The organism is Maribacter sedimenticola (assembly GCF_900188415.1).
Lineage (GTDB): Bacteria > Bacteroidota > Bacteroidia > Flavobacteriales > Flavobacteriaceae > Maribacter > Maribacter sedimenticola.
Genome location: NZ_FZNV01000002.1, coordinates 504712 through 620054, shown reverse-complemented (window position 1 = coordinate 620054; position 115343 = coordinate 504712). Strand labels below are relative to the sequence as shown.

Annotated in this window: 109 protein-coding genes and 1 other RNA gene (2 of these 110 only partly in view); 65 read left to right on the top strand and 45 right to left on the bottom strand. The window is 37.2% G+C overall.

Annotated elements, in window-relative coordinates:
* Nucleotides 1-1314 carry the 3' portion of a polyphosphate kinase 1 gene (gene ppk1, locus CHB68_RS07735; RefSeq protein ID WP_089260274.1) on the top strand. 729 nt of this gene lie to the left of the window's left edge, so 1314 of the gene's 2043 nt are visible here — the last part of the coding sequence; its start codon lies beyond the left edge, outside the window; its stop codon occupies nucleotides 1312-1314.
* Nucleotides 1301-2146, top strand: coding sequence for a substrate-binding domain-containing protein (locus CHB68_RS07730; protein WP_089260273.1), 846 nt, complete (start codon nucleotides 1301-1303; stop codon nucleotides 2144-2146). Before ppk1 ends, CHB68_RS07730 begins: the two co-directional genes overlap by 14 nt.
* Nucleotide 2147: 1 nt before the next feature.
* On the opposite strand, the gene CHB68_RS07725 is transcribed toward CHB68_RS07730, so the two are convergent.
* Both CHB68_RS07725 and CHB68_RS07720 read right to left on the bottom strand, forming a co-directional pair.
* Complete coding sequence (locus CHB68_RS07725) at nucleotides 2148-2576, bottom strand: response regulator (protein WP_089260272.1); 429 nt, start codon at nucleotides 2574-2576, stop codon at nucleotides 2148-2150.
* A gap of 79 nt (nucleotides 2577-2655) precedes the next feature.
* A complete protein-coding gene (locus CHB68_RS07720) occupies nucleotides 2656-3324 on the bottom strand; it encodes a uracil-DNA glycosylase (protein ID WP_089260271.1) in 669 nt (222 codons plus the stop codon).
* A gap of 199 nt (nucleotides 3325-3523) precedes the next feature.
* Between CHB68_RS07720 and CHB68_RS07715 the strand changes: the two genes are divergently transcribed.
* The 4 genes from CHB68_RS07715 (at nucleotide 3524) to CHB68_RS07700 (ending at nucleotide 8542) form a co-directional block, all read left to right on the top strand.
* Complete coding sequence (locus tag CHB68_RS07715; RefSeq protein WP_089260270.1) at nucleotides 3524-5695, top strand: endonuclease MutS2; 2172 nt, start codon at nucleotides 3524-3526, stop codon at nucleotides 5693-5695.
* 306 nt (nucleotides 5696-6001) lie between these two features.
* The gene (locus CHB68_RS07710) at nucleotides 6002-6406 is read left to right on the top strand and encodes a thiol-disulfide oxidoreductase DCC family protein (RefSeq protein ID WP_089260269.1); all 405 of its coding nucleotides are present in this window, start codon (nucleotides 6002-6004) and stop codon (nucleotides 6404-6406) included.
* A gap of 191 nt (nucleotides 6407-6597) precedes the next feature.
* The gene (locus CHB68_RS07705; protein ID WP_317043808.1) at nucleotides 6598-7638 is read left to right on the top strand and encodes a DUF748 domain-containing protein; all 1041 of its coding nucleotides are present in this window, start codon (nucleotides 6598-6600) and stop codon (nucleotides 7636-7638) included.
* A 106-nt stretch (nucleotides 7639-7744) separates the two neighbouring features.
* Complete coding sequence (locus CHB68_RS07700) at nucleotides 7745-8542, top strand: DUF1206 domain-containing protein (RefSeq protein WP_089260267.1); 798 nt, start codon at nucleotides 7745-7747, stop codon at nucleotides 8540-8542.
* Nucleotides 8543-8563: 21 nt separating this feature from the next.
* On the opposite strand, the gene CHB68_RS07695 is transcribed toward CHB68_RS07700, so the two are convergent.
* Nucleotides 8564-9865 (bottom strand): dicarboxylate/amino acid:cation symporter, encoded by a 1302-nt coding sequence (locus CHB68_RS07695; protein WP_089260266.1) that lies wholly within the window; start codon nucleotides 9863-9865, stop codon nucleotides 8564-8566.
* A 60-nt stretch (nucleotides 9866-9925) separates the two neighbouring features.
* A complete protein-coding gene (gene aroC / locus CHB68_RS07690) occupies nucleotides 9926-10990 on the bottom strand; it encodes a chorismate synthase (RefSeq protein ID WP_089260265.1) in 1065 nt (354 codons plus the stop codon).
* 227 nt (nucleotides 10991-11217) lie between these two features.
* Between aroC and CHB68_RS07685 the strand changes: the two genes are divergently transcribed.
* Nucleotides 11218-12066, top strand: a complete 849-nt coding sequence (locus CHB68_RS07685) for a UDP-2,3-diacylglucosamine diphosphatase (RefSeq protein ID WP_089260264.1) — start codon at nucleotides 11218-11220, stop codon at nucleotides 12064-12066.
* On the opposite strand, the gene CHB68_RS07680 is transcribed toward CHB68_RS07685, so the two are convergent.
* A complete protein-coding gene (locus CHB68_RS07680; RefSeq protein WP_089260263.1) occupies nucleotides 12067-14985 on the bottom strand; it encodes an FAD-binding and (Fe-S)-binding domain-containing protein in 2919 nt (972 codons plus the stop codon).
* Between the two features lie 90 nt (nucleotides 14986-15075).
* On the opposite strand from CHB68_RS07680, the gene CHB68_RS07675 reads away from it, so the two are divergent.
* Together CHB68_RS07675 and CHB68_RS07670 are read left to right on the top strand one after the other, a co-directional pair.
* On the top strand, nucleotides 15076-15570 hold the full coding sequence (locus CHB68_RS07675) for a hypothetical protein (protein WP_089260608.1): 495 nt from the start codon (nucleotides 15076-15078) through the stop codon (nucleotides 15568-15570).
* A gap of 100 nt (nucleotides 15571-15670) precedes the next feature.
* On the top strand, nucleotides 15671-16789 hold the full coding sequence (locus CHB68_RS07670; RefSeq protein ID WP_089260262.1) for a TlpA disulfide reductase family protein: 1119 nt from the start codon (nucleotides 15671-15673) through the stop codon (nucleotides 16787-16789).
* Between the two features lie 77 nt (nucleotides 16790-16866).
* Here CHB68_RS07670 and CHB68_RS07665 read toward each other — a convergent pair whose 3' ends face one another.
* Together CHB68_RS07665 and CHB68_RS07660 are read right to left on the bottom strand one after the other, a co-directional pair.
* A complete protein-coding gene (locus CHB68_RS07665) occupies nucleotides 16867-18528 on the bottom strand; it encodes an LVIVD repeat-containing protein (protein WP_089260261.1) in 1662 nt (553 codons plus the stop codon).
* A 124-nt stretch (nucleotides 18529-18652) separates the two neighbouring features.
* Entirely contained in the window at nucleotides 18653-19303 is a 651-nt protein-coding gene (locus CHB68_RS07660; RefSeq protein WP_089260260.1) for a rhomboid family intramembrane serine protease, read from the bottom strand.
* Nucleotides 19304-19360: 57 nt separating this feature from the next.
* Between CHB68_RS07660 and CHB68_RS07655 the strand changes: the two genes are divergently transcribed.
* Nucleotides 19361-20257, top strand: a complete 897-nt coding sequence (locus CHB68_RS07655) for a lysophospholipid acyltransferase family protein (protein ID WP_089260259.1) — start codon at nucleotides 19361-19363, stop codon at nucleotides 20255-20257.
* Between the two features lie 56 nt (nucleotides 20258-20313).
* Here the strand turns inward: CHB68_RS07655 and glmM are convergent, their stop codons facing one another.
* Nucleotides 20314-21702 carry a phosphoglucosamine mutase gene (gene glmM, locus CHB68_RS07650; RefSeq protein WP_089260258.1) on the bottom strand — a complete coding sequence of 463 codons (1389 nt, stop codon included), beginning with the start codon at nucleotides 21700-21702 and terminating at the stop codon, nucleotides 20314-20316.
* 94 nt (nucleotides 21703-21796) lie between these two features.
* On the opposite strand from glmM, the gene CHB68_RS07645 reads away from it, so the two are divergent.
* The 4 genes from CHB68_RS07645 to CHB68_RS07630 all read left to right on the top strand — a co-directional run bounded on the left by CHB68_RS07645 (nucleotide 21797) and on the right by CHB68_RS07630 (nucleotide 25393).
* Entirely contained in the window at nucleotides 21797-22393 is a 597-nt protein-coding gene (locus CHB68_RS07645) for an acyl carrier protein phosphodiesterase (protein WP_089260257.1), read from the top strand.
* A 56-nt stretch (nucleotides 22394-22449) separates the two neighbouring features.
* Nucleotides 22450-24141, top strand: a complete 1692-nt coding sequence (gene ggt, locus CHB68_RS07640; RefSeq protein ID WP_089260256.1) for a gamma-glutamyltransferase — start codon at nucleotides 22450-22452, stop codon at nucleotides 24139-24141.
* Between the two features lie 74 nt (nucleotides 24142-24215).
* Nucleotides 24216-24917 carry a hypothetical protein gene (locus tag CHB68_RS07635; RefSeq protein ID WP_089260255.1) on the top strand — a complete coding sequence of 234 codons (702 nt, stop codon included), beginning with the start codon at nucleotides 24216-24218 and terminating at the stop codon, nucleotides 24915-24917.
* A gap of 50 nt (nucleotides 24918-24967) precedes the next feature.
* Nucleotides 24968-25393, top strand: coding sequence for a GNAT family N-acetyltransferase (locus CHB68_RS07630; protein ID WP_089260254.1), 426 nt, complete (start codon nucleotides 24968-24970; stop codon nucleotides 25391-25393).
* Nucleotides 25394-25402: 9 nt separating this feature from the next.
* Here CHB68_RS07630 and CHB68_RS07625 read toward each other — a convergent pair whose 3' ends face one another.
* Nucleotides 25403-26170 carry an XRE family transcriptional regulator gene (locus tag CHB68_RS07625; RefSeq protein WP_089260253.1) on the bottom strand — a complete coding sequence of 256 codons (768 nt, stop codon included), beginning with the start codon at nucleotides 26168-26170 and terminating at the stop codon, nucleotides 25403-25405.
* 138 nt (nucleotides 26171-26308) lie between these two features.
* Between CHB68_RS07625 and CHB68_RS07620 the strand changes: the two genes are divergently transcribed.
* The 5 genes from CHB68_RS07620 to CHB68_RS07600 all read left to right on the top strand — a co-directional run bounded on the left by CHB68_RS07620 (nucleotide 26309) and on the right by CHB68_RS07600 (nucleotide 30961).
* Nucleotides 26309-27568 (top strand): putative DNA modification/repair radical SAM protein, encoded by a 1260-nt coding sequence (locus CHB68_RS07620; RefSeq protein WP_089260252.1) that lies wholly within the window; start codon nucleotides 26309-26311, stop codon nucleotides 27566-27568.
* 208 nt (nucleotides 27569-27776) lie between these two features.
* Nucleotides 27777-28553, top strand: coding sequence for a TIGR03915 family putative DNA repair protein (locus CHB68_RS07615; RefSeq protein ID WP_089260251.1), 777 nt, complete (start codon nucleotides 27777-27779; stop codon nucleotides 28551-28553).
* A gap of 306 nt (nucleotides 28554-28859) precedes the next feature.
* The gene (locus CHB68_RS07610; protein WP_089260250.1) at nucleotides 28860-30020 is read left to right on the top strand and encodes a DUF3095 family protein; all 1161 of its coding nucleotides are present in this window, start codon (nucleotides 28860-28862) and stop codon (nucleotides 30018-30020) included.
* A 53-nt stretch (nucleotides 30021-30073) separates the two neighbouring features.
* Nucleotides 30074-30544, top strand: a complete 471-nt coding sequence (locus CHB68_RS07605) for an OsmC family protein (RefSeq protein WP_089260249.1) — start codon at nucleotides 30074-30076, stop codon at nucleotides 30542-30544.
* Nucleotides 30545-30580: 36 nt separating this feature from the next.
* Nucleotides 30581-30961 carry a VOC family protein gene (locus CHB68_RS07600; protein WP_089260248.1) on the top strand — a complete coding sequence of 127 codons (381 nt, stop codon included), beginning with the start codon at nucleotides 30581-30583 and terminating at the stop codon, nucleotides 30959-30961.
* A gap of 22 nt (nucleotides 30962-30983) precedes the next feature.
* Here CHB68_RS07600 and CHB68_RS07595 read toward each other — a convergent pair whose 3' ends face one another.
* Nucleotides 30984-31514 carry a hypothetical protein gene (locus tag CHB68_RS07595; protein WP_089260247.1) on the bottom strand — a complete coding sequence of 177 codons (531 nt, stop codon included), beginning with the start codon at nucleotides 31512-31514 and terminating at the stop codon, nucleotides 30984-30986.
* A gap of 176 nt (nucleotides 31515-31690) precedes the next feature.
* Between CHB68_RS07595 and CHB68_RS07590 the strand changes: the two genes are divergently transcribed.
* Complete coding sequence (locus CHB68_RS07590; protein WP_179213161.1) at nucleotides 31691-32731, top strand: ThuA domain-containing protein; 1041 nt, start codon at nucleotides 31691-31693, stop codon at nucleotides 32729-32731.
* A 16-nt stretch (nucleotides 32732-32747) separates the two neighbouring features.
* On the opposite strand, the gene CHB68_RS07585 is transcribed toward CHB68_RS07590, so the two are convergent.
* On the bottom strand, nucleotides 32748-33224 hold the full coding sequence (locus CHB68_RS07585; RefSeq protein ID WP_245838870.1) for a nuclear transport factor 2 family protein: 477 nt from the start codon (nucleotides 33222-33224) through the stop codon (nucleotides 32748-32750).
* A 109-nt stretch (nucleotides 33225-33333) separates the two neighbouring features.
* Between CHB68_RS07585 and panB the strand changes: the two genes are divergently transcribed.
* The 4 genes from panB (at nucleotide 33334) to CHB68_RS07565 (ending at nucleotide 36007) form a co-directional block, all read left to right on the top strand.
* Nucleotides 33334-34152 carry a 3-methyl-2-oxobutanoate hydroxymethyltransferase gene (gene panB, locus CHB68_RS07580; RefSeq protein WP_089260246.1) on the top strand — a complete coding sequence of 273 codons (819 nt, stop codon included), beginning with the start codon at nucleotides 33334-33336 and terminating at the stop codon, nucleotides 34150-34152.
* 11 nt (nucleotides 34153-34163) lie between these two features.
* Nucleotides 34164-34661: a signal peptidase II gene (lspA, locus tag CHB68_RS07575; RefSeq protein WP_089260245.1), complete on the top strand. Its 498-nt coding sequence runs from the start codon at nucleotides 34164-34166 to the stop codon at nucleotides 34659-34661.
* An 81-nt stretch (nucleotides 34662-34742) separates the two neighbouring features.
* A complete protein-coding gene (locus tag CHB68_RS07570; RefSeq protein ID WP_089260244.1) occupies nucleotides 34743-35441 on the top strand; it encodes an RluA family pseudouridine synthase in 699 nt (232 codons plus the stop codon).
* A 35-nt stretch (nucleotides 35442-35476) separates the two neighbouring features.
* Entirely contained in the window at nucleotides 35477-36007 is a 531-nt protein-coding gene (locus CHB68_RS07565) for a DUF4252 domain-containing protein (RefSeq protein ID WP_245838868.1), read from the top strand.
* A gap of 11 nt (nucleotides 36008-36018) precedes the next feature.
* On the opposite strand, the gene CHB68_RS07560 is transcribed toward CHB68_RS07565, so the two are convergent.
* Both CHB68_RS07560 and CHB68_RS07555 read right to left on the bottom strand, forming a co-directional pair.
* Nucleotides 36019-36873 carry a DMT family transporter gene (locus tag CHB68_RS07560; protein WP_245838866.1) on the bottom strand — a complete coding sequence of 285 codons (855 nt, stop codon included), beginning with the start codon at nucleotides 36871-36873 and terminating at the stop codon, nucleotides 36019-36021.
* Nucleotides 36874-36886: 13 nt separating this feature from the next.
* Nucleotides 36887-38431, bottom strand: a complete 1545-nt coding sequence (locus CHB68_RS07555; RefSeq protein ID WP_089260242.1) for a hypothetical protein — start codon at nucleotides 38429-38431, stop codon at nucleotides 36887-36889.
* 145 nt (nucleotides 38432-38576) lie between these two features.
* On the opposite strand from CHB68_RS07555, the gene CHB68_RS07550 reads away from it, so the two are divergent.
* Both CHB68_RS07550 and leuB read left to right on the top strand, forming a co-directional pair.
* Nucleotides 38577-39749, top strand: coding sequence for a 2-isopropylmalate synthase (locus tag CHB68_RS07550; RefSeq protein ID WP_089260241.1), 1173 nt, complete (start codon nucleotides 38577-38579; stop codon nucleotides 39747-39749).
* 2 nt (nucleotides 39750-39751) lie between these two features.
* Nucleotides 39752-40870: a 3-isopropylmalate dehydrogenase gene (gene leuB, locus CHB68_RS07545; RefSeq protein WP_089260240.1), complete on the top strand. Its 1119-nt coding sequence runs from the start codon at nucleotides 39752-39754 to the stop codon at nucleotides 40868-40870.
* A gap of 3 nt (nucleotides 40871-40873) precedes the next feature.
* Here the strand turns inward: leuB and CHB68_RS07540 are convergent, their stop codons facing one another.
* Nucleotides 40874-42100: a peroxiredoxin family protein gene (locus tag CHB68_RS07540; RefSeq protein WP_089260239.1), complete on the bottom strand. Its 1227-nt coding sequence runs from the start codon at nucleotides 42098-42100 to the stop codon at nucleotides 40874-40876.
* Nucleotides 42101-42223: 123 nt separating this feature from the next.
* On the opposite strand from CHB68_RS07540, the gene pheT reads away from it, so the two are divergent.
* Nucleotides 42224-44653 carry a phenylalanine--tRNA ligase subunit beta gene (gene pheT / locus CHB68_RS07535; RefSeq protein WP_089260238.1) on the top strand — a complete coding sequence of 810 codons (2430 nt, stop codon included), beginning with the start codon at nucleotides 42224-42226 and terminating at the stop codon, nucleotides 44651-44653.
* Here the strand turns inward: pheT and CHB68_RS07530 are convergent, their stop codons facing one another.
* On the bottom strand, nucleotides 44654-45229 hold the full coding sequence (locus CHB68_RS07530; protein WP_089260237.1) for a fasciclin domain-containing protein: 576 nt from the start codon (nucleotides 45227-45229) through the stop codon (nucleotides 44654-44656).
* Nucleotides 45230-45433: 204 nt separating this feature from the next.
* On the opposite strand from CHB68_RS07530, the gene CHB68_RS07525 reads away from it, so the two are divergent.
* On the top strand, nucleotides 45434-46156 hold the full coding sequence (locus CHB68_RS07525; RefSeq protein WP_089260236.1) for a hypothetical protein: 723 nt from the start codon (nucleotides 45434-45436) through the stop codon (nucleotides 46154-46156).
* 9 nt (nucleotides 46157-46165) lie between these two features.
* Here the strand turns inward: CHB68_RS07525 and CHB68_RS07520 are convergent, their stop codons facing one another.
* Both CHB68_RS07520 and CHB68_RS07515 read right to left on the bottom strand, forming a co-directional pair.
* On the bottom strand, nucleotides 46166-47290 hold the full coding sequence (locus CHB68_RS07520) for a hypothetical protein (RefSeq protein WP_089260235.1): 1125 nt from the start codon (nucleotides 47288-47290) through the stop codon (nucleotides 46166-46168).
* Between the two features lie 32 nt (nucleotides 47291-47322).
* Entirely contained in the window at nucleotides 47323-48945 is a 1623-nt protein-coding gene (locus CHB68_RS07515) for an ABC-F family ATP-binding cassette domain-containing protein (protein ID WP_089260234.1), read from the bottom strand.
* A 178-nt stretch (nucleotides 48946-49123) separates the two neighbouring features.
* Here CHB68_RS07515 and CHB68_RS07510 point away from each other — a divergent pair, with 178 nt between their 5' ends.
* Nucleotides 49124-50506: a TlpA family protein disulfide reductase gene (locus CHB68_RS07510; protein ID WP_089260233.1), complete on the top strand. Its 1383-nt coding sequence runs from the start codon at nucleotides 49124-49126 to the stop codon at nucleotides 50504-50506.
* A gap of 30 nt (nucleotides 50507-50536) precedes the next feature.
* Here the strand turns inward: CHB68_RS07510 and CHB68_RS07505 are convergent, their stop codons facing one another.
* Together CHB68_RS07505 and ffs are read right to left on the bottom strand one after the other, a co-directional pair.
* Nucleotides 50537-51346 (bottom strand): SDR family oxidoreductase, encoded by an 810-nt coding sequence (locus tag CHB68_RS07505; RefSeq protein ID WP_089260232.1) that lies wholly within the window; start codon nucleotides 51344-51346, stop codon nucleotides 50537-50539.
* Between the two features lie 90 nt (nucleotides 51347-51436).
* Nucleotides 51437-51535, bottom strand: an RNA gene (gene ffs, locus CHB68_RS07500) — signal recognition particle sRNA small type.
* 135 nt (nucleotides 51536-51670) lie between these two features.
* Between ffs and CHB68_RS07495 the strand changes: the two genes are divergently transcribed.
* The 8 genes from CHB68_RS07495 (at nucleotide 51671) to CHB68_RS07460 (ending at nucleotide 59554) form a co-directional block, all read left to right on the top strand.
* Nucleotides 51671-52726, top strand: a complete 1056-nt coding sequence (locus tag CHB68_RS07495; RefSeq protein ID WP_089260231.1) for a glutaminyl-peptide cyclotransferase — start codon at nucleotides 51671-51673, stop codon at nucleotides 52724-52726.
* A 1-nt stretch (nucleotide 52727) separates the two neighbouring features.
* On the top strand, nucleotides 52728-53117 hold the full coding sequence (locus CHB68_RS07490; protein WP_089260230.1) for an acyl-CoA thioesterase: 390 nt from the start codon (nucleotides 52728-52730) through the stop codon (nucleotides 53115-53117).
* A gap of 19 nt (nucleotides 53118-53136) precedes the next feature.
* Nucleotides 53137-54681 carry a hypothetical protein gene (locus CHB68_RS07485; RefSeq protein WP_245838864.1) on the top strand — a complete coding sequence of 515 codons (1545 nt, stop codon included), beginning with the start codon at nucleotides 53137-53139 and terminating at the stop codon, nucleotides 54679-54681.
* A 139-nt stretch (nucleotides 54682-54820) separates the two neighbouring features.
* Nucleotides 54821-55552 carry a LytR/AlgR family response regulator transcription factor gene (locus CHB68_RS07480; protein WP_089260229.1) on the top strand — a complete coding sequence of 244 codons (732 nt, stop codon included), beginning with the start codon at nucleotides 54821-54823 and terminating at the stop codon, nucleotides 55550-55552.
* Between the two features lie 136 nt (nucleotides 55553-55688).
* A complete protein-coding gene (locus CHB68_RS18545; RefSeq protein ID WP_179213160.1) occupies nucleotides 55689-55865 on the top strand; it encodes a hypothetical protein in 177 nt (58 codons plus the stop codon).
* A 94-nt stretch (nucleotides 55866-55959) separates the two neighbouring features.
* The gene (locus CHB68_RS07470; RefSeq protein ID WP_143815180.1) at nucleotides 55960-58053 is read left to right on the top strand and encodes a tetratricopeptide repeat-containing sensor histidine kinase; all 2094 of its coding nucleotides are present in this window, start codon (nucleotides 55960-55962) and stop codon (nucleotides 58051-58053) included.
* Nucleotides 58054-58081: 28 nt separating this feature from the next.
* The gene (locus tag CHB68_RS07465; protein ID WP_089260226.1) at nucleotides 58082-58753 is read left to right on the top strand and encodes a response regulator; all 672 of its coding nucleotides are present in this window, start codon (nucleotides 58082-58084) and stop codon (nucleotides 58751-58753) included.
* Between the two features lie 156 nt (nucleotides 58754-58909).
* Entirely contained in the window at nucleotides 58910-59554 is a 645-nt protein-coding gene (locus CHB68_RS07460; protein WP_089260225.1) for a hypothetical protein, read from the top strand.
* A gap of 12 nt (nucleotides 59555-59566) precedes the next feature.
* On the opposite strand, the gene glyA is transcribed toward CHB68_RS07460, so the two are convergent.
* A complete protein-coding gene (gene glyA / locus CHB68_RS07455) occupies nucleotides 59567-60841 on the bottom strand; it encodes a serine hydroxymethyltransferase (protein ID WP_089260224.1) in 1275 nt (424 codons plus the stop codon).
* Nucleotides 60842-61086: 245 nt separating this feature from the next.
* Here glyA and CHB68_RS07450 point away from each other — a divergent pair, with 245 nt between their 5' ends.
* Nucleotides 61087-62271: a hypothetical protein gene (locus CHB68_RS07450; protein ID WP_089260223.1), complete on the top strand. Its 1185-nt coding sequence runs from the start codon at nucleotides 61087-61089 to the stop codon at nucleotides 62269-62271.
* Nucleotides 62272-62301: 30 nt separating this feature from the next.
* On the opposite strand, the gene ytxJ is transcribed toward CHB68_RS07450, so the two are convergent.
* A complete protein-coding gene (ytxJ, locus tag CHB68_RS07445; protein ID WP_089260222.1) occupies nucleotides 62302-62697 on the bottom strand; it encodes a bacillithiol system redox-active protein YtxJ in 396 nt (131 codons plus the stop codon).
* Nucleotides 62698-62853: 156 nt separating this feature from the next.
* Here ytxJ and clpB point away from each other — a divergent pair, with 156 nt between their 5' ends.
* Both clpB and CHB68_RS07435 read left to right on the top strand, forming a co-directional pair.
* Nucleotides 62854-65454, top strand: coding sequence for an ATP-dependent chaperone ClpB (gene clpB / locus CHB68_RS07440; RefSeq protein WP_089260221.1), 2601 nt, complete (start codon nucleotides 62854-62856; stop codon nucleotides 65452-65454).
* A 110-nt stretch (nucleotides 65455-65564) separates the two neighbouring features.
* On the top strand, nucleotides 65565-66158 hold the full coding sequence (locus CHB68_RS07435; protein ID WP_089260220.1) for a TetR/AcrR family transcriptional regulator: 594 nt from the start codon (nucleotides 65565-65567) through the stop codon (nucleotides 66156-66158).
* An 81-nt stretch (nucleotides 66159-66239) separates the two neighbouring features.
* Here CHB68_RS07435 and CHB68_RS07430 read toward each other — a convergent pair whose 3' ends face one another.
* Nucleotides 66240-67868 (bottom strand): PorP/SprF family type IX secretion system membrane protein, encoded by a 1629-nt coding sequence (locus CHB68_RS07430; protein WP_089260219.1) that lies wholly within the window; start codon nucleotides 67866-67868, stop codon nucleotides 66240-66242.
* Between the two features lie 84 nt (nucleotides 67869-67952).
* On the opposite strand from CHB68_RS07430, the gene CHB68_RS07425 reads away from it, so the two are divergent.
* The gene (locus CHB68_RS07425; RefSeq protein ID WP_089260218.1) at nucleotides 67953-68495 is read left to right on the top strand and encodes a SixA phosphatase family protein; all 543 of its coding nucleotides are present in this window, start codon (nucleotides 67953-67955) and stop codon (nucleotides 68493-68495) included.
* A gap of 87 nt (nucleotides 68496-68582) precedes the next feature.
* Entirely contained in the window at nucleotides 68583-69044 is a 462-nt protein-coding gene (gene smpB, locus CHB68_RS07420; protein ID WP_089260217.1) for an SsrA-binding protein SmpB, read from the top strand.
* Here the strand turns inward: smpB and CHB68_RS07415 are convergent.
* Nucleotides 69041-69682 (bottom strand): protein-L-isoaspartate(D-aspartate) O-methyltransferase, encoded by a 642-nt coding sequence (locus CHB68_RS07415; RefSeq protein WP_089260216.1) that lies wholly within the window; start codon nucleotides 69680-69682, stop codon nucleotides 69041-69043. The two genes, smpB and CHB68_RS07415, sit on opposite strands and share 4 nt — an antisense overlap.
* 147 nt (nucleotides 69683-69829) lie before the next feature.
* Here CHB68_RS07415 and CHB68_RS07410 point away from each other — a divergent pair, with 147 nt between their 5' ends.
* The 7 genes from CHB68_RS07410 to CHB68_RS07380 are packed head-to-tail and all read left to right on the top strand — an operon-like array spanning nucleotide 69830 to nucleotide 76012.
* Nucleotides 69830-70804 (top strand): Gfo/Idh/MocA family protein, encoded by a 975-nt coding sequence (locus tag CHB68_RS07410; protein ID WP_089260215.1) that lies wholly within the window; start codon nucleotides 69830-69832, stop codon nucleotides 70802-70804.
* Nucleotides 70801-71691, top strand: coding sequence for a 3-hydroxyacyl-CoA dehydrogenase family protein (locus CHB68_RS07405; protein WP_089260214.1), 891 nt, complete (start codon nucleotides 70801-70803; stop codon nucleotides 71689-71691). Before CHB68_RS07410 ends, CHB68_RS07405 begins: the two co-directional genes overlap by 4 nt.
* A gap of 5 nt (nucleotides 71692-71696) precedes the next feature.
* A complete protein-coding gene (locus CHB68_RS07400; RefSeq protein ID WP_089260213.1) occupies nucleotides 71697-72350 on the top strand; it encodes a YggS family pyridoxal phosphate-dependent enzyme in 654 nt (217 codons plus the stop codon).
* Nucleotides 72351-72388: 38 nt separating this feature from the next.
* Complete coding sequence (locus CHB68_RS07395; protein WP_089260212.1) at nucleotides 72389-73756, top strand: exonuclease domain-containing protein; 1368 nt, start codon at nucleotides 72389-72391, stop codon at nucleotides 73754-73756.
* Between the two features lies 1 nt (nucleotide 73757).
* Nucleotides 73758-74615, top strand: coding sequence for an ion transporter (locus CHB68_RS07390; protein WP_089260211.1), 858 nt, complete (start codon nucleotides 73758-73760; stop codon nucleotides 74613-74615).
* Complete coding sequence (gene miaA, locus CHB68_RS07385; protein WP_089260210.1) at nucleotides 74608-75531, top strand: tRNA (adenosine(37)-N6)-dimethylallyltransferase MiaA; 924 nt, start codon at nucleotides 74608-74610, stop codon at nucleotides 75529-75531. The genes CHB68_RS07390 and miaA overlap by 8 nt, the downstream gene beginning before the upstream one ends.
* Complete coding sequence (locus CHB68_RS07380; RefSeq protein ID WP_143815179.1) at nucleotides 75524-76012, top strand: gluconokinase; 489 nt, start codon at nucleotides 75524-75526, stop codon at nucleotides 76010-76012. The genes miaA and CHB68_RS07380 overlap by 8 nt, the downstream gene beginning before the upstream one ends.
* Nucleotides 76013-76067: 55 nt before the next feature.
* On the opposite strand, the gene CHB68_RS07375 is transcribed toward CHB68_RS07380, so the two are convergent.
* The 13 genes from CHB68_RS07375 to CHB68_RS07315 form a co-directional block, all read right to left on the bottom strand.
* The gene (locus CHB68_RS07375) at nucleotides 76068-76781 is read right to left on the bottom strand and encodes a response regulator transcription factor (protein ID WP_089260209.1); all 714 of its coding nucleotides are present in this window, start codon (nucleotides 76779-76781) and stop codon (nucleotides 76068-76070) included.
* Nucleotides 76782-76786: 5 nt separating this feature from the next.
* Entirely contained in the window at nucleotides 76787-78367 is a 1581-nt protein-coding gene (locus CHB68_RS07370; protein WP_089260208.1) for a sensor histidine kinase, read from the bottom strand.
* Nucleotides 78368-78447: 80 nt separating this feature from the next.
* Nucleotides 78448-79035: a dephospho-CoA kinase gene (gene coaE, locus CHB68_RS07365; RefSeq protein WP_089260207.1), complete on the bottom strand. Its 588-nt coding sequence runs from the start codon at nucleotides 79033-79035 to the stop codon at nucleotides 78448-78450.
* Nucleotides 79032-79997, bottom strand: coding sequence for a CdaR family protein (locus CHB68_RS07360; protein ID WP_089260206.1), 966 nt, complete (start codon nucleotides 79995-79997; stop codon nucleotides 79032-79034). Before CHB68_RS07360 ends, coaE begins: the two co-directional genes overlap by 4 nt.
* 5 nt (nucleotides 79998-80002) lie before the next feature.
* The gene (locus tag CHB68_RS07355) at nucleotides 80003-81004 is read right to left on the bottom strand and encodes a glycosyltransferase (protein WP_089260205.1); all 1002 of its coding nucleotides are present in this window, start codon (nucleotides 81002-81004) and stop codon (nucleotides 80003-80005) included.
* A 55-nt stretch (nucleotides 81005-81059) separates the two neighbouring features.
* A complete protein-coding gene (locus CHB68_RS07350; protein WP_089260204.1) occupies nucleotides 81060-81866 on the bottom strand; it encodes an enoyl-ACP reductase FabI in 807 nt (268 codons plus the stop codon).
* 157 nt (nucleotides 81867-82023) lie between these two features.
* Nucleotides 82024-83685: a DNA repair protein RecN gene (gene recN, locus CHB68_RS07345; protein WP_089260203.1), complete on the bottom strand. Its 1662-nt coding sequence runs from the start codon at nucleotides 83683-83685 to the stop codon at nucleotides 82024-82026.
* 54 nt (nucleotides 83686-83739) lie between these two features.
* Complete coding sequence (porD, locus tag CHB68_RS07340; protein ID WP_089260202.1) at nucleotides 83740-84633, bottom strand: type IX secretion system protein PorD; 894 nt, start codon at nucleotides 84631-84633, stop codon at nucleotides 83740-83742.
* The gene (coaBC, locus tag CHB68_RS07335) at nucleotides 84626-85831 is read right to left on the bottom strand and encodes a bifunctional phosphopantothenoylcysteine decarboxylase/phosphopantothenate--cysteine ligase CoaBC (protein WP_089260201.1); all 1206 of its coding nucleotides are present in this window, start codon (nucleotides 85829-85831) and stop codon (nucleotides 84626-84628) included. The genes porD and coaBC overlap by 8 nt, the downstream gene beginning before the upstream one ends.
* Before the next feature lie 4 nt (nucleotides 85832-85835).
* Nucleotides 85836-86168: a DNA-directed RNA polymerase subunit omega gene (locus tag CHB68_RS07330; protein WP_171017225.1), complete on the bottom strand. Its 333-nt coding sequence runs from the start codon at nucleotides 86166-86168 to the stop codon at nucleotides 85836-85838.
* An 11-nt stretch (nucleotides 86169-86179) separates the two neighbouring features.
* On the bottom strand, nucleotides 86180-87007 hold the full coding sequence (locus CHB68_RS07325; protein ID WP_245838862.1) for an outer membrane protein assembly factor BamD: 828 nt from the start codon (nucleotides 87005-87007) through the stop codon (nucleotides 86180-86182).
* A 118-nt stretch (nucleotides 87008-87125) separates the two neighbouring features.
* Complete coding sequence (dapA, locus tag CHB68_RS07320; RefSeq protein WP_089260199.1) at nucleotides 87126-88016, bottom strand: 4-hydroxy-tetrahydrodipicolinate synthase; 891 nt, start codon at nucleotides 88014-88016, stop codon at nucleotides 87126-87128.
* 2 nt (nucleotides 88017-88018) lie between these two features.
* Complete coding sequence (locus CHB68_RS07315) at nucleotides 88019-88552, bottom strand: DUF6913 domain-containing protein (protein ID WP_089260198.1); 534 nt, start codon at nucleotides 88550-88552, stop codon at nucleotides 88019-88021.
* Between the two features lie 45 nt (nucleotides 88553-88597).
* On the opposite strand from CHB68_RS07315, the gene CHB68_RS07310 reads away from it, so the two are divergent.
* The 8 genes from CHB68_RS07310 (at nucleotide 88598) to CHB68_RS07275 (ending at nucleotide 98326) form a co-directional block, all read left to right on the top strand.
* Nucleotides 88598-89383, top strand: a complete 786-nt coding sequence (locus CHB68_RS07310) for a 5'-nucleotidase C-terminal domain-containing protein (protein ID WP_089260197.1) — start codon at nucleotides 88598-88600, stop codon at nucleotides 89381-89383.
* Nucleotide 89384: 1 nt separating this feature from the next.
* The gene (locus CHB68_RS07305) at nucleotides 89385-90293 is read left to right on the top strand and encodes a bifunctional metallophosphatase/5'-nucleotidase (protein WP_089260196.1); all 909 of its coding nucleotides are present in this window, start codon (nucleotides 89385-89387) and stop codon (nucleotides 90291-90293) included.
* An 11-nt stretch (nucleotides 90294-90304) separates the two neighbouring features.
* Complete coding sequence (locus CHB68_RS07300) at nucleotides 90305-90754, top strand: GNAT family N-acetyltransferase (protein ID WP_179213159.1); 450 nt, start codon at nucleotides 90305-90307, stop codon at nucleotides 90752-90754.
* A 114-nt stretch (nucleotides 90755-90868) separates the two neighbouring features.
* Nucleotides 90869-93757 carry a glycosyl hydrolase 115 family protein gene (locus tag CHB68_RS07295; RefSeq protein ID WP_089260195.1) on the top strand — a complete coding sequence of 963 codons (2889 nt, stop codon included), beginning with the start codon at nucleotides 90869-90871 and terminating at the stop codon, nucleotides 93755-93757.
* 125 nt (nucleotides 93758-93882) lie between these two features.
* Complete coding sequence (locus CHB68_RS07290; protein WP_218822490.1) at nucleotides 93883-94800, top strand: NHL repeat-containing protein; 918 nt, start codon at nucleotides 93883-93885, stop codon at nucleotides 94798-94800.
* Between the two features lie 88 nt (nucleotides 94801-94888).
* Complete coding sequence (locus CHB68_RS18730; protein WP_245838861.1) at nucleotides 94889-95587, top strand: hypothetical protein; 699 nt, start codon at nucleotides 94889-94891, stop codon at nucleotides 95585-95587.
* 112 nt (nucleotides 95588-95699) lie between these two features.
* The gene (locus tag CHB68_RS07280) at nucleotides 95700-96809 is read left to right on the top strand and encodes a glycoside hydrolase family protein (RefSeq protein WP_143815178.1); all 1110 of its coding nucleotides are present in this window, start codon (nucleotides 95700-95702) and stop codon (nucleotides 96807-96809) included.
* Between the two features lie 26 nt (nucleotides 96810-96835).
* Entirely contained in the window at nucleotides 96836-98326 is a 1491-nt protein-coding gene (locus CHB68_RS07275; RefSeq protein ID WP_089260193.1) for a glycoside hydrolase family 28 protein, read from the top strand.
* A 68-nt stretch (nucleotides 98327-98394) separates the two neighbouring features.
* Here the strand turns inward: CHB68_RS07275 and CHB68_RS07270 are convergent, their stop codons facing one another.
* Nucleotides 98395-101664: a S41 family peptidase gene (locus tag CHB68_RS07270; protein WP_089260192.1), complete on the bottom strand. Its 3270-nt coding sequence runs from the start codon at nucleotides 101662-101664 to the stop codon at nucleotides 98395-98397.
* 225 nt (nucleotides 101665-101889) lie between these two features.
* Between CHB68_RS07270 and CHB68_RS07265 the strand changes: the two genes are divergently transcribed.
* Nucleotides 101890-102573, top strand: a complete 684-nt coding sequence (locus tag CHB68_RS07265; RefSeq protein WP_089260191.1) for a hypothetical protein — start codon at nucleotides 101890-101892, stop codon at nucleotides 102571-102573.
* 110 nt (nucleotides 102574-102683) lie between these two features.
* Here the strand turns inward: CHB68_RS07265 and CHB68_RS07260 are convergent, their stop codons facing one another.
* From CHB68_RS07260 to CHB68_RS07240, 5 genes are all read right to left on the bottom strand, one after another.
* Nucleotides 102684-102989, bottom strand: coding sequence for a hypothetical protein (locus tag CHB68_RS07260; protein ID WP_089260190.1), 306 nt, complete (start codon nucleotides 102987-102989; stop codon nucleotides 102684-102686).
* The gene (locus tag CHB68_RS07255) at nucleotides 102986-104224 is read right to left on the bottom strand and encodes a cation:proton antiporter (protein WP_089260598.1); all 1239 of its coding nucleotides are present in this window, start codon (nucleotides 104222-104224) and stop codon (nucleotides 102986-102988) included. The genes CHB68_RS07260 and CHB68_RS07255 overlap by 4 nt, the downstream gene beginning before the upstream one ends.
* 7 nt (nucleotides 104225-104231) lie before the next feature.
* Entirely contained in the window at nucleotides 104232-106223 is a 1992-nt protein-coding gene (gene ligA, locus CHB68_RS07250; RefSeq protein ID WP_089260189.1) for an NAD-dependent DNA ligase LigA, read from the bottom strand.
* Between the two features lie 165 nt (nucleotides 106224-106388).
* Nucleotides 106389-107243 (bottom strand): peptide chain release factor N(5)-glutamine methyltransferase, encoded by an 855-nt coding sequence (gene prmC, locus CHB68_RS07245; protein WP_089260188.1) that lies wholly within the window; start codon nucleotides 107241-107243, stop codon nucleotides 106389-106391.
* Nucleotides 107244-107245: 2 nt separating this feature from the next.
* Complete coding sequence (locus CHB68_RS07240) at nucleotides 107246-107731, bottom strand: GNAT family N-acetyltransferase (protein ID WP_089260187.1); 486 nt, start codon at nucleotides 107729-107731, stop codon at nucleotides 107246-107248.
* Nucleotides 107732-107808: 77 nt separating this feature from the next.
* Here CHB68_RS07240 and ribD point away from each other — a divergent pair, with 77 nt between their 5' ends.
* Genes ribD through CHB68_RS07220 form a run of 4 tightly spaced genes read left to right on the top strand, consistent with a single transcriptional unit; the run spans nucleotide 107809 to nucleotide 111013 of the window.
* Entirely contained in the window at nucleotides 107809-108930 is a 1122-nt protein-coding gene (gene ribD / locus CHB68_RS07235) for a bifunctional diaminohydroxyphosphoribosylaminopyrimidine deaminase/5-amino-6-(5-phosphoribosylamino)uracil reductase RibD (protein WP_262494226.1), read from the top strand.
* Complete coding sequence (locus tag CHB68_RS07230) at nucleotides 108908-109510, top strand: HAD family hydrolase (protein WP_089260186.1); 603 nt, start codon at nucleotides 108908-108910, stop codon at nucleotides 109508-109510. Before ribD ends, CHB68_RS07230 begins: the two co-directional genes overlap by 23 nt.
* Nucleotides 109511-110395, top strand: a complete 885-nt coding sequence (locus CHB68_RS07225) for a hypothetical protein (protein ID WP_089260185.1) — start codon at nucleotides 109511-109513, stop codon at nucleotides 110393-110395.
* Nucleotides 110396-110410: 15 nt separating this feature from the next.
* A complete protein-coding gene (locus CHB68_RS07220) occupies nucleotides 110411-111013 on the top strand; it encodes an IMPACT family protein (RefSeq protein ID WP_089260184.1) in 603 nt (200 codons plus the stop codon).
* Nucleotides 111014-111016: 3 nt separating this feature from the next.
* Here the strand turns inward: CHB68_RS07220 and CHB68_RS07215 are convergent, their stop codons facing one another.
* Entirely contained in the window at nucleotides 111017-111415 is a 399-nt protein-coding gene (locus CHB68_RS07215; protein WP_089260183.1) for an acyl-CoA thioesterase, read from the bottom strand.
* A 202-nt stretch (nucleotides 111416-111617) separates the two neighbouring features.
* Here CHB68_RS07215 and dnaA point away from each other — a divergent pair, with 202 nt between their 5' ends.
* Genes dnaA through CHB68_RS07200 form a run of 3 tightly spaced genes read left to right on the top strand, consistent with a single transcriptional unit; the run spans nucleotide 111618 to nucleotide 114232 of the window.
* Entirely contained in the window at nucleotides 111618-113042 is a 1425-nt protein-coding gene (gene dnaA, locus CHB68_RS07210) for a chromosomal replication initiator protein DnaA (protein WP_089260596.1), read from the top strand.
* Nucleotides 113043-113055: 13 nt separating this feature from the next.
* Nucleotides 113056-113505 carry a low molecular weight protein-tyrosine-phosphatase gene (locus CHB68_RS07205; RefSeq protein WP_089260182.1) on the top strand — a complete coding sequence of 150 codons (450 nt, stop codon included), beginning with the start codon at nucleotides 113056-113058 and terminating at the stop codon, nucleotides 113503-113505.
* A gap of 1 nt (nucleotide 113506) precedes the next feature.
* On the top strand, nucleotides 113507-114232 hold the full coding sequence (locus CHB68_RS07200; RefSeq protein ID WP_089260181.1) for an SAM-dependent methyltransferase: 726 nt from the start codon (nucleotides 113507-113509) through the stop codon (nucleotides 114230-114232).
* Between the two features lie 56 nt (nucleotides 114233-114288).
* Here the strand turns inward: CHB68_RS07200 and CHB68_RS07195 are convergent, their stop codons facing one another.
* Nucleotides 114289-114918, bottom strand: a complete 630-nt coding sequence (locus CHB68_RS07195) for a hypothetical protein (protein ID WP_089260180.1) — start codon at nucleotides 114916-114918, stop codon at nucleotides 114289-114291.
* Between the two features lie 148 nt (nucleotides 114919-115066).
* On the bottom strand, nucleotides 115067-115343 hold the 3' portion of the coding sequence (mltG, locus tag CHB68_RS07190; protein ID WP_089260179.1) for an endolytic transglycosylase MltG. The gene runs 767 nt beyond the window's last position; the window shows 277 of its 1044 coding nt (coding positions 768-1044); its start codon lies off the right edge, out of view; the stop codon is at nucleotides 115067-115069.

Genomic DNA, 115343 nt, shown 5'->3' with positions numbered 1-115343 from the left:
ACGGGGCAAGCTACGCGCTTATTGTACGATAGTACTATGCCCAATGAATTATTGAATGTACTAAAAACCCATTTGAATTTAGGTGAGGCCGACTTATCCCCAGGAGGAACATACCACAACCTTTCCGATTTTTTTAGCTTTCCGAGGCCAAAGGGTACCGAATATTTACAATATGAGCCAAAGCCTGCCTTACCACATCCAGTTCTATCAACATCCAACAATGTTTTCGAAACAATAGCCAGAAAAGACCAATTGGTACATTTTCCTTATCAGGATTTCAATGTTATTGAAAATTTTTTGGAAAGCGCGGCAAACGATTCACAGGTAACTGCCATTAAAATGACTATTTATAGAATTGCAGAAAAATCGGCTTTGGCAAATGCATTGTTAAAAGCCTTGGACAATGGAAAAGAGGTTACATTGTTCGTAGAGGCCCAAGCACGTTTTGATGAGGCAAATAATATTAAATGGGGCAGAATATTCCAAGAAAAAGGAGCCAAGGTAATATTTAGTATTCCACAGGTAAAAGTGCATTCTAAAATTGCTATGGTATTTAGAAAAGAAGATGATAAATTAAGACGGTATGCCTATATAGGTACTGGGAATTTTAATGCAAAGACTGCAACAATCTATTGTGACCACGGACTCTTTACGGCCCATAAAAAAATAACAAAGGACCTAAAACAGGTTTTTGAGGTGTTGGAGCGAAAATTAATCATTCCCAAGTTAAAACGTCTTCTGGTTTCACCTTTTACCACACGCATTACCTTTTTAAACCTTATACAAAACGAGATTGATGCCGCAAAAAGTGGAAAACATGCCGCCATTACAGCCAAAATGAACAGTTTGGAGGATGCCGATATGATTAATGCCCTATATAGGGCGGTCAATGCCGGAGTTAAGGTTAGGCTGATTGTCAGAGGCTTTTGTTGCTATCTAAAGGCTAGTGGCGATCCTGATGCCCCAATGAAAGATTCTATTCTTATTACAAGTATCATAGATCGCTATTTGGAACACGGCAGGATCTATCTCTTTGAAAACGGTGGTAATGAACTCATGTATGTGGGCTCCGCAGATTGGATGACCAGAAATTTGGACCGCAGAATTGAGGTGCTTACCCCTATTCTTGACCCAGATATTTTTAGTGAATTAAAACATATTCTAACTTTACAGCTTAACGATAACCAAAAGGCTCGAATATTGGATATTGAAAATTCCAATAAAAAAGTGACCGTCCAAGACCACCAGGAACCTGTAAGGTCACAGTATGCCATTTATGACTATCTTAAATATAAATTAAATGAAAACCGTTAAAATTATAGGTGTACCGGAACATTTCAACCTTCCTTGGCATCTGGCCATAGACGAAGGAGCTTTTAGGGAAAGAGGTATTGATTTAGTGTGGACAGATGTGCCAGAGGGTACCGGTAGAATGTGCAATTTATTAAAGGATAACGAGGCTGACCTAGCCATAATCCTAACGGAAGGAATTGTAAAAAGTATTACTGAAGGAAACAAGGCCAAAATCATACAAGAATATATTGCCTCTCCCTTGCTGTGGGGCATTCATGTGGATACCAATAGTAGTTTCAAGGATTTAAAGGACCTTGAAAACACTACTGCGGCCATAAGCAGGTTTGGTAGCGGAAGTCATTTAATGGCCTATGTACATGCAAAACAAATGGGGTGGGATTTAGAAAACCTGAAATTTAACCTGGTAAACAACCTTGATGGTGCGGTCCAGAGCCTTTCTACGGGACATGCAGATTATTTTATTTGGGAACGTTTTACGACAAAGCCATTGGTAGATGGTGGTATTTTCAGGCACTTAGGAGATTGCCCCACGCCATGGCCCTGTTTTGTACTTGCAGGAACGACATCTTTTATCGCGGAAAACGGAAACCTCATTGCCCATATAAGGGAAATTATCAACACTTATACCGTAGAATTTAAACAAATACCCAGTATTGACCGTACATTGGCCCATAGGTATAAACAAAAATTAGAGGACATACAGGAATGGCTGCAATTAACCCAATGGAGTCAAAAGCAACTACCTGAACATACCTTGTTAAAAGTACAGGATACCCTAAATGAATTAAATTTGATCGACCAAATAATTCCTGCCGATCATATTTTGACGTAATTTAAATTGCAGCTAAGCTAAAATGCTTTTGAATAAGCTGTTTAAACGTATCGTCAGATAAAGGTTTCTGTGAGAAATCCGCTATATGTGGATTGGTTATGGCGCGATCCTTATCCTCTTGGTTATCACTTATGGTAACAAGAACGATGGTAATCTGGTCTTTTAATTTTTTTGGGACCATTTCTTCATAGGCCTCCATAAATTGCCATCCGTCCATAACAGGCATTCTAAGATCTAGCATGACCATACAAGGTAATTCCAGTTCTTCCTGACCTTTACCTAAAATGAAATCCAATGCTTCCTGGCCGTTTAGGGCAGAATTTAAATTAACATCCAAATCAAGCTTATTGATGAATATGGAATGAAGAAAGTTGCTTGCCTCATCATCATCCACCAATAAAATGCTGTTTAATCTGTCTAAATTTTTCATAGCGAGTTGTTGTTAGTTAATGTTATACATGTAAAATAGTGTCTTCTTAAAGTTATAAAAAAAATTATTAATAAATAACTTACCACATAATAGATTTATTGCCCATACCTTTCAATATTTTATTACAATGGGAAAAATGCTGATTTCCAAACCAATATCCCCTATTTGCGCTTAAGGGCGATGGATGTCCGGATTCAAGAATATGATGGGCGTTCATATTAATTAATTTTTTCTTTTTCTTGGCAAAACCGCCCCATAACATAAAAACGACATCTTTTTTCTGGCTAGATAGTTTTTTAATGACCGCATCGGTAAAAACTTCCCAACCTTTTCCTTGATGACTGCCCGGATCATGTTCCCTAACGGTCAATGTTGCATTTAGTAACAAAACCCCTTGTGTGGCCCATCGCTCCAAATTTCCACTTAAGGGGTACGGGTTACCTATATCTGTTTCGACTTCCTTAAAAATATTTATCAATGAAGGTGGATGTTTTACTCCATCATTTACTGAAAAACAGTATCCGTTAGCCTGATTGGGCCCATGATAGGGGTCTTGTCCTATAATGACTACCTTAACATCGGCAAAACTACATTTTTCAAAGGCGGCAAAGATGTGTTCCATGGCCGGGTAACAGGTATACTGCCGATATTCCTGTTCCACAAAGGTTATTAGTTGCCGAAAATATTCTTTTTCAAATTCTTCCTTTAGTTCCTGTGTCCAACTGGGATGTATATTTTTTATAATCATGATGTAAAGTATGTTTACCAGGTTACAAATTTATCTAATTGTCAATGTATTCAACATATGAAACCCAAGTAACATGACCTCATTTGTTAAAAGGAACTACACTACTTAAAAAAACTGTTACCAGGACCAAACAACGCTTGCTTCGTAAATTTCAGATATCGCTCTCAATCCGTACCTTTACCACATATTAAATTAGCTCGTGGCCAATATACATTCCAAAACATTACAGGATTTAGAATTCCCTTCCATTTTACAGCAGATCTCAGCGCGTTGCCATACTGAATTGGGCAAGGAGGCAGCGTTGAAAATCGCACCTTTCTTAACCGAGGAAGTTATTAGGATCGAATTAGGCAAAACGGCCGAATACCTTTCTTCCCTGGTTAGTGAAAACCGTATTCCAAATCATGGATTTGATAGTATCAATGCAGATTTAAGGTTGTTAAAAATTGAAAATACCATTTTAGAACTACAGGGATTCAAACGTATCTCGAGTATTTGCACCACGGTTGCCCAACATCAAAAATTCTTTAAAAAATTCAAGGAATATTATCCATTGTTCCATGAATTTGCATTAAAACTGGAACCAACAACCGAAATACCGGTGTTGATCAACAACGTAATTGACCGTTTTGGTGAGGTAAAAGACAATGCATCGGACAACCTTCAGATTATCAGAAGGCAAATCAACCAAGTTAGGGGTAAGATTAGCCAAAGCTTTGGCGCGGCACTTTCAACTTACCAATCATCCGATTACCTGGATGAAATAAGGGAGAGTGTGGTGGAAAACAGAAGGGTCCTTGCCGTAAAGGCCATGTACCGTAAAAAAATTAAGGGTGCGGTAATGGGCACTTCCAAAACCGGCAGTATCGTTTACATTGAACCGGAAGCGGTTTTAAAATATAGCCGGGAACTCAATAATCTGGAATACGAAGAAAAAGAAGAAGTACAACGGATACTAAAACAATTAACCAATCAGATCAGGCCATTTAGAGCGCTTTTAAGCGATTATCAGGATTATTTGTCACAAGTGGACGTCATTGCCGCAAAAGCGAAGCACGCGGAAGATATCAACGCCCTAATGCCTACTATCAATACTAACAACAGACTCTATTTAAGGGATGCCTATCATCCGCTTTTATTTTTAAGCAATAAGCGAAAGAACGAAAAAACATATCCCCAGACTATAGAGTTGCACCAGGAAAATAGGATCATCGTCATCTCCGGCCCCAATGCTGGTGGAAAAAGTATTACGTTGAAAACCATTGGCCTATTACAGGTTATGCTTCAAAGCGGTATGTTGATTCCTGTACACGAACGTAGCGAAGTTTGCTTTTTCAAAAAAATATTGACGGATATTGGTGACAACCAAAGTATTGAAAATCACCTAAGTACGTACAGTTACCGCTTAAAGAACATGAACCAATTTCTAAAACGCTGCGATGACAATACCTTGTTCTTGATCGATGAGTTTGGTACCGGTAGCGACCCGGAACTGGGGGGTGCCTTGGCAGAAGCATTTTTAGAAGTGTTTTATGAGCGGGGTTCCTATGGCGTAATCACTACCCACTATGCCAATTTAAAAGCATTGGCCAATGAACTGCCCCATGTTACCAATGCCAATATGCTTTTTGATGGCAGGACCCTTGAGCCCACTTTTCAACTTATCCTTGGGCAAGCAGGTAGTTCATTTACCTTTGAGGTAGCACAAAAGAACGGTATCCCCTATTCCCTGATCAACAAGGCCAAAAAGAAAATAGAGCGTGGTAAAGTAAGGTTTGATGCCACTATTGCCAAATTGCAAAAAGAACGCAGTAAAATGGCACAGACAGGCTCTAGGCTCAAAGAAGAGGAAAACAAGGCGAGAGAGGAAAGTGAGCGCTTGGAAAAGCTGAATGCCAAAATCAAGAGCAAATTGGAAAATTATCAAGAGTTATACGACCATGATCAACGTATGATTCAATTGGGAAACAAGGTGAACATTGCTGCGGACAAATACTTTTTGGACAATAAAAAGCGCCAGTTGGTATCTGAGCTATTACGAATTGTGGAAACGGAGAATAGCAAGCGCAAGAAAAAAACTGCAAATGAGGCCAAGGCAGAACGTGCAAAAAAAGCAAAAGTAGCCCAAGAAGTCCAAAAAGAGGTCAAGGTCATTCGTGAAAACAAAAAGGTTGCCAAGAAAAAGGCCATAGCAAAAGAAAAAAACAAACCTAAACCAGTTTTCAAAATTGGTGATCGTGTACGTATGTTAGATGGCAAGTCCGTAGGGTCAATAGATTCCTTGGAAAAAGGAAAAGCGATAGTCAACTATGGTATTTTTACGACCAATGTCAGTGTTGACCAATTGGAATTAGTAGAACGAAAGAAATAACAAATTAACAAACTGATTTTTAGTATTTTAAATTAAATCGTATACGATTTTTATAAATTGTTGAACACCATATTCACATAAAACTAGTACTTATTGACCCTTTTTATTACATTAATTCCTGCTGGCGCCTAAATTTATTATTAGAATATAGTGGAATTGTTATTTATACCAGTGATATCTCAATTATATGTCTAGCACTCCCCAATCTTTTAAAGATTTAGGAATAAATAAATATCCATTGAACATCTTTCTTAAATAGATTATAAATGGTAATGATATAATTGGTACTCATTGTATCTTTAATCCGTGGAAAATAAAAAGAAAATTATTTTATTTGACGGGGTCTGCAATTTGTGTAACGGAGCCGTACAGTTTATCATTAAAAGAGATTCTGAAAACCAATTTCAATTTGCCGCCTTGCAAAGTGAAACTGGAAAAAAATTGACTCTAGAACGAAATATAGATACTGAAAAAGTTGATTCTATTATTCTTATTGAACCCAATGTTGCTTATTATATAAAATCTACAGCTGCTTTAAAGATTGGTGAAGAATTAAAAGGGATTAGAACAATTTCGTCCATTTTACTATGGTTACCGGAGTCTTTCCGTAACATCGTATACGATTTTATAGCACGAAATAGGTACCAATGGTATGGCAAAAGAGAAGAATGTATGATTCCAACGGATGAAATAAAGCAAAAGTTCATTTAACATTATTGATAAATTGATGCATCTAAAATTTTACTGACCCAAAGAATAATAGTTTTACCCCTATCCCCTTTATATCAACTATATACCAAAGATTTAATTTATATTATCGCCATTATTGAAACATAATGAGCAAAATTAAAAGACGGCGATACAAGAAAAAAAGATACTTACTACCTATAACACTTATTATAGTGTTACTTATTTTTCGCATTGCCCTACCCTATATCGTTAAAGATTATGTCAATAAGGTTTTAGCGGATATTCCCGGATATTATGGATATGTTGAAGATATTGACCTTGCATTAATCCGCGGTGCTTATACTATAAATGGAATGTATTTAAATAAAGTAAATGCAAATTCCGATGTTCCTTTTCTAGACTTTAAGAAAACCGACATTTCCATTGAATGGAAAGCATTGATTCACGGAAAAATAGTGAGTGAAATTATCATGACAGAACCAACCGTGATCTATGTTTTTGAAGACCAACAACAAGATACGGCCCAAACCGATACCGAAGATTGGTCCAAAGCACTTACGGACTTAGTTCCCATAGACATCAATCAATTAAGCGTAAAACAAGGTAAGTTTGCCTTTCTACAATTACAGGCAGACCCCAATATTGACCTGAACCTTTCCAACGTAAACCTTTCTGCGTCCAACCTTAGGAATGTGGTAGAAAAAACAAGGACATTACCTTCTACTATATACGCCACAGCAGTCTCCATAGGTAACGGAAATGTTATTCTAAAAGGAGACATGAACTTGGTCAAGGAAATTCCGGATATGGACATCTCCTTTAGTTTGGAAAAAGCAAATGCCAAGGCTTTAAATGATTTCACTAACTTTTATGCAGGCATAGATTTCGACGAAGGCACTTTTGACCTTTTCGGAGAAATGGCCATTGCCGATGGATACTTAAAAGGTTCGTTTAAGCCTATTTTACGGAATGCCAAATTGATCGGCAAAGATGATGGTTTCTTGAAAACATTGTGGGAAGGCTTTGTTGGCTTTTTTAAATTCTTGCTAAAGAATCATAGGCAAGATACATTGGCAACAAAAATACCTATAGAAGGTGATTTAAATAGCGCAAAGACAAAGATCATCCCTACCATTACCGGTATTTTTAAAAATGCTTGGATAAAAGCCTATAAAGGGGTAGTAGATGACGATTTAAATTTTAAGGATGCCACAGAGGGTGCTGACGCATTAGAGGAAAAAAAATCTAAATAAAACCGGGTTAAGGATGTTTACAACTTTCTATGCCTTTTTAATATTCTACAATTGCAAAGCATCAAATTGGCTAAAATAGCCAGTGAAGCTTTAAACATTTACTCCTATGAACCAAAAATTAAGGAAGATTGCCGTATTGGGCTATATTGCTAAAGGAACCGTTTATGGCATTACCGGTGTTTTAGCGCTATTTTCCGCATTTAATATGGGAGGTCAAAAGGCTGGTAAATTAGAGGTTATCGACTATTTGGAGAACCAACCCTTTGGAACCGTGATTATTTTAATTTTGGGACTTGGTCTTCTCTGTTTTGCACTATGGAGATTTATTGTCAGCATTTACGACCCTGAAGATTATGGCACGGACATCAAAGGCCTAGGAAAACGTGTGGGCTTTTTCGTTAGCGGTTTTGTATATGCTTCAATTGGAGTTTTTGCAATTTTGGACGCACTCAACATTACGTCCTTGATAGCTAAGGGTGGTGGAGGCGGTAATACAAGCTTACAAAACGGAACGTTGAGCGCATTGATATTTATCGTCGTTGGAGCGGGACTGGCATTAAAGGGAATTTTTCAATTTCTAAAAATCCAAAATGGAGATGTACTTAAAAAATTAAATCTCCAAAATATCAATTCGGTCATTAAAAGAAAGACCGTTAAACGTATAGGTTATGCCGGACTCATTTCTAGAGGTATCGTAACCTTGATCATTGCTTATTTCTTTCTTACCGCTGGCTTTAATTTAAAGGGAAACTCTTCCAATACGGTCAAAGGTACAGCTCAAGCTTTTTCCTTTATCCAAGAACAAGTTTATGGACATTGGTTATTAGGTACCATAGCTATAGGTTTAATTTGCTATGGCCTATATATGTTTACCATGGCCGCTTATCGCCAATTTGACGTCTAAAGCATAAGTACCTTCAAATCCCTACTTTTTATAATTGTCGTCCCAGTTTTTAACTTTGGGCGAATGCAATTTATCTACGGATTTTGCAACCATCATGGAAACAGTAGCATCACCGGAAACGTTGATTACGGTACGGCACATATCCAAAGGTCTGTCAACGGCAAATATTAATGCCAGTCCTGCTTCTGGTATTCCCGCCTGAGCAAGAACGATGACCAACATTACCATTCCCGCACCTGGTACCGCAGCACTACCTATTGATGCCAAGGTAGCCGTTACGATTATACCCAACTGAGCGGATAGGCTTAAATCCATACCAAAGGCCTGAGCTATAAAAACAGCGGCTATGGCTTGATAAAGGCTTGTGCCATCCATATTAATGGTAGCGCCAATTGGAAGAACGAAACTGGTAACCTCCTCATCTACGCCTAAATGCTCCTCTACCCGTTCCATGGTCACAGGCAATGTAGCTGCACTTGAACTTGTAGAAAAAGCCAATAATTGCGCCGGGGACATGCCTTTCATAAATGTATTTGGCGAGGTTTTCGTAAAAACCCAAACCATTAACAGGTACACCCCTAACATTAAAGTTAGCCCTAATACCACACATAGGGCGTACCAAGCCAACGCCTTGAACAAATCCAAACTTGGGGACTCTACCACCAGTGCCGCTAATAAAGCAAATACTCCATAAGGAGCTGCAAGCATTATCAAGTCAATCAACTTTAATATCACTTCATTGAAGCCATCAAAAAATTTCTTTACCGGTGAAGCTTGTTCTTCAGGTATTAAAATTAGACCTATACCAAAAAATATAGCAAAAAATATTACTTGAAGCATATTTCCGTTATCGGATGCCGCCTTAAAAATATTGCTTGGTACCAAATCTTCCAACGCCTGTAAAGGCCCAGCTTCCTTTTGCTTGTCCGCCTTGGACTTTATTGCATCCGCATCACCTTTGTAATTTTCCACCAATTCCGATCGGGTCTCCTCACTAATTGAAGCACCAGGTTTTACAATATTTACCACCCCCAAACCAATGGATACGGCAATAACTGTGGTGAATATATATATAGCTATCGTTCTTCCACCCATTTGTGAAAGCTTGGAAATATCCTTAAGATCAGAGACTCCTTTGATCAATGATGCCAATATCAAAGGAACTGCAATAAGTTTTAATGAATTGATAAAAATATTACCGAATGGTTTTACCCAATCCGAAATAAATTGTGGTCCCCATTCCAACTGTACCATGGCCAATGCAAACAATACTCCGGCCAACATTCCCAATAGAATTTGCCAATGCAACTCTAGCTTCCTCATATATAATTTGGTTTTGGGAAGTAAGATAGTATTTTGCTTGTAAAAGTGCTAAAAAGGAACCTATAATTTAATGGCTCTGTTGATCAACGTAAAGTCTGCCAGCACCAAGGCCGTCATTGCCTCTACTATGGGAACGGCTCTTGGAACCACACAGGGATCGTGCCTACCCTTTCCTTGGGTCTGTACTTTATTCCCTTGCCTATCTATGGTCTCATACCCTTGTATGACCGTTGCCACAGGTTTAAATGCGACATTAAAATAAATATCCATGCCATTACTTATGCCACCTTGTATACCGCCACTATAGTTGGTTTTTGTAGTACCATCAGTATTAAACTGGTCGTTGTGTTCACTGCCTTTCATGGTTACACCATCAAAACCACTACCATATTCAAAACCTTTAACGGCATTTATGGATAGCATTGCCTTACCAAGTTCGGCATGTAATTTATCAAATACCGGTTCTCCTAAACCTATTGGTACATTCTTGGCAACACAGGTAATAACACCTCCAATAGTATCCCCTTCCTTTTTAATGGCTTTGATATAGTCTTCCATTTGTGAGGCCATTTCTTGATCCGGACATCTCACTATGTTATTTTCAGTTTGGGAAAGGTCCAGTTCCCTATAATCCTTGTTCAATTTTAAATTTCCCACTTGGGATACAAAAGCCTGTATTTCAATACCCTTTAAAAATTGCTTTGCGATAGCACCGGCCACTACCCTACTTGCCGTTTCTCTTGCAGAACTTCTACCGCCACCCCTGTAATCCCTAAATCCGTATTTTTGGTCATACACATAATCCGCATGGGATGGCCTATAGGAGTCTTTGATATGACCATAATCCTTAGATTTTTGATTGGTATTGTGAATTGCAAAACCAATGGGAGTACCTGTAGTCTTCCCTTCAAAGATTCCGGAGAAAAATTCAACTTCATCCGGTTCCTTGCGCTGCGTTACGATAGCCGATTGACCGGGTTTACGCCTATCCAAATCTTTTTGAATTGCTGCGAGGTCCAATGTAATTCCAGACGGACATCCATCTATAACCCCACCTATGGCCTTGCCATGAGATTCTCCAAACGTGCTAACTTTAAATAGGTTTCCAAAGCTATTTCCGGCCATGATAAATTATTTCAATTATTAATGGATAAACAATCTATAGACTATAAAAGTCCAAGCTTCAAAGGTAAAAGTTAAATGTTTGATACAAAAATATTACAATCGCTTATTACCTAAACATAGTAATCTTTTCCAGTAATAATTATTTAACCTTAGCATCATGTAAAAATGATGCTGCTATGAACTGATAACCATACCATTAGGTTTAATTTTGTACGAAAATTACGCCTTTGAAAAAACGCCGTCTAGAAATTGTCGTTCTATCCGATATTCATTTGGGTTCATATACATGTCACGCAGAAGAACTATTAACCTACCTTTCTAGCATAGACCCAAAGGTTTTAGTGTTAAATGGTGATATACTAGATACCAAAAAAATGGAAAACAACTATTTTCCACCGGCACATCTAAAGGTCATTAAAAAAATATTCTCCCTAGCGGCCAAAGGTACTGAAGTACACTATATTACCGGTAATCATGATGAGCCTCTTAGAAAATTTGACCCAATACATATGGGAGCCATTAAAGTATCCAATAAATTGATCTTAAAACTTAATGGAAAAAACACGCTTTTCTTTCATGGCGATATTTTTGATATTTCCCTTAGATACTCCCATTGGTTGCTTCATTTAGGAAGCATAGGTTTTCCGACCCTTTTAAGGTTTTCCAAATTAAAATCTAGAATTTTCAAAAAAATGGGCAAAAGGAACAAGCCCTTTTTAAGTACGGAATACCAAAAAGTACGGGACCCGAACCTTATTGCAAAGTTTGAACACAATGTGGCCCAACTAGCCATTGACCAGCATTTTGACTATGTTATTTGCGGACACAGCCATCATCCTAAAAAACAGGTTATAGAAACAAAAAAGGGCAGTTGCCTATATTTAAACTCCGGGGATTGGGTTACCCACAAGACCGCCTTGGAATATTCCTTTAAACGATGGAAATTATATCATTATGACAATGATAAACTAGCCTCTTTCTATATGGACGAGGAATTAAAATCCATGGATATCAACGAATTGATTGCCACCATCACTAATAAAGCCAACAAAAAAAAAAAAAACAATAAACCTTAATTAAGATACCAACGCGTCGTTCAAAATACTGACAGGATGCTTTGCTATTCTTTTGGTACCATCAAAAATTTGGTGCCTGCAACTGGTTCCGTTTGCTGCAATTATGGTATCCGGTGACGATTTGGAAACTGCAGGAAACAATTTTAAGCCACCTATTTTCATACTGGTCTCGTAATGCTCTTTTTCGTATCCGAATGAACCTGCCATACCACAGCAACCGGAAGGGATAATACTTACTTTATAATTGACCGGTAAATTAAGAATGTCAAAAGTTACTTTTTGGTTGCTCAATGCTTTTTGATGGCAGTGATTATGAATCTTTACATCTTTTGACTCCGTTGTAAAAGAAGATGCACTCAAGTTTCCGTTAGCAATTTCACTGGCCAAAAATTCTTCTATTAAGAAAGAATGATCGGCAATGTGTTGCGCACCGATCCGATCGGTGGTCAACCGTTTATATTCATCCCTGAAAGATAGTATTGCAGATGGCTCCAGACCCAATATAGGAATTGATTGATCTGCAAATTTTTTCAGCTCTACCATATTTTTGAGGGCAAGTTTTTTTGCCTGTTTCAAAAAGCCCTTAGATAAAAATGTACGGCCACTTTCAGCATAAAATAGTTGAACTTCATATCCTAATTTAATCAAAAGCGTAATTGCATCCTTCCCAACTTCAATATCCAAATACCTGGTAAATTCATCTATATATAAGACTACTTTATTTCTATTTATAGGATATTGATTAGCAGTATTTTGAAGATGCTTATCAAAATTAAAACTATAAACTTTTGGCAGACTTCTTTCTGGGGCCACACCACTGGATTTTTTCAATAAACCTCCAAAAAACTTGGATTCATATACCGCATTTGTCAAGCCGGATACTTTACTTGCCAACCCGTTTAATTTGGTATTATATGCAAACAATTTTCCTCTTAAAGGATAGCCGTTGGCCTCTTGGTATTGATATAAAAATTCCGCCTTCAACGTAGCAACATCCACATTACTTGGACATTCACTGGCACAAGCTTTACAACTTAAGCACAAGTCAAAAGCCTCCTTGATTTCTTGACTGTCAAAATTGTTTTGTGCCGTACTTTTCGGATTTGTCAAAAATTCCCTTAATGTATTTGCTCTGCCCCTAGTGGTATCTTTTTCATTTTTTGTGGCATGGTAACTTGGACACATACCCCCGTTCATATGATGGGTTTTTCTACAGTCCCCACTACCATTACATTTCTCCGCAGCTTTAAGGATACCCTCACTATCGGAAAAATCCATAAGTGTTTCTATATTGGGTTCCTCACGGTCCACTTCATAACGGAATGATTGGTCCATAGGATAAGCATCTACTATTTTTCCCGGGTTCAGTATACCTTTGGGATCAAAATATGATTTTACCCTCCTGAGCAGTTCATAATTTTTTTTGCCAATCATGAGCGGAATGAATTCTGCCCTTACGATACCATCACCATGCTCCCCACTAAACGAACCCCTATACTTCTTGGTAAGCTTGGCAACATCTGTAGTAATGTTCCTGAACAAAGCAACATCCGTAGACTTTTTAAGATTTAGAATCGGACGCAAATGAAGTTCACCGGCACCGGCATGTGCATAGTACACCGCGTTTTGCTTATACCCTTTCATGATTACGGAAAATTCTGCTATAAAGTCCTTTAGATCAGGCAGAGCAACGGCCGTATCCTCTATACAGGCTACCGCTTTCATATCTCCAACAATATTACCCAAAAGCCCCAAACCGGCTTTACGTAGCTCAATGGCTTTACTAATTTGACTGCCGACCAATACAGGATTTGCATAGCTTAGTCCGGACTTTTCCACGGTCTTGATCAAAGCATCTACCGCTTTATTTAGCTCTATTTCGGAATGGGCAGAAACTTGCAACATTAATAATGCTTCCGGATCACCTTCTACGAAAAAACGATTTGCAAGTTGCGCACGGTTATTTTTTGTACAATCCAAAATAACCTTATCCATCATTTCACATAGTTGCAAAGGGTGCTCCATTACCGGTACTACATCCATTAAACAATCTTCTAACGATGTATAATGGGTTACGACCATGGCAGAGAGTGCCGGGGGCAATTCATCCAATTGAACGGTAATTTCAGTTGTAAATGCCAAGGTACCTTCACTTCCACAAAGCAGTTCCGCCATATTGAAATAATCCAGAGGACCACCAAATACGTTGGATTTTAAAAGTTCGTCTACTGCATAACCGGTATTTCTCCTGTGAATTTCAGGTTTGGGAAATTGTGTAATTATTTCGTTTGATACTTCCTTGTCAATTAGTTCATTATAGATATTTTTATAAAGTGAAGCTTCAAATGAATTACCTTTCATTTTTTCTTGAAATTCGATAGAAGAAAGCCTACCAAATTCAGCCTCGCTACCATCGGCCAAAATTGTTTTCAATGAAACAACCTTATCTCTGGTCACCCCATATTGTATAGATGTAGTACCAGAGGAATTATTACCTACCATACCACCGATCATACACCTGTTAGAGGTTGAAGTGTTGGGTCCAAAAAATAAACCGTACGGTTTTAAATATTGGTTGAGCTCATCCCGTATTACCCCTGGTTGTACCGTAACCTGCTTTTTTGCCTCATCTACTTTGATGATTTTTGTGAAATATTTAGAAACATCTACCACCAAACCATCACCAACACATTGTCCAGCCAAGGACGTTCCGGCGGTTCTGGGTATTATTCCAATACTTTCATGATTTGCAAATTCAATAATACGCTTGATATCCTCTACAGATTTAGGGAAGGCAGCTCCTAAAGGAATTTTTCTATAAACCGAAGCATCCGTTGCATATAAACTTTTTGTAAGGTCGTCATATAAGACCTCACCTTCTAAATCTTGTTGTAACTTTGACAGGAAATTATTTTTCAAGATAGCACAATTTTGAGTGCTAAATTAAGTTTTATTGTGTGAGCCACATTATAAAAAAGCTCATTTTTCATCACAAAAAACATGAACTATATGAAGATTTTAAAAGGAATTACCGTACTTATTTTTATGGCCACCTGTTCGCTTTCATCGGCTCAGGACATAGCCAATCATGCATTAGGACTACGTTTGGGGGACAGTGACGGCTTTGGTGCCGAAATTAGCTACCAGAAATCATTAGGCCTTAACAATAGGTTGGAAGTTGACCTTGGATGGAGGGACAGTAGAAACTTTAACGCTTTTAAATTGGCTGGACTTTACCAATGGGTAAGAACCATTGAGGGTGATTTTAATTGGTATTATGGTGTTGGTGGCGGCCTAGGAAGTGTTGACTTTCCAGGACTACCAAATGATGATTATGGGGGATTGTTCGTATTTGCTGCTGGCGACATTGGTATTGAATATAATTTTGATATTCCGTTGATTCTCTCCTTGGACTTTAGACCTGAACTAGGTGTTTCCGGTTATAACGGATTTTCAGATAATTTTGATTTTGATATTGGACTTGGTATTAGATATCAATTCTAATACAAGATACCTTAATTCAAAGACCTTTGGCACAACCGTCAAAGGTCTTTTTTTATATCCTTTATATAAGTACATTTGCAACCTAACCTAAGTGTATTTTATGAAAAATAGTATTGTTATTCTACTGTCCATTGGCTTATTGTTCAGTTGCAACTCCAACCCAGAGGGTTTTACATTAAACGGTAATTTAAGGGGGGAATTAAAAGATGGTACAAGTGTATTCCTTAAAAAAATTGGCGATAACAACCAACCCGTAGAAGTAGATACGGCAACTACTACAAATGGCGAATTTACGTTTACCGGAGTTGCCAATACGCCAGAACTACATTACATATTTGTTGAACAGGTACCGGGCTACACAGCCGTAATCCTTGAGAACGGAACTATTGAATTTAACGCCCAAAAAGATAGCATGGGTTTTGCCGAAATAAAAGGCACGTTCCAAAATGAAAGTTTTGCCGATTACATGGATCAATCCAGGGCAATCTCTTTGCAAGCAAGATCTATTCAGGAAGATATGAAATCTGCCACAGGAGAAGCAGCGTTGGCACTGCAGGATGAAATGACAGAACTACAGGAAGAGTACAAGGATTTTGAATTGAATTATGCAAAGGCCAATCCAAAGGCTTTGATTTCTGCACTTGTCTTGGACAGGGCCATTAGTACCAAAGCGGTTGAATTCGAGGAAGCGGAAACTATTTTCAATACGTTTACGGAAGAAATTAGAAATTCTCAACCTGGCAAAAAAATTCAGCAAAACTTAGAAAAGCTTAAAAAATCCGCAGAAGCCAGTAAAAACACCAGTATAGGCGCAAAAGCACCGGATTTTTCTGGTCCAAACCCAGATGGCGAAATCATTGCCTTAAAGGATGTAATGGGCAAGGTTACATTAATAGACTTTTGGGCAGCATGGTGCAAACCTTGTAGGGACGAAAATCCAAACGTTGTTGCCGTATATAATAAATACCACGACAAGGGCCTAAACGTAATAGGCGTTTCCTTAGATAGAACTGAAGAGGCTTGGAAGAAGGCAATTGCCGATGATGGCCTAGATTGGAACCATATATCCAATATTGCTTATTTTGATGATCAAATTGCCCAACTATACAATGTAAAAGCTATACCAGCGGCATTTCTCCTAGACGAAAATGGCGTTATTGTGGCAAAGAATTTAAGAGGACCCGCCCTTGAACAAAAGGTGGCGGAGCTTCTAAATTAAGATTCTAAACCAATATGAAACGAAAAATCCCCTAGCAACAGTTGGTGCTAGGGGATTTTCTATTTTTAAAAGGTCATTTAAAATCTATTGAAGTAGTCATTAAAAGTACCTGATATCGTCGTATCTCCATTCTTTATAACATTACCTACTACAGCGGCTATAGATGAATCTCCCAAAAACTCCACGGTAGCACCATCCTCAAGAATTAAATCGCCGTAAATAATTATATTTCCCTCAATACGCAACGTAGAACCTGCACCAACCACTACATCACGAGTTCTATATTGTCTACCAATCGTAATGGCTCCGTTCATTTCAAAAACACTGTTGTCATCGATATCTATACCATTGCTAACTGTCCAAGTACCACAAAGCAACAATGAACCGTCCACAGCAATAGAATTGAATCTTTTGGAGCCTGAGTATGCTTCCTGTTCCCCATTTGACACACTATAGTTTGATGTACCGTTATACGAAGGCAAATCTTCGCAACGCTCCACAAGACTTTCGCTAGGCCTGTTCAATTTTATAATCTGAAATCCGGACCTACCGGATGCGGCAAATACATAATCCCCTTTTGATGCAACATAGTTAATGGAACCGGTCAACTCAATAACACCAACACCTGTAGTATTATCCGCCCTGGTCTCTGAAAGGCTTAAACCACCGGCGCCATTGGCCATTAACAAAACATCGTCGTTCACGGCAACACCATTGGTAACGATATCTCCCGGCTCTGCATTTTCCGGATTGGTCAGTATAGGCATATGCTCAACAAAACTACCGGTAGTAGCATTATAGATACCCGCTCCTTTATTTCCTTCGGATACAATGATATTCTCACCAGAAAAATCCAATGTGCGCTTAGCATCTATTCCAAAATCAGAATCTATAGCGATTGTATTTTTAACCGACAAGCTTTGATCTAAGACACTTACCCCCTGGGCGGCATCCAATACGGCTATATCGGCTCCATTGACCGCAATAGATCTTAAATCCGTGAATGCGGCTTCATTTAAGGCTGTCATGTCACTCTTGTCATAGGCAACGACAAATCCTTCCTGCCCACTGGTAACATATACCGTGTTGCCCACAACCTGTACATCCGTAGCATTATCACCTTCCTGAAAGCCAAATGTTATATCCGAGGTGTTTAACCTTCCGTTATTTACTGCAATTTTAGCAACCAATGAATTTGATGTGGCCGTTACGGACTGTTCCGCATCTACACCACCGGCTACATATACATAACCACCGTCATATGCAATGGAATTTAAATCTGCATTGGTAAAATACACCCTAGAGGTCAAACTAGGATTATAAGGATCACTGATATCAATAACATCTATAGTACCTACAAAGTCCTCACCCACCGTATTATAGGAAACATAACCATAATCTCCGTCCAATGCCACGTGGGTAGCCGCCAAATTCTCGCCGTTTTCAAACGTTGGTGGCGATATCTGGGCAATTAGGGTAAGCGGATAATCTCCTGCCGGTTCAGCTTTTCCGGTCATATTACCGTACCTTTTGGCACTTGTTGCAGGATCTTCATAAATATCAAGTACACCTGCACGGTCAAAATTTACACTGTTGTCCAGTTTTTGCTGATCTGTTTCTTTGATTAAATTATCCTCGGGGTTTTCGAAAATGGTAGTCTTATCACTACAACTCGCAATCATAAACACTGCGGATATGGCCAGGAACCATATTTTTCTAATAGATAAAGTTGATCTCATTTCAAATTTGGGTTTTTGCAATAACGACGAACCTTGCTGATTGTTGCCGTTTATTACATAAATCCGATGAAATGCACAAAATTTTAGCTAAAAAACTGGTTTTAAATCTTCCGTGACCAAAAAACTATATTTTGCCCATTTTTTCCAAGACAAACAGAAGTATTATAGGCAAGGCCAACAACCCCACCATTAACGTATCGGTTTGCAAAAGACTGGGCATGAACAACAAGGTACAGGCATAGCCGCCAATTGCACCTCCAAAATGGGCGGTATGTCCAATATTACCCAAACGTTTTTTCATACCATATATAGAGTATAACAAATATCCAATACCCACTACATAAGCAGGCACAGGAATGGGAATAAACATGATACCCAATTGCATGGAGGGCTGTAGTAAAATAGCCGCATATAGAATACCCGTAACCGCACCACTGGCACCTACCGCAGAATAATACGGTTCATCTTTATGAAAGTTCAAGGCCAGCAAACTGCCCGCCAAAAGGCTTACAACATATATGATAAAGAACTTTACCGTTCCAAACCAGTTGATGACCACACCGGCAAAAAAATACAGAGTCAACATGTTGAACAACAAATGAGAAACATCCACATGTAAAAATCCAGAAGTAGCCATGCGATCTTTTTGACCTGCGTTAATGGCCCCTATGCTAAATTTATATCGTTCAAAAAAAACGGTATCATTAAATCCCTTTAACGATACCAATACGTTTGCTGCAATAATCGCTATTGTTGCCAAATGAAGGTTGTACATTCTATGCCATTTAATTAGCCTCAAATATAACTATATTTGCCCATAATTTTTCTGTGAATGCAACTATTGGCCTTTGTTCTGACCTATCCCCTCTTATGGTTCATTTCCATATTACCACACTCATTGTTCTATGCCTTTTCTGACGTTGCCTTCTTTTTTGTCTATCATATTTTTGGGTATCGGCGAAAAGTGGTACAGGAAAATTTAAATCTTGTTTTCCCCAATAAGAGTAAAGCGGAAATAGCCCATATAGAAAAGGAATTTTACCATCATCTTTGTGATACATTTCTAGAAATGGTAAAGACCATGAACCTGAGTAAGGAGCAGGTAGCCAAAAAATACCACATTATAAATCCTGAGGTATTACGGGAAATTGAAAAAGAACGCAGTATTATTATTCTTTGTGCCCATTACGCCAATTGGGAATGGAACGTGAGCATTAACAATTATGTTCAATCCAAAGGTTATGCCGTCTACCAAAAAATAAACAATAGTTATTTTGATGCATTTATAAGAAAAGTAAGGGCCAGATGGAACACTACCTTGATTACGCAAAGGCAAACGGCAAAAACGGTCATAGAAAATTACAGGAATAAGGTCAGGGCAACTTATGGCATGGTGAGCGATCAATCCCCACAAGCACATAGAGCTCAATACTGGTCAAAATTCATGAACATTAAGGTGCCCATCTTCAATGGTGGTGAAACTTTGGCACGCAAGACCGGATTGGCCGTGGTTTTTTTAAAGGTAAGCAAGGTAAAGCGAGGACATTACCAGGCAGAATTCATTCCTATTGCTCGAAATGCCAAAGAAACCGAAGAACATGAAATCACCAATGCTTTTCTACGATTAACGGAAGCCCAGATTATAGAAAAGCCAGAACATTATTTATGGACCCATAAACGCTGGAAGCACAGAAATAAAAAACCTGCCTCCTTTGCAGAAACAGGTTAATTTAATTTCAATATAATTTTATGGCATTATTAGCCTTGGGCTATTTTACACCTTTATTATATACCGGCAATTTCCTTGATTTCCCCAATAATCTTATTGGCAAGACCATCTGCTTCTTCCTGGCTTTTGGCTTCGGTATATATTCTAATAATCGGTTCTGTATTTGATTTACGCAGATGAACCCAATTTTCGGCAAAATCTATCTTAACCCCATCTATCGTGGACAATTCCTCATTTGCATATTTACTTGCCATAGATTCTAAAATTCCATCAACGTCCAGTCCAGGTGTAAGCTCAATCTTCTTCTTGCTCATAAAGTAACTGGGATAACTGGCCCTAAGTTCAGCCACGGTTCCTCCCCTTTCCGCCATCAACATTAAGAACAATGCCGTACCGACTAAAGAATCCCTACCGTAATGGCTTTCTGGATATATGATTCCCCCGTTACCTTCACCGCCAATAATGGCGTTATTGGCCTTCATTTTGGTAACTACATTTACTTCACCAACTGCTGCGGCCTCATAGGTACCACCATGTTTTTGGGTAATATCCCTTAAAGCACGTGATGAGGATAGATTGGATACGGTATTTCCTTTTGTTTTGCCCAATACATAATCCGCACAGGCCACCAAGGTATATTCCTCCCCAAACATCTCTCCATCATTACTTATAAAAGCAAGGCGGTCTACATCTGGATCCACAACAATACCAAAATCTGCATTCTCTTTGACTACCAGGTCACAAATATCCGTAAGATGTTCCTTTAACGGTTCTGGGTTATGTGGAAAATGACCGGTAGGGTCACAATACAGTTCTACTACTTCTACCCCAAACTCTTTAAGCAATTTAGGAATGGCAATACCCCCGGTAGAATTAACGCCATCTACCACAACCTTGAACTTAGTCTTTTTTACCACTTCGGCATCCACCAAAGAAAGATTCAATACTTCATCTATATGAATGTCTATATAACTATCATTTTTTATAATCTCGCCCAAATCATCAACTTCTGAAAAATCAAAATCTTCTTTTTCAGCAATTGCCAAAATTTTTGCCCCTTGCTCGGCATTTAAAAACTCCCCTTTTTCGTTCAATAATTTTAAAGCGTTCCATTGCTTTGGATTGTGACTGGCCGTTAAGATTATACCGCCATCTGCCTTTTCTAAAGGTACCGCAATTTCTACGGTGGGTGTGGTTGAGAGATCTAAATCTATAACATCTATACCCAAGCCCACTAAAGTTGAAACCACCAAATTCTGTATCATTTCTCCAGACAAACGTGCATCACGACCTATAACGACCCGCAAATCATCTTTCTTTGAATATTCCTTTAACCATATTCCATAAGATGCAGCAAACTTTACAGCATCAATTGGTGTTAAATTATTACCTGGCTTTCCACCAATGGTTCCTCTAATTCCTGAAATGGATTTTATAAGTGTCATATATTCTTAATAAGTTTTTGCAAATATAAACGGTTCATTTGTACCGCTATTGTCCTTCTTTGTAAATTCGATTTATATTGCATAAAATAGGTGAATGAACTTTTTAGCCCATATTTATCTGTCATTTGACGATGATGAAATAACCTTAGGAAATTTTATTGCCGATAGTATTAGAGGTAATAAGTACCAGCATTTACCTAAAAGGATACAAAAGGGGATTAAATTACATAGACATATAGACACTTTTACCGATACTCACCCCATACCGAAAATAAGCAGTAAACGTCTCCATGAGAATTATGGACATTACAGCAGGGTCATAGTGGATATCTTCTATGATCATTTTTTGGCCAAAAATTGGAAAACCTATTCCGATGTTCCTTTGGATGTCTATGTAGATCGATTTTATGATCTTCTTGAAGATAATTTCGAGGTGTTACCGGATGGTGTAAAACGTATGATGCCGTATATGATCGCCGATAACTGGATCTACAACTATTCCAATATGGATGGGATAGCAAAAGTCTTGAACGGAATGAACCGCAGAACTAAAAATAGGTCCAAAATGAATTTTGCGATTACGGACCTGGAGGAACATTACCACGCTTTTGAGCACGAGTTTACAGAATTTTTTACCGAACTCATCACCTATTCCAAACTAAAATACAAATTGATAAATGAAAAAATATAAACATTTGAAATATACATATTTATAATACATAATATAAACCTATAATACCACCAAAAATGAGACCACTAAAAACTGCGTTTGCGTTGTTAACGCTAATTATTTGCTGTCAGTGCAAACAGAATCCGGCGGTTCCGACAGGAACGGTTACGGAAAATGCCATGGTAGTTTCCGCCAGGCAAGAAGCTTCCAAAATTGGGAGCGATATTATGGAAAAAGGCGGTAATGCATTTGATGCCATGATCGGCACACAATTGGCACTTGCCGTAGCTTACCCCAGGGCCGGAAATATTGGTGGTGGAGGATTTATGGTCTATAGACAGGCAAATGGCAATATTGGCTCATTGGATTTTAGGGAAAAGGCCCCCAAATCCGCCCATAAGGATATGTACTTGGATTCATTGGGTAATGTTATTCCGGACATGAGCACATTGGGCTCAACCTCCGTAGGGGTTCCAGGTTCGGTCGCAGGTATCATTGAAGTACATAAGAAATTTGGAAAAATGTCTTTAAAGGAAATTTTTGAACCCGTTATTGCCTTAGCGGAAAATGGAGTTAAAATAACTGCCAAACAAGCTGAAATACTTAAGAATTATCAGGAGGTATTCATTGAAGTCAATAGCGACAGTACCAAATTTGCCAAAATTTATAAAGAAGGCGATATCATAACATATCCAAATTTGGCACGGACACTGCGCACCATTTCCGAACAAGGCAGGGACGGTTTTTACAAAGGGGAAATCGCTCAAAAATTATCAGATTTTGTACAAGCAAACGGCGGTTTTATAACCATGGACGACCTTGCCAATTATAATGCGGTTTGGAGAACGCCCGTGGTGTTCAACTATAAGGTTTTAAAAATTATCTCCATGGGACCTCCTAGTAGCGGTGGCGTTACCATGAACCAAATATTTGAAATGATAGAACCTTATGATATTGCCTCATTTGGACATAATAGCGAAAAGGCGATACAATTGTTTACCGAGGCTTCTAGGCGTGCCTATGCGGATAGAAACTATTTTTTAGGAGATCCTGATTTTGTTGATATCCCAACATCTTCTCTTCTAGACAAAACTTATCTAAAGAACCGTATGGAAGATTTTTCTTGGGATAAAGCAACAAAGTCGGAAACTATTGCCCATGGTAACGTTGAAATTGTTGAAAGTATGGAAACCACACATTACTCCATTGTAGACAAGGAGGGCAATGCCGTATCGGTTACAACTACGTTAAACGGCAATTTTGGCTCCAAACTATACTGTGATGAACTTGGCTTTTTCCTAAATAATGAAATGGACGATTTTAGTGCCAAAGCTGGAGTTCCCAATATGTTTGGATTGGTAGGTGCAGAAGCCAACAGCATTGAACCAGAAAAAAGAATGTTAAGTAGCATGACCCCCACCATTGTTGAAAAGAATGGAGAATTGTGGATGGTGGTAGGTACCCCTGGGGGATCTACGATTATTACCGCGGTAGCACAGACTATTTTAAACGGATATGAATTTAATATGAGTATGCAAGATGCTGTGAACGCGCCACGCTTTCATCATCAATGGTTGCCCGATGCGGTTATATTTGAGCCCAATGGATTTTCAACACCATTAAAAGAAAAATTAAAATCAAAAGGATATTTAATAAACGAAGAGCGCACCCCTATCATTGGTAAGGTTGATGCAATACGCATTCTTAAAAACGGTAAACTTGAAGGAGGAGCCGATCCACGCGGAGACGATACTGCAGTTGGGTTTTAGACTAATCTAAATGCATTTTGAAAAAGATTAAATTTTTATTCTTTTCATCTTAATATCAATTAATTAAACAACATATGCTAAATAAATTATTTAAACTATTAATCATAATATTATTAGTGTTGGGCCTAGGGTTTGTACTGCTATATTATGCATATAACAAACCTCTGCCACAAGGTGTTTCCGGACCTGAAGCAGATGCATTAGCGTATAGAATGTTAGATGCTTTACACTATGAAAAGTATAACAATTCCCAAGTATTGGAGTGGTCATTTAGGGATGAACACATATACTCCTGGAACAAAACCAAGGCTACGGTTCAAATAAAGTGGGATTCTTACAGTATAGCCCTTGACCTTATAAGTCCTTCCTCAAGTATTGCTTATAAAGATGACGTTCGGCTATCTTATGAAGAAAGTCAAGACCTTATTGAAAAAGCAATTGGCTATTTCAATAATGATTCCTTTTGGTTAGTTGCCCCGTATAAAGTATTCGATGCTGGTACAGAACGCTATTTGGTAGATTTAGAAGACGGTTCCGAAGGTCTTTTAGTAACCTATAAAAAAGGCGGCGACACCCCTGGAGACTCCTATTTATGGATTTTGGAGCCTAGTGGAAAACCAAAAAGTTTTCAAATGTGGGTAAATATTATTCCTATTGGAGGCTTGGAAGCTTCCTGGAACGATTGGAAAGAAACAGAAACCGGTGCACTACTACCTACCTCCCATTCCATAGGACCTTTCACCATTTCTATGGGAACGGTCAATGCCTTGCCGTAAATCCGACTCATTACAAAATTGTTCATTATTAAAACTTAGAATACCCAATTATGACCATACAACTATTAACCAAAGAACAAGTTAATTCCGACCTGCAACAGCAATTATCCCAGTTATACCTAGAACTGAATGCCGAATTAGATCAATTGGATTTAAATTCAATTTTTAGTGCATATGGAACTACGGACATCGTTATCTGCATGGATAACAATAAGTTAATAGGTATTGCAATGATGGCCAAATACAAAGTAATATCCGGACATAAAGGTATGATCGAGGATGTAGTTGTCGCAAAAACCCACAGAGGCAAGGGTATAGGAAGAAAGCTAATGGAGAAGCTTCTAGACCATGCAAAATCTGAACAACTTCAAGATATTTTATTATTTAGCGGCCACCATAGAACAGCAGCCATTTCGCTATATAAAAGCTTAGGGTTTACATTAAAAGAAAGCGGGCTGTATATTAAAAAGATTTAAAGTATCACTTTAATTTACCTTTTTAACGTGCTGTAATTGATTCTTTAACTCTTGCATAGACTCTTGTAGTTGTCGCAATAATCCATTATCCGTGGTAGCATCTACATTAAACGTAATCTTACTACTTACCTCCCAAATTTCCTGAATTTGGAAAGGTTTGATATCATAAGGCGGATACGTCTCGTTCAATGAAACCAATGTGATATTATTGGAATTTGGACGTTTTTCAATTTTCTTCACCATTATGGAATCCTGTAATACCACCACATACATTTTATTGGCACTAACATAATCAATATGTTCTATTGCCCTTGCCAAAACCCACTCACCAGGGTGCAGATTGGGAAGCATACTATCTCCTTCTACCTGAAAGCCCCTATAGGTAGCATTTCTAAATTCGGGAATTGGTAAATCAAATGCCGGCAATTGTTGGTACCAGCTAGTATCGGATATATTCTGGGGATATCCCGCCGCAGCTTTAGCATTTACCAACACCATATTTTCTTGGTTGGAAGTATCCACTGTAACCACTTTTGGAATAACACTGGTCTTGGAAGTTTCCAGATATTGTTCATCACTTTCCCCAAAAAGCCAAAGGGGATTTATCTTGAATTGTTTTAGCAACTCAAGCACTACCTTGCCCGATAATTTGGTACGCCCTCTTTCTATATCTGCCGTAGTATTGGATACGCCCAATAACGCCGCAAAATCTGCTTGTGTATAGCCCAAATCCCTTCTAAGATCCGTAAATCGTTTTAATGTAAGCTCGTTCTCCATAATCAAATTTGTTTAACTAAGTGGTTCTCCGCCATTCTTCTTCAAATATACTCAATATGGATTATATCCAAAATTTTATTTGGATTATTTCCATAATTAGGAATATATCCATAAATTTGGAATTATTACTAAAATGCTATGGACTTTAATAGAATAAAAGAAAAACTAAATATTTTGGCAGATGCGGCCAAATATGATGTTTCCTGCTCCAGTAGTGGTAGCAATAGAACCAACAAGAACAATGGCCTAGGAAACACAGGAAATGGAATTTGCCATTCATATACAGAAGATGGCAGGTGTGTATCGCTATTAAAAATACTTCTGACCAACCATTGTATTTTTGATTGTGCTTACTGTGTAACGAGGAAGAGTAACGATATACAGCGGGCCGCCTTTAAAATTCAGGAGGTTGTAGACCTGACTATCAATTTCTATAGAAGAAATTATATTGAGGGATTATTTCTAAGTTCCGGTATTTTTAAAAGTGCGGACCATACCATGGAACGCCTCATTGCCGTTGCCAAAAAACTGAGGGAAGAGGAAAACTTCAATGGTTATATACATTTAAAATCCATACCCGGTGCAAGTGATGAACTTATGTACGAGGCCGGATTATATGCTGACCGCTTGTCGGTGAATATAGAAATCCCCACAATATCCGGTCTCAAACTTCTGGCTCCGGACAAAAATCATGCAGATTTCATAAAACCGATGCTTAAGGTCAAAAATGAAATCATTCGCTACAAAGAGGAGAAAAAAATTATTAAACATACCGCTAAATATGCCCCTGCAGGGCAAAGTACCCAAATGATCGTAGGTGCCACAGGAGAAAGCGATAAGGATATAATGTACTCCGCAACCCATTTTTACAAGAATTACAATATGAAAAGGGTGTATTACTCAGGGTATGTTCCTATTTCTATGGATAGCAGATTACCATCCCTTGGAACGGAGGTTCCCATGCTACGGGAAAATAGATTATACCAAACAGATTGGTTGTTGCGATTTTATGGTTTTAGCGTAAATGAAATTTTGGATGCAGACAATCCAAATCTAGATATGGATATTGACCCTAAATTGATGTGGGCATTAAGGAATCTAAATTTCTTTCCCGTAGATATCAATAAAGCGGACAAACATATGCTTGCGCGAATACCAGGTGTTGGAATGGGCTCGGTAAATAAAATACTTAACGGTAGAAAATTTAGGAAATTAGACTGGGACCATTTAAAAAAAATGGGGGTAGCACTTAATAGGGCCAAATTTTTTATCATTTGCAATTCTACGGACTGGGAACGCAGAGACCTTGATGCCGCACGTATTAGAAGTATGATACTGCAAAATTCAAAAAGCAAATTCAAAAATCAATATACCAATCAATTATCCTTATTTAACTAAAGTAACACTTAAAATTATTTAAATGATGCCGAATCAAAATTATACACTAAAGTTTACTGACAATATTAGACCGATAAACGCTTGGGACTATTGCCGTTCCCATGTTTTGGCCTTTGGTTACCAATTGGTATTAATAAGAAGTAACCTTAAGAAAAGAGCAGCTATTTTAAGGCAACTATTTACACTATTTAATATTTAAATCATAAATATGGAAACTACAAAAACCCTTGTTTACGATGGTAGTTTTAACGGTTTTCTTACGGCTGTATTTATAGCCTATGAACAAAAACTATCTTATGCGGATATTCAACGTCAGGGTCAAAACCAAGGCGGTCTTTTTGCTGAAACAGAAATAATCTTTACAAATGTGGAAAAGGCACAGCGAGTATGGAACGGTATTCGCAAGAAAAGTAATGCTGCTATTAAGAATATATATTTTACGTTTTTAAGTGAAAATAGGAATATTGAAGCCCTGCTTTATCACTACATCAGAAAATTAATGGGAAGTAAAATTAATAGCGCAACTAATTTCAGCGATGATTGTATCTTAAAAATCAATCAAATTGCACACAAAGTGGGTCGTGAAAAGCATCGTATGGAGGCCTTTATAAGGTTTCAGTTAACAAAAGACGGTGTCTATTTTGCCAATATAGAACCTGATTTTGATGTTTTACCATTGATTTCCAAACACTTTAGAAATCGTTATGCAGACCAGCAATGGATAATTTATGATGTTAAACGTAAGTACGGATTGTTCTATGACCTAAAATCGGTTGAAGTCATATCATTAGATCTTACTGAGATACACACCAATAGTCTTGAAAAGAGTACTGCTTTTACTGATGAAGAATACGAATATCAAAATCTTTGGACCAATTATTTTAAAAGCACGAATATTAAATCCCGTATAAACACAAAATTGCATACCCAACACGTACCAAAACGTTACTGGAAATACCTTTCAGAAAAAAAAGAGGCGGTGTAACTTATCCGTTCATTCAGTATTAATAAGTCTCATATATTATTGGGCTATTCCATATTGTTAAAAGAATAATTGAAAGCTTAAATTAGGGTTTAGAAATTCGTTTATCCCTCTTACCAATCATGGTCTTCATTGTGGACATACTATTCATCCTTAATTCATCTTTTTAAAAAGAGTTAGTTTAACCCTCTAAATATTATAAGATAGCAGGCATTTTTTTAGACCTATTACTTAAATATTATTTAGTTTTAACCTATCTGAATCAACAGAAGCTCATATTACTCCAACTTCATTGTTCAAAACACCTTAATGAGGGATATTTACTTTTATTCCAAACTAAAAAAATCGACCAGGGCACTGAACGAAATTATTGGTATTGAAACTGAATTCTCAACAATTCCAAACTCTTGGCATGTTGTTGTTGTAGATGTGGAAAATTCAACACAAGCGGTTGAAGAGGGAAAACACCATCAAATAAACCTTACTGCAACCGGCGCTATCATATCTGTTTTAAATACAGTCAGGAAAAAAAAGAAGAATATAGAAATACCTTATTTCTTTGGTGGAGACGGAGCTACTTTTTTACTTCCGGATATGCTGTTGTTGGAAATAATCACTGTTCTTAAAAATTATAGTCTACATATTAAAAGAAACACCAATCTTTTACTAAGGGTCGGCCATATATCCACAGAAGAGTTGGTGTCGGAAAAAACATGTATTAAAATCCTAAAACATCAACTAACACCACAATTGACCATTCCTATAGTTTTGGGAAACGGTTTAAAAAAAGCAGAGGCAATCATTAAACAAACATTTGTAGCACAAACCGATACCAACTTTAAAAAAAATCTTTTAAACCTTGAAGGAATGCAATGCAGGTGGGAACAGATCAGCCCTGTTCAATTACAAAAAAAAGTGGTGTGTCTATTATTGGATGTAGCAGATGAAAATCAGCAGAGCGCAATTTATAAGGATGTGCTTACACAGATGAACCTACTCTTTGGTACATTCAACAAAAGACAACCCATACGTTCCAATAGTTTAAAATTGGACTTTAGGTTAGGTAAAATTTTAGAGGAAATGAAAATTAGTATTTCCAACAAAAGTCTCATTTACGTACTTAAACACTGGATACAGACACTATTTGGAAAAGTATATTTTAATTTTTCAAAAGAAGGAAAACGGTATTTAACCCAAATTGGTCAACTTTCGCACACTTTTATGTTAGACGGAACCATCAACACCATCTTTACGGCAGAGCAATCAAAAATAAATGAATTTATTTCCTATCTAGATCACTTAGAGGCTGCACAAAAAATTGTTTACGGAATTCATGTTACACATGCATCCGTAATGTCTTGCTATGTTTTGGACAGGAAGACCAAACATGCCCATTTTGTGGATGGTACAGAAGGTGGCTATACATCAGCTGCCAAAATGTTTAAAACCAAACTTGCTACCTTAAAATAAAAATGATTTAAATTCATACATCTAATTTTAAAGTGAAACATATAGCATTAAAAATGAAACATCATAATTATCAGACACAGGTAACATGGACGGGCAATCAAGGGCAAGGGACATTAAATTATGCATCATATAGCAGAGATCATGAAATCATGGTTGCAGAAAAATATGATGCCATTCAAGGTTCATCAGACCCTTCTTTTTTAGGTGATAAGTCCAAATATAATCCTGAAGACCTATTTCTATCCTCCTTGTCCTCCTGTCATATGCTATGGTTTTTACATCTTTGTAGCGTACATAAGATTGTGGTCACCAGTTATGTAGACAACGCAAAAGGAACAATGGAAGAATCAGTTGATGGTAGCGGTAAATTTACTATGGTAACCCTTAACCCTATTGTTACCATTACCGATGGAACTTTAACAGCATTGGCCAATTCACTTCACGAAAAGGCAAACCGTATGTGTTTCATTGCAAATTCATGCAATTTTACAGTACATCATCAACCCACTACATTGGTTGGTTAAGCCATACAATTATCCATAAGTCTAAAAAGTGTACCAATGAACCTGAACCAGATTACCGTTCCTTCGCTGAACTTAAATGAATCTTTTGAATTTTATATAAAACTAGGGCTAAAGCCAATTGTAAAGTCCCTACCCCATTACGCCCGCTTTGAATGTCCGGAAGGCGGTTCTACATTTTCCATTCATCTGGTTGAAAAATTGCCGACAGGAGATGGCGTCTACGTCTATTTTGAATGTAAAGATCTAGATTCATATGTTCAAGAGCTGCAAAACAAAGGCATAGAATTTGATCAATTACCAATAGATCAAAGATGGCAATGGAGAGAAGCCCGATTAAAGGATAGGGACGGTAACCAAATTATTTTATATCATGCTGGAGAGAATAGACTAAATCCTCCATGGCGAATAAAAGATTGAACCAACCAACATTTCAACAATTCTAATTGGCTGACTTGGCTCCCGTAAACTGATCGCTCTTATTTTTAAACAGCACATTAAACGTAGTTAAGCTACCATAAATACGTGTTATATATTGCTGAAGGTCCACTTTCTCCTGATCATCTAGATTTTTACTGGAATTTATTTTCTGTTCCATAACCCTAATGCGATCACGTACCATAACGATCTTATGAAAAAATGTATCTATAGGAATTTCTTTATTGGTAAGAGAGGTATCGCCCGGCTCTAGAACAAGATTACCTCCTTTCCATTTATCGGCTATAGCTACCCGTTGGGTAACATCGCTCCATTTTTGCAATATGGAGACCAATGTTGTTTCCACATCTAAAAAGCTTACCGTATCTACCTCTGCCTCTACGGCCTCGACCACATCAAACGTTTCATCTATAGCAATGGTTTCCAGTCCATTTTCCATAAAGGTTACCCAGTATTGCTTGGAGGATACATTGGTAATTACACCTTTACCAAATGTTTCATGTATAATCCTTGACCCTATTCCTAATAACTTCATTGTTTAATTTATTTTTAACGCTAAAATATATGCTGTTTTACTAATCGACAACATATTCCTATTATTTCATTTAAGGATATTAAAACAGGAGTTTTTGTAATCTAAACTACTTCATGTACATTTAAAGTCAAGATATGCATATGTACTAAAGCATATCCAACTTAAATAGCAAAACCATGAAAAAACTAATGGCATTACCATTATTCTGTTTGTTGATGATTTCTTGTGGCGAGAAAAAAAAGGAAGTCCAAGAAGAACCGCCCGCTAAACTTAAAGCATTGATCATTGATGGTCAGAACAATCATTATGTATGGCCCAAAACTACCATGATGATCAAGGACTATTTGGAACAAACAGAACTCTTTACCGTAGAAATAGAACGTATGGATTCCGTTTGGTTAGGCATTAAATACAACCAATCCAGACCGGAAGCCTATACCATGTTCATTGAAGATTATCCATTAAATGATAAGGAATACGCCATATCCGATGCACCGATTACTACATCTGATTTCACAGTAAATTTTAGCGATTACGACTTAATCGTATCCAATTTGGGCGAAAGGTCACCACTATGGCCAGCAGATACAAGAAAAGCCTTTGAAGACTATATGGCCAAAGGCGGTGGATTGGTAGTATTACACGCCGCTAACAATGCCTGGGGCGAATGGGAAGAATACAACAAAATGATAGGTTTGGGTGCCTGGGGAGGGCGTGATGAAAGTTCAGGCCCATATGTTTACTATAACGAAGCTGGCGAATTGATCAAGGACAATGGTGAAGGTGTGTGTGGGTCCCATGGTGCCGAATATGAATTTCAATTGACCACAAGGGCTCCGGAACATCCAATTATGAAAGGTTTGCCTAAGAAATGGCTGCACACCCAAGACGAACTCTACGAGCGTATGAGAGGTCCGTTTGAAAATGCTACAATTCTTGCCACCGCATTTGCAGATGTGGAGAAAAACGCTCCACCATGGGACCCTAACGTAAAAGGATTAGGACAACATGTAGCGCAACTTATGGCCATAAACTATGGCAAGGGAAGGGTTTTTCATTCTACATTGGGTCATTTTGATTATAGTATGGAATGTGTAGGCTTCATTACTACCCTACAGCGTGGAGCAGAATGGGCTGCTACAGGAAAGGTAACACAAAAGATTCCAGAAAATTTTCCAACGGAGGATATGGTACAATCCATTGATTGGAGAAAGTAATTAATACAAATTTATCTTATTTTGGGGTTGAAGCTTTACAGTCTTCAACCCTTCTTGTATCTATTAAGTATATAATTTTCCATGTATTGTTTTCTTTAAACAATTGAAATGAGTTAACACCGCAATGATGAAATTCATTATTAAACCAAAATTCATATTTGGTCCAAGCGTTGGCCATTGCCCCATCTATTTTAATGTTATAATCCAAAATACGCTCTTCAAATTTTAATGTATCCGGTATTTTTGTGATTGAGCTTACTAGTGTATCATATGCTTCATTAAAAAGAACGGGTTGTCCATCTTTTGATGTCTTTATGGTCTGTAGCCGTATAGTTTCATGAACCATTTCATATAATGCCAAAGAATCTTTTTTATGAAAAGCCTTAAAAAAATCTTCAATAGTTTGCTTTACCGCCGCTTCCTCTTGGTTTTGGGCAGTAAGAACTATAGAGAACAACCCTATTAAAAAGCAAAGGACATATTTCTTAATCATGGTAATCATGTTTATGCGTAAAATAAGAATATAAATTGATTTTCTTTTCAAAATCGGTCTAGTCGTTAAAACTCCTTACTTTTATGGTGCTAAAAATCAAAAACTAACTATGTCAACAGCAAAAAAAGAATATAAAAGAATCACTGTAAAATCATTGGTGGACATGAAACAGCACGGGGAAAAAATATCCATGCTGACCGCTTATGATTACTCTATGGCCAAAATCGTTGATGCGGCCAAGGTCGATGTGATTTTAGTTGGTGATTCTGCCAGTAACGTTATGGCCGGCCACGAGACTACACTACCTATTACATTGGACCAAATGATTTATCATGCATCTTCCGTTATCAGGGCGGTACATAGAGCGCTTGTGGTGGTAGATTTACCATTTGGAAGCTATCAAAGTGACCCAAAGGAAGCATTGCGTTCAGCTATACGGATAATGAAGGAAAGTGGTGCCCATGCAGTAAAATTAGAGGGCGGTGCAGAAATCAAGGAATCTGTTAAACGTATACTAGCCGCCGGAATACCGGTTATGGGACATTTGGGTTTAACCCCACAATCCATATACAAATTTGGCACCTACACCGTAAGGGCCAAGGAAGAAGAAGAAGCGGAGCAGCTTATGGAAGACGCAAAGCTTTTGGAGAAGTTAGGTTGTTTTGGTTTGGTACTTGAAAAAATTCCGGCAGAACTTACCAAAAAAGTATCCGAAAGTCTAACCATACCAACAATTGGTATTGGAGGGGGCAAATATGCAGACGGACAAGTATTGGTAGTCCATGATCTATTGGGTATGACCCATGAGTTCAATCCTCGTTTCTTAAGGAGGTATATGAACCTTTATGAAGAGATGGGCAAAGCCATATCCAATTACGTGGATGATGTTAAACAATTGGATTTTCCAAATGACGATGAGCAATACTAGAACCCTTATGAATGAAAGGCGCTACCCACTTTTCTAAAATTTGGATTTCATCTATTGTATTACTGACCATAGCAAGCGATCAATTGGTTAAAGTTTTAACAAGGTTAGAAATAGTACCACAATCATACAATTCTGTAATAAAGGATTATTTTATAGTGACAAATGTTGAAAATACTGGCGCAATGTTTGGTTTTGGTCAAGATTTTCCTCCATTGGTCAAGCGCATTTTTTTTCAGGCCATACCATTATTGGTGTTGGGAATTCTTTTATATAGAATTCTAACAAAATCCTCCTTAAAACCTTTATCCCTTACAGCTTTTGCATTGGTTATTGGGGGTGGTCTAGGTAATTTAATTGATCGGATAGTATATGGCTCAGTGACAGATTCCTTTCAACTAAGATTTGCTTTTTTGCGCACAGGAATTTTTAACCTAGCGGATGTTGCCGTAACCATAGGCATTGTACTTTTATTATATGAAATGATCAAAAGTAAAACTTTATCATTATAAAAACAGCGGACTTTTTAATTACCACGTGCATTATCCAAAATATTATTCAATCTATTTTAATTTTTTTTAGCCTAAAATAATTTGTCAAACAAACAACATTCTACAATAGAAAATTTACAGGTCCTTTATGAGGACAATCACCTTATTGTAATCAATAAACGTCCTGGAGATATTGTTCAAGGAGACAAAACTGGAGACCAGCCATTAAGCGAGACCGTAAAGGCTTTCTTGAAAAAGAAATATCAAAAACCTGGTAATGTATATCTAGGTGTTGTTCATCGTTTAGATAGGCCTACTTCCGGTATTGTGGTATTTGCGAAAACCTCAAAAGCTTTACCCCGACTTAACAAGATGTTTGCGGAAAAAGAAGCCAAAAAAACGTATTGGGCCATAGTTAAGAACAAACCCAAGAATAATGAAAAAAGATTGGTACATTGGTTAAAACGCAACACCAAACAGAATAAATCATACGCCCACCAAAAGGAGGTAAACGACAGTAAAAAAGCAATTCTTACGTATCAACTCTTAAAGAGTTTGCAAAACTATTTCTTATTGGAAATTGATTTGGAAACCGGAAGGCATCATCAAATAAGAAGTCAGCTTACCGCCATAGGATGCCCCATAAAAGGAGATCTAAAATATGGTTTTAATCGGAGCAATGCAGACGGAAGCATACATTTACACGCCCGCAAGCTCTTATTCATGCATCCCGTCAAAAAAGAACAAATGGAAATTGTGGCCCCACCTCCTAATGACCCTATATGGAACGCATGTCTTTAATTTCACTATTTTTAAAGCAATCTAAACTTATTATTATGAGCCGATTTCCAATTTTCATTTTCCTTCTTGCTATTTTATCTTCTTGTGGCGGATATAATTCTATTGATAATTTTTATAATGACCATAAAAACGATGATCAGGTAACAGCAATACGGGTTCCCCAATTCATGTTGGCAATGATCAGTGAAATTTCTCCAGAAATGAAAGCTTTGGTAGGTAATACAAAAGACCTTCGATTTATGCAATTTCCAAGTGCCACCCCTGCCAGGTCACAATATTTAAATGCACAAATGAACGGTATTACGGGTTCTTCCTTTATAGAAGTCTTTAGGAAAAACGATGAGCTTAAGCGTAATGTGGTTTCCATACGTGAAAAAAGAAATTCAGTAAAGGAAATCCTTATTTATAATAACGATAACCTGTCCGGTTCCTTTTTATATTTCAATGGTGATTTTGACCCTGTAAAGGTTAGGGAAATGGCTAAAAATGAACAATTCACTAAATTCGGAGAAAATATAATCAGTCAATTTGGTCCCACTACAAGAGGCACACAACCCAATAATTAAATATTGCTACTTTAAGATTTGGTTCTAATACTTTCAATCACGACAGAACTTAAAATAAGTATACCGCCAACTATAGTATTGACCTGTGGTATTTCCGCAAGAAACAGTGCCCCAATTAGTATTCCATAAATTGGCTGTATACTACTCAAAATACTTACCGTGGTAATGGTAAAATGTTTAAAGGTCATTAAAAACAAGGTATGGCCAATAGCAGTTGTCAATATTGCCAAGGCAATTAATGCCTGCCATTGAGTTACCACCTGTACCAAAGGCACCGTACCCAGAAAAGGCAGTAAAACAACCCCTGTTATCGCTGTTTGATATACCATAATAACAGATCCATTATATTCCGATACCTTTTTTTTCAACAAGATATTTCTAATAGCATAGACCAATGCGGATAATATTCCAAACCCAACTGCAATGGAATTGGAATTTTTAAGATCCAGCGAAGGACTTAGCATATACATACCTACCAAAACCAAGACTGCCAAGAGAAAGTGTATCCGCTGAAATTTTGAACCAAGCACTAATGGTTCCAAAAAAGCGGTAATAACAGGATAAGTGAACAAGGATAACATACCTATGGCCACACTAGATAATTGCAAGGCATAGAAATAGGTTAACCAATGCACACACATAAGCACTCCCGTTAGCCCAATTAATGTCCAATCGCTACGTTTTATCTTAAAAGAATATTTTTGGTACCAGCAGAATGCTACTAGTGCAAAACATGCTAGAATGGCCCTAGCCCCTATAGTTACGGTTACGGGCAATTGAACATATCTGCCCAATGCGCCAGAAGTGGCAATAAAGAACATGGCAAGATTAATTTCCAATAAATGCTGTAGATGTAATTTCTTCATAACAGAAATTACCTTAACGACTATGTGCCATCGCTTTTTCGCGAATTATTTGCGACACCGGCTTATTTTGTAAATGACTTTCCAACCATGATAGGATATCTAAATATAAAAAGGCCCTTTTCTCATAAGGATGATTTTCATACTTTTTTAATTCTGTATATAATTTTTGAAACTCTGCCTTTAACTCGTTAGGGTAAATGCTACCCAAGCCTCTCAGAAATTTTATCATCTCCTTTTGCACGGCATGCATATCGTTCATTTTTAAAAGAAACTTATAGGTACTTTTTAACTGAATTTCCAAGTGATAATCCATTCCAGCTTCATAGTGCGCCACAAGACTTAAAACCCGTGCAAAACACATAAGATCTTCACGCATCTTCAAATTTTTATTATCAATGATCTTTTTAAGATATTGAATACAGGTTTTGTTATCCCCTATACCAAAATACAAACAGGCTATTTTATAATAGAGAACCATAACATGGTGCACATCTATACGATCCCTGTGCTTATTGATTCCGTATTCAATAATCTTTACCAAATACAACCCTTTTTCAAAAGTACCCTCTAAAAAATGCAGGTTTAACTTATTGGCATTGATGTACATAAACACCAAAGAATTTATATTATCATTATCAGGAAATTCCTTTTCCTTTATGGTTCGTTCCAAACGCTCAAGGACCTCCTTAAATTGAGAACTGTACTGGACATAAAACAATGATTCCAATAAATAATGGTTACCCTTTAAAAAGAAAACAGGGTTTAGGTAAATCATGTCCTTATGGTCATAAAAAAGATCAACCCACTTACTGGAATATTTAAAGCACGACAGGAAATCCTGAGTCAAAAAACTATACCATAAATATGCTTTGTACAACCACAATTTTTCACGAAACCCTAAATCCTCAATATTGTACAAGGGCAAATGATCATTAAAATACGTTTTCACTTTTTGGTAATCCTCATCGCTGCGCACATAACCTACTTTCAGCATCATTCCGTATAACTGAAGGGAAAGATTGGATAATTTGCTGGTCATTACATTATGACCGGACAATTCCTTCGCCTGTACGGCCAATTCATTAGCCCTATCCGGTATACTGCGCGTAATATATTGGGTTTCAATGATTTTTTCCAGCTCTACGATCTCATAGGCTATATTCTTTTCCTCGTTTTCAATGGCAATCGTTTTTACCTTGTCAAGAATTTTAAGACTTTGCTTATACAGTCCTTTTTGGTATAAAATGGTGGCAAAATCCAATTGCTCACGTATTTGCACCCTAATATTCTGATTTACGGGATTTAAGCGCAAGCTCACTAAAATTTGCTTATAAAGATGTGCTTTTAAGTTAGATAACTGTGCTTTCTTAACTATCCCACTTTCTAGTATTATTTTCTCATCATATTGCTTAATTTTATCCAATAAATTGAAAAGCGCCAGAAATTTTGCATCGGTATTTACCCCTAATCTGCCAACATAAAGCTTGAACTGTCGCTTCTCAGATTTTGAAAGAGATTTCACTAAAACAAACAAAGCATCTTTATGGGCATTTGTCATCGTAAAAAAAAGTATTTAAATAATTGCAATTCAGCATTTTATATACCTAAAAATCTGTCTTAACGTTGTAAACGTGGTAACAAAATTTATGAATTTTGTGTATTAGGTTATATATTCGTTTGACGAGTAAAATTACATAAATATAATGAGTAAAGATATAGTACAAATATTTGACACGACATTAAGAGATGGAGAACAGGTCCCTGGCTGCAAGTTGGACATGGACCAAAAATTGGTCATCGCTGAGCGTCTAGATTTATTGGGCGTTAATATCATCGAAGCCGGTTTCCCTGTTTCAAGTCCGGGTGATTTTAAATCTGTCGAAGCCATAGCAAAACTCGTTAAAAATGCTACCGTTTGCGGATTGACCAGAGCGGTAAGGAAAGATATTGAAGTGGCCGCAGAGGCGTTAAAACATGCCAAGACACCAAGAATACATACAGGTATAGGTACATCTGACTCACATATAAAATATAAGTTCAATTCTAACAGGGATGCCATTATAGAACGCGCTGTTGCAGCGGTCAGCTATGCCAAGACTTTTGTAGAGGATGTTGAGTTTTACGCTGAAGATGCAGGAAGAACGGACAATGAATTTTTGGCACGTGTTTGCGAAGCCGTTATAAAAGCAGGCGCTACAGTACTTAACATACCAGATACAACAGGTTACTGCCTTCCGGAGGAATATGGCGGCAAAATCAAATATTTAAAGGAAAACGTAAAGGGAATAGAAAAGGCAATACTTTCATGTCATTGTCATAACGACCTGGGCCTAGCTACGGCAAACTCCATAGCGGGCGTTATGAACGGTGCCAGGCAGATAGAATGTACCATTAATGGTATTGGGGAGCGGGCAGGCAATACTTCCTTAGAAGAAGTAGTGATGATTATGCGCCAGCATCCGGACCTTAACTTAGATACCACCATAAACAGCAAGCTTCTTTATGATACCAGTAAAATGGTTTCCAATAAAATGGGAATGATGGTTCAGCCCAACAAAGCTATCGTAGGGGCCAATGCATTTGCACATAGTTCCGGTATTCATCAAGATGGTGTTATCAAAAACAGGGAAACTTATGAAATCATGGATCCCTCTGATGTAGGTGTAACGGAATCATCCATTGTGCTTACCGCACGGAGCGGAAGGGCCGCTTTGGCCTATAGAGCCAAGATTGTAGGTTATGAACTGACCAAAACCCAATTGGATACCGTGTATGAAGAATTTTTGGCCTATGCAGATTCAAAAAAAGAGGTCAAGGACGAGGATATTCACCAAATTGTTGAAACCTCAAAAATAGATTTACAACGTATTAGTTAATTATGCATTTAAATATCGCGGTATTGGAAGGTGATGGTATTGGGCCCGAAGTCGTAGCCCAATCCATTAAATGCCTACGTTCTGTTGAAGAAACCTTTGGCCATAGCTTTACTTTTAAAAAAGGGTTAATAGGCGCAACTGCGATTAAAAAAACAGGCACCCCACTACCCGATGAAACATTGGAAATCTGTAAAAATACCGATGCCACCCTATTTGGGGCTTTGGGCTTGCCAGAATTTGATGATAATCCTAAAGCCAAGGTTTGGCCGGAACAAGGCCTGTTAAAATTACGAAAGGAGCTTGGCCTTTTTGCAAATATTAGACCCGTAAAGGTATTTCCCTCTCTCGTAAAGCAATCTCCGCTGCCCAAAAAAAGTGTAAAGGATACGGACCTGGTCATTTTTAGGGAATTATCAGGAGGCATATATTATGGGGACAAAGCCGTAGGCAACGACCAAAGTTCAGCAACGGATACCTGCACATATACCGAAGCGGAAATTAGTAGAATAGCACATTTAGCCTTTAAATCAGCACGTTCAAGAAAGAAGAAAGTTACCTTGGTAGACAAGGCCAATGTATTGGAAACTTCAAGATTGTGGCGCAGGGTGGTCCATTCTATTTCGGAGAGCTACCCAGATGTTACTTTAGATTGCCTTTTTATTGACAATGCCGCAGTGCAGATGATCTTGAATCCATCTCAATTCGATGTTATACTTACGGACAACATGTTTGGCGACATCCTTTCCGATCAAGGAAGTGTAATTGCCGGATCCATAGGTTTGTTACCGTCAGCCTCCGTAGGACTGGAATACGCTATGTTTGAGCCTATTCACGGTTCATATCCAGATGCAAAAGGTAAGAATATTGCCAACCCTGTCGCATCTATTTTAAGTATGGCCATGTTATTGCAACATTTTAAGATGGATGAAGAATCAGATGCTGTAGTGGCTGCCGTTTTGAAATCGTTTTCTAAAAAAATCGTTACTCCGGATATTATGGGAAGTTCCAAATATGGAACAAATTACGTAGGTGATTTCATAGCGGACAACATCATGGAATTGGATGGCACCTTTACCATGAACGATGAAAATATAGGTTTAGGCAAATCTACTATCATTTAATCATTACTCTTGTAGCAATTGCTCAATAAACCCGTTAAATTCCTTTTTAAATTCCAAAAATTTATCACCCGTTGCAGGACCGTTGAATCCGGTATGAATTTTTCTTACATCACCTTTTTTATCAATAAATATGGTAGTTGGGTAGGATAATACATGATTAAGCATAGGTAGTTTTTTCTGGGCCTCTGCCTTATCATAAGAACCATATTGCGCTAATAAAATAGGATACTTTACCCCTATCCTATCCGTAAGACGCTCAATTGCCTTAATAGCCTTCTCCTTTGTCTTGACAGATTCAAATGCCAAACCTATGATTGCAATATCCTCATTGGGGTTTTGCTCAAGGTAATTCACCAAAAACTTTGTCTCATCCAAGCAATTGGGGCACCATGTTCCCATTAACTGTACAATGACCACCTTATCCTTAAATTGGTCATCTGCCAAAGAAACCGTAACCCCGTTAATATTTGGAAATTCAAACGCCAATTGATCATATCCCTCTTTTATAAAAGTTAATGAATCTGGACTTGGTAAATCAAAACCTTCATTTCTACTCGCAATAAAAGGTTCCTTAAAATGATTCCCGGAATAAAATATACCGTTCATACTAGAATCCGTAACCTTTGCGGTAAACAAGAAGGCATGAGCCCCATCAAATGCGGAAAGTTTTAACGAGTCCCCGTCTACGACACCGTCCAAATATCTATAATCCCCAGTCGTAGTTCTAAAAGTACCTGTAACCTTATTATCTTCTTGCAAGAATATACCTTTACCCAGATAACCATCATCCGTATGGGGACTAAAATAGGTTTCCCATATACCGGATACATTTTTTTTGCTGGAATTTTTTATTGAAAAACGCTCTTCTTCTCCATATACGGCCTTAAACGGTACTATTCTGTCCAAACTTTCCTTTACGAAAGAACCGGTTATTGAAGAATTGGTAAACGTCCCTGCCAAATATCCCTCAAACACTGGGGTCTGCATTATAATTGAATCTTCAAAAATCTTTATTTCATCTACTTCAATCACTTCATCCGCATTAAGGATTTTCATGATATATTCCCCATTCTCACCCTTATCCACTTTAAGATTAAACGGTAGTAGTTGGTTGTCCATTACTTCCAATTCTACACGCCAGATTCCTTCGTTCAAACTTGCATCCTGTACTTGCTCCTTACAGGATATTATCAACATACAAAAAATCAAGATTCTTACACCTATTTTCATCACAATACATTTACGGCCCGAAATAACGATATATAACCCACAATTAAAAATTAAAAGAAACACTTATCTCCATATTGAATGTCTACGGGCATTGTTTTATCTTTGCGCCCTTAAATGATTTGAATGAAAATATCATACAACTGGTTAAAACAGTTCATTAAAATAGATTGGGAATCTGATGAAACCGCTGAACTATTGACCGATTTAGGACTTGAGGTTGAAGGTGTCGAAAAATTTGAATCTGTTAAAGGAGGACTAAAAGGAGTGGTCGTAGGCCATGTCCTTAGCTGTGAAAAACATACCAACGCGGACAAGTTGAATGTTACCATGGTAGATATAGGCTTGGAAGATCCCCTACAAATAGTTTGTGGCGCAAGTAATGTCGCGGCAGGGCAAAAAGTACCTGTTGCTACCATAGGTACTACTTTATATACCCCAGAAGGAGAAGCCTGGACTATAAAAAAGGGAAAAATACGAGGAGAGGAAAGTCACGGTATGATTTGCGCCGAAGACGAATTAGGATTGGGCACAAGCCATGAAGGCATTATGGTATTGGATAAAAATTTAAAGGTAGGTACGCCTTGTGCGGAGCTATTTGATATTGAGCTGGATGAAATCTTTGAAATTGGACTAACTCCCAATCGTGCAGATGCCATGAGCCATTTTGGAGTGGCAAGAGACCTAAAGGCCGGTCTAAAACAAAAAGAAATTACCAAGGAACTGATTACACCTTCTACCAGTCATTTTAACATAAACGATCGTTCGTTAAAAATTGACGTAGATGTAAAGGATTCTTCTTTGGCCCCTAGATATTGTGGGGTTACGCTAAGCAATTTAATTGTACAGCCTTCTCCTACTTGGCTACAAAATAGACTTAAATCCATAGGATTGACACCTAAGAACAATGTCGTAGATGCTACCAATTATGTATTGCACGAATTAGGTCAGCCCTTACATGCTTTTGATGCCGCAAAAATAAAAGGACATAAAATTGTTGTTCAGACCATGCCCAAAGGCACCAAGTTTACAACGTTAGATGGTGTAGAAAGAACCTTGCATGAAGATGATCTAATGATATGTGATTCCAAAAATCCACTTTGCCTGGCAGGTATTTTTGGTGGATTGGATTCCGGTGTTACCGAGAGTACAACCTCTATATTTTTAGAAAGTGCTTATTTTAATCCGGTGGCTATCCGGAAATCTGCAAAGAGACATGGATTAAATACGGATGCATCGTTTAGGTTTGAACGCGGTATTGATATTGAAAATGTGGAATACAGCCTTAAACGAGCCGCTTTGCTCATAAAGGATATTGCCGGCGGCGAAATAACATCAGATATTATTGACCTGTACCCCAATAAAGTCACCAATTTTGAAGTATTCCTGGCCTTTGAAAAAATAAATAAATTAATAGGGCAAGAAATTCCGCAGGATACCATTAAATCCATTTTGGCATCACTTGATATTAAAGTAAAGAACGTTACCGAAGCTGGTATGGGGCTTGAAGTACCTTCCTACAGAGTGGATGTTCAGCGCCAAGTTGATGTCATCGAAGAAATTTTACGGGTATACGGATATAACAATATTGCTTTTGGTAATAAATTAAATGCCTCTATAGCTACCACTTCTCCTACAGAGGACCATATTATTCAAAATACAATAGGCAACCTTTTGGCATCTAAGGGCTATTATGAAATACTTACCAATAGCCTTACCAATCCAAATTATGCCGAGCTGTTGCAAACAAATGACAGCCAAACGGAATCCGTACAGATCATTAACCCCCTGAGTGGAGATTTATCAGTACTTAGACGAGCTTCCTTATTTTCTGCCCTAGAAACGGCCAATTATAACATCAATAGAAAAAGAGGAAATCTTAAATTATTTGAATTTGGTAAAACATATTTATCCAAAGAAAATAAACGCATAGAAAATAAATACCTCAGTATTCTTTTGTGCGGAAACACCTTACCAGAAAGTTGGACCAGCAAACCTGTTGCAACCAATTTTTTTGAATTAAAAACAATTGTAGAAACCATTCTTACCCGTTTGGGACTTAGTGATCTAAAAAGTTTGCCAACGGAATCCAATTTATTCTCAGAAGGCCTTTCTTTATTTTATAAGAAAAACAATTTGGTTTCTTTTGGGTTGGTCAAAAAAACCATTCTTAAGCAATTTGATATTAAACAGGATATTTTATTTGCCGATTTTAATTGGGACGTAATCCTGAAACAATTGAGCAATACTCCAGTACTATACAAAGAGATTCCTAAATACCCAGAAGTTAAGAGGGATTTTGCTTTGTTGCTCGATCAGAAAACTACGTATAAAGAGCTTTATGAATTGGCTGAGAGCGTAGAGCGCAAATACTTAAAGGATATTTCTCTTTTTGATGTCTATGAAGGTGCTAACTTACCGGAGGGCAAAAAATCCTATGCAGTCAGTTTCACCCTCCAAGATGATAAGAGTACACTGACGGATAAGCAGATAGAGAAAATAATGAGCAAGCTTCAAAAAAATTACGAACAAAAACTAGGAGCAAGTTTACGGTAATCAGTAAATCCGTACAGGTAGAAAGACGGCATCTATCTCATGAATAACCCCATTAGATTGGGTGGAATCTGCCCGTACAATTGTAGCTTTGTTCCCAGCATTATCGGTGAGGACAATATCAATGCCATTCATGGTAGCCGTTATCTTTTCTCCCAAGATCGTGGTAAACCTTGCTACACCATTACCCCTACACATGGCCCTAAGAATTGAAGATGCAGAAAAATTCCCCGCAATGATATGGTATGAAAGTACATCTTTTAAAATTTTATTGTTTTTAGGGTCCAATAGTTTATCCGCCGTTAACTTGGGCAATTTTTTAAAAGCTGTATTTGATGGTGCAAACACCGTAAATTCTCCATCATAGGCCAAAACCTTATCCAAATGGGTAGACTTTAATATGGAGGAAAGTGTAGAATAGTTTTCAAAGCTTGCCGTACGCTCCTCTATGGTCTTTTTTGACACAATTAATTTAGAAGGCAATTGCTCCATAGGGAGCTTGATCAAGGATGTTTGCGCGTTTGCATAAATACCTAACATTAGGGTGCACAATGACATGCACAATGTCAATCTTTTCATATAGTAAGTTCAATTAGGGCTCAAATAATTAAAATCGATGAAATGCACGATTTATCCGTCAATATACAACATAGGCAATGTTATACCTATCCAAAATAAGTCAAATCATCAATTTAACAAAATATTAACATTTTTTAAGATTAAACAAAATTTCAACAATCTCATTAATTGGCTAACTTTGAGAGGATTGCTAAAGAAAGAGATATGTTATTACCTAAAACAGACCTTGAAAAAAAATTACACAAAGCTAAGTCTAAGCGTGTACAATCAGAAGAAAACCTACTTAATAACGTATTAGAAATTTTCTCTCAAGTAGATGAAGATTTAGACCGTATTGAGACCAATGTATCTTCATCCTCAAAAATGTTACAAAATGATTTTAAGTTAAATGAATTGAAACTTGAAAACATTTATCACATTGATGATATAAAAAACATTTGTATAGATTACCGCTTACGCTTTTTGGATACCAAATATTTTAAAGGAAAACTACCGGTTGAAGCCCTCTCCAAAATAAAACAATTGGAAAATTTACATCAAACGGAAATTAAAGGTTTTAAAATTATAGCTCCATCCAAACTATTTAAATTGGAAGACAAGGATGATCCTTTACTTTTTGCCCCAATAGGCAATGGTTATTTTTATTTAATTCATAAATGGGGCAATGATCTACACCCCATGAGAAAGTTATTGATGTGGCCGTTTAAAAACATAGTGAATTTAGCGGTTCTTGTACTAATAATCAGTTATGTAGCCACATTGATGATTCCCAATGGTCTTTTCTCAAAATCCAGTACTAATGCCCAATTTTGGATCATGTATTTTTTTGTGTTCAAGTGTATTGCTGCAGTAGTTATTTTTTATGGCTTTGCCCTGGGTAAAAATTTCAATCCGGCCATTTGGAACAGCAAATATTTTAATAGTTAATATTCATTGCTATTTCACAAAAATGCTTTGCGGAACACCTTCTAAATCTATATGATCAATTAGCTTAAAATCTGGAGTTATACCGACTCTTAAAATTCCGCCATGTTGCAATTGGTTCTTTTTCTGATAGCCTATCAGGATAAAACCATTGGCATCATCGTAACCAATTGCAGTCGTAGCTCCGATATTGTATTTTACATCCATCTCTGACTCCGTTAAAAAATTTTCGAACAGATAAACTACCGTACTGTTTCGTTCAAAATTATATATTGCGGGTACCGTATTGACAACAGCGGACGATTCCGTCTTTTGATAATAGATTTGGCCGGAACTATCCATGTAAACATCTCTAGCCGTTAAAAACCCCGGCTCGGTACCTTTGCCGTACATGGTGTAGGTCTTATCCAAACTTACCGGGTCCAAGGTGGTGTGCAACTCTGGGTAAGCCACAATGACCTGATTACTGTGATTTCTTAACAGTTTGGCTGCATCGTTCCCCATATCCAATTCCGTTAGTTGGCCTTTTGATTCTTCGTCAATAACTGTTAAGTAATAAGCATTATCTACATATTCATTAGCGGTCAATACAAATAACCTTCCTGTAGAAGGTATCATATCCACAGGTTTTTTATCCAACATAATATCTACAAACGAAGCCTGACCACCCGTTCTTGAAATGGACCGTATAGCGAATTGGTCATTCTTGCCGGCCAATTCCTGTATATAGGCTATATATATTGCATTTTCAGTATAAGCAATAGCAGTAACTTCAATATCACATGGATTTATATCGGTAAATGCGGTTATGACAAAGGAATTATCGTTTTGTGCGTTGAACACTTGAACAAAGGCTTGACAATTATTGGTATAATAATAACCTATACTTTGTTTGTCCCTATAGTTTTGGGTAGTATTAGGAATTTTTTCAAATCCCGCGGATTCTTCCTTTAGTTCCATACCATCTTCCGCAGCGGCCAAGATCACTGCAGATGTACGGCCATCCTTTTCCAAAATAACAGTATAATCGGCATCGATTAAGGAAGAAGGCTCTTCCGTATCTATATTGGTAACCGTATCACAAGCTAGGATACTTAGGGCCATACCAATATAGGCCACATAGTTGTAGGTTTTCATAAAACATTGATTTGGGTTAATCTATTTTATGCTTAAACAGCGTACATCTTATTACGTTGCTCCTTTAATGCCTTGTCAGACATATATTCATCAAACGTAGAATACCTATCAATGTTGCCCTTAGGAGTTAATTCTATGATCCTGTTTGCAACCGTTTGGGCAAATTCATGATCATGGGTAGTAAACAGTACCGTTCCCTTAAAATTCTTTAGCGAGTTATTGAATGCCGTAATACTTTCCAGATCTAAATGGTTGGTAGGTTCGTCCAACATTAACACATTGGCCCTTAACAACATCATTCTACTAAGCATACAGCGTACTTTTTCTCCTCCGGAAAGAACCGTACATTTCTTTAATGCCTCTTCTCCACTGAATAACATTTTACCAAGAAATCCTCTAATATATACTTCTTCTCGCTCTTCCTCGGTTTTGGCATACTGTCTTAACCAATCTACAAGATTTATGTTTTCGTTAAAAAATTCAGCATTATCTGCCGGCAGATAGGATTGTGTAGTGGTAACACCCCATTGAAAAGATCCCTTATCCGCCTTTTTGTTCCCGTTTATAATTTCATAAAAAGCTGTTGTAGCCCTTGAATCCCTTGAAATCACAGCAATTTTATCCCCTTTGGCGAGATTTATATTGATATTGTTAAACAATAATTCTCCTTCATCCGTAGAAGCGGAAAGTCCTTCTACCTGTAAAATCTGATCGCCGGCCTCTCGTTCCCTATCAAAGATAATTGCCGGATATCTTCTACTAGAAGGCTTAATATCATCTACCTTTAATTTGGACAACATCTTCTTACGAGATGTAGCTTGTTTACTTTTAGCTACGTTGGCACTAAAACGTGCAATAAACTCTTGCAACTCCTTGGCTTTCTCTTCAGATTTCTTATTCTGTTGTGCTCTTTGGCGGGCTGCCAATTGGCTACTCTCATACCAAAATGTGTAGTTACCCGAGTATAGATTAAGTTTTCCAAAATCAATATCCCCAATATCCGTACACACCGTATCCAAAAAGTGACGGTCATGCGAAACTACGATCACTGTATTTTCATAATCTGCCAAAAAGTTCTCTAGCCAACTAATTGTTTCATAATCCAGATCATTGGTAGGCTCATCCATAATCAATACATCCGGATTTCCAAATAAGGCCTGTGCCAAAAGTACCCTTACCTTTAATTTGGAATCAAGTTCCGACATCAACGTATAATGATATTCTTCATTGATTCCTAAATTGGAAAGTAAAGCCGCGGCATTGCTATCCGCGTTCCATCCGTTCATTTCTTCAAAGCTAACCTGCAGCTCCCCTATCCTATCTGCATTCTTATCATCATAATCAGCATAAAGGGCATCTATTTCCTTTTTAATTTCATACAAAGGCTTATTACCCATTACCACGGTTTCCAATACGGTATAGGCATCGGCAGAATTATGGTTCTGCTCCAAAATGGACATTCTTTTTCCTGGCTCTAGATGAACATGGCCGGAAGTAGGTTCAATTTGTCCTGCAAGAATCTTTAAGAATGTAGATTTACCTGCACCATTGGCACCAATGATACCATAACAGTTTCCTTGGGTGAAAGCAACGTTTACTTCATCGAACAACACCCTTTTTCCAAATTGTACAGAAAGATTAGATACAGAAAGCATAATAACAGTAATTTAAAAATCCGTGCAAAAATACAGAATAAATAAGCTTTTTCAAGTATGTAAAGCATCTATTTCCATTAAGTTATTATACTTTCAACTTCACAATATTTAACTAGCCGTTAACAGCTACCAGCCCTTACGTTCCTTATTTTTGGAATGTATCAGTCCCTAATACCATATGATTAGAATTCTACTCTGTACAATTGTACTTTTTTCTGTAGCCTGCACCTCTTCCAAAAAGGATTCGGAAACCGTTCTATTCGCAGGCGAAATCGTAAACCCTACCAGTGACCAAGTAGTACTTTTTAAGGGCGGGGAAAAAATTGATTCTGCCAAACTGGACAGTAAGAATAGATTTAAATTTAATTTGGCCAATATAGAAAATGGCCTTTACCATTTTAACCTTGCTCCCGAGTACCAATATGTATATCTAGAAAAAGGAGATAGTTTAATGGTTAGGCTCAACACCATTTATTTTGATGAATCCTTAGTGTTTTCCGGAACAAACGAGGAGCTTAACAATTTTCTTTTGGAATTGTTTTTATCTGCAGAAGAGGAAGATAGAGCAATGTACGCTGAATATTATGAAATGGAACCTCAGGAATTTCTTTCCAAAATTTCAAGTCTTAAGAATGATAAGTTAAAACGATTGAACGAACTAAGAGCAGAAACTGCCATTTCTGATGATGGCTATGAACTTTTGGCCGGTAATATTGAATATACGTACAATAGGTATAAGGAAATTTATCCTTTTCAACATAGAAGAAAAACTGCAGAGGAAAATATACATGAACTCCCAAAAGGTTTTTATGCCTACCGCAACACCATTGATTATAACAATAAGAATTTTACCTACCTAAGACCCTATTACGATTTCATGAAGGCCCATTTTGGCAATATGTCCTATATGAACTGTATAAAAGGCTGCGAAAATAGAAACTTTAAAACCAGTAAACATTTACATTTTAACAAGCACAAACTACAATTGATCGACAGTCTTGTTGTGGAGAAGGAATTAAGGGATAATTTGTTCAGAAATGTGGCTTTTGACTATCTTTTAAAAAGAAAGGACAAACCTGAGTACAATGAAATGTTCTTGAATGAATTTAAAACGGTCTCCAAAAACAACATGCATATAGAGGAGATTGAAAATCTATACCAAGGAATAGCTAACCTACAGCCTTCCAAGGTCATACCTAATTTAAGCGTTGCCTCATTTGATAATGAAACCAGAACACTGTCAGAGATTGGAAAGAACAAAAAGGTAATGTTCTATTTTTGGTCAGGAAACAATAAAAAACAATACCAAGAAATTTTTAAAAGAGTAGCGGAACTAAAGGACAAAAAACCCGACCACGAATTTGTAGGTATCAACATTAGGACGGACTACAGCGATTGGAAGGTCATTTTAAAAAACCTAGGTGTGGACACCCGATCCCAATACCATACGGACAACTATAAGGAATTTACTGAAACATTGGTCATCTACCCTATGAACAAGGCCATAATAACCAATAATGGCGTAATAGTGGACGGTTTTTCCAACATTTATTATAATTGAATTTAAATCCGGTATTCTTCCGGTATATCCTTAATTGGCGCTGTGCCGCTCCAATAATCTTTCAAACCAAAGACCCGGCAAAACACTTTTAAGGGTCAATGATAGTTTTTGAATAAAAGACCCAACCTTGTAATGGGGCCTAGGATTTTTTGTTTCAATAATTTTAGCAATCTTTCTGCCAACATCACGTGGATCGCCACCACCGTCCACATCTTGGTCAATAGATTCTAATGTGCTTTGATACTTTTCTTTATAAGGAGAGTTTTCAAATACAGGAGTGTGATACCTCCCTGAAGCTATATTAGTTGCAAAATCCCCTGGTGCCAAAGTGGTAAATTTCACCCCAAAAGGTTTAGTCTCCATTCTGTAACTTTCAGTTACCAATTCCAAAGCTGCCTTACTTGCAGAATAAATACCCCTATAAGGTAATCCCATATAACCGGCTATTGAAGTAATATTGATTATTAAACCATGTTGCTGACGACGCATTATGGGCAAAACTTCATTGATGACACTGAGAGGACCGTTAAAATTAGTAGCAAAGGCCTTAATGATTTCCTCTTGAGGAGTTTCTTCCATAGGTCCCGTAATACCCACTCCGGCATTGTTTATCAAAACATCCAAGGTATCTTCTTTTTCCATTAGCGTTGAAACCGCTTTAGCTATGGTAGCAGTGTTACGAACATCCATTTCCAAAAGTGGAAAATCTTTAAACAAGGGGTATTTTGACTTGTTACGTGTAGTGCCATAAACTTTATATCCTTGCTCTGTTAGATAAATGCCTACTGCCTTTCCTATTCCCGAAGAACCGCCTGTTATTAAAACTACTTTTGAATTCATTTTTCAGAAAAATAAGTGAATCAAAACCATAGATAATTCTGGTTTTTAACAAGTTACCTTTTTAAAAATTATTTGAATATAAGGTACAAAAAAAGGCAAGCTACCTACATCGCACCGCTACGACCATATACCCTTGCTGCGTTCCCGCCCTGGGGGATTCTACAGGAGCTGGTCGTGTAGGACTTGCCAGCTGCAAATATACAATCTTTTAAATCTTTCACAATCCTTTTAGTTTCTAATTTTTATGAATTAAATTGCCTTCTCTAAACAGCAATTCTTACGTGCTGAAAATCAGTATAGAAACATAAATACCAAAATTTTTTAATGAGAATAGTTAAGATAATTTGCATAATTCTTATACCGAGCCTTTATATGGCATGTGGCAGTGGCAATCAAAAAGCATCGAATTTATTTGAAATCACCATTGATAAAAATGTAAAAAAAATTACACAATTTGATGAAATAGGTGTTACCATTAAAAATAAAAAAAATAAGGATATTAACCAGGTCACCTATAGTATAGACGGCAAAGATGTTCCACTTACCAACAATACTATTAAAATTGATGTATCCACTCTAGGAAATAAAACCCTTACCGCTAAAATTAATTTTGAAGGTGAAACCGTTGTAATCAATAAGAACATTAAAGTTTTTTCAGCAAAAGCTCCTGAAATATATACGTATACCATCATAAAGGAATATCCTCATGATACCGGTGCCTATACACAAGGATTGGAATTCTTCAATGACACCCTATATGAAAGTACGGGTAAGAACGGAAAATCATTTTTAAGGAAATTAGATTTTTCAACTGGCAAGGTTTATGAACATATAAATTTGGACGATAGTTATTTTGGAGAAGGCATTACCATTTTAAACGACAAAATTTACCAACTTACTTGGAAAAGCGGACTTGGATTTATTTATGACCTACATACCTTTAAGAAATTGGATAATTTTCAATATGGAAAAAGTCGTGAAGGATGGGGACTTGCCAATGACGGCAATAAAATATTTAAGAGTGATGGAACGGAAAAGATTTGGTTCATAAACCCTAATACCATGACCGAGGAAGGTTATATTGAAACCGTTACCAATTCATCTATCGTAAATTCCGCAAATGAATTGGAATTTGTTGATGGAAAACTTTATGCTAATGTATATCAAAAGCCTAGTGTCATGATTATCAATAGTAATTCTGGTGCCATTGAAGGGGTTATTAATTTTAGTGGACTTAGTGATTTAATAACAAAATCGGCAAATTGGGACAAGGTAAACAATGTTTTGAACGGTATAGCTTATCATCCTGAACGGAAAACTTTTTTCGTTACCGGAAAATTCTGGGATAAAATGTTTGAAGTAAAAATCCAGAAAAAATAATATGGATGTATACAGGAAAGAACTTATAGTTTCTAAAGATGACCTGGATGACTTGAACCATGTTAATAATGTACGTTATGTCCAATGGATTCAAGATATATCAAAAGAGCATTGGCAGCACAAAGCCCCCACTGAGCTGCAAGAAGAAGTAATTTGGGTAGTACTAAGTCACCATATTGAATACAAATCTGCGGCATTTTTAAATGACCCTATAGTCATGACAACTTATATCAAGACGAGCACAGGAGCAAAATCTACCAGAATTGTAGAAATGATTCATGGAAAAACACAAAAGGTATTGGTTCTTGCCCGTACGGAATGGTGTTTATTGAACAGCAAGACCAATAGGCCTATTAGGGTGTCCGATAAACTAAAGGATATTTTCCTTTAACCTGAAAAATATAACGGTTGTGCGAGTAAATTTTCTTATTGTATTCTCTGCCATCATTGCCTTAATTTTTACTACTTCCTGTAGAAAGAATTTTGAATATTCCCCAAGTATGGGGCAATTGACCTTTTCCAAGGACACGGTTTTTCTCGATACCGTATTTACCAATATTGGCAGCAGTACATATACATTAAAAGTGTATAACCGCACTAAAGAGGATATGTTTATTCCTGAAATATCCTTAAGAAACGGCGCCGATAGTTATTATAGATTAAATGTGGACGGTGTGGCGGGTAAAACATTTGACAATATTCCATTATACGCTCAAGACAGTCTGTATATACTAATTGAAACGACTATTGAGATTAAGGATAATAGTAATGAAATTATATATACGGATGCCATTTTGTTTGATCAATCTCCTTTTCAACAATCCGTAGAATTGATTACTTTGGCAAAAGACGCCATTTTTTTGCACCCCAATAATTGGGGAAGCAATGCAAACAATATCACTTTATATACCGATGAAAATGGTGATGAAGTAAGCGTAAACGGTTTTGAACTTAGTGAAGATTCGTTACATTTTACTGCCAATAGACCATATGTAATTTATGGTTACGCCATAGTACCTGATGAAAAAGAACTTCAAATCGATGCTGGTGCAAGGGTATATTTTCACAACAATTCCGGTTTGGTTGTAAGTGAAAAAGCTCGTATTACAATTAATGGCAAATTGAGTGATGATAAAGAGCGTTTAGAAAATCAAGTGATTTTTGAAGGAGACAGACTTGAACCTGCTTATAATGATATGCCCGGTCAATGGGGAACTATCTGGATAAGTAAAGGAAGTATTGGAAACACTATAGATTATCTGACCATTAAAAATGCACAGATCGGATTATTTATTGAAGGGGAAGCAATTCAAAATACAGAATCACTGGTCATAAGAAATAGTCAGGTTTATAATAATGGCCAACATAATATCTGGGCCAAACAAGCAATTATAATAGCAGAAAACCTTGTTTTAGGTGGTGCAGGCTCTACCTCCCTGCAAATAGAAAACGGAGGCCACTATAATTTTACGCATTGTACCATTGCCAATTATTGGAATAAAGGGTTTAGAATTGTACCAACCCTTACCGTTTCCAATAGTTCCAGAAGTAATCCAGAACTTCATTTTGATTTAGTACGACTTGATTTTAAAAATAGCATCATTGATGGCAATACGGCATATGAACTAGAACTTACCCCATCTAATGATAAATTGTTCAACTTCAGTTTTCTAAATTGCCATATACAATATACGCAAGACCAACTACCCACTGAGAATGGTCCGTTATATGATTTTTTAAATACGGATTATTATTCCAACATCTATACGGGAGGAAATTTGGATTATTTCAAACCTTCCAGCAATGGTTTTAGAATAGGTCTGGATTCTTATGTAATTGGTAAAGGCGACCAAAATATTGCCAACAATGTACCAAATGACCTACTAGGAACCTCCCGGACATTAACTTCAGATTTGGGTGCATATCAAGCAATAATGAAAGAAACGAGCGAATAACAAGCTTAAACTTGAAAGGTTTTTCTCTCACAAAGCCTATATACATTGATTTTATCAAAAAGTCCTCCATTTTTATAAGGACATTCTTGGTCCGTAATTAGCTGGCTATAAGTAATTTCGTAGTAGACACTAATTACTTTTGGATTACACGTACACCATAATAGATTCTGATGCTGTTTCCAATTTGCAGTTACATGCATTTTTGGATGAATATGGTGATTTTCAATGTATTAATACCACCACAAATCCCAATGATGGGTTAAATGATATTTTAAAGTTTAGTCCAGATATCGTATTTATCAACCTTAACCATGATTATGCATCCATATTTTTAATGGTCATGGAAATACACCAATACGTAAATGAACTACCAATACTTATTGGAATAGCTACTTCCAAGGATTATGCCTATGATGCTATAAAAAATGGCTTCTTTGATTATTGGCTTCAACCCTTTAATGAATTTGACATTAGAAAATCATTATTAAAATTGAAAAAGAGAATGCCAAAGGAGAAAGCACCCGCTACCTTGTGCATAAAATCATATAACGATTTTCAGTATTTGAACACTAATGATATCCTTTATTTAAAAGCCGACAACAATACTACAGAGTTTTTTATGAAGGACGGTACGGTAACCAATGCCTACAAGACACTAAAAACCTTTGAAAATACGTTACCTAATAACTTTATACGTATTCACCAGAGTTATATCGTCAATACTGATTATGTTTCTAGGATAAATTTTGGAAAATCTATTTGCGCTTTAAAGACCGTCAACGAACAATTACCGTTCTCCAAAACCTATAGGGAAAATATGAACAACCTTAAGAAAGTGTTATCCAAAAATACACTAAGTTCACTAAATTAACGAATTCTCTCAAAATCAGGTCATTTACTAGCAGATACCACCTTTTCACTAAAGTGTGGAAAAACTTAATATTTAAGTGTTTAATGGATATTACTTTGGCAGTATAATAAACCAAAAACCCCTAAAAACACACAAAATGAAAAAAGTAACGAGTATTTTAGCAGTAGCAGTAATGGCGTTAGGCATGGCAACTTTTGTAATTGAGAATAGTGCCAATGAATTTGATTTTTTAAATGATATTTCTAAAGCTTTAGCTTGTGGAGATTGTTCAGCTGAATTGCCTCCTAGAGGTGGACAGTCTGGCGTAAGCTAAACAGTTTTTATAACCATATAAAAAGTCTTCAACAATAAAGTTGAGGACTTTTTTTTATACCTTGGTTTCTAAGAAAATCAATAAACCATTTTTTTTGCTAAAAAAATACCTGCATACCATTTTACTTTTATTCATACTACAAGGTTGTTCCAAGTCTGAAACGATATTGGACGAAAAAGTTCAACCCTCAACCAATGATAGTATAAGTATATGGATTAAAGAGAGCCAAACAGTTCATATCAATGATTTAGCAAAATTGGAACTTTTACAAAAAGCAGTTCAATACGCTGCTTATCCTCAATCCGATACCATAAAAGCAAAGTATTACACCCAACTTTCTTACGACCAAAATTTTACCTTCGACAGCACTTTGTTTAGAGAAGTAAATAAAAATGCCATAAAATTTAATCAAAAAATTAAAGACTCCTTATCTCTTGGAAACGCATATTGGGATTTAGCTTTTTTTTATAATAATTATGCTATTCAAGATAGCGCATATTATGCATATAATGAGGCTCAAAAAATTTTTGAAGGTATTAGTCAAGTTGAAATGTCTGGAAGAATGTTTTTGGAAATGGCAAAAATACAGACTGAAATAAAAGATTATATAGGCAGCGAATCTACAGTCATAAAAGCTATTGAACAATTCAAACAAACGGATAACACACTTTTCCTATATCATAGTTATAACTTACTTGGAATCTCTTCAGGTTCTTTAGGTGAAGTAGAAAAGTCTCTAGCCTACTATAATGAAGCATTGTATTATTTAAATCAATTAAATTTTAATAATTATGAAGAAGCCCAACTTCTTAATAATATTGGAGTCGTATATAGGGATAATAAAGATTATAATAAGGCTATTGAGAATTTCAATAAAGTACTGACTACAAATGAAATCCTGCAAAAAAACCCTAAACTATACGCTATAGCTTTAAGCAACCTTGCAACCAGTAGATTATACAAAAATGATACGGCAGGAGTAAATTCTTTGTTTATAAAAGCAATTAACTTAAAGACCAACTTAAATCAAAAAACTAGTTTAGCTACTTCTTACCATAAATATGCAGAGTATAAAGCATATGCTAAGGATACGGCAACGGCCATTATCAATGCAAAAAAAGCAGAAAACCTTTCTTTAGAAAGTGAAAACAATGAAACCTTGCTACAAACCTGGTCTCTACTAGCTACATTAGATAAAAAAAATTCAATAGATTATTTTGAAAAATATATTCAATTAGACGATAGTTTACAAAAAGAAGAACGTAAACAACAAAACAAATTTGCACGTATCCGATTTGAAACCGATGAATTTATTGCTGAAAATGTGGAGCTTGAAAGTGAAAAGAACATTCTTTCCAGACAACGCAGTATTTGGATTGCCATTGCAGGGGGGTTATTTTTATTAGGACTATCCATCTATATCATTATTACCCAACGTGCCAAAAACCAAAAACTTCGTTTTGACCAACAACAGCAGGCCAATAACCAGGAAATTTTTAACCTTATGCTTACCCAAAAACAAAAAGTTGATGAGGTTAAACGGCTGGAACAAAAAAGAATATCAGAAGAGTTACATGACGGCGTACTTGGTAAAATGCTGGGCGCTAGAATGATTTTGACCGGATTAAATAAACGTGTAACGGAAGAAGCCATTGCCGAAAAATCAAAGGCATTGGGCTCTCTCCAGGAAATTGAGAATGAGATCCGTTCAATTTCTCATGAACTGAGCCATACCGCTTACCAGAAGATCAACAACTTTACAGATTCTATAGAATCACTTTTAGATGCTGCTAAAAGAAATGTGGCCATTAATACTTTCTTTAAATTCAATGAAGATGAGGATTGGGATAGTTTGGACGGTGATATTAAAATCAATGCCTATAGAATTATCCAAGAAACGTTTCAAAATGCAATTAAGCATGCCCAATGCAGTATATTTGAAATAACGTTTCTTAGAACGGATGATGAATTTAAGATAATTATGAGTGATAATGGGGTAGGTTTTAAAAATGTAAAAGGCAAAAAAGGTATAGGTATTAGAAATATTACTTCTAGGATCAATAAGCTAAACGGTACGTGGAACATAGAATCCGCAAAAGGTAAGGGAACCACAATTACCTTAAGGATACCTATTAAAAATAAATCAAATAATTTTGACGATAATAATACTAGGTTTGAAAACGTTTAGTAACTTACAATAGCATAGAACAACCATAATGGATTCAACAGTAAGGATTTTAGCGGTAGATGATCATGAAATGACGACTTTAGGATATAAATATATCTTGGAAGATTCTGATTTTAATGATTTTAACGTAAAAGTTGAAATCGCAAAAAGTTTTGAAAAAGGTAAGGCTAAGATTGAACTATCAAAAAGAGCCATTCCCTATGATATAATTCTATTGGACATCCAGCTTTTCTCAGTAGAATCCAAAGACCCCAGAACTGGTATTGACCTTGGTATTTTAGCAAGAGAAGAAGTTCCTAAATCAAAAGTTGTATTTATGTCTTCATACAGTGACAATTACCGTATCAACAATATCTTTAAAAAAGTTAATCCGGACGGCTACATGGTAAAGTCAGAGATAGATGAACTTTCTTTGAAAAGTATGGTAGAGACCATTATGAAGAATTCATCGTATTATACTGCGAGTGCCTTGGCTGCCATAAGAAGAAGAATGTCCAGTGATATTGTAATCGATGATCAAGATCAAAAAATTCTTTATCATCTATCACAAGGAATCCATACCAGGGATATTGCCCCTTTGATCGGTTCTGCCAATACTACGGTCGAAGCTCGTAAAAGACAACTGAAAGCGTTATTTGATATAAAAAACGGCAATGATTTAGCACTAATCAACGAAGCCAAAAATCGTGGTTTTCTTTAAAAATCAACCACCTAAATTAAGTAATTGATTTACAGATAATTATGATTTATCTGTGTCATTTTATTATAATATCCTCCAAAATTATAAGGTTTTCCTAGTATTATAAAATTGGGGAGAAAAGTATCTTTATAGAAAGAATGCTATAAAAAATTGCTTATGCCTTTCAATTTTGAAAACTTTATCAACAATTCTAGATTAAAATTAGAATACAATAAAGAGATAATTGGCTTAGATGAATTTCTATCTACCCTAGAGTTTTATTACTTTTCTACAGTAAAATTAAAGAGTAAAAGTATAACATCTAACGGAATAAATCTGGTTCTGGAATTTGATTGCAACCTGGATTTAATGGAATTATTTTCACATTTCAATACCGGTAGATGGGGCAACAACCATAAAAACGAAGCGCCTTTACAACACGGTTTGGAAGTACTTAATTTGAAAAACAAACATGTCATAGATATAGATGAGCTTACAATTTCGTTAAATGATACCAGTATTGTAATTAAGCGCATTTATGACAAAAGTATTCCTACACAAATCAATAATATTCTAAAACAGATTGCGTGTAATTATGTCTTTTTGACCAAGGGACTTACACAAAAACCTTATGAAATTTTTGTGCCCATTTTTGAAGAAAATTTGGAAAATTCTGAAATTTCAGATTCAGCCATAGATTTTGCCCCAAAATCTTATTTAGAATTCTGGGGCATTTATCTTGATAAGGATGATGAGGCCTCTATTTATGACGTAATGCGTAATACTTACGTCAGCGGAGACCTTGAGTTTCTAACAGAATAAATGATTCGTGACCTAGGCGTTGAAAATAGGCCTGGTATTCATCATTGCATTAACCTTGGACTTAACGGTTTTCAAGGTTTTTTCATTTTCTGGGTTGTTGATGACCTGATCAATTAAATCAACCACAACCTCCATATCCGCTTCTACTAGACCACGTGTGGTAATTGCTGCAGTACCAAATCTAATACCAGAAGTTACAAAAGGTGATTTATCGTCAAAAGGCACCATATTTTTGTTTGCGGTAATATCTGCTTCTACCAATGCTTTTTCGGCATCTTTACCGGATATATCTTTATTTCGCAGATCGATCAACATCATGTGGTTATCCGTACCGCCAGAAATAATATGATAATCACGCTTAACAAATGCCTTGGCCATTGCATCGGCATTTTTCTTTACCTGCTCAATATATGTCGCATACTCACTTGTTAAAGCTTCACCGAAAGCAATAGCTTTACCAGCTATCACATGTTCTAACGGACCTCCTTGATTACCAGGAAAAACGGCCAGATCCAATAAAGCTGACATTTTTCTTAGCTTGCCGTTCTTTAAGGTTATCCCAAACGGATTTTCAAAATCTTTTCCCATCAATATTAAACCTCCCCTTGGCCCTCGCAAAGTTTTATGTGTTGTTGTAGTCACAATATGGCAATGCGGTATAGGATTGCTCAATAAACCTTTAGCAATTAATCCTGCAGGGTGAGATATATCTGCCAATAAAATAGCGTTCACACTATCCGCAATCTTTCTAAAACGGGCAAAATCCATATCCCTACTGTAGGCAGAAGCACCTGCAATTATCAACTTAGGTTGCTCTTTGGTAGCAATCTCTTGAATTTTATCATAATCCAATCTACCAGTCTCCTTATCCACCCCATAAAATACGGGCTTATACAATCTTCCTGAAAAGTTAACCGGAGATCCGTGGGTTAAATGTCCACCGTGCGATAGGTCAAAACCTAAAATTTTATCTCCTGGCTTTAAACATGCATGATAAACGGCAGCATTTGCTTGCGAACCCGAATGTGGTTGAACATTGGCATATGCGGCACCAAATAGCTCTTTTGCACGATCAATGGCCAACTGTTCTACCTTATCCACAACTTCACAACCACCATAGTAACGCTTTCCAGGGTAGCCTTCTGCGTACTTATTTGTAAGAACGGAACCTTGGGCCTCCATTACTTGGGGACTGGTAAAATTTTCTGAAGCTATCAATTCAATTCCATTGATCTGACGTTGCTTTTCTTCTTCTATTAGATTAAAAATCGTAGTGTCGCGTTGCATGCTGTTCTTTCTTTTGAATAAGTTGCAAAAATACAAATAGACTATCTAATGAAATATAAAAAAGTTCAAAAGGGATTATTTTTTATTAAATAAAAGTTAATAACTATCTATGGTTTATCTGTTTTACTCCAACCATGTATGGATTTCATCGAAAATATACTATTAATCACCCCCATTCGTTATCTATTCAGCTATTTGTGGCACGGCTGTTGAAATAGCTCTATTGAATTCTAAAATTATCAGTCATGAAAAAATTTCTACTATTCAGTTTTATAGGAATGCTCCTTTCATGTAGCGGAGTTAAAAAAACACAAGAAGCCCTAAATACAGGCAATTACCTTGGCGCAATCAACAAGGCACTTGTAAACATTGCAGAAAACAAGACCAAAAAAAGCAATCAGACCTATATTGTTCTTTTGGAAGAAGGTTTTAAAAAACATGCTGAGCGGGAATTACAGCACATAAAATTTTTAAAAAAAGATGGCAATCCTGCTAATTTTGAAGAGATATACAATACCTATAACAACCTAAAGGCTATCCAAGAACGGATCAAACCGTTATTGCCGTTATATATTCAGGATGAAAACAGGAAGGCTCAATTTAGTTTTAAAAATTACGATGATAATATCATAGCTTCTAAATTGAATCTGTCCAACTATTTATATGATAGGGCAAACAACCTAATAAACAACGCCACTTATAAATCTGATTATAGGACAGCTTACAATGAGCTGAATTATTTACAGCAACTTAATCCTAATTTTAAAGATGTAACTTTAAAAATAGATGAAGCCTACCAAAAAGGATTGGATTATGTTTTGGTAGAGATCAACAATAATACGGATATGGTTATTCCACGACGTTTAGAGGATGAACTTTTGAATTTAAATACTTACGGCCTTAACAACCAGTGGACGGAATACCATACCAATGAAATTAAAGATAGAGTGTACGACTATTTAATGGAGCTATCTTTTGAAAATATAAATATTTCACCGGAACAGATAAGCGAAAAGCAAATAAGTAAGGAGAAGCAGATTAAAGATGGTTATACGTTTGTGGAGGATCGCAATGGCAATGTGGTATCGGACAGTTTAGGGAATAGCATTAAAATAGATAAGTTCAAGACGGTTCGTTGTGATTTTTATCAATTTACACAATTTAAGAGTGCGGAAGTTACCGGTGTTGTAAATTTTATAGATTTAAAAAAACAACAAAAAATAAATCAATACCCTTTGAGCAGCCAATTTGTTTTTGAGCATATATATGCCAACTATAGCGGTGACAAAAGAGCCTTGGACAATAATTTAACGGCATTGTTACAGCGTGCAAGAGTACCTTTTCCAAGCAATGAGCAAATGGTATATGATGCAGGGGAAGACTTAAAGAACAACCTCAAAAATATTCTGAACAGACAAAGTTTTAACTAAAAAAAAGCCCCAAATTTCTGGGGCTTTTTTTTATACATATTCTTCTAAGTCTACATCTGAAATTGCACCATGGGAATTATGGTAGACCACTACCCCATTTTTAATGATGAGCATCTGGGGCGATTGATGCATAACGTTAAACTTAGCGGCAATTGCATTGGACACCTCTCTATAGGCAAGTAAGTCTAAAAAATGAAAATCCATTTGCCCTTCATCCAGCTTATAATTGCCCTTGAACATATTCAGGACCATTCTACTGATACCACATGTGGTAGAATGTTTAAAAATTACTTGTGGCCTTGCGGCGGATGCTTGCTTTATTTCTTCTAATTGGGCAACCATGGTCAAATCTCGCCAAGGAATTGATTTACTATTTTGCTCTCCTTCGTTTTTTGCCCCTCCAAAAATTCCACTAAATATTCCCATAAATTATCTTCGGTTTAATGTTCTTGATACACATTGAACCTGACTATTTGTCTGTTGTTTTTTATTAAATCAAGCCATTTTGTCTTACCTTATTACTTGGTAAGATTATTGAACATCACACCTCAAAAGTATTACAATTAACTAAAAATACAGATAATGAACATAAATAATTTTACTATAAAATCCCAAGAGGCTATACAGCATGCCCAACAGATTGCACACAATTTGGGGCATCAACAAATAGAGAATGAACATTTATTCAAGGCCTTAACAGAGGTTGAGGAAAATGTTATGCCCTTTTTACTTAAAAAATTAGGGGTAAATTTTACATTGGTACAACAGATATTGGATAAAGAGCTACAGAGTTTTCCTAAAGTAACAGGTGGTGACATTCAGTTTTCAAGAGAAGCAGGCAAGTCGCTCAATGAAGCCAGTGCCATTGCTAAGGAAATGGGAGATGAATTCGTTTCCATTGAACATTTGTTTATATCCATTTTACGCTCTAAAAGCAAAATTTCCCAAATATTAAAAGACCAAGGTGTTGCGGAAAAACAATTGAATACCGCAATTGCAGAATTAAGAAATGGTGATAAAGTCACCTCGCAAAGTGCTGAGGATAATTACAACTCATTACAGAAATATGCAAAAAACCTAAATCAACTTGCAGATAGCGGTAAATTGGACCCAGTTATTGGTAGGGATGAGGAGATTCGTAGAATTTTACAAATCTTATCTAGGCGTACCAAGAACAACCCAATTTTAGTGGGTGAACCCGGTGTGGGTAAAACAGCCATTGTAGAAGGTTTGGCACATAGAATTATTCAAGGGGATATACCGGAAAACCTCAAGGAAAAAGTTATCTATTCCCTGGATATGGGAGCCTTGATTGCAGGAGCTAAATATAAAGGTGAATTTGAAGAGCGCCTTAAAGCGGTCATTAAGGAAGTAGTTAGTGCAGATGGCAACATTATCCTATTCATAGATGAAATACATACTTTGGTAGGTGCCGGTGGCGGCCAAGGTGCCATGGATGCGGCCAATATTCTAAAGCCGGCCTTGGCACGTGGTGAATTAAGGGCAATTGGCGCTACTACATTAGATGAATATCAAAAGTACTTTGAACAGGATAAGGCACTTGAACGAAGGTTTCAAAAAGTTGTCGTAGACCAACCTGATACTGAAAGCGCAATTTCCATCTTACGGGGAATCAAGGAAAAATATGAGGCCCACCATAAGGTCCGTATAAAGGACGAGGCCGTCATTGCTGCCGTTGAACTTTCCCAACGTTATATTTCCAATAGGTTCTTACCGGATAAGGCTATTGACTTAATGGATGAAGCAGCATCCAAGTTACGAATGGAAATTAATTCCAAACCAGAGGAACTGGATGTGCTTGACCGTAAAATCATGCAATTAGAAATTGAAATTGAAGCCATAAAGCGTGAAAACGATAAACAAAAGCTAAAGGTCTTAAATTTAGACTTAGCCAATGTTAAGGAAGAACGTAATGAAATATTTGCTCAATGGGAAAGTGAAAAAACCGTTGTGGACAATATTCAACAAACAAAGTTGGACATTGAAAACTACAAGGCAGAAGCCGAGCGTGCAGAACGTAACGGGGATTATGGCACCGTTGCCGAAATTAGATATGGCAAGATCAAAGAGGCACAGGAAAAACTTACCAAGTTGCAAGATGATCTCAATGCGCAACAAAATTCGGGAACACTTATTAAAGAAGAGGTTACCAGTGAGGATATTGCAGAGGTAATTGCCAAATGGACTGGAATTCCGGTTACCAAGATGCTACAGAGTGAACGTGAAAAATTGCTGAAATTGGAAAAGGTATTGCACAAACGTGTGGTTGGCCAAGAGGAGGCTATTGAGGCCGTTTCAGATGCCATACGAAGAAGTAGGGCCGGCTTGCAAGATGCCAAGAAACCAATTGGATCGTTCTTATTCTTAGGTACTACAGGTGTCGGTAAGACTGAATTGGCCAAAACATTGGCAGCATATCTGTTTGATGATGAAAACGCGATGACCCGAATAGATATGAGCGAATATCAAGAACGCCATTCGGTTAGTAGATTAGTAGGCGCCCCTCCAGGATATGTGGGGTATGATGAAGGAGGCCAATTGACAGAGGCGGTCAGAAGAAGACCATATTCAGTAGTTCTTTTGGATGAAATTGAAAAAGCCCATCCAGATACGTTCAATATTCTTTTACAAGTATTGGATGAAGGTAGGTTAACCGATAATAAAGGTAGGGTTGCAGATTTTAAAAACACTATTATAATCATGACGAGTAACATGGGTAGTGCAATCATACAGGAGAAATTTGAGAATACAGATGATATCTATAGCGCAACTGAAGCGGCCAGGATTGAAGTTCTTGGGCTACTGAAAAAAACGATTAGACCTGAATTTATCAATAGGATAGACGATATTGTAATGTTTACGCCTTTGACCAAAGATAACATTGAGGAAATTGTAAAGTTGCAGTTAGAAAACTTGAAGAAGATGTTGGATAAGCAACAAATTACTTTGGATGCTACCCAGGAAGCAATAGAATATTTGGCAAACAAGGGATATGACCCACAATTTGGAGCACGGCCCGTCAAAAGAACGATACAGCGGGAAGTATTGAACAATCTTTCCAAATCGTTGTTAAGCGGTGAAATCAAATCTGATAGTGTTGTTTTATTAGATGCTTTTGACAACAGCCTTGTATTTAGAAATCAAGAGGATATTACCGTATAATTTTATAAATTGATAATTAAGCGTCCATATAATTTTTATGGACGCTTTTTTTTATCAACAATATATACCATACAGTATAGATTTTTTATATTCGCATAAAACCGTCGAATATGTCTACCAAAGCCGAAAGAACGACCGCCTATATTATTGAGACAGTCGCACCAGTGTTCAACAAGCACGGTTATATTGGCACCAGTATGAGCGATTTGACCGAAGCCACCAATTTAACCAAAGGAGCGTTATATGGCAATTTCGAAAATAAGGAGGCGTTGGCCCTATCTGCCTTTGAATATAACCGCACTTTATTATTAAACGCAATAGATGAACAACTGGCCATTGAGGGCACCGCAATGGAGAAAATCGGCAACTTAATCGCATTTTATAAAAAGTATGATGTATTTACCCTTACCATGGGTGGCTGCCCCATTCTTAATGTGGGTATAGATGCACAACATAATAACCGGTTACTGGCTTCCGCTACAAAGGAAACCATTAAGGACATTGAGGGTAAAATTGCTTTGGTCCTTGAAAACGGGGTAAATAAGGGCGAATTTAAACTTCCTGTTACGCCCTTACAGTTTGCAAAGCAATTATTTACCATTATACAAGGCTCTATTGCAATGGCAACCTTGACCAAGGATAGAAAATATTTATTGAATACGGTTACCTACTTGGAAGTGCTCATTAGGAGAGAACTAAAATAAAACTAAGTACCCTTTTATAAAAAAGGGCATCCTTTCACAATAGATAAAAGCAATACTGGGTATAAGTATTATACCCCATAACTATTTACCCGTAACCCTAAATATCCATAACTTTTCAGTATAACGGCCATTTAACTTTGAATCTCTAGCCTGTCTGGCTTCTTTTATTGTGTTATACTTTCCTAAATATACATAATTGTACTTATTCAATGAACGATAAAAAGATTTAGGATTTAAGCCTTTCTTACCCATATCCGCCATAAAGGCATCTAAATACTTCTTGGTTCCAAATACATTAGCTATTAAATAATAACCTGGGGTCAAGGAGCCTTCTTTTTCCACTTCTTCATACTTCTCTCCTGCCCTTGGCTGTACCACTTCATTACGTGCGGCCAATTGCTCCGCTTCGGCAATAGCGGCATTTGCCTTTGCTATTGAATCTTGCTTTTGCTGCTGCAACGCCGCTAAGGCCTCTTCCTTTTGCCTCATATCCAATGCTATGGAATCCTGCTTCCTTTTTTGATCTAATGCTCTTGCATCGGCTAGTGCTTGTGCCGCCTTGGCTTCTGCAATGGAATCACGCATTTTTCGTAAATCTCTTTTGGAAATCTTTTCCTCCGCTTCAGCCAATCGTGTAGATTCCGATATGGAATCCTGTATTCTTTGGGCCTGTAACTTTTCCAAACGATCTTGCTTTTTGGCCTCTCTTTTAACGGCAAGCTTTTCTGCCCTAGTCAATTCATCCTTAACCAGTTCTTCTTTTTCCTTTTGGGCCGCTATCAACTCTTCTTCAAGTTGATCCTCCGTAGATTGTAATTTGCCCAATTTATAAGACGTTACCAATTCAAAGGATGGGTCCTGACCTTTCAGGTCGTTACTGGTACCTACTTCTACAAGAGCACCTATGGACAATCGTTTAAAAAACCTGCCACCTACTCCACCGGAAATACCATAAAAACTATTATAACCTCCTTGCACCCAATATTTGTTAGTGGTCAACAACGCTTGTAGCCCCAATTGATTATCCACGCCCGGTACGGTTTTATAATATAAGGAGGGTCTTAGAACTGAATTATCATCCCCATTTAAAATTGAAATGGGAATATCGTAACTGGCCAACGCAAAAAACATTCGGTCACCAGGGTCGGAGTTACGTTCATTTGTGCTAAGGTTATAGTCAAACAGATTTTCCGACACTAAACCTATGTTGAATTTATCGACCCTTAAATTTATACCTGGCGCCATTTGAATAATAAAATCATTGCTAATGGTGGTCTGAATTGGATTGGGCACAAAAAAGCGTTGATCGGCCAATTTTTGCTGAAATGCAAAAAGGTTAAGTCCAACACCCAGAAATACATCCTCATCCAATTGAATGTTGTACGCATAGTTCAATGCTGCGCCCGTATTTAAATAAATACCGGTATTATGTTGAAAAAAACCCACACCTGCTGCGGAAACTTCATTGATATTGGCCGTATAGTTTATAAATAATGATGTAGGATCGGCATCATAGGTTTGCCATTGCCATCTGGCCCACATGGCAATGGAAGACGGATTGTTGCGCCCTAAGCTATATGCCGGATTTAATAAGCTACCATTATATTCAGTAAGGTTTTGTTGTCTAAAATCAGTAGGCAGTACGACATCCTGCGCCCTTAAGCCTAAAACTACAAAACCAATAAGAAGTGCCCCACAGAATTTTTTCATATGCAAAAAAACAAAAAATAGACTATTTATAGTACTATTTTAAACTAATTTTAGTTATTAAATTAATCCAATAAATTTAATTTTATGAAAGTTGTAAAATTTGCGCTTCTTATATTGCTAACCTTTACGCTATCCTGCAAGGAAGAACCAGCAAAAGATCTACCAAACGAAGAAATTTCGGTTTCAACTTTTTACTTGATTAGGCATGCGGAAAAAATAAGAAGCAACCCAGATGACGCGGATCCAGAATTAAACCAAAAGGGTTTGGGAAGGGCAATGCATTGGGCAGAAATTTTTAATGACGTTGAGTTGGATGCCATTTACTCTACCAATTATAACAGAACATCCATGACCGCTGCTCCCACATCGGTCAAAAAAAATATTGACGTTCAATATTACGACCCTAGAATCCTTGATATTGAACAATTTAAGGCAGATAACCTCAATAAAAATGTTCTTATCGTAGGCCATAGCAATACCACACCGGAGTTTGTCAATTTATTGATTGAGGAAGATAAATTTACAGATATCGATGATAGTGAAAACGGTACTTTGTTTATCGTTCAAATTGTCAATGATATACCCACCGTAACCAAACTTTTGTTCAACTGTAATTGCCCTGACTAAGTAAAGGCCTATACGTTAAAACGCCACTTAATCAAATAATGACAATTTTCCCCCACTTTCATACAATTGTGCTTATTTTTGCTTTTAATGCAAAAGAATATCAACATTAAGAACAAAAGAGCTCGTTTTGAATATGAGCTTCTGGATAAATATACAACGGGAATAGTTTTGGCCGGTACCGAAATAAAATCTATTCGTGAAGGTCGTGCCTCCATTTCCGAGAGTTTCTGTGAATTTAACGACAAGGGAGAATTATTCGTCATTAATATGCAAATAGATGAATATTCCCATGCGTCTCATTTTAATCATAAACCCAAAGCAGAACGTAAATTACTCTTACAAAAAAGAGAGCTTAAAAAATTGAGCAAAGAGGTAAAAACATCAGGACTTACAATTGTTCCCTTAAACCTTTTCATAAACGAAAGAGGATTGGCCAAGCTACAAATAGCATTGGCAAAAGGTAAAAAATTATACGACAAAAGAGAAGTACTTAAAGACCGCGACAACAAACGTAACCTTGATCGTGTAAAAAAGAATTTTAATAATTAGTTCTTATTTTCAAGTAAGGGCACAAACTTAAAAGAACCATATTCTGTTTTGGAAAATTCTTTTTCGGTCGTTCTTACGAACAAGGTCATAATTTGTTCCTCAAATCCAATTGGTATGACCAATCTACCCCCCACCTTTAACTGAGACAACAGAGCCTTTGGTACCTCTGGAGCACCTGCTGTTACTATTATACGATCAAACGGTGCATTTTCCGGAAGCCCCTTGTATCCATCCCCAAATATGATTTTTTTAGGGCGATATCCCATTTTTTTAAAGAATAAGTTGGTTTTCTTGAAAAGTTCCAATTGACGTTCTATGGTATAAACCTTTACCTTAAGGTTCAATAATATTGCGGTTTGATATCCGCTACCCGTACCTATTTCCAAAACTTTGTGCCCTTCTGCCAATTGCAATAATTCAGTTTGAAATGCAACGGTATAAGGATGTGAAATAGTTTGGTTCGCAGCAATAGGAAAAGCTTTGTTCTGGTAGGCATGCCCTTCAAAACTGCTATCCATAAATAAATGTCTAGGAATTTCCCTTACGGCGTCAAGAACTTTATTGTCCGTAATTCCCTTATCAATCAATAGTTGCGCCAAATGATTGCGCATTCCCCTGTGTTTTAAGGTATCTCTCAATGGTAGTTGGTTTGGAAACCAAAGTTAGCAAAGTTCTTTCAACCAACGAAGACCCTGTTCAAAACTTAAGCTCAAATTCATAAAAATTGAATTTCCTCATGGGATAAAACTACACAACTATGCGTATTTTTGAGAAAAAAGAAACAAATGTTAAAAGTTGGTGTTTTAGGAGCCGGGCATCTTGGAAAGATACACCTTAGATTGCTTAAAGAATCTCCAAAATATGATTTAATTGGGTTTTATGATGCGGATATAATCAATGGCAATAAAGTAAGTGCGGAATTTGGTTACACTTATTTTGATAACATTAATGAGCTTATTGCTGCAGTAGATGTAGTAGATATTGTTACTCCCACCCTTTCTCATTTTGAATGTGCCAAAAAATCAATAGAACAGGGTAAACATATTTTTATTGAAAAACCAATTACCCATACCCTACAAGAGGCACAATCTTTATTGGATTTGGAAAAGAAATTCGGCGTGAAAGGCCAGGTAGGACATGTAGAGCGCTTTAACCCTGCCTTTACATCTATAAAAGATACGATCAAAGAACCTATGTTCATTGAGAGTCATCGCTTGGCGGAATTTAATCCAAGAGGTACGGACGTACCCGTGGTGCTAGATTTAATGATTCATGATATTGATGCCATTCTCAGTGTGGTAAATTCTAAAGTTAAACAGATAAACGCTAGTGGTGTATCGGTGATAAGTCAATCCCCAGATATTGCAAATGCGCGCATTGAATTTGAAAATGGTTGTGTAGCCAATTTAACGGCCAGTAGAATATCCCTGAAAAATATGAGAAAATCAAGGTTCTTCCAAAAAGATGCATATATCTCGGTAGATTTCTTGGAGAAAAAGGTTGAGGTAGTTAAAATGAAGGACGCTCCCAAGGAAGCTGGTGATTTTGATATGATTCTACAAAATGCGGAGGGCATCAAAAAACAAATATACTTTGAAAACCCCTCTATTGCTACCAATAATGCCATACTAGATGAATTGGAATCTTTTGCAGATGCCATAAACAATGATACTACACCGGTAGTAAGTTTACGACAAGGTACACAGGCCCTGGAAGTGGCCTTACAAATTATTTCATCATTTAATACTACATCTATATGAAAACAATTGCCGTAATTGGTGCCGGTACCATGGGTAATGGTATTGCCCATGTTTTTGCACAATGCAACTATAATGTACATTTAATAGATGTATCACAAACGGCCTTGGATAATGGTATAGCCACCATAATCAAAAATTTGGACCGTATGCTGGCAAAGGAAAAAATAAGTAAGACCGACAAGGAAAATACGCTTTCCAATATCAAAAGTTTTACAACTTTGGAAGAAGGGGTTGTTGGTACCGACCTTGTCATAGAGGCCGCAACTGAAAATGTAGAGGTAAAATTGGATATATTTAAAAAAATAGATACCCTTTGCGATCCGGAAACTATTTTGGCATCCAATACCTCCTCAATTTCCATAACCCAAATTGCCGCAGCCACCACTAGACCAAAAAAGGTAATTGGCATGCACTTTATGAATCCGGTACCTATTATGTCGCTAGTAGAGATCATAAACGGTTATAGCACATCAAAGGACACTACCGATCTCATTATGGACCTTTCCAAGAAATTAGGCAAAACACCCACAAAGGTAAATGACTACCCTGGTTTTGTAGCCAATAGGATTTTAATGCCAATGATCAATGAAGCCATAGAGACTTTACACCATGGTGTTGCCGGTGTTCAAGAAATTGATACGGTTATGAAATTAGGAATGGCACATCCTATGGGACCTTTGCAATTAGCGGATTTTATTGGTTTAGATGTTTGCCTATCCATATTAAATGTTATGTACGATGGTTTTAAAAATCCAAAATATGCACCTTCTCCCCTATTGATCAACATGGTCATGGCCGGAAAACTAGGAATTAAATCCGGAGAAGGTTTTTACGATTATTCCAAAAGTAAAAAGGCGGAAATTGTCGCAAACCAATTTATAATTTAAAACTTATGTTCATAAAGGAAAAATTAGCCGCTATTGTTCAATCTCTTCCGGACACGGTTACATTGGTTGCCGTGTCCAAAACAAAACCAATAGCAGATTTAGACCAAGCTTATGGTGAAGGCCAACGTATCTTTGGAGAAAACAAGGTTCAAGAAATGACCGAAAAGTGGCAAGCAATGCCAAAGGATATAGAATGGCATATGATCGGACACTTACAAAGAAACAAGGTCAAATATTTGGCGGAGTATGTAGCTTTGATTCATGGCGTGGATAGCCCAAGATTACTTAAGGAAATAAATAAACAGGCAAAAAAGCACAATAGAACTATTTCCTGTCTATTGCAGGTACATATTGCAGAAGAAGATACTAAATTTGGATTCGACGAAAAGGAATTACTAGAACTTGTTGATAATGAAGATTTTAAATCATTTGAAAACGTTAAAATCGAAGGATTAATGGGGATGGCCACTTTTACTGATGATGAGGAGCAAGTACGTCGTGAGTTCAAAAATCTTTTTACATTATATAAACAACTACAATCTAAATATGCAGATTTTAATATTCTTTCTATGGGCATGAGCGGTGATTATAAAGTTGCCATAGAAGAAGGCAGCAATATGGTACGTATAGGAAGTAGTATCTTTGGGTCACGAAATTAATTGTAAACCAACCTCACTTAAAAAACCATTTTTACTGAATGTACGCAATTTTAGATATTGAAACCACTGGTGGTAAATTTAATGAAGAAGGCATTACGGAAATTGCTATCCATAAATTTGACGGTCAACAAGTGGTGGATAAATTTATAAGTCTTATAAATCCTGAAAAGGAAATACAGCCTTTCGTAGTCAAATTAACAGGAATCAATAATAAAATGTTAAGGACTGCCCCCAAATTTTATGAAGTAGCCAAAAGAATTATTGAAATTACAGAGGATACCGTTTTAGTAGCGCATAATGCTCAATTTGATTACAGAATCCTACGGACGGAATTTAGAAGGTTGGGTTACAACTTTGAGCGCAAAACCTTATGTACCGTAGACCTCTCAAAATTATTATTACCAGAAGCAGAATCATATAGCTTGGGAAAATTGGTAAGATCTTTGGGTATTCCGGTAAGTGATCGCCATAGGGCTAATGGTGATGCCCTGGCCACCATAAAACTATTTAAATTATTGCTTGCCAAAGATTCCGAAAAAGTAATTATCAAAGAAACCATACGCAAAGAAAGCCAAGGTGAGCTTTCTGAAAAACAATTAGATATCGTTAGAGATCTGCCCAATAAAACAGGAGTATTCTACATGCATAATAAAGATGGGGACATCATATATCTGAATAAGACTACCGATATTAAAAAGAAGGTAAACCAACTCTTTACCAAAAATGGGGACAAATCACGAAAATTGGCCAAAGACACCAAAAAAGTCACTTATGAGGAAACAGGAAATGAATTGGTGGCCATACTGAAGGAATACGAAGAACTTTTGAAACTTAGACCTAAGTACAATGCCATACCAAGAAAAAGAATGTACTCCCATGCCTTATGTAAAGAGAAGAACGAAAATGGGTATATAACATTACGCATAAAACCATACAAGGAGTGCAAGGAACCTCTAGGATTGTTCAATGGCATTTTTAGCGGAAAAAATCATTTGTTTAAAATAACCAAAGAGTTTCAACTATGCGAAAAACTTAACGGCATAAGTGAAGCACGTTCAAATTGTTCCAATTATGACGATGGATTATGCCTAGGAGCATGTATAGGCAAAGAACCTGAAGAAACTTATAACAAAAGGGTTACTGCTTCTATAGAGAAGTATAATTTGGCCCAGAAAAACGTGGTATTATTGGACAAAGGAAGGGAAATTGGCGAACAAAGTGCTATCTTAATAAAAAATGGCTCACTGGTTGGTTTAGGATTTTATGACCTTAACCATCAAATAAATAATATTCATATCTTGGAAAACCTTATTACACCAATGAACGGAACCAGGGATGCCAATTTTCTTATTGAATCATACTTAAGAAAAAAGAAAGTACTTAAAACAGTAGAGATATATTCATAAATTGAAAGAGGAAGAAAAATTATCGCCTTGGCAGAACAAGCTTCATGAAATTATTTACGAAGCGGATACCCCTATGGGTAAATTGTTCGATATAATTCTTTTTATACTCATAATTTTCAGCATTATACTTATTATGCTGGAAAGTGTAAAAAGTATTGATATTAAGTACCATAGGGTACTACTTGTTTTGGAATGGGTTATCACCATATTTTTTACAATAGAATATATTGTCCGTATCATTTGCATTAAAAAGCCGTCTAAATATATATTCAGCTTTTATGGTATCATTGATTTTCTATCTACCATACCATTATATATCTCCTATATTTTTGCAGGATCTCAAGTCCTATTGGCCGTTAGAGCCTTTAGACTTTTAAGGGTATTCCGGATTTTAAAATTGGTTCAATTTTTAGGAGAGGCGTCACAACTTAAGAGTGCATTAAAAGCCAGTAGGGCCAAGATTACAGTATTTCTTTTTGCCGTACTTATTGTATCAGTAATGATGGGTACCCTAATGTATATTGTAGAAGGAGATGAAGCAGGATTTACTAGCATACCTACCAGCATCTATTGGACCATTGTTACCCTTACCACTGTTGGATATGGAGATATTGCACCTATTACCCCATCTGGTCAATTTATTGCTACCATAATCATGCTATTAGGTTATGGAATCATAGCCGTACCTACGGGTATCGTTACAGCAGAATTTGGTAGACAGACCAGGGACAAGACAGGAAATTTAAGTGCCGGTAAGTATATTCATGTAAACACCCAGGCCTGTCCGTCATGTACCAAAGAAGGTCATCGTGATGATGCTACGCATTGCTATAATTGTGGATCGGTATTAAATGAATAAAAAAGCACTGATTTCAGTAACCGGCCCTACTGCCATAGGTAAGACCAAACTTGCCATAGCATTGGCAAATCATTTCAATACAGAGATCGTTTCAGCTGATTCTAGACAGTTTTTTAAAGAAATGAGTATTGGTACCGCGGTGCCCACAACAAGTGAACTTGCACAGGCCAAACACCATTTCATTCAACATAAAAGCATTGTGGAACCTTATTCTGTTGGTGATTTCGAAAGAGAGGCGCTCAAAAAAATTGCCGCTCTTTTCAAAAAGCATGAGGTAGTGGTTATGGTAGGAGGCAGCGGACTATATGTAAATGCAGTTACAGAGGGTTTAAATAACTTTCCATCCGTCTCTCCAGAAATACGGTCAAATCTTAATCAAACCTTGGAAAATAAAGGATTACCCTATTTGCAGGAAACCTTAAGGGAATTGGACCCGGAATATTTCGGAAAGGTTGATACACATAATCCACAACGCGTAATAAGGGCCTTAGAGGTATGTATTGGAAGTGGCCGACCCTATTCAACTTTTATCAATAAACCTAAAGAAAAAAGAGACTTCAGCGTAATTACCGTAGGTCTTAAAGCCGATAGGCCTGTAATATATGACCGAATAAACAAAAGAGTTGACCTTATGATGGAAGAAGGTTTGTTAGCAGAGGCCAAAAGCCTACATTTCTATAAATCGTATAACGCATTACAAACTGTAGGATATAAAGAATTGTTCAGATATTTTGAAGGTGAATGGACTTTGGATTTAGCCATTGCCGAAATCAAAAAGAATACTAGGAGGTTTGCAAAACGCCAACTTACTTGGTTCTTAAAAAATATAGACACACTTTGGTTCAACTATGATGATGATCTTAGCACAATAATTCTTAAAATTGATGAAGAACTAGTAAACCTAATTCATGAATAATCCACAAATTTTATTTGTAATGGGTGTTTCGGGCAGTGGAAAAACTACCATAGGCACACTATTGGCACAAAAATTAAACATTCCATTTTTTGACGGAGACGATTTTCATCCAGCTTCGAACATTAAAAAAATGAGCGTTGGTATTCCATTAAACGATGACGACCGCCAAGGTTGGTTGGAACGATTAAATAAACTTGCCCTAGAACATACAACAACGGGCGCTGTAATTGTTTGCTCCGCTTTAAAGGAAAAATACAGGGTTATTTTAGGAAATCAATTAGAAGGTTCACACAAAATAGTTTACCTGGAAGGAAGTTATGAACTTATCAATGATCGGTTGATTCAGCGCAAAAATCATTTTATGCCCAAAGGATTATTAAGGTCACAGTTTGATACTTTGGAAATCCCCCATGATGCCATAACCGTATCCATTGACCAATCTCCTGAAGCCATAGTAGCGGATATTATAAAAATGTTGTAACTAAAAAAGCATCCTAAACCGGATGCTTTTAAATTTTCATAGGATTATAGGTAAATTATTCACCCTCGTTCTTAACAACTAAACGGAAACCTTCACCGTGAATATTTAAAATTTCTACGGTATCATCCACTTTTAGGTACTTACGTAATTTTGCAATGTATACATCCATACTACGTGAAGTAAAGTAATTATCGTCCCTCCAAATTTTGGTCAATGCCAATTCCCTTGGCATTAAATCATTTTCATGTAAGGCCAACAAACGTAAAAGCTCATTTTCTTTAGGAGATAATTTGATAGCTTCATTATCCTTATATTTCAAGAATCTTAGTTTAGAATTTAGATGAAAACCACCAATTGTAAATTCAAACTTTTTACTATCCGCCAAACCATTGGAAGCTTTACGTTGTAAAATGGCCTTTAGCTTCATCAACAATACTTCAGAATCAAAAGGTTTGTTCAGGTAATCATCCGCCCCTGCCTTATATCCCTTCAAAACATCTTCCTTCATTGTTTTCGCCGTAAGAAATACTATTGGAACGTTCTCATTCTTCTCCCTAATTTCCTTCGCCAATGTAAATCCATCCTTATAGGGCATCATTACATCCAAAATGCAGATATCAAAATTATCCTTCTTGAACTTTTCAAATCCCTCCATTCCATTTTTAGCCAACGTAACATCAAAGTCGTTCATTGACAAATAATCTTTCAATACAATTCCAAAATTTGGATCGTCCTCAACTAAAAGTATTTTCTTATTTATTGTTTCCATAATATTTATATTAACGGCAGTTTGATGTAAAATGTACTTCCTTTTCCTTTTTCGCTCTCGGCATAAACTTCGCCTTGATGATCTTCAACAATTTTTTTAACGTACGCAAGCCCCAGCCCGTGTCCTTTTACGTTATGGATATCACCTGTGTGCTCCCTGTAAAATTTTTCAAAAACTTTTTTAACAACGGCTTTGCTCATACCGGCACCTTGATCCTGTACCTTAATGATTATATAATTTTTAGCCCGTTCCGTAAAGACATCTATTTTAGGTGCCTCATTGGAATATTTAATGGCATTGTCCAGCATGTTAACGATTACATTGGTAAAGTGCATCTCGTTTGCCAAAACCTCTGAGCGTTCTGCATCTAAATGGGTGTGTATATAACCTCCCCTGTCCGCAACGATCAAATCTACATGGGTTATTGCATCCTCTATGATTTCATGCACGTCTACCCTATCCTTACTGATATCCAATTGATTTTTCTCCAATTTGGATATTCTTAAAACGTTCTCAACTTGTGCATGCATACGCTTGTTCTCATCACGAATCATTTGCAGATAACGTAATACCTTTTCTTGATCCGCAATAATTTTTGGATTTCGAATTGCCTCTACGGCTAGGTTAATGGTTGCAATTGGTGTTTTGAACTCATGCGTCATGTTATTGATGAAATCCGTTTTTATCTCGGAAATCTGTTTCTGTCTTATCAACTGATAAATTGCGCCTGCATAGGCCACTACAATTATTATCGTGAACAATAATGACAATAGCGCAAGTCCCAAAATAGACTGTACTAAAAATCGTTTCTTTTTAGGAAAGGAAATTAACAGGTCAAAATTGGAAATTCCCTCAAAATCAACAAACATTGGCGCTTTATAAACATTGGTCTCCGCATATTTAAATTTGGAAGATTTTACCTTGGTGGGCAAACCATTGCTATATACGCCGTACTCAAACGCAATATCTATTCCCCTATTCTCAAGTTCTCGCTGTAATAAAAGTTCAATTTCCTGTTTGGAAACTCTTTTATGAATAGGAACCCGTTTTGCATGTACCATGAACATCTCCTCCATAGCGGCCTTTTCCATCTTATTAAGGCCATCAATCTTCTCTATACGTTGAATGGGGTTTAAACGAAAACGATTGCCTTCCAGGTCAAAATCCTCTTTCCAAATCGTAGTTTTTCGCCTACTGGTCAAATTTTTTATATTGGTGGTGTCAACACCATCACCGTTATCAAAGAACGTAGATGAAATGCCATAGTCCTCTTCCAAAATACCGTGTTCATACAGCATTATTTCATTGGAGTTGACATCTCTATCAATAAAGAAAAAATTAAACAGCTGCGTACCCTTAAGTTCACCGATACTATCCTTAGCATTCAAATATCTATCAAAATAGTCTTTAGTCTCTCTTTCCGATATTTTATTGGTGATGCTGTTCAATGCTTCTGAAACACTACTTGAAAATTGCTCTTCACTGTTATCAATGGATTTTTTGATCCAGAAACTTTGAACGAAAATCAGACCAATAAGCGAAAGGCTCATTAAAACTATTAAGAGCACAAATAACTTTTTGTTCATTGGAGCATAAAATTAAAGATTTAACAGATAGAGGATTGTACGTTTAACCTAACCTTAACAAAAATGTTAAAATTGGGGGACTAGTAGTATTTAGCAAGGATACGCTTATGTAGGTCCAAAACATTTTGACGGGTTTGGTCAAGGTCAATGTTTTCAATTATATAATCTGCCAATTTAACCTTCACCTTATCTTCTAGCTGATTGTCCATTCTAGAAAGAATCTCTTTCCTAGTATTTTGATCTCTTTGTAAAACCCGCTCTATTCTTAGTTCTTTTGGAGCGGTAACCAAAATTACCTCGTCATATAACTTTTGGGCATTGTTCTCAAATAAAAGTGCGGTCTCCTGTATAACATAAGCAAATGTCTGTTCCTTGGACCATTTCAAAAAATCCTTTCTTACTTTTGGGTGTACAATAGCGTTTAACTGTTCTAGCAAGTTTTTATCCTTAAATACTTTCTCCGCAATAAAAGCTCTATTTAATTTCTTGTCTTTAAAAGCCTTTTCGCCAAAAAGTGCTATTAACTCTTTTTGTATTTTCTTTGAGGAATTCATTAACTCCTTGGCCCGTACATCTGAATTGTAAACGGGCACACCTAAATCCTGGAACATTCTTCCCACAGTAGTCTTGCCACTACCAATTCCACCGGTAAGTCCTATTACAATCATTCCCGCCTTAATATAAATTCCACTTCATTAGCATTCATCTGGGCGTTATGTAAGGTTTTTGGATAACGCTCCAGTGTAATGGAAAGCCTATTTTCCGTTTCATCAGCAACCTTTAAATAATCTGCCACTACCATAAAATCATTGGTCTCAAGTTCTTTTAGATCTTGGATGGTACCTTGGCAACGCACTTGGACAATTTCGGGAAATGTACGCACCTTAACTCCTTCCGGTACATTGATTACCGTAACCGGTATTTCCATTACCTGTTCAGAAAATTTTACGACCTTACCCTTTATCTGCACATTGGTAGCTGAAAAATTTATTCCGTCCAAATCTTGAGGTAGCTTAAGGGCCACTTGTTCCGAAAATGAGCTAGTGATATTATTTAATTGTAAAAGTTCCGTTTTTAAGGTATTAATGGTATCTATCTTACTTTTTGGTCCTGTTAATTCAATAGAATCCGGAAGAATACCAATTTTACCCTCTAAAATATGGTTGGTAGCATACGTTATATCCAATGTGGCGATAACGGGAACTTTCTTTGTTTCCAAAGAAGTAAAATCAAAATAAATGATATCACTATCAAAATCGGTTAATGTGCTGTAATTATTCAGTTGGTCCTCTAGTTGTATTCGTATTTGATCGGAGGTTAAATAATACAAGGAATCCTTCTCTACCATTTTACTGACATCCAACGTAATATGCTTTGGTTTTAGATGATAACCCAGAAATTGAAATCCCGCCGCCGTTAGCCTTACTTGAATTTCCTCTTTAGGCGAATTGGCCAACAAATACTTAGAAGGTACATTTATATAATTGACATAAAAAGTTGTATTACTAGTGTATGTTTGGGACAATTTATTAATAAACCATGCTAATGAGGCACAAATCAAAAACAAAAGAAAAACCTTTACTTTTCTTTTTTTTAATCCCGTACGTATCCATTCTAATAGCGGTTTCATTGCGTTTATTTAAAGAACAGTTTTGGAAATATCTCATTGGCTTTTTTACTGCTGACCGCCAAACAAATTGTTGATTTTAGAAATCCATAACCATATCCTATGAACTGCACTCCTGTTGCAAAAATGGCTAAAATAGAAACTAAAATGTTTTTGGTTTTCAATAATGCATCCAACCATAAAATACTAAAATATAGAACATAGCAAAACAATGGTAGATAAACTCCTAATCCTACCAAAATTACTGCGAAAATAAGGCCCAATGAGAATAACGTTGGAAACCAATAGGTAAACTTTCTAGTAGCTGGGTGCCATTTGTTCAAAATTGGACGTACCATTCCAAATTTATTGACCTGTGTATAAAACTTTTTCCAATCTATACGTCTTTTGTGATATACAAAGGCTTCAGAAATTAATTTTGTCCTATACCCTTTGTTCCAGATACGTATGGTTAAATCTGGATCTTCGCCAGGATGTATTTTACCGTACCCCCCAACTTTATCAAACACCTCTTTGGAAAGTCCCATATTAAAACTTCTAGGTTGAAATTTATCAACCGCCCTTTTACCACCGCGTATACCACCAGTGGTCAAAAAGGATGTCATAGCATAATTTATTGCTTTTTGAACGATCGTAAAAGATTCATGCGCGGCATCTGGACCTCCGTAGCAATGCACAAAATCCTTTTGCAAACTTTGCTCTACCTCCGTTAGGTAATTAGATGGAAGAATACAATCCGAATCAAGAACAATAAAGTAATTACCCTTGGCCCTCTGCATACCATAATTTCTAGAATCCCCTGGGCCTGAATTGTCCTTTTTATAATATGAAATAGCAAGGGCATTTACAAATGCCCTTACTTCTTGTTCTGATGAAATGGTAGAGCCATCCTCAACAATAACCACCTCAAAACCCTTTTGATAGGTCTGTAAGGACAAGCTATCCAATAACTCCCTAATTTCATTGGGTCTATTGTACACGGGAACGATAAAAGAAAACGATAATTCCATTATTACTTTCCTCTAATGAATAGGCTCCAAAAAAATTGGAATATTAAAAACCTGATTAAAATTTCTCTATTACTTCTTGACTTACCCCGGTGTTGGAGAAGCCTCCGTCATGGAATAAATTTTGCATGGTCACTTTTCTGGTCAAGTCAGAAAACAATGTAACGGTGTAATCCGCACAGTCCTGAGCAGTAGCATTACCAAGTGGCGACATTTTTTCAGCGTAACTTATGAAACCATCAAAACCTTTAACACCTTGTCCAGCAGTGGTGGCGGTTGGTGATTGTGATATAGTATTGACCCTAACCTTTTTTTCCTTACCAAAGAAATAACCAAAACTACGGGCTACTGATTCTAAATAGGCCTTATTGTCCGCCATGTCGTTATAATCTGGAAAAGTACGTTGTGCCGCCATATAGGTCAATGCAACAATACTACCCCACTCATTCATGGCATCTGCCTTATATAACGATTGCATAACCTTATGGAACGATAAAGCGGAAACATCCCAACCTTTGGCCGTAAAATCATATTTTTCATCGGTATAGGCGCGGCCCTTACGCACGTTTACGGACATTCCAATGGAATGAAGCACGAAATCTATCTTGCCTCCTAAAATTTCAACTGCTTTTTCAACTAAATTATCCAAATCCTCTACACTGGTTGCATCTGCAGGAATTATTTGAGAGCCGGTCTTTTTTGCCAATTCGTCTATTTGACCCATTCTCATTGCTATTGGGGCATTTGTCAATACAAAAGTACCGCCTTCATCATGTACGGTCTGTGCCGTTTTCCAAGCAATGGAATTTTCGTCCAATGCACCAAAAATAATTCCCCTTTTTCCTTTTAATAAATTATATCCCATGTTCGTTGATTGTATTGTTTAGTTAAAGACCAAAGATATCCAAAATATGTTAAAACCTAATTGCAGGTTTCTTTAAAAACTCCAAAATTGACCTATAAATTAACTTCCCTAATAGTTGATCAAAATTAAAGAGATGTAGTTTGAACGTACTATAAAATTAAATAGAGCTACCCAATAATTGTTTAGCATGTGCCAATGCCGAAGCTGAAAGATCATTACCACTTAACATTTGTGCCAGCTCTACGATTCGCTCTTCTTCGACCAATTTTTTCATATTGGTCATGGTACGCTCCTCTCCTTCAGTTTTGAACACTTTAAAATGATGGTTTCCTTTAGAGGCCACTTGTGGTAAATGTGTAATGGAAAAAACCTGAAGGTCTCCGCTCATTTCCTTCATGATGTCCGCCATTCTATTGGAAATTTCACCTGAGACCCCTGTATCGATTTCATCGAACATAATGGTAGGTAATTTTTCATATTTGGCTAAAATGGCCTTAATGACCAACATAATCCTAGAGAGCTCACCTCCTGATGCCACTTTTTTCAATTCGCCATAATTTCCTCCCCTGTTTGCTGTAAAAAGAAAATGTAGCTCATCCATACCTGTTGCCGTAAAAGAATCTACGGCATTGAGATTAATTTGAAAAGAGGCACTGGGCATTCCTAGTTGGGCAAGGTCTGCCTCTAATTTTGATTTTAAATCTGGTATTACTTCTTTTCTTTTTTCCCGTAATACTACCGCTTGCTCCTCCAATACGGATTGCATATCCTGTAGCTCCCTGGTCTTTAGCGCAATTTTCTCATCTAAATGTGCCGTTTCAAAAACCTTGTCGGCCAATTCGTTCTTAATTTCTATAAGCTCGGAAACATCGTTTACATTATGCTTCTTTAGCAGGTTATAAAGCAATTGCAACTTTGAACTTACTTGTTCCAGTGCTTCGGGATTAGGCTCTACACCCTCTTGTATATGTTGTAATTCCGAATTGATATCATCCAATTCTATTAAAACCGATTGTACACGCTGATAAAGCTCTTTGTAATTTGCTCCAAAATCCACCAATTTAGAAAGTGACTGCCGCATTTCGGTAACCAAAGACAATACCCCAATTTGCTCATCATTGAACAACTGATCCCCTTTGGATAAATGTTCCATGATCAATTCTACATTGTTCAACTGCTCATATTCCTCTTCCAAGGTTTCTACTACCCCAACTTTTAATGGTGCCTTTTCCAGCTCGGACAATAAAAATGCATTATAGTCCTGTTCCTTGTTGGCGGTAAGTTGCACCTCCATCATCCGATCCAGTTCTCCCTGTGCCTTGCGATATGCCTTTAAAGACTTAACATAGGCAGCAAGACGCTGTTGGTTATTGGCCAAGGCATCAACCAGTTTTAACTGAAATTCATTTTCCGTAAGCTGCATGGTCTGATGCTGGGAATGGATATCTATAAGATTTTCTCCCAAACGCGACAACACATCTAACGTAACCGGCGTATCGTTAATAAAAGCCCTTGACTTCCCACTAGGCAAAATCTCCCTACGGATTACAGTATGCACATCATAATCCAAATCATTTTCCTCAAAAAAAGATTGAAGTCCATAGGTATCTATTTTAAATACACCTTCAATTATACATTTTTGATCTTTTAAACGTAGGGAAGATAAGTCCGCCCTTTTACCTAGAACCAAGGATAGACCTCCTAAAAGAATGGATTTACCCGCACCTGTTTCTCCCGTAATTACGGTAAAACCTTTATCGAAGCTCACCTCTAAGCTATCGATCAATGCATAATTTGTAATGGAAAGGGTTGAAAGCACGTTTCGGAATTTTAGAACTACAAAGGTAATCTATATTCCGTTTTGAAAAAAGGTTCAATATTTAATATCGTTCCAAGTAGATGCGTATAATGGAGCAATTTTGTTCAGTGTTTCCTTCAGTTTAACGATATCTACTTTTGGACCATCCGAAAAAATATTCAATATTTCCTCTGATTTGGCATCAAAGAACGTTGATATCAAAAATGCATTTGGCCTTCTATTGATCATGGTTTGAAACAAATTCATAGTACCCGCTATCACCTGCTTGCCCGTGCTATTATTGTCTGGCATGATATCCAAGCCTTTTCTATGATAATTGTACATAGCAATACGGTACTCCCTATAGGTATTGGACAGTAGATTGTCAACCAGTTCAAACCTACTACGGTTAGAGTCCGCAGATTGGCTCCAACCGGCAGAATTACTACCTTGAGCCATTGTTACGATATTCTGGGCTTTTCTATAATATTCCGTTCCACCTTCCAACGAGAACGTATCCGCATCGAGCCCTATGATAATATATGCATAATACGCCAGTACACTTACCAAGTTGGACTCAAATTGGTTATCGTTAAAGATCAATGGCTGAAACTCGATATACTGAAAATTGAATTGATTGTCCTTATAATTAAAAATAGGCGAAGAATAAGAGGTATTATAAACCGGTCTTGAAGATTGTATCTGAATATTACCTTTAAATCTATTTGATTCATATTCCGTTATGGTAATGAACATTTGTGCGTTGATCCGTTCATTTTCCTTAAAAACCCTATTCGTCCATTTAGACTTATTGATAAAATCATTCAACGAACGCTCTAAGGTTTTGAACACTTGTAGATCTCCTTGTGACAACTGATCGGAGTTTACAGTAACGGTGCAGTTTAATTCTTGCCCACTTACCCCAAACACTATAAAACAGCAAATCACAAAAAAAATAAATCTACGCATATCGTCTCTTGATAATTTCATTAAAAATATCGACCGCAACTTCTGCCTTGGTCTTTAGTTCAAACGCAGTTATCGTTGAATTGGTATCTATAAATGAAATTTTATTGGTTGTACCACCAAAGCCGGCCCCCTTGTCCTGTAGCGAATTTAACACGATGGCATCCAAATTCTTACGCTGCAATTTTCCCAAGGCATTAGCAACTTCGTTTTGGGTTTCCAAAGCAAAACCTACAAGGAATTGTTCCTTTTTTTGTTCTCCGAGAGACATTAGAATATCTACATTCTTAACCAATTCCAAGGTGAAACTGGCATCGGATTTTTTAATTTTTTGTTCCGCTACGGTTTTAGGCTTGTAATCCGCTACGGCTGCAGCACAAATAACAATATCGGCATTTTTAAAATATGCATGTGCATGCCTGTACATTTCGTCTGCAGAAACAACCGGAACTACTTCAATATTATCATGGGCAACACTATGCCTCGTAGGCCCGGTCACCAAATATACCTGAGCACCTAAATTGGCCGCAGTTTTAGCCAGCTCGAACCCCATGAGCCCTGTAGAATGGTTTCCTATAAAACGTACAGGGTCTATAGCTTCATACGTAGGACCAGCGGTTATGAGGACCTTTTTACCTGAAAGCGGCAATCCTTTGTTCAATTGCGCTTTAATGAATTTGATGATTTCTTCGGGTTCCGCCATTCTACCTTCCCCATGTAGACCACTGGCAAGTTCACCACTGGCAGCAGGGATAATGTAATTACCAAAAGATTTCAGAATACTCAGGGAGTTTTTGGTACTGGGATGCTTGTACATATCCAAATCCATAGCCGGAGCTACATATACAGGACATTTGGCAGAAAGGTATGTGGCCAACAATATGTTATCACAAGCACCTGAGGCCATTTTGGACATCGTATTTGCAGTCGCAGGAGCTATGACCATTAGATCGGCCCATAGCCCAAGTTCTACATGATTGTTCCACTCCACACTATGTTCCTCAGATTTCACAAAATCCGATATGACCGCATTCTTGGATAAAGTAGCCAAAGTAAGTGGCGAAACAAAAGAGCTGGCACTATCGGTAAGGATAACCTTAACGTTAGCGCCAGCTTTTATAAATAAACGAACTAAGAAAGTAGTCTTATAAGCAGCAATCCCTCCGGTTATGCCTAAAAGGATGTTTTTGCCGTGCAACATATTCTTAGGCGTCTTTTTCTGTATTCCTGTGATAAATTTTATCCATTAACCACTCCTCTACCGCCATTGCGTGAGGTTTTGGTAATTTTTCATAGAACTTGGAAACTTCAATTTGCTCCTTATTTTCAAAAACCTCTTCTAGGCTATCACTATATGTAGCAAATTCTTCCAATTTCTCCAAAAGCTCTTTTTTAATCTCAGAATTTATCTGAACAGCACGCTTTGCAGTAATTGAAATAGCTTCATAAATATTCTCGGTAGGCTTGTCAAACTCATTACGGTTAATGGTAACAGTAGAAACAGCAGCTTTAGAGTTTTTTAAATCGTTCATATTCATAATTAAATTATTTACTTTGATTCAACGCCTTGATCTTGAAAACGTTGTAATTCCTTATCAATTTTTTCTAAAAGATTGGTCGCTTTTTTGTCGTATTTAGACTCCGGATACTTCTTTTTTAGTGCCAAATATGCGGCCTTGGCCTCATTTAAACGCTCTTCTTTTAAACTTTCAAAACTGTTCATGGCCATATGGGTAAGAGCATCCATTTTAATGAACATGGCATCTTCCCTGTAAACGGATCCAGGATTATCAGAAACGAAGTTATCGCTTGCGGTCACCGCAGATTTCAACATATCAAGATTAAATTCTCCCAATTTGTTGTACTGCTTGACAATTTCAAATGATTTACGCTCCTTTTTTACAGTTAATTCCTTGGCCATATTGTTGGCTTCAGCAAAAAATTCAGAATCAGGGTAGGTATTGATAAAATTTTGAAGTTTCAATAGGGCCTTATCAGTATCAGATTGATCTAAAGAATATTCTGGAGAAAGTTCGTAAAAACTTTTGGCCCCCAAAAAAGATGCTTCAACAACCTTATCACTCTTTGGATAAGATTTTACAAAACGCTCAAATTGATAGCCCGCCATATTGTAATCACCACGCTCAAAGTAGCTATTGGACAAAAAGAACATAACACGTTCACCTTGTGGCTTACCAACATACTTTGGTGCTATTTGTTCATACAGTCTATTGGCTCTTTTAAAGTCGCCCTCCGCATAAAATTTTTCTGCCATATCATACTTTGCTTTTACATCATCGTTCTTAAGCACTTTTTGGTACTCGTTGCACGATTGTAAAGCAATGGTAATCAACAGAATTGGGAATAATCTCCTCATATTAAAAAACATTTTGCAAAATTAGTGATTATCAATGGATTTAAAAAACATTTTAAACCAATAAAAATACATGCTTTCCATAGCAGAAAAGTCCCTTTTATGGAAGATTTAACGAAAATTATGCAGGTATGCGCACTATAGATTCCATAAAGGAAACTATACGATGTTTCAATGCATCTGTTGCACGAATCAATGGTAAGCGTACGTATGGTTTGGCAAGACCTAAGTATTCTATCATTACCTTAACACCCGCCGGGTTTCCTTCTTCAAAAATAAGTTGCATGCCTTCCTGCATTTTATAATGAAGTACGTAGGCCTCCTCCACATGTCCGTTCATGGCTTCATGGACCATTGATGAAAATTCTAGCGGAAGTCCCTGCCCTATTACGGAAATAACCCCTTCACCACCTGCTACTATGGTGGGTAACGCGGTGATATCATCGCCAGAAAGTACTAAGAAACCCTTTGGTCGCTTAGCTATTAATTCCTGTATCTGTATCATATTGCCACAGGCTTCTTTGACGGCAACGATATTGTCAAAATTCTTTGCCAATCTTACCACTGTATCGGGCAACATATTACTTCCCGTCCTACCTGGTACATTGTAAAGTATAATTGGTAATGGAGATGCATTGGATATGGCCTTGAAATGTTGGTAAATACCTTCCTGGGTTGGCCTGTTATAATAAGGGGACACTGATAATATGGCGGTATACCCCGTTAGATCAAGGGTTTTTAATTCCTCTACAAGGCCCATAGTGTTATTACCACCAACACCTAGCACTAATGGAAGTCTACCGGCATTGGCCTCCTCTACCGTATTCATGACCAGTTGCTTTTCTGCTTTTGTCAATGTTACCGATTCTGCTGTAGTACCCAATACTACCAAATAATCTATATGACGTTCAATATTATAGGCTACTACTTGTTTAAGAGCAACTACGTCTACTGTACCATCTTCTTTAAAAGGCGTAATCAATGCAACACCTGCTCCTTGTAATTCTTTCATAACTAAATCTCCTTAAAAATGCCTAAATATTTTTTCAGTTCCTTTTTAAATACCTGAAAATCCTTTAATGGCGTATCAAAAATTAAATCATTGTACAATGGGTCCACTTCTTTAAACCCTACTTTTAACCGTGCTTTTGTTTTTACCGTCATCAAGTTTAACAAAAGACTATCTTCATCATAATAATTGACCAAAAGATCATATTCCCTTCCCAAAAACTCATGGGCATAACTATTCTCAATTTCACCGTTCCAACCTAAATCCTTATCAGAAAATACAGGTGTGGCATAGGGTGAATTTTTATCATATAACCGCTTGTATCCTATTATTTTAACTGCATTTGGACGTAATGAAAACTCTTCCTGAAACTGAAAAAACACTTCAGATTTTTCAAACCTATCCAAATCCACAATACAACCTAAAGAACGTATTCCCTTTTTCTCACGCGTTACTGCTACAGGATTGACCGATAATTGTTTCAATAATTTTCGACCAGATTTCTGTTTGAACTTGTCCTTAATAACTTTTAAAAACATGTATTTTTACATTTACACAAATGTAAATAATATCCCTGCAACTCTATGGCGAAGTTAAAACACTTTGATTATTTAAAAATAAAACACTTTGTTATATTTATAACAATTAGTCTTTTCTTATCATGTAAGGAAGGGATACCAACTATTTCCTCTATAGAAGGAAACAGAATTACCATAGACAGCAATTCTACGACCATTGATTCCATACAGGAATTTATAACACCCTATCACGATAGAATTGAGGAAATATTAACTAACCCTCTTGCCTATGCCCCTTTTACCATTAGCAAAACCGATGGTCAATATAATACTACGGCCGGCAACCTCATGGCAGATATCGTATTGCAACAATCTCAACCCATATTTAAACAACGTACAGGAAATAATATAGATGTTGTCCTATTAAACCATGGCGGTATACGCGCTACAATATCTAAAGGAAATGTAACGGCCAGAACGGCCTATGAGGTCATGCCTTTTGAGAATACGGTAGTCGTAGTAGAATTAAAAGGCAGTTCGCTACTTAAAATGATAGATTATTTAAGCAAGGCAAAGAGGGCACATCCAATTGCTGGTATGCAGTTGGTACTTAACAAAGACTATAGCGTACATACGTTTTCCATCAATGGAAAACCTTTGAATAAGGAACAAACTTATTTTGTGGCAACCTCCAATTACCTGGTCACAGGTGGGGATAACATGAATTTTTTTAAAGAATATGTATCCATCACCGAAACCGAATATAAGATACGCAATGCCATGATAGATTATTTTACCAAAGTAGATACGCTTGCACCAAAAGTAGATTCACGTTTTTATCAGCTACAGTAATATGAAAAGAAGAACATTTATTAAAAATACCGCAGCAACATCCGGTTTATTGACTTTGGGCGGACTTGGGTTGAATGGGTGTACCACCCCTTCCAAAAAACATATTACTATTTTACATACCAATGACGTTCATAGCCATATAGACACCTTCCCAAAGGATCATGCTAATTTTCCCGGCCTTGGTGGATTGGCCCGTAGGGCCGGACTAGTGGAGCGTATAAGGAAAGAGAATCCCAACACCTTGCTATTTGATGCCGGAGATATCTTTCAAGGCACACCGTATTTTAATTTTTATGGGGGCGAACTTGAATTTAAATTAATGAGCATGCTCAATTACGATGGGGCAACAATAGGAAATCATGATTTTGATAATGGCATAGATGGACTCCTTGCGCAAATGCCTCATGCTAATTTTGATTTTATCTCCGCTAATTACGATTTTACCAATACACCTTTGCAAGGACTGACCAAACCCTATCAAATATATATAAAGGATGGTATAAAAATTGGGGTTTACGGATTAGGAATTGAGCTGAATGGGTTGGTAAGCAAACAATTATATCAGGAAACAAAATATTTAGATCCTTATGAACTTGCCGTTGAAACAGAGCAGCAATTAAAATTAACGGAACAATGCCATTTAATCATCTGTCTTTCGCACTTAGGATATGAGTATGCCTCTATCAACAAACCAGATGATTTAAAATTGGCAAAAAAAACTAAATACACAGATTTGATTATTGGAGGCCATACCCATACATTTTTGGAAAAACCTACTATAATCAGCAATGCTAATGATAGGGACGTCTTGGTGAATCAGGTGGGGTGCTTTGGCGTTCACTTGGGCAGGATAGATTTTAATTTTGATACCGAAAAAAATACAGCCTCCGGCTATTCCATAAAAGTCTAAAATTGTAACTAATGATTCAAATACTCCGTACAGACTCTCAAAACCTAGATTTTAAGGATTTAGTTAGCCTTTTGGACACAGACCTTGCAAAACGTGACGGTGAGGATCATAGTTTCTATGCCCAGTTCAATGGTATTACCCATCTAAAACATACACTGGTTTTGTATGAGGATGATATGCCTATAGCCTGTGGCGCTATTAAAAAGTTCAATGAAACTTCAGTTGAGGTAAAACGAATGTTCGTACTACCAGAAAATCGCGGTCAAGGTTTTGCATCTAAAATTTTGACAGGGCTGGAAGAATGGGCAAAAGAATTAGGTTATAAAACCTGTGTGTTGGAAACTGGTTTGCGGCAGCCAGAAGCTATAGCCCTTTATAAGAAAAATGGTTATCAGGTTATTGCCAACTATCCACCTTATGTTGGCATAGCAAATAGTGTTTGTTTTAAAAAAGACCTTTAATACACTTTTTTTCTCCCGTAAATTACATTGCAGGACCTTACTTAAATTTAATCATACAATAAAAACAATTGGATTTAATAAGTGTATTTACTACATTTAACTTTTGTTTTATTTATGAGAAAGATTCTTTTGGCGGTTATTCTGCTTCCACAATTAATATTGTCCCAATTCAACATCGTAGATTCGGCAATAAACCTAGATGTTTATTTTCCAATTGTAACCACTGAAAGTCCTACAACAATCTATATGGAAAATACAGATTTTCCGGTCGTAAAAAAATCGGTAAATCTTTTTGCTGAAGATGTGCACAAGGTAACGAATCAACGTCCCAGCATTATCAACAATATTAAGGATATCAAGAAATTTAAAGGGAATATAATTCTCGTTGGAACCCTAGGCCAAAATAAATGGATAGACGAATTGGTTCAATCTCATAAATTGAATGTTTCCACTATTCAAGATCAACCTGAACGTTATCTAATACAGACCATTAAGAGCCCGTTCAGGAAAAATCAGAATGTCCTAGTTATTACCGGAAGCGATAAACGCGGAACAGCCTATGGTGTATTCAGTCTTTCCGAAGCTATGGGGGTATCTCCATGGTATTATTGGGCAGATGTTCCTGTGGAAAAGAAAAAGGAAATTTATCTTAAAAACCTTAGTTATACCTCCAAATCCCCTTCAGTTAAATATCGGGGAATTTTTCTGAACGATGAAGATTGGGGACTATTACCTTGGGCTGCAAACAAAATGGATTCGAATATTCAAAATATTGGTCCAAATACCTACGAAAAAGTATTTGAACTTGTCCTTCGCCTTAAAGGTAATATGGTGGCCCCTGCAATGCACGAAGTTACAAAGGCATTCTATACCGTCCCTGGGAATATGGAAATGGCGGACTCCTATGCTATTATGATCACTACCGCCCACTGTGAACCACTACTCTACAACAATGCTACGGAATGGGACAAAAAAACCCAAGGTGAGTGGAATTATGTAACCAATAAAAAAGAAATTAACCGCGTATTGGATGAGCGAGTAAACGAGGCCAAGGAAAAGGAAAACATTTATACCATTGCCTTGCGCGGAATGCACGACGAAGGTATGTCCGGCGGTTCTGATGAGCAGAAATTTAAAATGTTGGACGAGGCCATTAAGGACCAACGTGCCATACTGACCAAATACATGAACGACCCTATTGTAGATGTTCCACAGATATTTGTACCCTATAAAGAAGTTTTAGGGCTATATGAAAAAGGCTTGGAGGTTCCTGAGGATATTATTATTGTTTGGCCAGATGACAATTACGGCTACATTAAAAAAGTAAGCAACAAAAAAGAACAGCAACGATCCGGCGGTGCAGGGGTATATTACCACATCTCCTATCTAGGTTGGCCAAACGACTACCTCTGGCTAAATACTACCCCACCGGCCCTTATGTACACCGAAATGCAAAAAGCATATTCCTTGGGAGCCGATAAGTACTGGTTATTAAACGTTGGGGACATAAAGCCTGGTGAAATGGGAATGCAATTGTTCATGGATATGGCTTGGGATTTTGACCGTTTTAATTTTGAAAACATCAATGATTACCAAGTAGAAAAATTGACCCATATTTTTGGTGAGCAGTATACCAATGACCTTGCCTATATCTTGGACCGGTATTACTATCATGGATTTACCCGCAAACCGGAATATATGACGGGCGATTGGAAATGGAACAGCCTAGAAGCCAAAGAGAACATAAAGGATACGGACTTTTCTTTTATCAACTATAACGAGGCGGAAACCAGATTGGCGGAATATGCCAAAATTGCACAAATGGCAACGGAAATTTTAAAAGAACTTCCTGAGGAAAAAAAAGCTGCTTTTTACGAAATGGTCTACTACCCTTTAAAAGGCGCATCATTATACAACCATGAAATGTTATTGGCACAAAAAAACAGATGGTATGCGAAACAACAAAGAACCACTACCAATGAACTGGCGGCAAAAGTTGTTTTATATCATGATTCCTTAGCGGATATCACCAAAAAATATAATAATCTATTGAATAGAAAATGGAATGGAATGATGACCGCTCCAGGCTTCTTGCCACAAGTTCAAATTGCGCCTACCAAGAAAATAATTACACCTAAAGAGGGATCTCTTGAAATTTTTGTAGAAGGCAGCAATTCTGAAAAAACAGAAAACCAAACCCTTCCCCTATTCAGCAATTTAAACAAACAATCACATTTTATTGAAGTGTACAACACCGGTAAAGAGCCTCTAGATTTTTACACAACTACAAGTGCCCCTTGGCTGATTTTAGATAGATTAAAAGGAACAGTTCAAACACAAGAACGTATTAACGTTTCCGTGATTTGGGATCGAGTGCCAAACTTAGGACAAAATGAGGGTGAAATTATAATTCACTCTTCAACAGAAAAGAGTATAATAAAAGTCGTTGCCAACAAGCAAGTTGCTCCTAACAATTCTATCTATATGCCCATTGATGGGTTAATCAGTATTAATCCTACAAATTTTCATAGAAAAACAGAAAACGGTGGTATCCATTTTCAAGAAATCCCTGGTCTGGGCTATTCAAATGAAGCCTTACAATTGGGCAATGCCACTTTTGACAAAGGGTACGATTCTTACGTGGCGTATGATTTTTATGTTGAAAAGCCCGGTGAGGTCATTATACAGACCGTTATGCTTCCCCTGTTTTCAAAAGATAAGGAACATGGTACCGCATATGGTGTGCAGTTAGATGAACAGGACATAGTAGTACAATCAAATTTTGTAAAGGAATATTCCCAGGAATGGGCCAAGAACGTAATGAGAAATAGTGCCATCAATTCTATTAAAATGCAAATTGATACTCCTGGAAAACATACCCTTAAATTACATGTAATTGATCCAGGTATGGTAGTACAAAAAGTGATGTTGGATTTTGGCGGATTAAAAAAATCTTATGTAGGACCTAAAACTTTTAAATTCCAAAATAGAAAACAAGAATAAGAGACTTTATGAGAAGCAAATAAAAATATAACGATATATATTTCAATTGTTTAACACTACAAAGGGCAATTTTGTAAGGTTATTTTTTATTAAATTTAGCTTGCATCAACTTAAAACCAACACTCATGAAAATGTACAGTCAACTACGTTCCACAATTTTACTCTCCTTTTCAATATTATTTGCCATTTCTTTCTGTTTTTCACAAAATGAAATTCAATTTCCTGTTGAAGTGGGTGTTAAGCCAGAAAGTATAACCAAAGGTTTCAACGGCAATTATTATATTACTTTAATGAACGGCAAAGATGAAGGTGATGGTTCCGTAGTCCAAATTTCTACAGAAGGGGTCACAACCTTTGCCAATGGCTTTAATGAACCTAAAGGAATTGTATATCTAAATAATCACTTATACTTTTCTGATGTTACACGTATTTGGAAAATTGATGAACAAGGAAACAAAAGTGTATTTGTCGACAAAGATGACTTCCCTAAAGAGGTGTTATATTTAAACGATGTGTCCATAAATGCAGATGGCACAGGAATTTATGTAGCCGATATGGGTGCCACGCAATACATGCGCGACAATGACAATAATCTTTGGCCCCTAGAAAGTGACGAGGCTAAATTAGTACCAGAGTTAGGTCGTATTTATCATATAGATTTAAAAGGCAATATTACTATTGCCCAAGACACAAACCCGTTAATGCTAAACCCAAATGGCGTTGGTGTTGACAATAATGGCGATATCATGGTTGGCGCATTTTTTACAGGAAATTTCTTAGTAAAACGTAATGGACAACTAACTCCTTTAAAAGGAGAATTTAGAGGTGCAGATGCAGTTGAGCAAGACAGTAAGGGAGATTATTATATTAGTAGTTGGGCTTCTGGGACAGTATGGAAAATAGATGGTACAACAGAAGTGTCTACCGTGTTGATTGATAATCTAGAATCTGCTGCAGATTTTTATTTGGAAGAGGAAGAAGGCAGATTGCTCTTACCTGATATGATGGCCGGTAAAATCTATTCAGTAAGTATTAATAATTAGAACTCTAGGGTTCGGTTATATATTACTGTAATTAAACCCTTATAAGATTTTACATATTCTTCCTAATATTTAGAAGCCAAAATACCCAATGATTGACATAGTAAACCACCAGGTACCTTTAGTAATGGCCATAGGTATTATATGTTTGGTATTGATTACTGCCCTTATTGGTACATGCCTATTTTTGAGATGGAAGAAAGTACAACCAAAGGGCGATATTTTAATTACACCAAAAAAGGCAAATGTCAATATAGTTACTTATAATCAAGCCAAAAGATGGTTAGAAAATTCAAAAAAATCACTGCATCAAATAAACACACTATCGCCTGATGAAATCAATATCTTAAAAGAAGAACTACGAAAAAGGCAAGAAGTGTTTAATGCTTTTAAAAACGAGATAGAAATAGCTCATACGCTTAATGTTCAGTTACAGGGTACATATCATATTCTGGGCTTTAATCAGAACAAGGAAAATAGCAGGTATTCCGGTTTTTTACATCTTTCAAGGACGGGTGAGCACAGAGTTCATGCAGAATGGATTATAGATGGTGACCAAACCCAATCGGGTACCGGCTTCTATCATAACCATATTTTGGTTATAAATTTTTCATATGAAGGGGAAGCGCAGAAAATATATAAAGGTGTAGTCATTTATACCGTGGTAAATGAATCCATTTTAAACGGGTTTTGGTCCGAAAAGCATGCCAATGAAGCATATTTGGGAATTGAGGAAGGTAGAAAACTAAAAGACTCGGAAACACTTTTTAAGACAGTACATTTAAATTAAAACTTTAAACAACACTTCACCTTCATGAAACTCTTATATAGGTTATTGTGTTGCCCAAGAGGATACTAGAGTTAAGTAAATTGAATTATGCTTCGTTAAAATGATCAAACCAATGTCAACCCTTACATCCAATTTTTCAAAAACAGGAAACATATTTTTTAAGGTCTTTTTCCTATCCACTTTCATTCAACTTTGCTGTGCACAAACAAAAGGAGATGACATCATTAGAAAACTAGAATTGGTATCGGCCTACCAAGGTCCGGTCATATCAAATGTGCATAAGGATGTCATCGCCACTAATAATCAATCTGGCTTTGAAACAGGTCAGGTTGTTAAAATAGATGGGGTTTACCACATGTTCGTAAATGAAATGTTCTTTCGTCCGCATAGAGATTTGCGCATTGCCTATTGGACTAGTACCGATGCTATTTCATGGAAACGGGAAGCCACTATTTTAGAGAGCATTCCCGGTAGGTCCTTTTCAAATCCACGGTCAGAAGTTTGGGTAACGGGGGTGGAATTTAATGATTTAGAAAATGCATGGAATATTTTCTATGTTGCCTATCGTGCCGGAAATTCCAATAAAGGGGAATATGCACGAAGCGATTATGAAGGGCGCATTTGGAGAGCAAAATCCGTATTTGAAGGTAAGGACGGAATTGGAGGTCCGTATGCAGATATGGGTATTGTACTACAACCTGATGAAAATTCCCAAGCTTGGGAAGGGCAACAAGCAGTAGCCACCTTTAATCCGTACAAAGTAAATGATTCCTGGTACGCCTTTTATGACGGACATAATTACATTCCCAAAGGCCCATGGCCTGTAGGCTTGGCAAAGGCACCACAACTAAGCGGGCCATGGACCAGATTACCAGAAACAATTAACCCAATTCCTATTGCTGAAGAATTTATTGAGAATCCGCAGGTAACCGAACTAAAAGAAGGTGGTTATATCGCGGTGTTCGATTCTTTTGGCAACCAAGAAATAGCCTATAGTATTTCTAAGGACGGTATTCTATGGAGCAAGGAACAACGTATCAAAATTCAATATGAATCCAATTTATGGGCGGAAGATGGGGATCATGCCACTCGGACCCCGCTATGTATTATCCAAGAGGATGACGGAACGTTTACTGTAATTTACACGGCAATCATGAAACTTAAGGAACAAAAATTTTATGCAATAGGTGCATGTTCCTTGGCTTGGACTACTAAAGAATAAAACCTCAACTACCTAAAAAATAGATTATGAAACATATTTTTTTCAGGCTTCTCTTCATATTATGTTGCCAAATTACATTGGCACAATTCAGCACGCCAAGCTCAACTGCCTCGTTTGTAACTAAAGCACAGGTGGGAGCAGCTGCTATGCCCAATGACATTGCACCGGTCATCGCACCATTTGAAATGCCACAATTCAAAAAACATGTTTTTCCAGCTTACGTCGTTTCCGTTGTGAAATTTGGTGCTACGGCTTATAAGAACATTACTAAAAACATACAAACTGCCATAGATAATGCAAACAAGAATGGTGGTGGAACGGTAATAGTACCTAAAGGAATATGGACCACAGGCCGTATAGCGCTGAAAAGCAATGTTAACCTTCATTTAGAAGAAGGAGCCGAACTTCATTTTAGTGGGGAAATAGCAGATTTTTTACCTGCCGTATTTACCCGTGTGGAAGGCATTGAAATTATGTCCAGCGGCGGATTCATTTATGCGTATAATGCCGAAAATATTGCAATAACTGGTAAAGGCAAAATTATTGGACCTGATATGGATGCTCCCATTCGTACCGCTGAAAGCCCAAAAGAGGTGGTTGAAATTTCCATTGACCAAAATGCTCCGGTTAAAGAAAGAATTTATGACGGCGATAAAGGGCGTTATTTTTACAAACCAAAATCTATATGTTTGGTAGCATGTAAAAATGTACTTATTGAAGGTATCACCATTGAACGAAGTGTAACCTGGAATGTTACGCCCATTTATTGTGATGGCGTAATAATAAGGGGAATCACCGTAAATTCCGTGGGAATACCTACCGGCGACGGAATTGATATTGAATCATCACGTAATGTATTAATTGAATATTCAACCTTGAATAATGGTGATGATTGCTTTACCATGAAAGCCGGCCGGGACAAGGACGGCATTCGCGTTGACCGCCCTACAGAAAATGTAGTGGTACGGTATTGTCTTTCCGAAGCTGGCCACGGTGCCATTACTACAGGAAGTGAAACTGCCGGATGGATTCGTAACATTTATCTACACGACTGTATTTTTGATGGGACCGACAGGGGATTTCGCTTTAAGACCAGACGTCCAAGAGGTGGTGGCGTTGAAAATATATATTACGAAAGAGTACAGATGAACATCAATAAGCATGCTTTGGAATGGGACCTATTGGGCAGTAAAAGATATGTGGGGGAGCTTGCTGAACGTTTACCAAAATTACCTATTAACGAATTGACCCCGGTAATTAGAAATATTTTCATGAGAGATGTCCAAATTACGACCAACAACAGGTTCATTAACGCCAAATGCATCCCGGAGATTCCGTTGACAAACGTTATTATGGAACATATGGATGTTACGTGCAGTGAACCCATTTTATTACGTGATGTCAAGGATTTTACCATCCGAAATTCCATTATTCGCAGCAAAATTCAAAACATGGAAATTATAGATGCCCAAAATCTAGTTTTTGATCATGTAGAATTTTTATATTTAGAAAATTAATATAACAACGTTTTCCATTAGCATATAAAATTAAAAAAGCCCAACCGAAGTTGGGCTTTTTCTTAATATCAGTTTTCATTTTCATAGCCTACCGGGCGCTTCCACCTTACCGGTGCCGCGGGTTCCGGTTTCATGATAAACTCTTGTGTTTCCAAAAGTTTCATGGCTTCTTGAACGGCGCGCTCCAATTGTGGGTCTTTACCGGCCACAATAGATTTTGGGTCTTGTATGACTTCTATATTAGGCGATATTCCTATACCTTCCACATCCCACTCTCCATCATTGTTATAGAATCCGCCACGTGGTGCAACCATACGTCCGCCATCAATAAAACGCGGAGTATCCCAAGTACCTACCAGACCGCCCCAAGTTCGGGTTCCTACCAAGGGACCAAGGCCTTTCTCCTTAAACATGTACGGCAGCAAATCACCTCCGGAACCGGCGCGTTCGTTTATGATCATAACCTTAGGTCCCCAAATTCCTGCTATGGGAGAGGTCCAAGGCCTATTATCGTTGGCTTTACTATTGAAATAGCCAAAAGGTTCCCGTGCCATTATATCAATCATATAATCTGCAGCGGAACCACCACCATTGTTTCGCTCATCCAAAATAACCCCTTTTTTATCCTGCTGCGAAAAATAATATTTATTGAAACTTTCAAAACCCGGATTACTGGTATTGGGAATGTATACGTAAGCTAGTTTTCCGCCAGATAACTCATCAACCTTTCTTCTATTCCCTTCTACCCAATCAATAAAACGTAATTGGTATTCATTTTCAACAGGTTTCACGGTCAAACTTCTAGACCCGTTCATTGATGGTGAATTATTAACGGAAATATTGATAGTACGATCGGCGGTCTGTTCCAACAAAGCATATATATTTTGATTTTGAGCCACTGGCTTTCCGTTGATGGCAACTATATAATCGCCTTCTTTAACATCAAGACCGGGCATTGCCAATGGAGCCCTTATGTTAGGATTCCATTTTTCCCCGGTGTAGATTTTCTCAATTCTATAATACCCATCAACCACATTGAAATCGGCACCTAGCAATCCTACGGGAACCTCATTTATTTTGGGCATATCCCCTCCAGATACATAGGAATGCCCAATGGCTACTTCCCCACTAAGTATATCCACTATATAGTTAAGGTCCGTTCTATGCCTTACATGCTTTACCCAAGGTTGGTACCAACTATAAACCTCATTCCACGGTGCCCCATGAACATTGTCCACATATAGGAAATCTCTCATATAACGCCAGCTTTCCTTGAAAATCTGTGCATATTCTGCCGTAGGGTCTATTTTTAATTGTGCCGATACCGCTATTTTATCATCTGGTTTGGGTGCATCTTTTGTTCCGGTAATGGTCCACCCTGACTTACTCTTCAGTAAGGAATGTTCTCCATTTTTAGACACAACCATATCGGTAACGCCATTTTCAAAATCTGTAGCCTTTTCTTTGGCTACATCATAGTTGTGGACCTTAAAGCCTGATTCATTTGGGATGGCTTCGGCAACGAACACCTGCTTTTCCGAACCCGCCTGTAAAAATTGATAGTCACGCGCAGGTAAGTCCAAGGCCACTATCCTATTTTGAATGCCGGAAAAATCTATCTGTACCGGTTTTATGGTTTTCTTAGGTTCATCTTTGTCCTTTTTATCCTTTTTGGATGATGTTTTGGTCTCATCGGACTTAGCTTCGTCTATATCTTCTTCATCGGTCTTAGGAAGATTTGGGGCTTTACCTTGCGCGCTCAACACAAGGGCATAAAGGCTACGGGTAATACTTGGGTCATAGGAGCTCATATCTAACCACCCCGATGCCAGTCCATAATCCGTACTTGCCAAAAAGTAAAGGTATTCGCCCGCAACGTCCCACACCGGACTGGTAGCATCTGCAGTACCATCCGTTACCTGCACCGCTTTTCCGCTTTGGGTATCATAAATAAAAACCGCTTTAAAATGACTGTCCAGCTGTTTTTCATAAGTTAACCAACGGCTATCTGGCGACCATACAGGGTTCATGGACCTATTAGGGTGTGCATAACGGTCCGTATCAACCTTATTTACCTTTCCTGTAACAAGATTTATGGTCCAAATGTTATAATCCGTATCGGTATAGGCAATGAGATTACCGTTGGGCGACCAATCCGGTTTAAAATAAAATGTTGGATTCTCAAGGGGGTATGTTTTCCTGTTCTGCCCAAATTGGTCTGCCACCACCAACTGGTATTCCCCACTTGCATCTGAAAACCATGCAATTTTATTTCCTTTAGGGGACCATATGGGAGACCTATCCGCAACCCCACTACTCTGGGTAAGGTTTCGCCAGCTACCCTCTTCCTTTGGGAAAGTGAAAATATCGCCACGGTATTCAAAAACGGCACGTTTGCCATTGGGTGAAATATTGGGATTAATTACATTGTTGGCGGTGACCTCTTCCCAACGGGAACGACTAAAATTCAAATCCCCCTTAACACTAATGTTAATTGTTTTGGCCTGCTTGGTGGCAATGTCCAAAATATGTAAACGCCCACCTTGTTCATACACCAATAGATTTCCTGCGGCATCTAAGCTTTTAACATCAAATTTTTTATGAAAGGTTATTTGTTCCTCAGTTTGGGTAGCGGTATCATAGCTCCAGATATTACTGGTATAATCACGCTCCGATAAATAGTATACTTTTTTTCCTATCCAAACCGGATATAAATGACGTTCTTGGTCCAATTGTGGGGTGGTGGTCAACTCATAGGTATTCAAATCTACGATCCAAATGGGCATGGCCTGTCCACCACGGTAATTACGCCACTCCGGGTCCCAAGAAGTAATCGGTGTATATGCTATATGGCTTCCATCTTCAGAGATTTCCCCATAGGCCCCTCTAGGAATTTCCAAAGCCTTGGGCAGACCACCCTCTAAGGATACCGTATAGAACTGACTGGTCATGGTAGGTCTTGCTTTTCGTGTAGAACGGAAAAGAATTTCACCATTAGGTGTCCAACCCTGAACCTCGTCTACCGAAGGGTGAAAGGTAAGCCGCTTTGGTGTTCCACCTGTTGCGGGAATAACATACACATCATCATTGCCCTCATATTCTGCCGTAAAAGCGATCCATTGCTCGTTTGGTGAATAATGTGGCGCATATTCATAGCCCATACCGCTGGTTAACCGTATGGCATCACCACCGGTAACCGGTGCCTTCCATAGGTCATTGGCGTAAATAAAGACTACCTCGTTCTTAGATAAGGTAGGTTGCCGTAGCAATAAGGTTTCTTGGGCAGCCATGCCCCATACCACCAATACTGTGGCGGCTAAAAGGAATTGTTTTTTCATACGGTTTTGTTTAGATGGCAACTTTAGGGTAACATACTACAGCACCCTTCATGATGACTAAAATTAAGGATTAAAAATGGTTGCAATAAACAACTTATGTTAAGATGTTCTTACAAAAGCTTTATAATTACTCGTAGTATTCTTCGGAAAAAAAAGCGATCTTTCGTTATCAACAACTACCAATATAAAACCAATTAATTAAACATCAGAGCAACCAATATAACAATGATAAAACGGCTACTCATAACATTATTGACTACTGTACTATTATTTTCCTGCAAACAGGAACATAAAAATGAGTTCACCCCTAAATCGTTAGCAAATACGACGTTGACTTCTACAGCATCTAATGAAAACAAAAAAATACAATTAGATTCCATTGCCGCATGGATAGATACTACCTACCTATACACCATTACTAAGGGAAAACAAATTATCGTACAAAATAGTTTGCCAAAAGGTGGCCTTACCTATACTTTTTCCAATGGACAAAAATTTGTCTACGGTATTTTTTGGTCACGTATCATCAATACTACAGAAACACCTTTTGAACTATCAGTTAAAATGCCCAAAACTTCCATACCGCAAGGAACATCTTTCGACAATTCCCTAAACGTACTACTACCAAATGCTACAATGCGTATTGATAAGGTACCGTTGTTTAACTATGGGCTTACAGATTTAGCGGCTGCCCTAGAAAATACGCTCCAAAAACCGACTTTATTAAAATTGACCATACCACCTAAGGAAACCAATATTTTTTATGTGATTACACTCTTTAAAAAAGGATTGAACGATAAAGTGCGTGCGGGTTTCTTCTTTAAAGACAATAAGGCTTGGTACAGGGTCAATGATACAGAAATACCATGTGGGCTGGTTTATCCAGAAAACCTAGTATCAAGGCATTAATAGAGTGGCCATCCATAAGCTTTTACTTTAATCTTAAGCTTTTGAAATAGCATATAACACAGTTCTAAAAATCGTAATTATATACTTAAAAATCCATATTCCCAAATCAACTAGCCGTTACCCTCCAAAATAAACTCAACAATTTTTTGTAATTCAACATCCAAAGAAATATCCGGATAGGTCCTACCAGCCAATCGATACCAATAACCTGCGTTAAATCGGTCTCCCTCTTTTCTATGTAAGTATGCATGCATCCAACTACCTAATTTACTATGAAGTTCCTGTGCAATATCATGTGCGGCATCCCAATTTTCCTGAGCATCATACCACATTGCCTTTAATGCATCGGGCCAGTCCTTTGGTGGATCGGAAAGTTGTAAAGTGGAATTAAATTCCGAATAGTTTTGTGGCATCATGTTGTTACCCTTTTTACTAATTTACCAACCGTTAATCCCTGCCCTATAATTGAAAAGACAACTACTATATAGGTAATAACCAAAAAAACATCCCTATGCATGGCTTCTGTAAGTCCTAAGGCCAACGCAATGGATATTCCTCCCCTTAATCCGCCCCAAGTCATGACCAAATTGGTTTTGGGAACAAAATCCAACCTTTTCTCAAAAAATTTGATGGGGAGCAACAATGATAGGTACCTACATAGCAATACTAAAGGTATGGCCATTAGACCGGCAATTATGTAATCCGTTTTAAAGGATAGTACCAGCATTTCCATACCGATCAATACAAACAATAATGTGTTCAACAAAATATCCAACAGTTCCCAAAATTTATCCACGTACGTCTCGGTTGTTGCCGACATGGCAGAATTACGTACCGTATCGTTACCGACCACCAAACCTGCCGCCACCATAGCCAAAGGGGCCGATAAATGAAATTTTTGTGCAATTAGGGTCCCAACCATGACCGTAGCCAAGGTGATAATAACTTCAATGTCATAATCATCTATGGACCTCATTAACTTATAGGTGCCCCAACCCAAGGCAAGGCCCAGTGCCAGACCACCAATGACCTCAACACCAAAAAGCTCTAAAATTTCCAATGGGGAGACCGCTACCTCCGTAGAGGATGCCAATTGAAAAATAGTTAAGAATACCACTACCCCAACTCCATCATTAAACAATGACTCCCCAACGATTTTAGTTTCCAACTGCTTAGGGGCTCCTGCTTTTTTTAATATGCCCAATACGGCAATGGGATCCGTAGGCGATATCAATGAACCGAACAATAAACAATAAATAAAGGCAATGTCCATACCCAATATTTGAAGAAGATAATAGACGCTGGTGCCCACTAAAAACGTTGACACCAAAACGCCTAAGGTCGAGAATACCAATATAGGCCAACGTTGTACCCTTAACTGTTCAAAATTGGTATGCAATGCACCTGCAAAAAGTAGAAAACTCAACATGATATCCAACAAAACAGATTTGAAATCTATCTGTGTAATGATATATCTTTCCGCGTTTATCAACGTATCGTCTACATAGCCAATGGCAAATACCACTAAAGTAAATACAATGGTTATTAACATTAAACCAATGCTATTGGGCAATTTTAAAAAACGGGCATTGATATAGCCAAAAATGGCCGATAAAAATACCAGTACTGACGTTATCGTAAAAATATCCATATTCATTTTAGGTCAACATGTTTAAAAATTCCTGTTCTGTAATAATTGGTACTCCCAATTTTTCCGCTTTGGCTCTTTTGCTCGGTCCCATTTTATCTCCCGCCACCAAGTAGGTAGTCTTTGAGGAAATGGATGAGCCCACTTTACCACCGTTATCCTCAATTTTTTTCTTTAGTTCGTCCCTACCCAATTGTTCAAATACACCGGAAACTATAAAGGTATTGCCTTGCAATATATTAGTCTGGTTTTGTAACTTTTCCGCAGAAATGGACATTTGCACACCATAGCGCCTTAAACGTTCTATGGCATCTAAATTCTTTTCATTGGCAAAAAACTGGATAACACTTTGTGCAATGCGCTCCCCTATTTCATCTACTGCCGTCAGATGTTCCAAAGGCGCTTCCTTGAGCGCATCTATATTTTTATAGGCCTTTGCCAATTTCTTGGCTACGGTTTCACCTACATAGCGAATACCCAAGGCAAACAACACCCGCTCAAAAGGTACTTTTACGGATTCTGCCACACCCTTTATTAAATTCTCCGCTGATTTTTCTGCCATACGTTCCAAGGGCAAAATATCCTCTTTGGTCAATTGATATAAATCCGCATAATCATTGATAAGTCCTTCTTTAAACAAAAGCTCTACCGTTTCTCCTCCCAAACCTTCTATATCCATAGCCTTTCTTGAAATATAATGCTGAATACGACCCGTAATTTGGGGCGGACATCCATACTCGTTTGGACAATAGTGCTTGGCATCACCCGCTGTACGGGTCAATGGTGTTCCACATTCAGGACATTCATGGATATACTCCGTAGGTTTAGAATCCGCTGGCCTTTTTGTAAGATCCACCGCTATAATCTTAGGGATGATTTCCCCACCTTTTTCAACAAAGACCGTATCGCCCACACGAATATCCAATTTCTCTATCTGGTCCGCATTGTGCAACGAGGCCCTTTTAACGGTAGTTCCTGCCAACAACACAGGTTCTAAATTGGCTACCGGAGTTATGGCACCCGTACGCCCTACTTGATACGTAATTTCATTTAAAACGGTAAATACTTGTTCCGCCTTAAATTTATAGGCCATGGCCCACCTTGGTGCTTTTGCGGTATACCCCAGTTCCTCTTGATACTGCAGACTATTAACTTTAATGACCACTCCGTCAGTTTCATAGGGCAGTTCATGACGTTTAACATCCCACTCCTCTATAAATGCCATGACCTCAGTGGTAGTCTTACAAAGCTTGGCTACGGTAGGAACCTTAAAACCCCATTCCCTGGCCTTTTCCAACATTTGGAACTGGGTTTCAAAATTTAAATTCCTTCCTACTATACTATATAACAAACAGTCCAATGGTCTTTGGGCCACAATGCTACTATCCTGAAGTTTTAGGCTACCGGATGCGGTATTTCTAGGATTCATATAAGGTTCCTCGCCATTGGCAATACGTTCTTCATTCATTTTCAGAAAACCATCAAAAGGCAATACAATTTCCCCCCTAATATCAAATTTTTCCGGATAATCGCCTTTTAATTGTAAGGGTACGGATTTTATAGTCTTGATATTATTGGTGACATCATCGCCCTGAATACCATCACCACGGGTTACGGCCTTTACCAACTTGCCATTTTCATAGGTGATACTTATTGACGCCCCATCATATTTTAGCTCACACGTAAATGCTACCGGCACATCCCCTAAATTGCGTTGTATTCTTTTTTCCCAATCCTCCAAATCCTCTTTGGAATAAGAATTGTCCAAGGAATACATACGGTGTTCGTGTACCACGGTCTCAAAATTCTTGGTGATCATACCACCTACCCTTAACGAAGGTGAACTGGGATCATGGTATTCTGGATGCTTTGCCTCTAGCTCTTGCAACTCTTTAAGTTTCATATCAAATTCAAAATCAGATATGGTAGGATTGTCCAATACATAATAATTATAATTATGCTCCCGTAGTTCTTTTCGTAATTCTAATATTCTCGCTTCCATTTAATTTATAGCTGCTCTTTATTCATCCTATTTTGGGTAGGTACTGGTGGCTAACCGTTCATTATTTACAGTAAACGCTCCACATTGAAAGTTACCTGACCGATCTTTGAATCTTCTCTATTCTACCATAATCCTTATAACTATCGCAAAATACCCTAATACTTTTTATTTTTTTATTCCCTTTAGCATTCTGTGATTGCCATAAAGATCCTTTCGTAACTCCACATTCTTAAACTTGTTTTGGACCAACAATTGTTTGGTTTCTTCACCTAAATACTGATTGATTTCCAAATATAAGCTACCATTTTGATTTAAATTCCTTGTTGCAAAATGCACAATGGCCCTATAATATTTTAATGCATCATCATCAGGAACAAAAAGGGCCAAACCAGGCTCATTGCATAATACATTTTTTTGCATATTAGATTTCTCCTGTTCCCTTACATAGGGCGGATTGGATACGATTAAATCAAAACGCTGTACATTATCCGTATGGTAGTCAAAAATATCCGCAAGTTGAAAATCTATCTTAACCCCCTGCACAGCAGCATTTTCTTTGGCAACCAATAAAGCCTTAGGAGATATATCCAAGGCCTTTACGTGAGCATTAGGTAAATTTTTAGCCAAGGAAATTGGAATGCACCCACTACCGGTACCCATATCCAAGATATGTATGTTGGTATCTACACCTGCTTTATCTTCCAAAATCCACCTTACCAATTCCTCGGTCTCGGGCCTAGGTATCAAAACATGCTCGTTGACTTTAAAATCCATATCCATAAAATGGGCAATACCGGTAATATATTGAATAGGTTTTTCCATCTTTAACTGAGACAAGGCATTGAACAATATCGTTTCCTGATCTTTATCAATAACCAAGTTAGGTTCAAATACCAGGGCAAAACGTTCCAATTCAAAATAATGCGCAGTAAGTATATAGAAAAAGCTGGTAACTTCATCTTTGGAGTAGAGCGTATCGAGCTCTGAATGAAATATGTTCCTTATTTCCCGTAGTAACACAACTATAATATTTTAAGCATGAACACAGGACAGGAATAATGGCCCGTATCTCCCATTCTAGCGTCTATATATTTAAACCCCATTTTCTTATATAGTTTCTGGGCCGCCTTCATGTAAGGCATGGTTTCCAGATAACAAGATTCAAAACCATATTCCTTTGCACGTTCCAAACACGCCCGTATCATATTATGGCCAATTCCCTTACCCCTCGCCGATTCCAGGAAATACATTTTTTGAAGTTCACAAACATTACCCTTGTAATTATCCAATTGGGCTATCCCTGCACAACCTAAAATTGTTCCTTCATGTTCCACAACAAAGTAGGTAGCCCTAGGCTTATCATAATGCTGGTACATGTTATCTAAAGATGGGTCTTCATATGCCGTACCTACCTTTGGAACCCCCAAATCTATCAACACTTGCCTTATTACCTTGGCTACTTGGACATTATCCTCTTTTTTGATTTCCCTGATTACAACATTTTCCATGGCAAAAAGACAATAGGTTTTAAAGTACTATTTTTGATCTGTGAAGATACGTGATATGCGTAAAAAGGTAAAGTTTGATGTCCATTAATAATCCTCAGCCAAATAAAAAAGTACCGCCATCTGTAGATTTGCTTACTAATGATGAAATATACATGCTACGGTGCATTGAAATAGCGAAGTACGGACTTGGCTCTACTGCTCCCAACCCTATGGTAGGTGCAGTCATTGTCCACAACGGAAAGATTATTGGGGAAGGGTTTACCAGTGCATTTGGAGGAAACCATGCAGAAGTAAACGCCATACATTCCGTAAGCGATAAATCCCTATTAAAAGATGCGACAATTTATGTAACCTTAGAACCGTGCTCCCATTTTGGAAAAACACCGCCTTGTGCGGACCTGATCATACAAATGGGCATACCCAAAGTGGTTATAGGTTTAAAGGACCCTCACGAAAAGGTTGCAGGGAATGGTATTAAAAGACTTAAAAGTGCAGGATGTATCGTAAAAGTGGGTATTCTGGAACAAGAATGTAAGGTCCATCATGCACGTTTTTTGACCAATTGTAATAAGAAAAGGCCTTATATCATCTTAAAATGGGCGGAGACCATAGATGGTTATATAGCTCCAGACACGTTACAACGTGGTGATAAAAAAGAACCATTTTGGATTACCAATACCCGATCAAGACAATTAGTGCACAAATGGCGAAGTGAAGAACCTGGTATTCTTGTAGGCACCAATACTGTAATGGCCGATAATCCGCAACTAAATGTCAGGAATTGGACCGGAAAGAACCCTCTACGCATTGTACTTGACCGCGAACTAAAAATACCTTCAACCTATCATATCTTTGATGGAAAGCAGCAAACCTTAATTTGTACCCAAGTTGTAGACAGCAAACAATACAACTCCAACGCAAGGTATAAAATCGTAGATTTTGAAGCTAATTTGGCACAGCAACTATGTAAAATCCTGTACGAAGAAAATATTCAAAGCATCATTATTGAAGGTGGTTTGCACACCTTGCAAAGTTTTATAGATGCAAATCTTTGGGATGAAGCCAGAATTTTTAAGGGAATCAACCGTTTTGGCACTGGCTTGTCCGCTCCAAGGATCAAAGGTTATACAACACAACACACTCAAATTTTAAATGACCAATTAACCGTATTACATAATGATCAAGAACATTATATTTGACTTTGGCGATATCTTTATAAATTTAAATAAAGAAGCGCCCTTATTGGAAATGGCTAAATTTGGATTTACCGAACTGACTCCAGAACTAGATTCCCTTTTCAAGGAATACGAAATGGGACTTATGAGTTCCGAAGAATTCCTACATCGACTACAATCGGTCTTTACTACGGCCAGCATTCAGCAAATAAAAGCGGCTTGGAATTCTATCATTTTGGATTTTCCAGAGGAGCGTTTACAATTTATTGAACTTTTACGGCAAGAAAACAAGTATAGATTGTTTCTTTTAAGCAACACCAACGACCTTCACATAGAAAAAGTAATAGCATCAATGGGGATGGAACGTTTTCAAAGGTTCAAAATATGCTTTGAAGGATTCTACCTTTCCCAGGAAATTAAGATGCGCAAACCAAATGCGGATATTTATGAATATGTATTACAAAAAAATGCATTGGTTGCCAATGAAACTTTTTTTGTGGACGACACCAAAGAAAATACAGATAGCGCCGCCAAATTGGGTATTCAGTGTTGGAATTTACAAGTAGGCAAAGAGGATATCCAAGAAATTTCAAGGCATCTGTAAATGATACACCTAGCGTTAAGTATTCTCTTCTCTAGCCTAATTTTTGTTGTTTTTAAATTATATGCCAAATTTGGTGTACAGACTCTTTTTGCGATTATTGTAAATTATTTTGTAGCCTGTAGTGTTGGACTTTTTAATTATTCAGGTCCCATTACCTTGGTAGCCGTGCCACAAAAAAGTTGGTTCTGGGGCAGCCTGTCATTAGGTCTGTTATTCATACTTATATTTAATTTAATGGCGGCTACTTCCCAAAAACTTGGTGTATCCGTAGCATCTGTAGCAACCAAAATGTCTTTGACCATACCGGTTCTTTTTGGTGTATTTTTCTACAAGGAAATTCTTGGCATACTAGAAATCATAGGTATCATCCTTGCGCTATTGGCCGTGTATTTTGCCTCCTTAAAGGAACAAAAAATAAAGGCCAATAAATGGGCATTTGCCCTACCCGTACTTGTATTTCTGGGCTCAGGAGTTATAGACACCAGTATCAAATACTTTCAAGACGCCCACATGCCAGAGGAAGAATATGCCCTATTTTCCGCTACGGTATTTGGTTCTGCAGGGGTTATAGGACTTTTTTACATCGGTTTAAAGTCCACCAAAGTACCTTTAAAATTTAATTTTAAAAATATCATTGGCGGTATTTGCTTGGGAATACCCAACTATTTTTCAATTTTTTATTTACTAAAGGCTCTACAGCACCCCACTTGGAACAGCGCATCGGTATTTACGATTAATAATGTGGCCATAGTCATGTTTTCCACCCTTTTAGGAATTATACTGTTCAAGGAAAGACTTACCCCTAAAAATTGGTTAGGCATTGTTTTAGCCGTATGTAGTATTATTATGGTCGCTTTTGGACAACATCTAACAATGCTCATATAAACTTTTCAATTTATAATGGATTCCTATCGTACTATCTTGAAACCTACTGCACCTATCCTTTTCAAGGAACGGAAAAGTAAATTCTTTGGGTATTGTTTTCCGGTGAACGATGAAGAACAGGTAAAGCAGTATATAGCTTCCTTAAAAAATGAATATCCTACGGCCAACCATGTTTGTTATGCATGGCAAATTGGTACGACGAAAAAAACTTACCGAGCCAATGATGACGGCGAACCCAATAATTCTGCAGGTATGCCAATTTATGGACAGCTACAATCGTATGATGTTACCAACACCCTTGTAGCCGTCGTCCGCATTTTTGGAGGTACAAAACTTGGCGTAGGCGGATTAATTACAGCTTACAAGGAAACTGCCAAGATAGCATTGGAACAAGCGCAAATAATTACCAAGATCATAAAACAACAATTTAAAATTGAATTTGAGTATGCCGAAATGGATGTGGTCATGCGTATCGTCAAAAAACATCAACTGGAAATTATATCCCAAGACCTACATTTAAAATGTTCAATGGTGATAGCTGTTAAGAAAAGTGATTTTAGACGGACACTGAATCTTTTTAAGACACAACACAAACTAAAAATCAAAACTGACCAATAGAAATCAGTAGTTCAATTTTTTTAACAAAAAATCAGGACACCTAGTAGGCCTTTTTCTCTGCATATCCATAAATACCAGAACAGTATTTGCCGTGGCCAACAGCTCACCCGCCTCATTGGTTATTTCATAATCAAATTCTATTCTAACCACGGGTTTTTTGTTCAATATTACCTTTACGGTGATCAAATCATCATACAATGCAGGTTTCAAATAATTGATTGATAAACTAATTACAGGAAGCATAATACCATCCTCTTCCATTTTTTTGTAGGAAATACCCAACACCCTTAACCACTCTACCCTTGCCATCTCTAAATATTGAGCGTAGTTACCATGATAGACAACGCCCATTTGGTCGGTTTCACTATATCTTATTCTAAAAGAAATTTGATTTGATCGCATTTATTCGGAGTAAAAAGTATATATTTAAAAGCTCCCCCTATGGGTTAACGAACATGAGAAAAAAAAAGGTCATATTCAATGATAATCAATTTTTTTTTTAAATAAATTGTTCACATATTTGCCCAAGTTGAATGAGAACATTGATTGAATTTTTTCAATCGCCTTTAGCTAAATGCTAACCTTAAAAAGTGAAGATTTTATTATGAGTGTTACTGCTAATTCCGTATGGAAAAACTGTTTGGTGTTTATTAAGGATAATATCCAACCGCAGGCATTCAAAACTTGGTTTGAACCCATTAAACCAATTAAGTTAACCGAAAATGCATTAAGTATACAAGTTCCCAGCAAGTTCTTTTATGAGTGGCTGGAAGAACATTATGTGAAGCTTTTAAAAGTTGCACTAACCAAGGAATTGGGAGAAACCGCAAAGTTGGTCTACATCATACGCATGGAGAATACCTATGGTAACAAAGAACCTTTCACAGAAAAGATTCCAAGTTCCAACAGGGGAGCAATGGCCGCGCAAGAAATGGATGTACCCATTAAGTCTAAAAACCCAGAATTACGCAATCCGTTCGTAATACCAGGTATACGTAACATAAAGATAGAATCCCAGTTAAACCCAAATTATAATTTTGATAATTTCCTGGAAGGGGATTCCAACAGATTGGCAAGATCGGCAGGTATGGCTGTAGCCAACAAACCTGGCGGAACCTCCTTTAATCCATTATTGGTCTTTGGTGGCGTTGGTCTAGGCAAAACACATTTGGCCCATGCCATAGGAGTTGAAATAAAGGATAAATATCCAGAGCGTACTGTACTATATATTTCTGCTGAGAAATTTACACAACAGTATATAGAATCTGTTAAGAAAAATACTAGAAATGATTTTATACATTTCTATCAGTTAATAGATGTACTGATTATTGATGACGTACAGTTCCTATCTGGAAAATCCGGTACCCAAGATGTATTTTTCCATATATTCAACCATTTGCACCAAAACGGCAAACAGGTAATCCTTACTTCTGACAAAGCTCCTGTAGACATGCAGGATATTGAACAACGATTGCTTTCAAGATTTAAGTGGGGCCTATCTGCAGAATTGCAAAGTCCGGATTATGAGACAAGAATTTCTATCCTTAAGAATAAACTATATAGGGACGGGGTTGAAATTCCAGAAGATATTATTGATTATGTTGCCAAACATATCAAAACAAATATCAGGGAATTAGAAGGCGCAATAATTTCATTGATCGCACAGTCTACCCTAAACAAAAGGGAAGTAACCATAGAACTTGCGCAGCAAGTCGTAGAGAAATTCGTGAAGAACACCAAACGTGAAGTATCTATTGATTACATCCAGAAAGTAGTCTCCGATTATTTTGAGATGGATGTTGCTACGCTTCAATCCAAAACGAGAAAGAGGCATATTGTACAAGCAAGACAATTAGCCATGTTCTTTGCCAAAAAATTCACCAAGGCCTCCTTGGCAAGTATTGGATCGCAAATTGGCAAAAGAGACCATGCAACCGTTTTGCATGCATGCAAAACAGTGGACAATCTTGCGGAGACAGATAAACAGTTTAGGAAGTATATTGACGACCTGACCAAAAAATTCTCATAATACCCCCTGCCCCATGAACGTGTTGATGGTTTGCCTAGGAAATATCTGTAGGTCCCCATTGGCGGAAGGTATACTCCAAAATAAAGTAGCGAACACCCAAATAAAAGTAGATTCTGCAGGTACTGCCGGTTACCACATAGGCAACCCACCTGACCCTAGATCAATAAAAGTAGCTTTTGACCACGGAATAGATATCAGCAAGCAACGATGCCGAAAATTTTCTATTTCAGATTTTGACCGTTTTGATTTAATCTACGCTATGGACAAAAGTAATTATAGAACTATTATTGCCCAGGCCCGTAATACACAGGATAGCTCAAAAGTAAGGTTAATTTTAAACGAAATAGATGCTACGGACCGTGAAGTTCCGGATCCTTACTATGACTCCAACGATGGATTTGAGAACGTATTTCAGATGATCGATGAAGCTTGTGAAATAATAGCCGCCAAAATAAATAATTAATATGAGTACACAGCACAGCGGAAAATCTGGAAGTGTTTATTTGATTCCATCTACCTTGGGAGATATGGCCCCTTTAGAGGTGTTACCAATTTCCATAAAGCAAACAATAGAGCGGTTAGACCATTATATTGTAGAAAACGAAAAAACCGCTCGCCATTTTATTAAAAAGATTAGTCCAAGAAAATCCCAGCCATCACTTAAATTGTTCCTATTAAATAAGTTTACTGAACAACAAGAAATACCTACATTCCTAAACCCCTGTTTAGAAGGTTTTGATATTGGTATCCTTTCAGAGGCCGGTTGCCCGGGTATTGCAGACCCGGGTGCAGCAGTAGTCAAAATCGCACATGAAAAAAATCTACAGGTAGTACCCTTGGTAGGCCCTTCATCCATATTATTGGCATTAATGGCAAGTGGCATGAACGGCCAAAATTTCGCCTTTAACGGCTATTTACCCATTGATGGAGCCGAGCGCAAAAAATATATTAAAACTTTGGAACGAAAAAGCAAGGAGGAAAATCAATCGCAAATATTTATTGAAACGCCCTACCGCAATAATAAAATGTTAGAGGAACTGATTAAGACATTGGCCCCAAGTACAAGAATTTGCGTTGCCGCAGATATTACGTTGCCTACGGAATATATTAAAACCAAAACGGCTATAAATTGGAAAAGGGAACATGTAGATTTACATAAACGACCCGCAATCTTTATTATTCAAGCATAAAAAAAACCTTGACAAAAAAATGCCAAGGTTTCCCATTTTCATATCTACTTAAACTTTTAAATTCTAGGGTTTCTTTTTGGTGAAACTATAGAAATATCATAACCTGAAAACTTTTTCATATAATTAGATATACTTGTCCCATATCCGTCCTTTATGTCCATTCTTCCTTGTGACCTTAAGAAGATCTTTACATTTCCTGGACCCGCTAGATGCGCAGCGGCCAATATTCCGGATTCCGTAATCTCAATACCCCGCATTTTCATTCCTACAAAACGCTTTATATCTTTACGTAAAATCCACTTGTTACGTGAAATATTAACATAGAACGCACGTTCCTGCAATTCCGGATTGCTTAAAAAATGATTGCCGTCATAGATACCTACAAGCGCCAATGTCCCTAAGCCAAATTGATATTTTCCTAAATATCCGTAAGTATTGGTAACAAAATAATTTCCTTGAGATTCTTTAAAGGCCAAGGCTTCCTTAAATCCTATAAACTGACTGCCAATATAGGGAGGTCTAATTTCATAACCGGGTAAAGATGTTTCGTCCTGAGGAAACGAAACTAGAGTAGGTTCTTTCATTTTAAGCTGATCCGGAACACTAACCTTTAATGTTTTAAACCCGTAACCAGATAAAATAAACATCATAACAAGAGGACAACTTATCAATATCCATCTTTTCATAGTATCTATTTCTTAAGACTTACGGCGACTACTATTTGCCTGCTTAAATTTCAAAGACAAAGGTAGAATGGAAATTTATGTAGAATGAGAAGGTTCTGTTAAAACTATCAAGATTTAGTTAACAAGTGCTAAAATTCGGGTAATTTACCTATCTTTTGATTTTACGGGAGTTTATCCACCGGATGTATTGTGCTTTATTTCGGTTATGTTGCGCCAAACTTTCCGCGAACATATGATACCCAAATTTTTCAACATTGGCTACAAAATAATAATAATTGTGTTTTTCCGGATTTAAAACAGCATCCACTGCAGTAATGTCCGGCATGGCAATTGGTCCAGGAGGCAAACCTAAATACTTGTAGGTATTATATGGAGAATCCAATTCCAGGTCTTTATATAGCACACGTTTAATAACCGTATCAAAA

Bases quoted from the DNA above. Each gene is read 5' to 3' on its own strand.
- ribD (WP_262494226.1), top strand. From the start codon at position 107,809: ATGTCCATTAATAATCCTCAGCCAAATAAAAAAGTACCGCCATCTGTA.
- CHB68_RS07520 (WP_089260235.1), bottom strand. From the start codon at position 47,290: ATGAAAACCTACAACTATGTGGCCTATATTGGTATGGCCCTAAGTATC.
- CHB68_RS07510 (WP_089260233.1), top strand. From the start codon at position 49,124: ATGATTAGAATTCTACTCTGTACAATTGTACTTTTTTCTGTAGCCTGC.
- CHB68_RS07635 (WP_089260255.1), top strand. From the start codon at position 24,216: ATGCTAAATAAATTATTTAAACTATTAATCATAATATTATTAGTGTTG.
- CHB68_RS07300 (WP_179213159.1), top strand. From the start codon at position 90,305: ATGATTCAAATACTCCGTACAGACTCTCAAAACCTAGATTTTAAGGAT.
- CHB68_RS07505 (WP_089260232.1), bottom strand. From the start codon at position 51,346: ATGAATTCAAAAGTAGTTTTAATAACAGGCGGTTCTTCGGGAATAGGA.
- CHB68_RS07425 (WP_089260218.1), top strand. From the start codon at position 67,953: ATGAAAGTTGTAAAATTTGCGCTTCTTATATTGCTAACCTTTACGCTA.
- CHB68_RS07295 (WP_089260195.1), top strand. From the start codon at position 90,869: ATGAGAAAGATTCTTTTGGCGGTTATTCTGCTTCCACAATTAATATTG.
- glyA (WP_089260224.1), bottom strand. From the start codon at position 60,841: ATGCAACGCGACACTACGATTTTTAATCTAATAGAAGAAGAAAAGCAA.
- CHB68_RS07220 (WP_089260184.1), top strand. From the start codon at position 110,411: ATGGATTCCTATCGTACTATCTTGAAACCTACTGCACCTATCCTTTTC.
- CHB68_RS07405 (WP_089260214.1), top strand. From the start codon at position 70,801: ATGAAAACAATTGCCGTAATTGGTGCCGGTACCATGGGTAATGGTATT.
- CHB68_RS07495 (WP_089260231.1), top strand. From the start codon at position 51,671: ATGAGAATAGTTAAGATAATTTGCATAATTCTTATACCGAGCCTTTAT.
- ggt (WP_089260256.1), top strand. From the start codon at position 22,450: ATGAGACCACTAAAAACTGCGTTTGCGTTGTTAACGCTAATTATTTGC.
- CHB68_RS07665 (WP_089260261.1), bottom strand. From the start codon at position 18,528: ATGAGATCAACTTTATCTATTAGAAAAATATGGTTCCTGGCCATATCC.
- glmM (WP_089260258.1), bottom strand. From the start codon at position 21,702: ATGACACTTATAAAATCCATTTCAGGAATTAGAGGAACCATTGGTGGA.
- CHB68_RS07525 (WP_089260236.1), top strand. From the start codon at position 45,434: ATGTTATTACCTAAAACAGACCTTGAAAAAAAATTACACAAAGCTAAG.
- CHB68_RS07460 (WP_089260225.1), top strand. From the start codon at position 58,910: ATGCCTTTCAATTTTGAAAACTTTATCAACAATTCTAGATTAAAATTA.
- aroC (WP_089260265.1), bottom strand. From the start codon at position 10,990: ATGGCCGGAAATAGCTTTGGAAACCTATTTAAAGTTAGCACGTTTGGA.
- CHB68_RS07395 (WP_089260212.1), top strand. From the start codon at position 72,389: ATGTACGCAATTTTAGATATTGAAACCACTGGTGGTAAATTTAATGAA.
- CHB68_RS07600 (WP_089260248.1), top strand. From the start codon at position 30,581: ATGAACCTGAACCAGATTACCGTTCCTTCGCTGAACTTAAATGAATCT.
- CHB68_RS07585 (WP_245838870.1), bottom strand. From the start codon at position 33,224: ATGATTAAGAAATATGTCCTTTGCTTTTTAATAGGGTTGTTCTCTATA.
- CHB68_RS07615 (WP_089260251.1), top strand. From the start codon at position 27,777: ATGGAAACTACAAAAACCCTTGTTTACGATGGTAGTTTTAACGGTTTT.
- CHB68_RS07230 (WP_089260186.1), top strand. From the start codon at position 108,908: ATGATCAAGAACATTATATTTGACTTTGGCGATATCTTTATAAATTTA.
- CHB68_RS07560 (WP_245838866.1), bottom strand. From the start codon at position 36,873: ATGAAGAAATTACATCTACAGCATTTATTGGAAATTAATCTTGCCATG.
- CHB68_RS07330 (WP_171017225.1), bottom strand. From the start codon at position 86,168: ATGAATATGAACGATTTAAAAAACTCTAAAGCTGCTGTTTCTACTGTT.
- CHB68_RS07670 (WP_089260262.1), top strand. From the start codon at position 15,671: ATGAAAAATAGTATTGTTATTCTACTGTCCATTGGCTTATTGTTCAGT.
- CHB68_RS07215 (WP_089260183.1), bottom strand. From the start codon at position 111,415: ATGCGATCAAATCAAATTTCTTTTAGAATAAGATATAGTGAAACCGAC.
- CHB68_RS07315 (WP_089260198.1), bottom strand. From the start codon at position 88,552: ATGTTTTTAAAAGTTATTAAGGACAAGTTCAAACAGAAATCTGGTCGA.
- pheT (WP_089260238.1), top strand. From the start codon at position 42,224: ATGAAAATATCATACAACTGGTTAAAACAGTTCATTAAAATAGATTGG.
- CHB68_RS07360 (WP_089260206.1), bottom strand. From the start codon at position 79,997: ATGAAACCGCTATTAGAATGGATACGTACGGGATTAAAAAAAAGAAAA.
- CHB68_RS07200 (WP_089260181.1), top strand. From the start codon at position 113,507: ATGAGTACACAGCACAGCGGAAAATCTGGAAGTGTTTATTTGATTCCA.
- CHB68_RS07205 (WP_089260182.1), top strand. From the start codon at position 113,056: ATGAACGTGTTGATGGTTTGCCTAGGAAATATCTGTAGGTCCCCATTG.
- CHB68_RS07375 (WP_089260209.1), bottom strand. From the start codon at position 76,781: ATGGAAACAATAAATAAGAAAATACTTTTAGTTGAGGACGATCCAAAT.
- CHB68_RS07590 (WP_179213161.1), top strand. From the start codon at position 31,691: ATGAAAAAACTAATGGCATTACCATTATTCTGTTTGTTGATGATTTCT.
- CHB68_RS07195 (WP_089260180.1), bottom strand. From the start codon at position 114,918: ATGAAAAGATGGATATTGATAAGTTGTCCTCTTGTTATGATGTTTATT.
- CHB68_RS07695 (WP_089260266.1), bottom strand. From the start codon at position 9,865: ATGAGGAAGCTAGAGTTGCATTGGCAAATTCTATTGGGAATGTTGGCC.
- CHB68_RS07555 (WP_089260242.1), bottom strand. From the start codon at position 38,431: ATGACAAATGCCCATAAAGATGCTTTGTTTGTTTTAGTGAAATCTCTT.
- CHB68_RS07675 (WP_089260608.1), top strand. From the start codon at position 15,076: ATGAAGATTTTAAAAGGAATTACCGTACTTATTTTTATGGCCACCTGT.
- CHB68_RS07355 (WP_089260205.1), bottom strand. From the start codon at position 81,004: ATGGAATTATCGTTTTCTTTTATCGTTCCCGTGTACAATAGACCCAAT.
- CHB68_RS07700 (WP_089260267.1), top strand. From the start codon at position 7,745: ATGAACCAAAAATTAAGGAAGATTGCCGTATTGGGCTATATTGCTAAA.
- leuB (WP_089260240.1), top strand. From the start codon at position 39,752: ATGCATTTAAATATCGCGGTATTGGAAGGTGATGGTATTGGGCCCGAA.
- lspA (WP_089260245.1), top strand. From the start codon at position 34,164: ATGAAAGGCGCTACCCACTTTTCTAAAATTTGGATTTCATCTATTGTA.
- CHB68_RS07490 (WP_089260230.1), top strand. From the start codon at position 52,728: ATGGATGTATACAGGAAAGAACTTATAGTTTCTAAAGATGACCTGGAT.
- CHB68_RS07310 (WP_089260197.1), top strand. From the start codon at position 88,598: ATGGCGAAGTTAAAACACTTTGATTATTTAAAAATAAAACACTTTGTT.
- CHB68_RS07255 (WP_089260598.1), bottom strand. From the start codon at position 104,224: ATGGATATTTTTACGATAACGTCAGTACTGGTATTTTTATCGGCCATT.
- CHB68_RS07565 (WP_245838868.1), top strand. From the start codon at position 35,477: ATGAGCCGATTTCCAATTTTCATTTTCCTTCTTGCTATTTTATCTTCT.
- CHB68_RS07645 (WP_089260257.1), top strand. From the start codon at position 21,797: ATGAACTTTTTAGCCCATATTTATCTGTCATTTGACGATGATGAAATA.
- CHB68_RS07630 (WP_089260254.1), top strand. From the start codon at position 24,968: ATGACCATACAACTATTAACCAAAGAACAAGTTAATTCCGACCTGCAA.
- CHB68_RS07350 (WP_089260204.1), bottom strand. From the start codon at position 81,866: ATGGGATATAATTTATTAAAAGGAAAAAGGGGAATTATTTTTGGTGCA.
- CHB68_RS07660 (WP_089260260.1), bottom strand. From the start codon at position 19,303: ATGTACAACCTTCATTTGGCAACAATAGCGATTATTGCAGCAAACGTA.
- CHB68_RS07550 (WP_089260241.1), top strand. From the start codon at position 38,577: ATGAGTAAAGATATAGTACAAATATTTGACACGACATTAAGAGATGGA.
- smpB (WP_089260217.1), top strand. From the start codon at position 68,583: ATGCAAAAGAATATCAACATTAAGAACAAAAGAGCTCGTTTTGAATAT.
- panB (WP_089260246.1), top strand. From the start codon at position 33,334: ATGTCAACAGCAAAAAAAGAATATAAAAGAATCACTGTAAAATCATTG.
- CHB68_RS07410 (WP_089260215.1), top strand. From the start codon at position 69,830: ATGTTAAAAGTTGGTGTTTTAGGAGCCGGGCATCTTGGAAAGATACAC.
- CHB68_RS07280 (WP_143815178.1), top strand. From the start codon at position 95,700: ATGTCAACCCTTACATCCAATTTTTCAAAAACAGGAAACATATTTTTT.
- clpB (WP_089260221.1), top strand. From the start codon at position 62,854: ATGAACATAAATAATTTTACTATAAAATCCCAAGAGGCTATACAGCAT.
- dnaA (WP_089260596.1), top strand. From the start codon at position 111,618: ATGAGTGTTACTGCTAATTCCGTATGGAAAAACTGTTTGGTGTTTATT.
- dapA (WP_089260199.1), bottom strand. From the start codon at position 88,016: ATGAAAGAATTACAAGGAGCAGGTGTTGCATTGATTACGCCTTTTAAA.
- CHB68_RS07655 (WP_089260259.1), top strand. From the start codon at position 19,361: ATGCAACTATTGGCCTTTGTTCTGACCTATCCCCTCTTATGGTTCATT.
- CHB68_RS07605 (WP_089260249.1), top strand. From the start codon at position 30,074: ATGAAACATCATAATTATCAGACACAGGTAACATGGACGGGCAATCAA.
- CHB68_RS07720 (WP_089260271.1), bottom strand. From the start codon at position 3,324: ATGATTATAAAAAATATACATCCCAGTTGGACACAGGAACTAAAGGAA.
- CHB68_RS07260 (WP_089260190.1), bottom strand. From the start codon at position 102,989: ATGATGCCACAAAACTATTCGGAATTTAATTCCACTTTACAACTTTCC.
- CHB68_RS07515 (WP_089260234.1), bottom strand. From the start codon at position 48,945: ATGCTTTCTGTATCTAATCTTTCTGTACAATTTGGAAAAAGGGTGTTG.
- miaA (WP_089260210.1), top strand. From the start codon at position 74,608: ATGAATAAAAAAGCACTGATTTCAGTAACCGGCCCTACTGCCATAGGT.
- CHB68_RS18545 (WP_179213160.1), top strand. From the start codon at position 55,689: ATGAAAAAAGTAACGAGTATTTTAGCAGTAGCAGTAATGGCGTTAGGC.
- ytxJ (WP_089260222.1), bottom strand. From the start codon at position 62,697: ATGGGAATATTTAGTGGAATTTTTGGAGGGGCAAAAAACGAAGGAGAG.
- CHB68_RS07435 (WP_089260220.1), top strand. From the start codon at position 65,565: ATGTCTACCAAAGCCGAAAGAACGACCGCCTATATTATTGAGACAGTC.
- CHB68_RS07610 (WP_089260250.1), top strand. From the start codon at position 28,860: ATGAGGGATATTTACTTTTATTCCAAACTAAAAAAATCGACCAGGGCA.
- CHB68_RS07540 (WP_089260239.1), bottom strand. From the start codon at position 42,100: ATGAAAATAGGTGTAAGAATCTTGATTTTTTGTATGTTGATAATATCC.
- CHB68_RS07290 (WP_218822490.1), top strand. From the start codon at position 93,883: ATGAAAATGTACAGTCAACTACGTTCCACAATTTTACTCTCCTTTTCA.
- CHB68_RS07465 (WP_089260226.1), top strand. From the start codon at position 58,082: ATGGATTCAACAGTAAGGATTTTAGCGGTAGATGATCATGAAATGACG.
- coaE (WP_089260207.1), bottom strand. From the start codon at position 79,035: ATGATTGTAATAGGACTTACCGGTGGAATTGGTAGTGGCAAGACTACT.
- CHB68_RS18730 (WP_245838861.1), top strand. From the start codon at position 94,889: ATGATTGACATAGTAAACCACCAGGTACCTTTAGTAATGGCCATAGGT.
- ligA (WP_089260189.1), bottom strand. From the start codon at position 106,223: ATGGAAGCGAGAATATTAGAATTACGAAAAGAACTACGGGAGCATAAT.
- CHB68_RS07430 (WP_089260219.1), bottom strand. From the start codon at position 67,868: ATGAAAAAATTCTGTGGGGCACTTCTTATTGGTTTTGTAGTTTTAGGC.
- CHB68_RS07305 (WP_089260196.1), top strand. From the start codon at position 89,385: ATGAAAAGAAGAACATTTATTAAAAATACCGCAGCAACATCCGGTTTA.
- CHB68_RS07450 (WP_089260223.1), top strand. From the start codon at position 61,087: ATGAAAAAATTTCTACTATTCAGTTTTATAGGAATGCTCCTTTCATGT.
- CHB68_RS07275 (WP_089260193.1), top strand. From the start codon at position 96,836: ATGAAACATATTTTTTTCAGGCTTCTCTTCATATTATGTTGCCAAATT.
- CHB68_RS07325 (WP_245838862.1), bottom strand. From the start codon at position 87,007: ATGAGGAGATTATTCCCAATTCTGTTGATTACCATTGCTTTACAATCG.
- CHB68_RS07620 (WP_089260252.1), top strand. From the start codon at position 26,309: ATGGACTTTAATAGAATAAAAGAAAAACTAAATATTTTGGCAGATGCG.
- CHB68_RS07225 (WP_089260185.1), top strand. From the start codon at position 109,511: ATGATACACCTAGCGTTAAGTATTCTCTTCTCTAGCCTAATTTTTGTT.
- CHB68_RS07595 (WP_089260247.1), bottom strand. From the start codon at position 31,514: ATGAAGTTATTAGGAATAGGGTCAAGGATTATACATGAAACATTTGGT.
- CHB68_RS07265 (WP_089260191.1), top strand. From the start codon at position 101,890: ATGATAAAACGGCTACTCATAACATTATTGACTACTGTACTATTATTT.
- CHB68_RS07400 (WP_089260213.1), top strand. From the start codon at position 71,697: ATGTTCATAAAGGAAAAATTAGCCGCTATTGTTCAATCTCTTCCGGAC.
- CHB68_RS07625 (WP_089260253.1), bottom strand. From the start codon at position 26,170: ATGGAGAACGAGCTTACATTAAAACGATTTACGGATCTTAGAAGGGAT.
- CHB68_RS07725 (WP_089260272.1), bottom strand. From the start codon at position 2,576: ATGAAAAATTTAGACAGATTAAACAGCATTTTATTGGTGGATGATGAT.
- CHB68_RS07370 (WP_089260208.1), bottom strand. From the start codon at position 78,367: ATGAACAAAAAGTTATTTGTGCTCTTAATAGTTTTAATGAGCCTTTCG.
- CHB68_RS07730 (WP_089260273.1), top strand. From the start codon at position 1,301: ATGAAAACCGTTAAAATTATAGGTGTACCGGAACATTTCAACCTTCCT.
- CHB68_RS07380 (WP_143815179.1), top strand. From the start codon at position 75,524: ATGAATAATCCACAAATTTTATTTGTAATGGGTGTTTCGGGCAGTGGA.
- CHB68_RS07530 (WP_089260237.1), bottom strand. From the start codon at position 45,229: ATGAAAAGATTGACATTGTGCATGTCATTGTGCACCCTAATGTTAGGT.
- CHB68_RS07240 (WP_089260187.1), bottom strand. From the start codon at position 107,731: ATGGAAAATGTTGTAATCAGGGAAATCAAAAAAGAGGATAATGTCCAA.
- CHB68_RS07270 (WP_089260192.1), bottom strand. From the start codon at position 101,664: ATGAAAAAACAATTCCTTTTAGCCGCCACAGTATTGGTGGTATGGGGC.
- coaBC (WP_089260201.1), bottom strand. From the start codon at position 85,831: ATGTTGCACGGCAAAAACATCCTTTTAGGCATAACCGGAGGGATTGCT.
- porD (WP_089260202.1), bottom strand. From the start codon at position 84,633: ATGCGTAGATTTATTTTTTTTGTGATTTGCTGTTTTATAGTGTTTGGG.